Origin of the sequence: Streptomyces sp. NPDC029044 (assembly GCF_040637495.1) — a bacterium.
Taxonomy (GTDB): Bacteria; Actinomycetota; Actinomycetes; order Streptomycetales; family Streptomycetaceae; genus Streptomyces.
The window spans coordinates 1-87,938 of the sequence record NZ_JBEZWN010000032.1 but is presented as its reverse complement, the minus strand read 5'-3'; the positions used below and the strand labels follow the sequence as shown (position 1 = coordinate 87,938).

Genomic DNA, 87,938 nt, shown 5'->3' with positions numbered 1-87,938 from the left:
GGGCGAGCGGTTCGAGAAGGAGCACCCCGGCACGAAGGTCACCTTCAGCTTCGGCGGCAGCGACTCGCTCGCCGCGAGCATCAGCGGCCGGTGCCCCCGTAGACGACGGCCTCGTCGCTGTCGGAGTCGAGCCCGAACGCGGAGTGCACCGCGCGGACGGCCTCGGGCACGTCGTCGGCGCGGGTGACGACCGAGATGCGGATCTCGGAGGTCGAGATCAGCTCGATGTTCACGCCCGCGTCGGACAGGGCCGTGAAGAAGTCGGCCGTGACACCCGGGTTGGTCTTCATGCCGGCACCGACCAGGGAGATCTTGCCGATCTGGTCGTCGTAGCGCAGCGAGTCGAAGCCGATGCCGGCCTTGTTCTTCTCCAGCGCGTCGATGGCCTTGCGGCCCTCGGTCTTCGGCAGCGTGAAGGAGATGTCCGTCAGGCCCGTGGAGGCGGCGGACACGTTCTGCACGACCATGTCGATGTTGATCTCGGCGTCGGCGATCGTGCGGAAGATCGAGGCCGCCTCGCCCGGCTTGTCCGGCACGCCGACGACCGTGACCTTGGCCTCGGAGGTGTCGTGCGCGACACCGGAGATGAGAGCCTGCTCCACCTGCTTTTCCCCTTGCTTGATCGGCTCGCTGCTGACCCACGTGCCCTGGAGGCCGCTGAAGCTGGACCGGACGTGGATCGGGATGTTGTAGCGGCGGGCGTACTCCACGCAGCGGTGGAGCAGCACCTTCGACCCGGACGCCGCCAGTTCGAGCATGTCCTCGAAGGAGATCCAGTCGATCTTCCGGGCCTTCTTCACCACGCGCGGGTCGGCGGTGAACACGCCGTCGACGTCGGTGTAGATCTCGCACACGTCGGCGTCGAGGGCGGCCGCGAGGGCCACCGCGGTGGTGTCCGAGCCGCCGCGACCGAGGGTGGTGATGTCCTTCGTGTCCTGGGAGACGCCCTGGAAACCGGCCACGATCGCGATGTTGCCCTCGTCCACCGAGGTCTTGATCCGGCCCGGCGTGACGTCGATGATCCGGGCCTTGTTGTGGACCGAGTCGGTGATGACACCCGCCTGGCTGCCGGTGAACGACTGGGCCTCGTGCCCCAGCTTTTTGATCGCCATGGCCAGCAGGGCCATGGAGATCCGCTCTCCGGCGGTCAGCAGCATGTCGAGCTCGCGCCCGGCAGGCATCGGGGAAACCTGCTCGGCGAGATCGATCAGCTCGTCCGTCGTGTCGCCCATCGCGGAAACCACGGCAACCACCTGGTTGCCGTTCTGCTTCGCTTCCACGATCCGCTTGGCGACGCGCTTGATGCCCTCGGCATCGGCTACGGAGGAGCCTCCGTACTTCTGCACGACAAGGCCCACGTGCGCTCCTCGCTCAATCCGTCTCTGTCCGCTCATACGCATTCGTACCGCGGTCGGCTCAGTCTAACGAGCGTCCGAATATCCCTTCCGCGATATCGCATGGTGAGATCTCGGTCCGCCCGTCCAGAGTCGCTCATGCCCATCTGGGCACCGGCCACTCGGGAAAGTGCCCGGCGTCACAATCGCACGAGCCGCCGTACCGGTCACACAACTTTCAAGCACTAGGGTTCGGCTGTGCGCGTACTCCTGGTGGAAGACGATGAACCGGTCGCCGAGTCCCTGCGCCGTGGCCTCAAGCGCTACGGCTTCGAGGTCGAGTGGGTCACCACGGGCGGGGCGGCCCTGCGGCACGAGGGTCCCTACGACGTCGTCCTGCTCGACCTCGGCCTGCCCGACACCGACGGACTCGACGTCTGCAAGACCCTGCGCGAGCGCGGCGACGTCCCGATCATCGTGATCAGCGCCCGCAGCGACGAGACGGACCGGGTGGTCGGCCTGGAGCTCGGCGCGGACGACTACGTCTCCAAGCCGTTCGGCGTCCGGGAGGTCATCGCCCGGATAAGGGCCGTCATGCGCCGCACCCGGCCCCGCACCCCGACGGACTCGCCCGACGCCGGCCCCGACCGCTACGGCACCCGCCTGACGATCGACCGCAAGGCGGCCCGGGTGCGCCTGGACGGCGAGGAGGTCGCCCTCGCACCCAAGGAGTACGACCTGCTGGCCTTCCTCACCGAGGAGCCCGGGGCACTGATGTCGCGCGAGCAGATCATGGAAGCGGTCTGGGACGCGAACTGGTTCGGGCCGACGAAGACGCTGGACGTGCACGTGGCGGCGCTGCGGCGCAAGCTCGCGGGGGCGGTCACCATCGAGGCGGTGCGCGGCGTCGGCTTCCGGCTGGAGATCGCGAAGGGCGCCGGCGGGGACGGCACCGTCTCATGATCCGCCAGCTCGTCCGCAGCTACGTCCTGCTCGTCGCGGTCGCCATCGCGCTGTTCACCGTGCCGGTGGCGTTCACGCTCACGGACCAGCTGCGGGGCGACACCAGGTCGGCCGTCCTGCGCGAGGCCGACGCCATGGCCCTGCTGCTGGGCGACGGCCGGGCCGCCTCCTGCCGGGCGCTGGAGGAGATGGCCAAGGCCTACGACGACGAGATCCAGGTGACCCGGACCGCGAGCTGCCCGGCGGACCTGCCCCGGCCGACGGCGGACGCGGCCCTGACCAGGGCCCTGAAGGAGGGCAGGTCCACGACCGACTGGGGCTCCTCCTTCATCTGGGGCCCCGAACTGGAGATCACGGTGCCGGCCCGCGCGGCCGGCACGGACCGGGTCGTCGGCGCCGTGCGCATCCTGTACTCGACCGACGAGATGACCGGCCGGCTGTGGCAGATCTGGGGCTTCCGGGCGGTCCTCGCCGTGCTCGTCCTCGGGGTGGCCGCCCTGCTCGGCGTCGCGGTGGCCCGGCGCCTGACCCGGCCGCTGCGCCAGCTCAACGACATGGCCAGCAAGTTCAGCGACGGCGATCTGACCGCCCGCTCCCCCGTGACGGGCCCGCCCGAGACCCAGACCCTGGCGCGCACCCTCAACCAGGGCGCCGAACGCCTGGACACCCTGATCGCGGCCCAGCGCATCTTCGTAGCGGACGCCTCCCACCAACTGCGCACCCCGCTCACGGCGTTGCGGCTGTCCCTGGACAACATCGCGGACGGCGTCGACGACGAGTTCGTCCGGGAGGACGTGGAGCAGGCGACCGCGGAGGTCGTCCGGATGACCCGGCTGGTCAGCGGGCTGCTGGTGCTGGCCCGGGCCGAGGCGAAGGTGACGGCGGCCGAGCCGCTCCCGCTGACGGACATCGTGCGGGAGCGGCTCGCCGTGTGGAGGCCGGCCGCCGACGAGCGCGGAGTCACCATCGCGCTCAGGGGGAGTACCGACGGCCGGCCGTCTGTGCTGGCCGGCCCTGGTCATCTGGACCAGATGCTGGACAACGTGCTCTCCAACGCCCTGGAGGTCTCGCCCGACGGCGGGACGATCACCGTGCGGGTGGAGCCCCGGGGCGATGTGGTGGGGGTGTCGGTCCTGGACGAGGGGCCCGGCATGTCGGACGCCGAGAAGTCCCGTGCCTTCGACCGCTTCTGGCGAGGCCAGGGCCTGACCGGGAAGTCCGGCTCCGGCCTCGGTCTCGCCGTCGTCAGGCAACTGGCGACGGACGACGGCGGGACCGTTGCGCTGACGGACGCTCCGGGCGGCGGCCTGTGCGTGACGATCACGCTCCGGGCGTCCCACCGCGGCGGCGGCTGACCTCTCTCAGCCCTGCGGCATCTTCGAGGAGTGGTGGTTCACGATCAGCCACTTCCCGTTCGGCTGCTTCTCGTAGGCGTAGGTGTAGCGGGCCTTGACGGTGCTCTGCGCGCCCGTGTCGTGGTCGGTGAGCGCGAACTCGTACACACCGGTGTCGATGACGGTGTCGCGGTCGAGGACGTTGACGACGGACTCGATCTTCGTGCCCTGCGGCTTGTTCTGGAGGAAGTGCTCGAAGTAGTCGACGATGCCGGCTCTGTCCGTACGGACCTGGTTGGAGACCGTCGGCAGCAGGACCGCGTCCTTCGCGTACAGGTCGGCGACCTTCTCCGGGTCACCGGTCCGCAGGGCGGCGTTCCACTGGTCGAACAGCGCCAGCACCTGCGTCTTGGTCACGGGCTTGGTGTGCCTGCCGCCCTGGTGCCCGGCGTCGGCTCCGGCGACCCCGGCACCGAGGGCGAAGGTGCCGGCGGCCAGGACCGCGGTGGCGGTGGCGGTGGCGGCTATGCGTCGGCGGGCGGGACGGCGGTTCATGACATCTCCGGTGTGATCGAGGGGAGTCGGCTTGCCTCCGCGTTGTCTGCGGTGGAAGTGACTCCAGCCTCGCGTTTCACCGGTTAGGGGCCGTACAGCGCGCGTCCAGGGCCCGTACAAGGAGCCCCCAAATCACGCTGCGTGACCGGGGGCCGGCCGCTACGGTCTGGGCATGGAGATATTGCGCTACGTGGCGTTCAGCTCGGATCCCGAGGGCGGCAACCCGGCCGGGGTGGTGCTCGACGCGAGCGGTGCCGACGACGCGGCGATGCTCGCGACGGCGGCCGAAGTGGGCTATTCGGAAACGGCGTTCGCGGTGGACGCCTGCGACGGCTCCCTGAACGTCCGCTACTTCAGCCCGCTCGCCGAGGTGCCGTTCTGCGGCCACGCGACGATCGCCACGGCCGTCGCCCACGCCGAGCGCCACGGCACCGGGCGGCTGCTGCTGCGCACCGCGGCGGGCCTGGTCACGGTCACCACGGACCGGGCGGCGGACGGCTCCCTCGTGGCGACCCTGGTGAGCGTCGCCCCGCGCACGGTCCCCCTCGCTGAGGCCGACGTCGCCGAACTGCTGGCGATCCTCGGCTGGTCCGCCGGCGACCTGGACCCGGCCCTGCCGCCCCGCGTCGCCTTCGCCGGGGCCTGGCACCCGGTCGTCGCCGCCGCGACCCGGGACCGACTGGCGGACCTGGACTACGACATGGCCGCGCTCACCGCCCTCATGGCCCGCAGGGACTGGACCACGGTCGACCTCGTCTGGCGCGAGTCCCCCACCGTCTTCCACGCCCGCAACCCGTTCCCGCCCGGCGGCGTGACCGAGGACCCGGCGACGGGAGCGGCGGCGGCGGCGTTCGGCGGCTACCTCAGGGAACTCGAACTCGCGCCCACGCCCACGACCCTGACGATCCACCAGGGCGCGGACATGGGCCGCCCGAGCACGATCACGGTGACGGTGCCGGCGGACCCGCACAGCGGAATCGGCGTCACCGGTACGGCCGTTCGGATCTGACCGGCTACTTCGCCGGGCGCAGCCCCAGGGGCCCGGCGATCTCCTCGGCCATCACGCGGCCCGCCTCGATCTCCAGTGTGTCGTCGCCCATGCCCTGGTCCGTGTCCAGGCCGTCGAGTTCGGCCAGGGGCTGGTTGAGGCGGACGTGCGCGAGGACCGACTGGAGGGCCCGCAGGCTCGCCGAGGCGGTGGAGCCCCAGTTGGAGAAGTAGGAGAACTGCCACCACCACAGGGCCTCCGTGGTGCGGCCCGCCCGGTAGTGGGACATGCCGTGGCGCAGGTCCGTGATGACGTCCGTGAGGTCGTCGGAGATGCGGGCCGGAACCGGGGCCTTGCGGGGCTCGTAGGGGTCGAAGACCTCGGAGTAGACGTCGATGGGGTCCAGCAAGCGGGCCAGGTTCTCGCGGAGCTCGTCGACGTCCGGCTCGGGACCCGAGTCGGGTTCGTAGCGCTCGTCGGGCACGATGTCCTCGTGCGCGCCGAGCCGGCCGCCGGCCAGGAGGAGTTGGGAGACCTCCAGGAGGAGGAAGGGCACGGCCGATTCCGGCTCGTCGCCCTTCGCGACCTCCGTGACGGCGACCAGGAAGCTCTCGATCTGGTCCGCGATCTGGACCGCGAAATCGTCCGGGTTCTGGTCGGTCGCGTGCAGCGTGGCGTCAGACATCTAGGAGTCGTCTCCCCTCGAAGGCGCGTCCGAGGGTGACCTCGTCCGCGTATTCCAGGTCCCCACCCACCGGGAGGCCGCTGGCCAGGCGGGTGACCTTCAGGCCCATGGGCTTGATCATGCGGGCGAGGTACGTCGCCGTCGCCTCGCCCTCCAGGTTCGGGTCCGTGGCCAGGATCAGCTCGGTGACCGTCCCGTCCGCCAGGCGGGCCAGGAGCTCCCTGATCCGCAGGTCGTCGGGGCCGACCCCGTCGATCGGGCTGATCGCGCCGCCCAGGACGTGGTAGCGGCCCCGGAACTCACGCGTGCGCTCGATCGCCACGACGTCCTTCGGCTCCTCGACCACGCAGATGACGGCCGGGTCGCGGCGGGTGTCGCGGCAGATGTTGCACAGCTCCTCCTGCGCGACGTTGCCGCAGGTCGCGCAGAAGCGGACCTTCGCCTTGACCTCCATCAGGGCCTGCGCGAGGCGCCGTACGTCCGTCGGCTCCGCCTGGAGGATGTGGAAGGCGATCCGCTGGGCGCTCTTCGGACCGACGCCGGGCAGCCGCCCCAGCTCGTCGATCAGGTCCTGGACCACGCCTTCGTACAACGGACTGCCCTTCCTGGGTCTTCGGGGTCGGTACGCACCGTCCCGTACGTACCGTAGTTGTCTGCCGCCTGTCCGAGGAAGGCGGTGCGCCGGGTCAGAAGGGCAGGCCGGGGATACCGCCGCCGCCCAGACCCTGCGCGAGCGGGCCCAGCTTCTGCTGCTGGAGCGTCTGCGCGTTCTCGTTGGCCGCCTGGACGGCCGCCACGACGAGGTCGGCGAGGGTGTCGGTGTCCTCCGGGTCCACCGCCTTCGGGTCGATCTTCAGGGCGCGCAGTTCTCCGGCGCCGGTGACGGTGGCCGTCACCAGACCGCCGCCCGCCTGCCCGTCGACCTCCGTCTGCGCCAGTTCCTCCTGCGCCTGTGCCAGGTCCTGTTGCATCTTCTGGGCCTGCTGGAGCAGCTGCTGCATATTGGGCTGGCCACCACCGGGGATCACGATCAGCTCCTTGCTCGGTACGGGTTTTCCCGTTCGGCACGAGCCTACGTGGTCGGGGCTGCCGTCGCCCCAGCACTCTTTCGAGTGAGTCCCTCTCGCGCCCTATACCCGATCAAGGAATACTTCCGGGCGGAAAAGAGGCGAAAGCTACGTGTTCGCCACCCATTGGGAGGTAGGAAGGGTCGGGCGCGTTCCGGATGCGGGTTTTCGTCCATCGCGCAGCGTGATCGGTGAGTGAACCGTACGTGGTCATTCGTGGTCAGTGAGGAGTGCCGGGTGGGTCAGCCGGAGATGCAGCCCGAGGGGCCGCCTCAGGACGGGCGGGGCGAGCAGGCGGCGGCCGGGCTGCGGCCGGGCGATCTGACGGGGCGGGTCTTCCCGCTCGGGGACTGGGGCGAGCCGGCGGTCCGGCTGGACGAGCTGTACCGGTGGGTGGAGCGCGGGGCGCTGCGGACGGCGGCCTGGTACCTCGCGGACCGGGTGTGGAAGCGGCGGTGCGCGCGGGTGCTGCGCTGCGGGACCGCGGCCGGGGCGGTCACCGGGGTGGCGCTGCCCCTGCTGGATCTGACCGGCGTCGCGGCCGGAACCGCGCCCTGGGGGTGTCTGGCGCTGCTGCTGGGGGCGGCCTGCGTGGCCGTCGACCGGTACTTCGGGGTGACGTCCGGGTGGATGCGGGACGTGGCCACCGCGCAGGCCGTGCAGCGGCGACTTCAGGCGCTTCAGTTCGACTGGGCGGCGGAGAGCGTGCGGGAGGTCCTCGGCCCGGCGGAGGGCACGGCGGGCGAGGCCGCCGAGCGGTGCCTCGGGGTGCTGCGGCGGTTCTCCGAGGACATGACGGAGCTGGTGCGGGTGGAGACCGCCGACTGGATGGGCGAGTTCCGGTCGGGGTGTGCCGCGCCGGTGGGGTTGCAGGCGGTCGTGTTCCCGGGACCGGGCCGCGGGCCCGAGACCGGGGTGAACGGGCGGTTCCCGGTGCCGCCGCACGGCGGGACCCGGCCGAACATGCCGCGCCAGCGCCCGCCGGAGCCACGGTGAGAAGCCTCGGCTCCCGGCGTCCTGCGCGTGTTGCTCACTGCCTCGTGTACGTCAGCCGCTCGCCGCTGCTCGTGTTCACGCGTTCCAGCGTGCCGTCCGACAGGAGGGTCACCTCGGTGGCCGCGCCGGGGGTGCAGGCGGTGCGGGGCTGTCCGACCTTCACGGTGGACGGGCCGATGCTCAGCGCGCCGTCGGTGCCCGGTTCCGCGGTCAACCGGCCCTCGAACACGCAGTGGTAGGTGCCGCCGCCCCGGGTCGGTCCGTCGGCCACGAGGGACAGGACGGTGTCGCCCGGCTCGCCCTGCTGGAGGGTGAGTGAGCGGCTGTGCTCGCCGTCGGCGTTGTCGATGGTCGTGGTCCAGGTGCCGAGGTACCCGGTCGGGATCGTGCCGTCCGCCGGGGAGGGGGAGGTGCCCTGCTGCGAGGTCGTCGGGGACGGACCCGGAGTGGTCGGGGACGTGCCCGTGCTCTGCGTGGGGCCGGGGCGGTCGTCGGCCCGGTCGTCGCCGCCGCCCTGCATCAGCGCGTACACCGACCCGCCCGCGGCGAGCGCGACGACCAGGGCGATGACGACGAGCAGCGCGGTGGAGCGGCCGTCTCTTTCCCGCTGCGGCTGCGGGGGGCCGTACGGCGGGGTCGTGCCGTAGGGCGGCGGGCCGTAGGGCGGGGTGGAGCCGAGGCCGCCGTAGGCGGGGTGGGGCTGGGGGTGCTGCTGGGGGTAGCCGTACGCGGGGTACGGGGGCGCAGGTGTCTGCACCTGCGGCTGGGGCGGGACGCCCGCGGCCGGGAGTTGCCGTGGTGCCGGGGGTGCGCCCTGGCCCGCCACCAGGGTGGGCAGATGGTCGACCGGCCCGCCCTCGCCGGGCGGACCCGGCGGGGGCGGGCCGGGGGTCGCGGCGGGCGCCGCCACGGGGGCCGGCGGCAGCACGGGGCGCGGTGACGACTCGTCGGCGGCGGGCGCGTGTTCCGGGGGTCGGGCCGGGGCCGGGGTTGTCGCCGGGGCCGGAGCCCTGCCGGCCGGCGGGCGGCCCGGAAGGGTCCGCTCCCTCGGCGGGGCCGGCTCCCTCCGGATCCTCCGTCTCCAGCAGCCGCACCGCGTGCCGCCCCAGTTGCGCCACCAGCGCGCTCGGCAGCCACGGATCGAGGGCACGGCCGTCGGCGACGGTGTCGTGCGCGCCCGTGCGTTGAAGGACGCGGTCGAGGGAGGGCCGGGCGGCGGGGTCCTTGCGCAGGCAGTCCCGGACCAGGTCGGCGATGCCCTCGGGGACGCCGTCCAGGTCCGGTTCCTCCTGGGCGATGCGGAACATCATGGCGTGCACGCCGCTGTTGGCGGTGCCGAAGGGCAGTTTGCCGGTGGCGGCGTAGGCGACGACCGAGCCGAGGCAGAAGACGTCGCACGCCGGGGTGATGCGGTCGCCCCGCACCTGCTCGGGCGCCATGAAGCCGGGCGATCCGACGAGCGCGCCGGTGCGCGTGAGCCCGCCGTCCGTCACCGTCTCCAGGGCGCGGGCGATGCCGAAGTCGATGACGCGCGGGCCGTCGATGGTGACCAGCACGTTGGACGGCTTGAGGTCGCGGTGCACGATGCCGGCGGCGTGGATGTCCTTGAGGGCGTGCGCGAGTCCGGCCGCGAGGATGCGGACCGTGCGCTCGGGCAGGGCGCCGTGGTCGTGCCCGACGACCTGCTGGAGGCTCGGCCCGGCGACGTATCCGGTGGCGACCCACGGCACGGTGGCCTCGGTGTCCGCGTCGAGCACCGGCGCCGTCCAGTACCCGCCGACCCGCCGCGCGGCCTGCACCTCCTGCCGGAACCGCTCCCGGAACTCCTCCTGCGCGGCGAGTTCCTCACGGACCAGTTTCACGGCGACCGTGCGGCCCCGCCCGGAGCGGGCCAGATACACGTGCCCCATGCCCCCCGCACCGAGCCGCGCCAGCAGCCGGTACGCACCGATCTGCTGCGGATCCCCGGGCCCCAGCTTCTCCATCGCTCAGCCGCCTTCCCCCCACACGCGAGCAACGGATCGAGAATAGTGCGGGGCCGGGGCCGCGTGGCCTGGACGACCTCTACGGTTCCGTAACAGGCGGACCTGCCTGGTCGAGCACCGTGGACAGCCGTTCCAGCATCCGCACCGCCTCCGCCAGCTCCGCCTCCCCGAACGCCTGCGCAAGCCGGTCCGCGAAGGCCGCGTGGCCGGGGTCGATCCGGGCGATCGCCGCACGGCCCTCCTCGGTCGGCGCGAGGAGCTTGGCGCGGCGGTGCGCCGGGTTCGGCCGGTACTCCGCGAGCCCCCGCTCCACCAGCAGGTCGGCGATGCGCTGCACGCTCTGCCGGGTGATGCCCATGGCGCGGGCGATGCCGGAGACGGGCAGCGGCTCCCCGAGGACCGCGCCGAGCACCTGCCACCAGGCGGCGGTGAGTCCGGCGGGCCGGGCCAGTTCCTCCGCGACGGCGAGGAACTGGCCGTTGAGCCGGAACACCCCGAGGGCACTGCGGCTGAGGAGGTCCTGACGCTCGCGGCTCACAGCGCGCCGGCCTTCTCCAGCACCGCGTACGCCGAGACGTCGGAGTGGTGGAACAGCCGGAACCAGGCGTCCAGCACCTCACCCTCGTAGACCCCGAGCAGCCGGAGGATCTCGCGGGCGAAGGCGACGGGCTCGGTCGGGCCGGCGGTGACCAGGGCGCCGTCGGTGACGGCGTCGGCCTCGACGTAGCGTCCGCCGCCCGCGTAGCCGGTCGCGGCCAGGTAGAAGGAGACGGCGCTGGTGTGGTCGCGGTCGTCGAGCAGGCCCTGGCGGGCGAGTCCGGCGGTGGCTCCGCAGATCGCGGCGACCGGGACGCCCGCGTCCAGGAAGGACCGGGCCGTGCGGGCGAAGGGGGCGAGGTCGTCGGTCGTGTCCCAGAGGTCGGCGCCCGGGAGGATCAGCAGCGCGCTGTCCTCGGGGCGCAGATCGTCCAGGGCCAGGTCGGGCTGGATGCGCAGGCCCCCGACGCTCCGCACCGGGGCGGCGGACGGGCCGACGGTCCGGATCTCGTGGCCGGTGCGGGCGAGCTGGGCCGTGGCGTGGCCGGTCTCCCAGTCGGCGAGGGTGTCGTAGACGGCGAGATGGACGGGCTTGCCGGAGCGGCCGGTGGTGGCGTTCATGACTCCTCCTCGGTCCTGCACTGCTTATGACAACATCCTGTCACTATGACAGAAAGCTGTCAATGCACTGCCCGTGTCCCTGTCCCCTGGACAACCTGTCTGAGGAAGGCGTCCGAGGCCCGACAGGCCGCCGCTTTCACCACCGTCTCCCCCGCACCTACGCTCGCCCGCATGACCCCTCAGCCGAACCCCGAAGCCGGTGCCGCCGTCAAGGCCGCCGACCGTGACCACGTGTTCCACTCCTGGTCCGCTCAGGAGCTCATCGACCCGCTCGCCGTCGCCGGCGCCGAGGGGTCGTACTTCTGGGACTACGACGGCCGGCGCTACCTCGACTTCTCCAGCGGGCTCGTCTACACGAACATCGGCTACCAGCACCCGAAGGTCGTCGCCGCGATCCAGGAGCAGGCCGCGAGGATGACGACCTTCGCGCCCGCCTTCGCGGTCGAGGCCCGGTCGGAGGCGGCCCGGCTGATCGCCGAGCGGACCCCGGGCGACCTGGACAAGATCTTCTTCACCAACGGCGGCGCCGACGCCGTCGAGCACGCCATCCGGATGGCCCGTCTGCACACGGGCCGCCCGAAGGTGCTCTCGGCGTACCGCTCGTACCACGGCGGCACCCAGCAGGCCGTGAACCTCACCGGCGACCCGCGCCGCTGGGCCTCCGACAGCGGCACCGCCGGGGTCGTGCACTTCTGGGCGCCCTACCTCTACCGCTCCCGCTTCTACGCCGAGACCGAGGAGCAGGAGTGCGCCCGGGCGCTGGAGCACCTGGAGACGACGATCGCCTTCGAGGGGCCCTCGACCGTCGCGGCGATCATCCTGGAGACCGTCCCGGGCACGGCCGGGATCATGGTCCCGCCGCCCGGCTACCTCGCCGGGGTGCGGGAGATCTGCGACAAGCACGGGATCGTCTTCGTCCTGGACGAGGTCATGGCCGGGTTCGGCCGGACCGGTGAGTGGTTCGCCGCGGACCTGTTCGACGTCACGCCCGACCTGCTGACGTTCGCGAAGGGCGTGAACAGCGGGTACGTGCCGCTGGGCGGGGTCGCGATCTCCGGTGCCATCGCCGAGACGTTCGGGAAGCGCCCCTACCCCGGCGGACTGACGTACTCCGGGCACCCGCTGGCGTGCGCCGCCGCGGTGGCGACGATCAACGTCATGGCCGAGGAGGGCGTCGTCGAGAACGCGGCCCGGCTGGGCGCCGACGTGGTCGGGCCGGAGCTGCGCGCGCTCGCCGAGCGGCACAGAAGCGTCGGCGAGGTGCGCGGCACCGGCATGTTCTGGGCGCTGGAGCTGGTCCGCGACCGCGAGACGCGGGAGCCGCTGGTGCCGTACAACGCGGCCGGTGCGGCGAACGCCCCCATGGCCGCCTTCGCCGCCGCCGCGAAGAAGGGCGGGCTGTGGCCCTTCGTGAACATGAACCGGACGCATGTCGTGCCGCCCTGCAACATCAGCGAGGCGGAGCTCAAGGAAGGGCTCGCCGTCCTGGACGCGGCGCTGTCGGTGGCGGACGAGTACACCGGGTAAACACCTGTAAACCCGTCAGTAACCGACATCCTCGCGTCCCGTTCGAACGCGTAAGGTGGCGTGCTCGTAGACATACATATACGCGCACGCCACCCGAACGCGACGAGGGAGACGCCCTGACCATGCCCGCCAGCACCGGCAACGGCGCCGTGACGCGCAGCACCCTGCGGCAGCAGATCGCCGACGCGCTCCGTGACGAGGTGCTGGCCGGGCGGCTCCAGCCGGGGCAGGAGTTCACGGTCAAGGAGATCGCCGAGCAGTACGGGGTGTCCGCGACGCCGGTGCGCGAGGCGCTCGTCGACCTGTCCGCGCAGGGACTCCTCGAAGCCGACCAGCACCGCGGCTTCCGGGTGCGCGAATACTCGGTCGACGACTTCCGCGGCATGATCGAGGCCCGCGGGCTGGTCATCGAGGGCATGTTCCTCGCGCTGAACGAGGGGCGGCCCAATGCGGTGCGGCCCGATGACCCCCGGGCCGCCGCCGTCGTCGCCGGGGTCCGCAGGCGCGGCGAGGAGGCGCAGCGGGCCGCCGCGGCCGGTGACCTCACCGTGCTCATCGGCTACGACCTGCGCTTCTGGCGCGAACTCGGCGCCTGCTTCGGCAACCCCTACCTCGCCGACTTCCTGCACCGGCTGCGCGTCCAGACCTGGGTCTGCGCGGTGCAGCACCTGCGCCGGCTCACCGATCTGCGCGGCGAGCTGTGGGCCGGTCACACGCAGCTGGTGGACGCCCTGATCGACCGCGACAACGAGGCCGCACGGGCGATCATCGCCGCGTACAACACGCACTCCCTCACCCTGATCGAGCGGCTCGCCTCCCGATGACCCGCGTCGCCGCTGCCCGTGTGGGTATGGGACATGCACGGCGGGAGCCGTGACCACGGCGCACCGCTACCCTTCTTGACCACCGTGCTACCCGACCGCGCTGAGCGAGGAGCCTTCTTTGGCCTGTGACCTGTGGCTGGTACCGCTCGTGGACGTGTTGTGCCACACGCCGGACAACCCCTTCGCCGAGGAACTCGCGCAATACAACAAGGTGCTCGCCGAGGCCGGTCTGCCGCCGGTTCCGGTCTACCAGTACATGCCGGGCCTGTCCGGCGAGGTCGCCCCGGTCGCGGGCTTCGACTACGACGCGCTGCACTTCCTGCGCCGCGCCTATCTGCTCCAGGTCTGCGGCCTGCCGGTGACGCCCGTGGACGAACTCGGCGGCGACTACGAGCAGTTGCTGGAGATGTTCGAGTCGACGGCCCAGCAGTCGCACCTGGTCTGGCACTACGACCACGCGGGCGCCTACGTCCCCGTCGACTTCCCCAGCCCGCTCGCCGACGACGACCTCCTCGCGGGCGGCGGCCCGCTGGGCTCCTCGCACGCCCTGCTGCGGGAACTGGAGACGGTCGCGCCGGGCATCGGCATCGACCCGGCCAACCCGCCGGCCGCTCCCCAGCCGCCGCTCGCCCCGACGGAGCTGGAGGAACCCGCCGTCCCCGCCCCGTACGACCCGAGTCCGTTCGCCCGTGAGCGGCACGTCTGGCTGGGGCTGCACGCGGCCGTGACCCGCAGTCTCGCCCAGGGGTCGATGATCGTGTTCAGCTGAGCGCCGGGCTCAGCGGCCCATCTGCGAGAGGCCCTTCTGCACGTCCTCCATGTTCATCACCGGCGTGTAGGTGATCTCCGCGTCCAGCTGGAGGAAGAAGGGCTCGCTGATGACCGGCATCTGCCAGCTGTCCTGCATGTCGAAGACCACGTAGGCGGTGCGCTTGCCGTGGTCGGTGGTGAAGTAGGCCGCTTCGGGCTTGATCTGTTCCATCGACTCCTGGATCAGCTTCCCCAGGGTGCCGTTGCGGATGGCCTCGTTGGCCTTCTCCGTGTCCATGGACGCCTTGAGCAGTACGCGCATCGCGGTCACCTTCTCTGGTCGACGCACGTGGGGGTATGGCTTCAGCGTATGCCTGTTCCGCCCGTCTCTCCCTGCGGGAGAACGCAGGCCGCCCCCCGTGGGCACGAGGGGCGGCCTGCTTACGCGGGGCGGCTCAGATGAACGAGTTGATCTCGATCGTCTCGTCGCGGCCCGGGCCCACGCCGATCGCGGAGATCGGGGCGCCGGACATCTCCTCCAGCGCCTTCACATACGCCTGGGCGTTCTTCGGGAGGTCGGCGAAGGTCTTCGCCTTGGAGATGTCCTCGTTCCAGCCCGGGAGCATCTCGTAGACCGGCTTGGCGTGGTGGAAGTCGGTCTGGGAGTAGGGGAGCTCCTCGACCCGCTTGCCGTCGATCTCGTACGCCACGCAGACCGGGATCTGCTCCCAGCCGGTGAGGACGTCGAGCTTGGTGAGGAAGAAGTCGGTCAGGCCGTTCACGCGGGTCGCGTAGCGGGCGATGACCGCGTCGAACCAGCCGCAGCGGCGGTCACGGCCGGTGGTGACACCCCGCTCGCCACCGATGCGGCGCAGCGCCTCACCGTCCTCGTCGAACAGCTCCGTCGGGAACGGGCCGGCGCCGACACGGGTCGTGTACGCCTTGAGGATGCCGATGACCCGGCTGATCTTCGTCGGGCCCACGCCGGCGCCGGTGCAGGCGCCGCCCGCGGTCGGGTTCGACGAGGTGACGAAGGGGTACGTGCCGTGGTCGATGTCGAGCAGCGTGCCCTGGCCGCCCTCGAACAGGACGACCTTGTCGTCCTCCAGCGCCTGGTTGAGCACCAGGACGGTGTCGGAGACGTACGGGGCGAGCTTGTCGGCGTAGGCCAGCAGCTCCTCGACCACCTGGTCCACGGCGATCGCGCGCCGGTTGAAGAGCTTGGTGAGGACCTGGTTCTTGACGTCGAGGGCCGCCTCGACCTTCTGCGTGAGGATCGACTCGTCGTACAGGTCCTGCACGCGGATGCCGACGCGGTTGATCTTGTCGGCGTAGGTCGGGCCGATGCCGCGCCCGGTGGTGCCGATCTTCCGCTTGCCGAGGAAGCGCTCGGTCACCTTGTCCATCGTCACGTTGTAAGGCGTGATGATGTGCGCGTTTCCGCTGAGGAGGAGCTTGGACGTGTCGACGCCACGCTCGTTCAGACCGCTCAGCTCGGAGAGCAGGACCGACGGGTCGACGACGACGCCGTTTCCGATGACCGGCGTGCAGCCGGGAGACAGGATTCCGGAAGGGAGGAGGTGCAGTGCGTACTTCTGGTCACCGACGACCACCGTGTGGCCGGCATTGTTGCCGCCCTGGTAGCGCACCACATAGTCCACGGAGCCACCGAGAAGGTCGGTGGCCTTTCCCTTGCCTTCGTCACCCCACTGAGCACCGAGCAGCACAAGTGCGGGCACGCGCGTACACCCCTTCCGGGCGGGGCATGTCCATGGTCGAGGGCGAACGCGGAGAATATGCAGCCGCGTGCACCGCGACCGCCGTTGGCCGCCAACCGTCGGACCGGATGCCCCGGAATAGACGAAGCCCCTGGCGCAATAGCGCAAGGGGCTCTTGCACAAAGATGCTACCCGAGGAAGCGAGGCATGGCCGAGGTGGCGACTTCCGCGACGTCCGAGCAGCTGTTGGTGGTGGTCGACCCGGTCGCCCGTAGGTCGGACGGCGAGTCCGTCAGGATCGCGAAAGACGTGCTCGGAGCGGGTGCCGGCTTGAAGCTGTGCCTGCCGGACGGGCCGGAGGAGTTCGCCAGGGCGCTGGCCCGGCGGGGCTCGCGACGGCCGGTGGTGGTGGGCGACGACCGTGCGCTGATCCGCGCGGTGGCGCTGCTGCACCGCCACCGGGAGCTGGCCGGATGCGCCCTGTCGGTGGTGCCGGTCGGGGGCGCGCTGTCCCTGGCCCGGTCGCTGGGGGTGCCGACGGGGCCGGTGGCCGCGGCGCGGGCGGTGCTCGACGGGGTCGAGCGGCGGATGGACCTGATGGTCGACGACAGCGACGGGGTGGTGCTCGGCGCGCTGCGGATACCGCCGCTGCGGCTCTCGCCGGCGGCCGGGGCGGGCCCGGAGGCCGCGCCGGATCCGGACGAGGTGCCGGGCCGTCCGTGGCTGCGGACCTGCCAGTCCCTCGTCCGGACGCTGGTTCCGCCGGGCCGCCCGTCCCGGCCGGCCGCGGCGCCCGAGCCGGGGCCGTCCCGGCTGCGGGTCGAGGTGGACGGGGAGACCCTCGTCGACCTGAACCAGCCGGTGGAGGCGGTGTCGGTGTCACCGGCCGCGCCGGGCGTCGCGTCGGTGGAGGTCAGACCCGTGTCGGTGGGGGCGGAGGCCTCGCCTCTGCTGGCGGAGGGCCGGACGGTGACGGTGTCCGGGGCGCACTTCCGCTACCGCGCGGACACGGTGGTGTCGGGGCCGGTGCGGACGCGGACCTGGGTGGTGCGGGAGGGGGCGTGGGGGCTGACGGTACCGGCGGGCAGTGAGCCGACCGGTTCGTGATCCTTTCCAGGGACGGGGCTCACCCCGGCCCGAACGTCTTGTCCCGGTGCACCCGCCAGCGCTCCATCATCGCGGCGAGTTCGCCCTCCACGAACTCGAAGAAGGCGAGGGTCTCCGACATCCGGCGGCCGGCCGGGGTCTCGGCGCCGAGGCTGGTGACGCCCTCGCGCAGGGCGATCTCCCACCGTTTGAGGACGGCGTCGCGGTTGGTGAGGGCCTCGTACCACTGGTCGCCGTGCACCCGGTAGCGCTCCCGGCGCGAGCCCGGCTCCCGTTCGCGCGAGACCATGTGTGTCTGGGCCAGATAGCGCACCGCCCCGGACACCGCCGCGGGGCTGATCCGCAACTGCTCCCCCAGCTCGGCGGAGGTCATCGAGCCCTCGTCGGAGGAGAGCAGCGCCGCGAAGACACGGGCGGGCATCCGCGCCATCCCCGCCTCGACGAGCTGCGCGGCGAAGGACTCCACGAACCTCGACACGGCCTCCGCGTCCCGGCCGGTCCCGGCTGATTCCGTCATGAGGCCCATCCTATCCAGGGTTCACATGGTTCTTTAACTTCACAAATTTCTGAAGGAAGCGTACGTTCTGAAGCATGACGAAGGCCATCACCGTCTCCGGACTGCACAAGTCCTTCGGGCGGACGCACGCTCTCGACGGGCTCGACCTGGAGGTCGCCGCCGGTGAGGTCCATGGCTTCCTCGGCCCCAACGGCGCCGGGAAGTCCACCGCCATCCGGATCCTGCTGGGTCTGCTGCGTGCCGACTCGGGGGCCGCGCAGGTGCTGGGCCGCGACCCCTGGGGGGACGCGGTCGAGGTGCACCGCCGGATCGCATACGTCCCAGGCGACGTGACGCTGTGGCGCAACCTCTCCGGCGGCGAGGTCATCGACCTCTGCGGCCGGCTGCGCGGAGGGCTCGACGCGGGGCGCCGCGCGGAGCTGGTCGAGCGCTTCGAACTCGACCCGACCAAGAAGGGCCGCACGTACTCCAAGGGCAACCGGCAGAAGGTCGCCCTGGTCGCCGCGTTCGCCTCGGACGTCGACCTGCTGATCTTGGACGAGCCGACCTCGGGCCTGGACCCGCTGATGGAGGAGGTCTTCCGGCGCTGCGTCGAGGAGGAACGCGACCGGGGCCGCACGGTCCTGCTCTCCTCCCACATCCTCAGCGAGGTCGAGGAGCTGTGCGACCGGGTGAGCATCATCCGGGCCGGCCGTACGGTCGAGAGCGGTTCGCTCGCCGACCTGCGCCATCTGACCCGCACCAGCGTCGTCGCCGAACTCGCCGGGCCGCCCGACGGGTTGTGGGCGCTGCCCGGCGTGCACGACCTCGACGTACGGGGGCGCCGCGTCCGGCTCCAGGTCGACACCGACCGGCTGGATGGCGTCCTGCGGTCGCTGAGCGAGTCGGGCGTGCGGTCGCTGACGTCGACACCGCCCACGCTGGAGGAACTGTTCCTGCGGCACTACCAGGACGAGGCGGCGGCCCGATGACGGCGTTCGCGGTACGGCACGGCGGCTCGCGCCAACTCGCCGGAACCGGCACCCTGCTGCGCTTCGCCCTGCGCCGCGACCGGCTGATGATCCCCGTGTGGATCGCGGTCGACGCGCTGATGGTCCTCTCCATGCCGGGCACGCTGGAAGGCCTGTACGGCACCCCGGCCGAACGCGCCGACCTGGTCCGGCAGATGGCGGCCAACTCCTCACTGCGTGCGATGGTCGGCCCGGTCTTCGGCGACTCACTGGGCGCCCTCACGGCCTGGCGGGTCGGCATCTACGCCGGTGCCCTGGCGGCCGTGATGAGCCTGCTGGTCGTCGTCCGGCACACCCGGGACGAGGAGGAGAGCGGCCGTCAGGAACTGGTCGCGTCCGGGGCGGTGGGCCGCCGGGCCTCGCTGACGGCGGCCCTGCTGGCGGCGGCCGTGGCGAACGCGGTTCTGGCGCTGCTGGTGACGGTGGGGCTGGCCGGGCAGGGCGCGGCCGGGGCCCTGGCCCTCGGGCTCGGGATCGCCGGGGTCGGGATGGTCTTCGCCACGATGGCGGCGATCGTCGCGCAGCTGACGGAGAGCGCACGGCTGGCCCGCGGCCTGACGGCGGCGGTGCTCGGGACCGCGTTCGTCCTGCGCGCGGCGGGCGACTCGGGGACGCACGACGGCTCGTCGGTTCTGACCTGGCTCTCGCCGCTGGGCTGGCTGGAGAACCTGCGGCCCTACGCCGGCGAACGCTGGTGGGTGCTCGCGCTCCTGTCCGGAGCGGTCGTCCTCCAGGGGGCAGTTGCCTACGCCCTGGCCGGCCGCCGGGACCTCGGCATGAGCTTCCTGCCGACCCGGCCGGGCCCCGCGTCCGGCAGGCTGGGCACCACGAGCGCCCTGGCCTGGCGGTTGCAGCGGGGCGGCGTGCTCGGCTGGAGCATCGGCTTCTTCCTCGCCGGGGTCGTCTACGGCGGCATGACCGAGGGCGCGGCCGACCTGGTCGGCGACAACGCCAACGCCCGGCGGATCATCGAGCGGATGGGCGGGCAGTCCGGCCTGACGGACGCGTTCCTGGCGTCCATGATCGGCATGCTGGGCCTGGTCGCGGCGCTCTGGATCGTGGCGTCGGTGCTGCGCCTGCACGGCGAGGAGACCTCGGGCCGGGCGGAACCGGTGCTGGCGAACGCCGTGGGGCGCCTGCGGTGGGCCGCCGGGCACCTGGTGATCGCCTTCGGCGGTGCCGCCTGGATCATGCTGCTGGCCGGACTGGGCTTCGCCGTCGGTTACGGCAGGCAGGTGGGGCCGGTCCTGGCCGCCTGCCTGGTGCAGCTCCCGGCGGTGTGGGTGGTCGGCGGCGTGGCGGTGCTGCTGCACGGCGTCCTGCCCCGGGCGGCCGTCGCGGCCTGGGGTCTCGCCGGGGCGGTACTGCTGATCGGCTGGATCGGGCCCGCGCTGGACGTGCCGCGGGCGGTGCTGGACGTCTCGCCGTTCGGGCATCTGCCGAAGCTGCCGGGCGGCTCCATGGAGTGGGGGCCGGTGGCGGTGCTGACGGGGGTGGCGGGGCTGCTGGTGGCCGGGGGGCTCGCAGGGTTGCGGAGGCGGGACATGTCCACGTGATCAGTCGACGTACTGCTTGAGTTCCTCGGTGTCGAGTTCCACCCCCATGGGCTCAGGCAGCGAGAGCTTCGCGCCGAAGGACTTCCTGACCGTGCTGCGGTATCCCTCGCCGGGTGCCGGATCGCTGTACAACGTGACCGAGCAGTCGTCGCGATCAATCAGCAGGTAGTGAGGGATTCCGGCCTCCGCGTATCCCAGGGGCTTCTCCTCGCGGTCCCGCCGGTGGGTGTCCGCGTCGTAGGAGGTGACCTCGACCGTCATCACAACGCCCTTGGTGCCGGCCCAGTCCCCTTCGCCCGCGAAGGTCCCCCGAGGGGCGAGCACGGCGTCCGGAAGTGCTCGGCCCTTGCGGTACTTCTCGATCCGCAGGCCCAGTTCGCCACCCCCGTAGAGCCACAGCCCGGTCCCTGCCATCAGGAAGCACTCCTGCAGCCACCTGATGACCTCACTGTGGTTGCCGTCCGTCATGCCCTTGACTCCGACCCGTCCGTTGATGAACTCCAACCTGACGGCGTCGAACCTGTTGGCCACGAGTGCGGCGAGCTCTTCGAACTCCTCCACTGACATCTGAGCCATGTGCTGCGCCATAACCGTCATGGTGCCCTCCTTCGCAGGCGCAGACCAGCTTGCCGAGCGGTCTGTGAGCACTGGACGGATCGCGCACATGATCATCCGAATGGGTGATCAACCCACCGCCACGGCCAGTCCCTCCAGCCCCCTGATCACAAAGTTCGGCTTCCGAACAGGCTCGGCGGCGAGTCGTAGCGTCGGGGCCCGCTCCAGCAGCGCCCCCATGGACGCCGCCAGCTCGATACGGGCCAGGGGTGCGCCGATGCAGTAGTGGATGCCGGCGCTGAAGGAGATGTGGGGGTTGTCCGCGCGGGTGAGGTCGAGGTCGGACGGGTTCCGGAACACCGCGGGGTCGTGGTTGGCGGAGCCGAAGAGCATGGCGATCTCCGCACCGCGCGGGATCGTCGTGCCGTCGATCTCGATCTCGTCCAGGACCCAGCGCTCGAACAGCTGCAACGGGGTGTCGTACCGCATCAGCTCCTCGATCGCGGAGGGGACGAGCGTGTGGTCCGCGCGCAGTCTCTCCAGCTGGTCCGGGGTGCGGAACAGGGCGTACCAGCCGTTGACCGTGGCGTTCACCGTCGCCTCGTGGCCGGCGTTGAGCAGCAGGACGCAGGTGGAGATCATCTCCTGCTCGGTGAGCCGGTCGCCCTCGTCGTGGGCCGCGATGAGACCCGAGATGAGGTCCTCGCCGGGCTCCTTGCGGCGGGCCGCGATCAGTTCGCGCAGGTAGTCGGAGAACTCGACCGACGCCCGGACCGCCTTCGCCGCCGTGTCCTCGGACGGCTTCAGCTCGTACATCCCGCAGATGTCCGCCGACCAGGGGCGCAGCGGGGCCCGGTCGGCCTCCGGGATGCCGAGCATCTCGGCGATCACCGCGACGGGGAGGGGCTCGGCGACGTCCGTCAGCAGGTCGCCGCCGCCTTTCGCGACCAGCGCGGACACCAGTTCGCCGGCCAGGCCCCGCACGTACGGCTTCAGCCGCTCCACCGTGCGCGGTGTGAACGCCTTCGACACCAGACGGCGGATCCGGGTGTGGTCCGGCGGCTCCAGGTCGAGCATTCCGTGGTCGTTGAGCGTGTGGAACGGCTCGTGCTCCGGCGGGGGCGCCGTGCGGCCGAACTCCTCGTGCGAGAAGCGGTGCTGGTACGTCCGGCCGAGGCGCCGGTCGCGCAGCAGTGCCGAGACGTCCGCGTGGTGCGGGACGAGCCACTGGTTCGTGGGCTCGAACCAGTGCACGCGGCCCCGGGCACGCAGCTCGGCGTAGACGGGGTACGGGTCGGCGAGGAACGCCGGGTCCCACGGGGCGAACCCGAGGTCGGAAACAGCTGCCATGAACGGACGCTAGCCCGGCAGCCCCCACTCTGACCAGGGGCGGCGCCCACCTGTCACCCCGGCGTCACCAGCCGCGCCTCGTACGCGAACACCGCTGCCTGGGTCCGGTCCCTGAGGCCCAGCTTCACCAGGATCCGGCTGACATGCGTCTTGATCGTCGACTCGGCGACGACCAGCCGCTCCGCGATCTCCGAGTTCGACAGGCCCTGCGCGATGAGGACCAGCACCTCCGTCTCCCGCTCGGTGAGGTCACCGTAGGCCGCGTGGGCGGAGGGCATGAGGTGCGGCTTCTCGGAGAGCTTGGAGAACTCGGTGATCAGGCGCCTGGTCACCGAAGGGGCCAGGAGCGCCTCCCCGGAGGCCACGACCTTCACCCCGTCGGCCAGCTGGCGGGCGGAGGCGTCCTTGAGGAGGAAGCCGGAGGCACCCGCGCGCAGCGCCTGATACACGTACTCGTCGAGGTCGAAGGTGGTGAGCACCAGCACCTTGGCCGCGCCGTCGGCGGCGACGATCTCGCGGGTCGCCTCGATGCCGTTCAGCTCGGGCATGCGGATGTCCATCAGCACCACGTCCGGGGCGAGCTCGCGGACCTTGGTGACGGCCTCCCGGCCGTTCACCGCCTCGCCGACGACCTCGATGTCCGGCATCGCGTTCAGCAGGACGGAGAATCCCTCGCGCACCATCATCTGGTCGTCCGCGATCAGGACGCGAATGGTCATGCGTCACCCTCGTCCGGCAGGGCGACCGGCAGGAACACCGCCACCTCGTAACCTCCGTCGTCCGTGCCGCCCGCCGTCATCTCGCCGTTCAGCATCGACACCCGCTCGCGCATGCCCGTGATGCCGTGCCCGGCGCCGGGCGAGGGCTTGATCAGGCTCGGGTTGGGCGGCGGGCCGTTGACGACGCGCAGGCCCAGGCCGCCGAGGACGTACCCGATCTCGACGCGGGCCGTCGCGCCCGGCGCGTGCCGCAGGGTGTTGCTGAGGGCCTCCTGCACGATCCGGTACGCCGACAGCTCCACGCCCTGCGGCAGCTCACGCACCGCGCCGGTCACCACCTTGTCGACACCCAGCCCGGCCTCCCGGACGTTGGCCAGCAGCCCCTCCAGGTCGGCGAGGGTGGGCTGCGGGGCGTCCGGGGCCTCGTAGTCCTCGGCGCGGACCACGCCCAGCACGCGGCGCAGTTCGGTCAGGGCCGCCACCGCGTTCTCCCGGATCGTGGCGAACGCCTTTTCCAGCTCCGGTGGCGGGTTCTCCACCCGGTAGGGAGCGGCCTCCGCCTGGATGGCGACCACCGACATGTGGTGGGCCACCACGTCGTGCAGCTCGCGGGCGATGGTGGTGCGCTCCTCCAGCAGGGTGCGGCGGGAACGCTCGTGCGCGGTGACCGTCTGTTGCGCGGTGACCTCCTGTACGGCGTCCCGGCGGATGTGCCAGACGGTGACGCAGAGCAGGACCAGGGCCGATACGACCAGCAGGGGGCCGGAGTTGCTGCCGTACTCGTAGTAGGTCGGGCCGATGCCGCTGTCCGCGACGAGGGCGTACAGCGCGGTCAGCACCCACATCCACGCGGCCGTGCGCGGCCGGGTGCGTATCGCCACGACCGTCAGCACGGTCAGGTGGCAGGCGAAACTGCCGGGTGTCCAGGGCCATTCGCCCCAGCGGCTGCCGAGCACGGAGGTGATCGGGGTGGAGACCATGGACGCCCAGAAGGCGCCGACCGGCCGCACCATGGTCAGCAGCACGGGAATCGCGCAGAGCAGCCCGACCAGCAGGGCCGGGCCTCCGGTGTCGACCGTGGAGAAGGCCAGGGTGATCAGGGCCGTCGCGGTGATCACGGCGTGCGGAAGCCACTGCGCGTACTCCCGCAGCCGGCCCGGCAGCCGCCGGACGATCCGCCCGTCCGTGTGCCGGCCCGGCAGCGGCCGGTAGGCGAACGCGTCGTGGATCAGGTCCTGCCGCAGCCCGCGCAGGGCGTCCACCGCCAGCCGGTACTCCGGGCTGCGCGATGCCGCCCCGTCCCCCGGCGGCCTGGTCTGCATGTGAGTCGTCTCGGTCACGTACAGAACGGTATGCGGCCCCCCGGCCCCGGTCGTCCCCTTGGAGAGGGGTTCCTCGGCGTCCCTCTCAGGTACTACGGGGCCCCGTCGGCCACCCCTCAGTACCCCGAGGGCCGCACCAGCCCCGACTCGTAGGCGAACACCGCCGCCTGCGTGCGGTCCCTGAGGCCCAGCTTCACCAGGATCCGGCCCACGTGGGTCTTCACCGTCTGCTCGGCCACGAACAGGTGCCGGGCGATCTCCGCGTTGGACAGGCCCTGGGCGATCAGCGCGAGCACCTCCGTCTCCCGCTCGGTCAGGTCGCCGACGCGTTCTCTGAGCGGGGCGCGGGGCTTGCCGTCGAGCCGGGAGAACTCGGCGATCAGTTTGCGGGTGATGACCGGGGCGAGCAGTGCCTCCCCGGCCGCGACCACCCGGACCGCCTCGGCGAGCTGCTCCGACGACGCGTCCTTCAGCAGGAACCCGGAGGCTCCGGCGCGCAGCGCGTCGTACACGTACTCGTCGAGGTCGAAGGTGGTGAGCACCAGCACCCGCATGTCCGGGTGCGCGGCGGTGATGTGCCGGGTGGCCTCGATGCCGCCGATCCCGGGCATGCGGATGTCCATCAGGACGACGTCCGGGGTGAGCTCCGCCGCCAGGGCGATGCCGCCCTCACCGTTCTTCGCGTCGCCGACGACCTCCATGTCGGGCTGTATGCCGAGCAGCACGGTGAAGCCCTGCCGGACCATCGCCTGGTCGTCGACGATGAGAACCCGGATGGGTTTGCCGGTGCCGCTCGTCATGAGGTCCCTTTCCTGCGGGCCGTCGGATGGTCGGTGCCCGGGGTGTCCGCGGGCGGGGTCTCCGGGAGGAAGGCGGTGACCTTGAAACCGTCCCAGTGCCACCGGTGCGCCGTCATGGTGCCCCCGAGCATCGCGACCCGCTCCCGCATGCCGAGCAGCCCGTGGCCCGCCCCCGTCGACGGCGGTGGCGGCCCGGTCGGGCGGCCGTTGACGATCTCCACCTCCAGGCCGTTCGGCTCGTAGGTGAGACGGACCGTGATCCGCGCGCCGGGCGCGTGCCGCAGGGCGTTGCTCAGCGCCTCCTGCACGATCCGGTACGCCGACAGCTCCACGCCGGGCGGCAGCGGACGCCGCTCGCCCCGGATGTCGGTGACGACCTCGCGCCCGGCCGCCCGGGTGTTCTCCACCAGCGCGTCGAGCCGGTCGAGCGTGGGCTGCGGGGCGTGCGGTGTGCTCTGGTCACCCGCGTCGCCGAACGGCTCCCCCGGCCCGGGGTGCTCCGAGCGCAGCACGCCCAGTACGCGGCGCAGTTCGGTCAGCGCCTCCAGCGCGTTCTGCCGTATGCCCGCGAGGTTCTCCCTGAGCTCGTCGGGCGGGTTCTCCACGAGGTGCGGGGCGACCTGCGCCTGGATGGAGATGACCGACATGTGGTGGGCCACCACGTCGTGCAGTTCCCGCGCGATGCGGCTGCGCTCCTCCAGCAGGGTGCGCCGGGTGCGCTCCTCGGCGGTGAGCGTGGTCTGCTCGACCAGTTCCCTGCGGGCCTCGCGGCGGCCGCGCAGGGCGGTGCCGAGTATGACGACGACGGTGAACAGGGAGAGCGCGAGCACCCCCGTGGGCTGGTACTGCGTGCCGGAGTCCGCCCCTTCCTCAAGGAGCAGGGTGACCAGCACGGTCACTGCGAGGGCCTCCGCTGAGACCCGGGTGGGCACCCGCAGGGCCAGCAACAGCATGACGAGCAGCTGGGCGATGATCCCGGCCGCGGTCCACGGCCAGGTGAACGAGTACTCCGGCTCCATCCGGGCGTACACCGAGACGGCGGTCACCGCGGTGACTGCCGTGGACAGCCACCAGGCAGGAACCGGCCGCCACATCGCGAGGAGCACCGCGACGCCGTGCCCAAGCGCGAGCAGAAACGCGTACCCGGCGTCCAGATGCCCGTTGTCGTTGAGCTGGGCGGCGTCGCCGAGCGTGATGCCGAAGGCGGCCAGGCACACCAGCCCGTGCGGCAGCCAGCGCAGCCACGTGGAAGGCGGCAAGGGATCCACCCGGACGGTCCACAGGTCCTGGCGCAGCAGCCGCAGCCAGTTCCCGACGCGCGCCCGCAGCGCGCGGCCCACCCCCGTGTCCGTCACACGGCCCAGCCTAGACATGACGCGCCTTCGCCGCTGCGCCCCGGTCGGACGGACGGTGCGCCCGCACCACCCGGGATCTGCGGCCCCGGCCGCTGCCGCCTCGCTCGAAGGAGCGGAACGCGGCCCAGCAGACCGCGAGGGCCAGCGCGAACACAGGCAGCCACAGCAGCCGCGCCCCGACCCAGCCCAGGTCGTCGGGCCGGGTGTGCAGCCCGGGGAGCCGGCCGGCGAGGAGGCCGGTGGCCGTGGTGGCCATCAGGGCCGTCTGGTGCCAGAGGAAGACGGTCATCACGGAGAGGTTGACGAGCGCCACCGCCGCCCACGCCACCGGCCGGCGCATCGCCCGGCGCAGCCGCTCGCGCAGCAGCAGGGCGAGACCGCACTGGGCCAGGCCGAACGTGACGACGGCCAGCGTCGGCGGGTCCAGGTTGGACATGCCGTCTCCCGGGACGCCGACCATGGACGCCGGATAGCCCGCCCACACCACGAGGGCCGCGGTCGCCGCCGCCCCGGCACCCAGCAGGACCCAGCCCGCACGCCGGCGCTCCAGTTCGCCGCGGGTCCAGGCCGCGCCCAGCGTGTAGGGCACCATCCAGGCGGCCGCCACGTTCACCCAGCCCAGCCAGGCGGGTCCGCCGAGGCCGAAGCGCAGCAGGTCCACGTGCAGGACGACGGCCAGCGGCCAGAGCGGGTTGAGCCGGGTGAGCAGCGGGGTCGCCGCCGTCAGGCCCGCGAACACCACGAGGAACCACAGGGGGGACAGGGCGAGCTTCACCAGCGTGCGGACGGTGCCGTACTCGGTGCCCGACAGCAGCAGCGCTACGGCGGCGACCGTCCACAGGGTGAGGACGGCGGCGACCGGCTTGAACAGCCGGGCCAGCCGGGCCGTCAGCCACTGGTGGTACGGGACGCCGCGGGCCCGGGCCGAGGCATGACTGCGGGTGGCGACATGGCCCCCGACCAGGAAGAACACGGCGAGGGTCTGGAACATCCAGGAGACGGGCGTCAGCCAGGGCATGTCATGCAGGGGGCTTGCCGTGCGCAGGGTGCGGCCGTCGGAGACCAGGGCCGTGACCAGCCAGTGCCCCAGGACGACGCCGAGGACGGCGGCGGCCCGCAGGGCGTCCACGGCCCGGTCCCGCCCGGGCGGGGTGGCCGCGCCGATGCGGTCGGCGCCACGACGCACTCCCTGCCGCAGGGCGCGTACGCCGATGTCAGTCATGGGTCACCGCCTTGGTCTCGCCCAGGACGATCCGGGCCAGGTTGGTCAGGGAGGCCGAGCCGGGTCTGAAGTAGTCGCTGTGGCCGCCGTCGCCCGCCGTGAAGACCCGGGCGCCGAAGGCCGGGGTGACGGGGTCGGTGCCGAAGCCGACCGTGGTGCCGAACAGGTCCAGGTCGATGTGCGGGACGTTCTCCACCCAGTCGTCGCCGCCCCGCGCCGCCCAGACGCGGGCCCGGGTGTGCAGACCGGCGGCGGTGTCGGCACCCGTGCCCGGGCTGCCGACGAGCGCGATGTCGTCGACGGCGAGCCCGGCTGCGGCACGGCCGCAGACCACCGAGCCGTACGAGTGGCACAGCAGCGATATGCGCGGCCCCGCGCCCGCTATGGCCCGCAGGTCGGCGACGAGCGCGCGCAGGCGCGGGGCCGCCTGCTCCGCCCTGCCGGTCGTCGTGACGGTCGTGCTGACCGTGCCCGGCGTCTCGTAGCCCAGCCAGGCCACGACCGCGGTGCGCGTGCCCGCGGGGGCCTGCCGGTCGAGCTGCCGGTGCAGGGCGGCCGCCGCCGCGTGGAACCGGCCATAGGTGTCGAGGCTCGTGTCGGATCCGGGGACCAGGACGGCGATGCGGTCGGCCCGGGCGAGGTCGCCGAACACCTCCGTCACCCGGCCGGAGCCGCGGCCGTCGAACCGCAGGAGGTGCCGCCCCTGGGCGGCCAGACGACGGTCCGTCGCGGCGCGGTCCCGGTCGTGGTGGGCGGCGGCCGTACGGGCCGCCTCGGCGGCGTTGGCCCGGTTGGCCGCGTACGCCTCGTCGAGCGTCGACGCGGTGAGGGGTGCGAGGGAGGCGGGAGCCGGTGCCGGGGTCTGCGGTCGTACGGCTCCGGAAAGGGGGACGACCACCGCACCGGTGACGAGGGCGGCGAGCACGGCTCGGCGCCATCGGCCGGCGCGGCGTCCACCGCCGTCGCCGGCACGGCGGTACTGCGGTGCGGACCCCATGGTCGTCCCCCTCCAGCGCACCCGGCCATCGGGTCTGCGTGGAAGGGAAGTTACGGAGCGCGGCACCTCGTCCGCGTCACACCGGGGAACTCACCTGCGGAGTAGCTCTCAGGTACTACGGGTATGACCGGGAGCCCCTCCTAAGGGGCAGACTTTGAGTGTCAGACCTCAAGGGGCAGACCTCAAGGGGCAGACCTCAAGGGGCAGACCTCAAGGGGCAGACCTCAAGGGGCAGACCCCTGAGGCAGGCAGCTGCCGCTCACCAGGCCAGCTGCGCGATCTCCTCCACCGCCACCGCGCACGCGTCGGCCGCCGGGTCGATGAGCGGGAAGTGCCCCACGCCCTCCAGCAGCGTCACCCCCACCATCTCCCCGGCCTTCGCCGCCGCCTCCGCGTACGACTCGGCGACCGGCTGCGGCACGTCGAGGTCCGCGCGGCCCTGCACGAGGGTGGTGGCGATGCCCGTGGGCAGCAGCAGCGCCGGGTCCGCGTACGGCTGGCGCTCGGCGAAGTGCTCGTCCCCGCCGAGGAGTTGACGCGCGGCGCCCCCGCACACGTCCAGCTTGTCGGCGATCGCCAGGTCCGCGATCGGGGCGAGGGCGACGACGCCGCGCAGGGTCACCGGACTGCCGCTGCGCCAGGGCGAGTGGGCCGGCAGGACGTGCCGGGCGGCACCCCACAGCGCGAGGTGCCCGCCCGCCGAGTGGCCGGTGAGCACCGTACGGCGCGGGTCGGCCTGCGGCAGCAACTCCCGTACCAGCGCGGGCAGGGCGTCCAGCGCCGCCGCGACGTCGTCGAAGGTGTCGGGCCACCGGCCCGCGAGCAGGTCGCCGTCCCCGCCGCGCCGGTACTCGACGCTGGCCACGGCGAACCCGCGGCGGGCGAGGAAGTCCGCGAACGGGCTGATGTGACGCCGGTCGTAGGGCGCCCGCCAGGCGCCGCCGTGCAGCACGACGACGACCGGGGCCGGTCCGGGGCCACCGGCCCGGCGCGGTGCGAAGAAGTCGATCACCTGGTCCGGGTGGTCGCCGTAGGCCGCGGTGGCGTCGGGGTCGACGGGCGCGTGGGAGAAGGCCGACTTCTCCTCGGCAGCGGCCCGTGCTGCTGCGACGTCGTCCGTCATGCTCCAACCTTCCAGCGATGAACCGTACGCGGCAAGCCCGTTGAGGCCGCGCCGTTGGCCGGGACGGTACCAGGCGCATGACATGCGCGAACATGCGGATGTCACGCTGGGTGAAGAACGGACGGACAGGGCGGGGGCCGGAACACCACAGGGGCGTCCCGGCCCCGCCGCCACCGCTCAGGCCAGCGTCTCGGCCAGCACCCGCGCCGCCCGCTCCACGTCGGCGAACCCGACGTACAGCGGTGTGAAGCCGAAGCGCAGCACGTCCGGGGCCCGGAAGTCACCGACCACACCCCGCTCGATCAGCCGCTTCATCACGTCACCGGCGATGGGGGCACCTCCCTGCTCGAACGAAGTTGAGAGCTTGGGGGAGCAGCGCAGGGCGATCTGGCTGCCCCGCTCCCCGTGCGCCACCGGCGTCACGCACTCCACCCGGCCCTCGGGCACGTACGCCGCGACGCACTCCAGGAAGAAGTCCGTCAGCGCGAGGGACTTGGCCCGCACCGCCTCGACCGACACCCCGTCCCAGACCTCCAGGGCCGCCTCCAGGGCGAGCATGGAGAGGATGTCGGGCGTGCCGACCCGGCCGCGCAGCGCGCCGGGGGCCGCCTCGAAGTCGCTCCGCATCCCGAACGGCTCGGCGTGCGAGTTCCAGCCCGGCAGCGGCGAGTCGAAGCGGTCCTGCACCTCCCGCCGCACATACAGGTACGCCGGTGAACCGGGCCCCCCGTTGAGGTACTTGTAGGTGCAGCCGACCGCGAGGTCCACACCGTGTTCGTCCAGCCCGACCGGCAGGGCGCCCGCGCTGTGGCACAGGTCCCAGACGGCGACCGCTCCCGCCGCGCGCACGGCGGCCGTCAGACCGGGCAGGTCGTGCAGCCGGCCGGTGCGGTAGTCGACGTGGTTGAGGAGGACCACGGCGGTGCGGTCACCCAGGGCGCCCGGGACGTCCGCCGGTGCCACGGGGCGCAGGGTGCAGCCGGTCATGCGGGCGGCGGACTCGGCGATGTACCCGTCGGTGGGGAAGGTCGTCGCGTCGACGAGGAGCTCGTCACGGCCCTCCCCGGCCATCCGCACCGCGCCGACGAGTGCCTTGAGGACGTTCACACTTGTGGAGTCGCCCACGACGATCTGCCCGGGCGCCGCCCCGACCAGCGGGGCGATCCGGTCGCCGATCCGCTCGGGCGCCGTCCACCAGCCGCTCTCCTCCCAGGACCGGATGCGCAGTTCGCCCCACTGCCGGCGTACGACGTCCTCCACCCGGCCCGGGACGACGGCCGGCAGCGCGCCGAGCGAGTTGCCGTCGAGGTAGACCACGTCGTCGAGGACGAACTCGGCGCGTTTGGCGGCCAGTTCGTCGACGGCGTCCAGCTTCTGCGCGCGTTCCGCCGGCTCAGACATAGGACCGCGCCGTCCACAGCTCGGGGAACACGTTCTTCCGCGCGCGCTTCTCCAGCCAGGCCACCCCGGCGGAGCCGCCCGTGCCGGTCTTGGCGCCCATCGCGCGGCGGGTGGCGACCAGGTGGTCGTTGCGCCAGCGCCACACCAGCTCGGCGACATCGCTCAGCGCCTCGCCCAGCCGGGCGACCTCGTCGCTCTCGTCACCCGAGTAGACGGCCGTCCAGGCCGCCTCCACCTCCGGCGACGGCTCGTAGCGCTGGGAGACGTCGCGCCGCAGCACGGCCTCCGGGATGTCGTGCCCGCGCCGCGCCAGCAGCCGTACGACCTCGTCGTACAGGCTCGGCTCGTGCAGCGCCTTCTCCAGCTCGGCGTGCACACGCGGTGCGCCCCGGTGCGGGACGAGCATCGACGCGGACTTGTCGCCGAGCAGGAACTCCATGCGGCGGTACATCGCCGACTGGAAGCCGGATCCCTCGCCGAGGGCGCTGCGGTACGAGTTGAACTGGGCCGGCGTGAGCTGGGCGAGCGGCTTCCAGGAGTGGTTGAGCGCCTCCAGCTCGCGGACGGACCTCTTGAGCGCGGCGGTGGCGGTGGGGATGTCGTCACCCCTGAGCGCGCCCGCCGCGGTCTCCCACTCGTGGACGATGACGGTGAACCACAGCTCCATCACCTGGGTCGTCACCAGGAAGACCATCTCTCCGGGGTCGTCGGAGAGGGTGTGCTGGAGGTGGGTGAGTACGTCCGCCTTGACGTAGTCCTCGTACGGCGTCGTGCCGTGGAAGTCGAGATGCGGGGTCTCGGGCTCGTGAGCCTCGTGGGACATCGCTGTCTCCTGCGTATAACTCCGGGTAGCGGTCCGCCCCTGCCGAATCCGACACGGGGGCCCCGGTCCCCAGGGGCATCTTCCGCAATCGTCCCCCGAAACCGCAAGGCCCGCCTTTCGCGGACGGGCCTCGCGTGCACGGAGCGTGTCTAGCCGAGGACCTGCGCCGCCGTCGGGGAGGAGTCCTTCAGGAACTGGGAGCAGCGCTCGTACTCCTCCTGCTCGCCGATCGTCTGGGCGGCGCGGGCGAGGGCGTGCAGGGCGCGCAGGAAGCCGCGGTTCGGCTCGTGCTCCCACGGCACGGGGCCGTGGCCCTTCCAGCCGTTGCGGCGCAGCGCGTCCAGGCCGCGGTGGTAGCCCGTGCGGGCGTAGGCGTAGGACTCCACGGCCGCGCCCCGCTCGAACGCCTCGTCGGCGAGCTGCGCCCAGGCGAGCGAGGAGGTGGGGTGAGCACCGGCGACCTCGGCGGGCGCGGCACCCGACGCGAGCATCTCCCGCGGGCCGGGGTCGTCGGGGAGGTGGGTCGGGGGCGGGCCCCCGAGAAGGTTCTCGTGAATGGACATGCCCCAAGTCTGCGCCATCCCGCCCGGCCGCGGGCACCGGTCCCGCTCAGCCGGAGCCCCACCGCCGGCACCCCGGGCTACCCCAACCGCTTCCTCACCGGCTCCCCCTCCAGCGGTGGCGCCGTCACCCCGCCGTGCCGCAGGCACTCCGGCCGCTTGCAGTCCGGGGGCGGCCTGCGGACCACGGCCGCCGCGAGCACCGCCCCCGCCACCATCGCCCCCGCACACCACCCCATCGCCTTGTCGAACGCCGTGTCGAAGGCGGCCGGCTCCCGGTACGCCTCCTCGCCCATGCCGGCCAGCAGCGGCAGCGCCGCCACCGCCATCAGGCCGGCCGCCCGGGCCGCCGCGTTGTTGATGCCGCTGGCCAGGCCGGCCCGCGCCACGCTGACCGAGCCCAGCACCGTCGCCGTGAGCGGCGCCACCAGCGTGACCAGGCCCAGCCCGAGCACGACCAGCGCCGGCAGCACATCGGCCACGTACGACGCGCCCGGCCCCACCCGCAGCATCAGCAGCATCCCGGCCGCGCACAGCAGCGGTCCCACAGTCAGCGGGATCCGCGGCCCGATCCGGTCGGCCAGCTCCCCGGACCGGGCGGACAGCAGCAGCATCAGCACGGTCGTCGGCAGCAGTGCCGTACCGGCGGCGAGGGCCGAGTAGCCCACGACGACCTGGAGCTGGAGCGCGGCGAGGAAGAAGAACCCGCCGAGGGCCGCGTACACGCACAGCGTGACCACGTTGACGGCCGTGAACTGCCGGGACGCGAAGATGTCCGGCGGCATCATCGGATCGGGCCGGCGCCGCTCGACGAGCACGAACGCGACGGCCGCGGCCAGCCCGGCCACCGCCGAGACGGCCACCACCGCACCGCCCCCGCCGGCCTCGATCAGGGCGTACGTCACCAGCGCGAGCGCCAGCGCCCCCAGCACGGCCCCGAGCACGTCGAACCGCCCGTGGGCCCGCTGGTCGCCCGACTCGGGAACGTGCCGCAAGGCGACCGGCACGCACACCAGGGCCACCGGCACGTTCAGCAGGAACACCCACCGCCAGCCGGGCCCGTCCACCAGCCAGCCGCCGACGAACGGCCCGACCGCCGCCCCGATCCCGCCGAAGCCGGACCACAGGCCCACCGCCCGCCCCCGGTCGTCGGGGTGGAAGGACGCCTGGATCAGCGCCAGCGACCCGGGCGTCAGCAGCGCACCGCCCACCCCTTGCAGGGCCCGCGCGGCGATCAGGACGCCCGCGTTCGGCGCGATCCCGCACAGCAGCGACGCCACCGCGAACCACACCACGCCGACGACGAACACCTTCCGCCGCCCGAACCGGTCCCCGAGCGCCCCGCCCAGCAGGATCAGCCCGGCCAGCGTGACCATGTAGGCGTTGACGGTCCACTGCAACGCGGACAGGTTCGCGTCGAGGTCGCGGCCGATACGCGGCAGGGCGACATTGACGACGGTCGAGTCCAGCATCGCCATGCTGGAGCCGAGGACGGTGGTGAGCAGGATCCACTTGCCCTGCGGTGAGGCCAACCGGACATCGGGCATGCAGGGAGCATAGGAGCATACGGAAGAGCCCGGCACCTCCTGAGGTGCCGGGCTCTTCCGCAGGCGAACGGACCGGACTACTTGATCTTCGTGCCGGTGGAGCGCAGGTTGCCGCAGGCCTCGACGACACGGGCGGACATGGACGCCTCGGCCAGCTTGCCCCAGGTGCGCGGGTCGTAGGTCTTCTTGTTGCCGACCTCGCCGTCGACCTTCAGGACGCCGTCGTAGTTGCGGAACATGTGGTCCGCGACCGGGCGCGTGAACGCGTACTGGGTGTCGGTGTCGATGTTCATCTTCACGACGCCGTTCTCCAGCGCGGTGCGGATCTCTTCCTCCGTGGAGCCGGAGCCGCCGTGGAAGACGAAGTCGAACGGGGAGCCCTTGCCGAACTTGGCGGCGACGCCCTCGTTCAGCTCCTTCAGCAGCTCGGGACGCAGGACGACGTTGCCCGGCTTGTACACGCCGTGCACGTTGCCGAAGGACGCGGCGAGCAGGTAGCGGCCCTTCTCACCGAGGCCGAGGGCCTCGGCGGTGCGGATCGCGTCGTCGACCGTGGTGTAGAGGGAGTCGTTGATCTCGTGGGAGACGCCGTCCTCCTCGCCACCGGTCGGGGTGATCTCCACCTCGAGGATGATCTTCGCGGCGCGGGCCTGCTCCAGCAGCTCCTGCGCGATGGAGAGGTTGTCGGCGAGGGTCTCGGCGGAGCCGTCCCACATGTGCGACTGGAACAGCGGGTTCAGACCGGCCTCGACGCGCTTCTGGGAGAGCGCCAGCAGCGGACGTACGTACCCGTCGAGCTTGTCCTTGGGGCAGTGGTCGGTGTGCAGCGCGATGTTCACCGGGTACTTCTCGGCGACGATGTGCGCGAACTCGGCCAGGGCGACGGCGCCGGTGACCATGTCCTTGCTGTACTGACCGCCCAGGAACTCGGCGCCACCCGTGGAGATCTGGACGATGCCGTCGCTCTCCGCCTCAGCGAAACCGCGCAGGGCCGCGTGCAGGGTCTGGGTGGAGGTCACGTTGATGGCCGGGTAGGCGAACTTTCCTGCCTTCGCCCGGTCCAGCATCTCGTTGTAGACCTCGGGAGTTGCGATGGGCATGCGTCCGCTCCTTGTATCTGCGGGTTGACGTACTGCTGTGTCTAACGGCCCTGACCTAGACCTTGGGGTGCGACGTCATCGTCGGCCCCATCTTTCCAGACTTGGCCGGAAGGTCCAGGCCACCGTCCACGCCCTGGTCAGTACCCGGTCAGTCGAGGCCCAGCTCGTCCTTCGAGAACGCGAACAGGTACGGCACCCCGGCGCCCTCCTGGATCTTCTCGGCGGCGCCGGTCGCCCGGTCGACGATGGTCGCGACGGCGACGACCTCGGCCCCGGCCTCCCGCACGGCCTCGACGGCGGTGAGCGGGGAGCCGCCGGTGGTGGAGGTGTCCTCGACGACCAGCACCCGGCGGCCTGCGATGTCCGGGCCCTCGACGCGCCGCTGGAGGCCGTGCGCCTTGGCGGCCTTGCGCACGACGAAGGCGTCCAGGCGCTTCCCGCGCGCGGCTGCCGCGTGCAGCATGGCGGCGGCGACCGGGTCGGCGCCCATGGTGAGCCCGCCGACCGCGTCGAAGTCCAGCTCGCCGGTCAGGTCGAGCAGCACCTGCCCGACCAGCGGCGCGGCCTCGCCGTCGAGGGTGACGCGCCTCAGGTCGACGTAGTAGTCGGCTTCCAGACCCGACGACAGGGTCACCTTGCCGTGCACCACGGCCTTGTCCTTGATCTGCTGCAGCAGCGCGCCGCGAGTGTCCGTCATGCCGCCCAGCTTAGAGGCGGCGCCACGTCCAGGTGGTGGTGGCCTCCAGCGGCTCCAGGGGCGTGACCAGGTGCGGCAGGGTGTTGAGGCCGTCGGGCGGCCCGGTCTGCGGCTCCACGCACACGGCTTCCCGCTGCTCGTCGTAGACGACGACCCACTCCTCGCGGCTGGTCACCTTCAGCTCCAGCCGGCCGGGCCAGGTGAGCGTGGCCTCGACGCCGCCGGGCATGCCGAAGCAGTCGTCCCAGGGGCCCGGCTCGGGGTCGATCCGGTTGCCGGTGGGCAGGTGGTCCTCGCCGCGCTCCTCCTGCCAGGCGGGGTCGAAGTCGAGCTGGACGTCCTCGCCGCCGAGGTTCCGGTTGAACCAGGGGTGCCAGCCGATCTGTGCCGGGAAGGACGACTCGTACGTCTCGACCGACATGCTCAGCGTCAGCGCGTCCTCGGTGAGCGCGACGATCTGGGTGACCCGGCCGGGGTGGGGCCAGGGGTCCACGAGCTCGTACGTGAGGACCGCCTCGTTCGTGCTCGTGCGGGCGGTGCGCCAGGCGTGGTCGCGGACGGTGCCGTGGATGGCGTGCGGCGGGGCGTTCAGCGGCATCTGCCGCACCTCGGCGCCGTCCAGGAACCGTCCGTCCCGGATCCGGCCGCACCACGGAACCATCGGGAAGCACCCGAAGCGCTCCCCCTGCCGGAGCAGCTCCACTCCGCCGATCCGCAGCCCTCCGACCCGGCCGCCGTTGCCCGGCTGCACGGTCACCTCCGCGTCGCCCGCGGTCAGCGTGATGTCTTCGTCACTCACGGGACGACCCTACTGCGGTGATCAAGAGGGCCTCACGTGCGGCGGGGCGATTCAGCGGCGTCGGCGCAGGGCCCGGACCGCCACGATGGCCGACGCCACCGCGAGTGCCGCCGCGGGCGCCGCCCAGCGCAGCGGGGCGGGAGGCGACACGGTCTGCGGCGCGGGCACCGGCGCGTACCGCCCGCGCGGAGGCGAGTGGTCGACCTCCTCGGCGCTGCGTCCGATCATGGTCCGCCGCGCGTGCGCCGCCTCGGCGATGTCCTCCTCGTCCCCCTCGTCCCCCTCTTCCCCCTGGTCCTCATCGTCCGCGGGTCCGTAGGAGGAGGCCGGGCGGTCGGAACCGAAGGCGGAGGGGCGCTCAGGGACGGGTGGTTCCTCGGTGAGGCCGAGGTCGCCGGGGGCCTGCTCCTCGGCCCCGGCCCCGGCTCCGGCCCGCTCGTCGTGCGTGCCGTCCGTGCCGTCCCTGCCGTCCGTGCCGTCCCTGCCGTCCGTTTCGTTCGCGGCATCCGTGGCCGCCGTGGCCGCCGTGGCCAGGTGCTCCGCGAAACGGTTCAGCAGCCGGGTGACGGCGCCCTCCACCGCCTCCGCGGGAAACTCCCTGATCCGTCCATCGGCGGACGCCGTGCCGTCGTACGTGAGGGTGCAGCCGTCCTCCGCCTCGCGCAGGGCGATCCGCAGGGTGAGTCCGACCGAGCCGCTGCCGCGCGACTCCTCCGCCTCGCCCTCGACCGTGTAGCTGCCGTCGTCCCGCCGGGAGACCCGTACGGCGCCCCGGTAGGTGACGGAGTGGCTGCCGACCCGGATCTTCAGCCGCCCGACGACGGGCTCGGCGCCGGCGTCCTGCTGGAGCCCGGGAACGGCCCGGGCGACCCGCGCGGGGTCGTCCAGCACCTCCCTCAGCCGCTCCGCCGGAACCGGAACGAACACCTCGTGCTCCATGTCGACGGACTCTACCCAGCGCAGCCCGAAACGCACCCCCGCCTGAGGGATTCACGCCCGATCCACCCCCACCAGGCGTATCCTCCCGGCCCGCCCGTCGGTTCGGGCCCCTCAGTACCGCGGGTGCACCAGCGTCGACGCCGGCAGCCCCGCGATCCGCGTGCCGCGCGCCGCCCGCTCGCCCGCGGCGAGGAAGGCCTCCGTCAGGACACGGGGCCGCGGCCCGTCCGGGTCGAGCCGCAGCCGCGGCTCCGTGCGGGCGGCCAGGACGAACCCCCAGTCCCGGGGCGCCCGGGAACGGTCGGCCGGGGTGCGGTCGGGCCCTGCGGCGGAAGCGGTGTGACGGCCGCCCGTGCCATAGGGGGCGGTGCGGAAGCCGGCCGCGCGCAGGGTCGCCTCGACGGTCCAGTGGACCCGGGGGCCGGTCGCGACCGGGCCGGTGTGCACCACGAGCCGGCCGCCGGGGGCGAGTACGCGCCGGGCCAGGCCGTAGAACTCCTGTGAATACAGCTTCGTGCTCGCCGTGATGCGCGGATCCGGCAGGTCCGAGACGACCACGTCGTAGGCCGCCGGGGTCGCGCCGCGCAGCCGGCCGAAGGCGTCGTCGGTCGTCACGTGGACCCGCGGGTCGCCGAACGCGTGCTGGTTGAGCGCGGACAGGGCCGGGTCGGTGCGGGCCAGCCGGACCACCTCGGCGTCGAGTTCGACGACGTCGACCCGTTCGACTCCCGGGTGGCGCAGCACCTCGCGGGCGGCCAGGCCGTCCCCGCCGCCCAGGATCAGCACGCGCGCGTGCGGCCCGTTCATCGCGGGGTAGACGAGGGCCTCGTGGTAGCGCAGCTCGTCACGTTCGCTGACGCGCAGCCGCCCGTCGAGGAACAGGGCGAGGGGCCGCCCGTGCGTGCCGCCGGTGAGGACGACCTCCTGCACCCCGGTCCGGAGCGCCACGCGGACGTCCCCGCCGTAGACCGCCTGCCGCGCGGCCCGTTCGAAGTCGTCGACGAGGACGGCGGCGGTGGCGAGGATCGTGAGGACGAGGGCGTTGCCGAGCAGCAGCAGCCACCGGGCACGCCGGGTCAGGTCCCGGCGGAACAGGCCGAGCACCAGCGCAGCGCCGACGACCGCGTTGACCGCGCCGGTGAGCAGGGCGCCGGTCAACTGCCCGAGGAACGGCAGCAGGAGGAAGGGAAAGGCGAGGCCGCCGACGAGCGCACCGACGTAGTCGGCGGCGGACAGGTCGGCCACCGCTCCACCGGCGTCCTGGCGGCGGATGCGCTGGATCAGCTCCATGAGCAGCGGGACTTCGGCGCCGATGAGCAGGCCGGTGGCGAGGGAGAAGGCGACCAGCAGGCAGCGTGGCCCGTCGGCCCACACCCCGCCCCAGTCGCCGGTCCAGGCGAACACCGCGTACAGGGCCATCGCGCTGCACCCGCCGACGAGCGCGAGGGTGGCCTCGACGGCGCCGAAGCCGGCCGCGGCGAGCGGGCGCAGCCGCTTCGCGCCGAGGGAGCCGAGACCCATCGCGAAGACCATGACGGACAGCACGACGGACGCCTGGGTGACGGAGTCGCCCATCAAGTACGAGGCGAGCGCGACGAGTTCGAGTTCGTACACGAGTCCGCAGGCCGCGCAGACGAACACGCCCGCGAGGACCAGGAACCGTCCGGTGCCCGGCCGGACGGGCAGTCGCACCGGGCCGTCGGGGCCGCCCGGGGCGCTCCAGGTCTCCTGCGAACGGGGCGGGGCGGGCGCGTGCGGCTCGATCACGCTGCGACGTTACGTCACGCCTCGACTGCGGTTCGTCACCCACACGTGTGGTGCTGGTTTACAGACGCCGGATATCGGTACGAGATGGGGTTTGCCCCGTGCGGTTTTCGACGGGCCGGCCCGACGGATGCCGTTCAACGGGCCCGGCCCGACGGATGCCGCTCGACGGGCCCGGCCCGACGGGCAGCCGGGCAGCGGCCGGCCGGCTGCGGTCAGTTGGCGAGAACCCCAGCCGGTACGCGCACCCCCACCTTCGTGCGGGTCGCCACCAACTGCCCGTCCTGCGGGTAGGCGTGCCAGGTGCGCCAGTGCACCTGCCCTTCGTGGTGCTGGGCGAGCAGGGCCGTGAAGGCGTACGGGCTGCCGGGGAAGACGCCGGCGAGGCCGTGCGGATGGTCGGAGACGAGGGCCAGCAACTCCTGGGCACGGCCTGCGAAGGAGCCGGGCGAGAGGACCTCGACCCGGGCCGCGAACTCGTACTCCCAGTCGTCCACGCGCTTGGCGACGCCGAGCGGAAGCGGAGTGCTGCTGCCCGCGATGCACGCCACCGTCTCCGAGCAGATGCCCCGCTCCTCCTCCAGCAGGACCTGGTGGGACGCGCCGAGGAGTCGCAACTGGAGTTTGGTGTCCGCCAGTTCGAGGTCGAGCGCGGCCAGTGCGGGAAGCGGCTCGCGCCCCAGGGACCACGCGAGATCGGCCGCGCGCGTGTCGGTGTAGGCGGTGTTCAGGGTCGTGAGCATGGATCGGCTCCGCAAGCACACAAGGAGAGGGAGAGGGTTCCGCTGCGCCCCGGTCGCACCGGGGGATGTCGGCCCGGGGCAGCCCGGTCGGCGGGTTTCGGGAAGGTGTCCGCAGGACGTCCGAGGGGCTGCGTCGGTGACTTAGAGGGAATCATGAACAGGGGCGCCGCCACAGCGTTTTTACCCAAGTTCGTAGGGTTTCCATCCCTCAGAGGGCTCCACAGCTCAACTGTTCAACTACGGCGTGCGCCGGTGCCGGGGAGGCGTGCGCCGGTGCGCCGTGCCACCCGCCCGGAAGCCGGGACGGACGGGAGCCCGAGGTTCCGGCCGCCGCCCGAAAGGGCCGTTTGCGCGGCGCAGTTGCGCTGGACGCGCCCGAACCCCGCCCCACGAGGCGCACCTTGTCCTACAGGCATGGAATGTTGCCCGGATGCACTCGCAGCGGCCCGACAGTCGTTCGGGCGATCGTCCGTCCGGGAACTGCGGACAGGGCGACGCGGGGCCCGCCCAGGTGCGGACCCCGCGTCTCGGTGGCTGCGGCTCCCCCGTCGTCAGGACGGCCGACGTCGGTCAGCTGCCTCCGCCGCCGCAGCCACCGCCACCACCCCCGCAGGACGACCCGCCTCCGCAGGACGAGCCGCCGCCGCAGGAGTGCCCCCCGCGGTGTCCGTCGCCGCCGGAGGAGCCGGAGTCTCCCCCGCCGGCCCACCAGCTGCCACTGCCGCTGTCACTGCTGCGGCTGCCGCTGCCCGAACCGCTGGACGCCCACGCCCCGCGACGCGTCGTCCGCCGGGTACCGCCCCTGCGGGCCTGGGAGACCAGCGCCCCGACGAGTACCACTCCGACCACCGCCAGGATGATGCCGACGATCATGGCGTCACCCTCCTTTCGTTCCCCCGAAGCGGCCCCCCGTGGGCGCCTCGCTCTTGCGTGAGGCGGTGATGCCCGGCCCCGATCCGGGCCAACACAAAGTTGAGGAACTCCAGAGCTTCGGCGCAGGATGACCGGCATGACCTCCAGTGCGCGCCCCCTCCTGAACCGCCGGCTCGCCGAGTTCGGGACGACGATCTTCGCCGAGATGTCCGCCCTCGCCCTGAGCACCGGCGCCATCAACCTCGGGCAGGGCTTCCCCGACACCGACGGCCCCGAGGAGATCAGGGAGGCCGCCGTACGGGCCCTGCGGGACGGCCGCGGCAACCAGTACCCACCGGGTCCCGGCGTCCCCGAGCTGCGCACCGCCGTCACCGCCCACCAGCAGCGCCGCTACGGGCTGTCCTACGACCCCGACACGGAGGTCCTGGTCACCGCGGGCGCCACGGAGGCCATCGCCGCCGCCCTGCTGGCCCTGGTGGAGCCCGGGGACGAGGTGATCGCCTTCGAGCCGTACTACGACTCCTACGCGGCGTGCATCGCGATGGCCGGCGGCCGCCGGGTGCCGGTCACCCTGCGGGCGCACGAGGACGAGGGCCGGTTCCGGCTCGACCTGGACGAGCTGCGCGACGCCGTCACGGACCGCACCCGGCTGCTGCTGATCAACACCCCGCACAACCCGACCGGCACGGTCCTCACCCGCGAGGAGCTGGCCGCGATCGCCGAGCTGGCCGTGGAACGCGATCTGCTGGTGGTGACGGACGAGGTGTACGAGCACCTGGTCTTCGACGACGCCGAGCACGTGCCCCTGGCGACGTTCCCGGGGATGCGCGAGCGCACGGTCACCATTTCGAGCAGCGGCAAGACGTTCTCGTTCACCGGTTGGAAGGTCGGCTGGGTCACGGGAGCTCCGGAACTGGTCACGGCCGTGCGCTCGGCGAAGCAGTACCTGACGTACGTCTCGGCGGGCCCGTTCCAGTACGCCGTGGCCGAGGCGCTGTCACTCCCCCACTCGTACTTCACGGACTTCCGCGCCGACATGCTGGCCAAGCGGGACCTGCTGGCAGCGGGCCTGGAGGAGGCGGGCCTGCGCGTCTACCGCCCGTCGGGCACGTACTTCATCACCACGGACATCCGCCTCCTGGGGGAAACGGACGGCTTCGCCTTCTGCCGCGCCCTGCCGGAACGCGCCGGGGTCGTCGCCATCCCCAACGCCGTCTTCTACGACCACCGCGAGGAGGGCGCCCCGTTTGTCCGCTTCGCGTTCTGCAAGCGGACAGGCGTGCTGGAGGCGGCGGCAGAACGGCTCCGGAAGGCGCTCGCCGGCTGACCGCGCCCCAGCGGTTCGCTTTGCCTTCCGCGCAAGCGGAGCGTCGGAAAATCGTCAGCGAGGACTCGCGGCCGACGCGGCGGGAGAACGGCAGCCGGTACAACCGCCCCGCACATGGGCGCTCGCCGCTCGGCGTACGGTCAGGGCCCCGAGGACGGCTCGGTGTTGACCACGTCTGCCTGAGTGGTCGGCTGCATGGAGCTGTAGGCACGGCGCCTGGTTTCGGAGGACAACTCGTTGCGGCGGTAGACCCGGACCAGTTCCTGCTGCAGCGCCGGCCTGACCGCGGGTTCCCGGGCCAGCCGAACACCCAGGTTGACCAGGATCTCCAGATCCGACCGCAGCAGTGACTGGATGAAGTCCACGCCATCGCGCCGATTCCGGACCCGGTCCACGATCACGGTCAACCAGTAGCGGTACATGTCGGCGACCTTGTCGAGCAACAGGTCTTGCTCTTTGCCCCGACTGCTGTCGAAGTCCGCCACCTCGCGCAGAGCCGAGGCCGTGTCAAGGAACGACTGACATGTCAGGAGCTCGATGACACCGTCCTGGAGGTCAGTCGTCACGGACTTCGTGGGCAACTCAGGTGTGGTGGAAACCGTCGTGTCCCGCCGCGCCTGCTCGGTGCTCACCTCATGGCTCTGCTGAATACTCGACAGTCTGTCCCGCACGTCCATGATGTCGCCGGACATCTCGTACGTCAGTTTGAAGCGCCTGTCCTGCAGGCTCGCCAGCAGCTGGACGGTCGGACTGCTGCTGTGGGCCCGGTCGGGGGGCGTGAGATTGACGGAAAGCCAGCTGTCCTTGGCTTTGAGACGCAGGTCGGGGTCCGACGGGCTCCTCTTGTGGCGATCCCGTTCGTAGGCCTGACGAGGTTGCATCGCTGTCTCCTACTGCCGGAGCTTCGCAGGGCCGAGATCGAAGTCGAGTGGGTCGTCGTCCTCGCAGGGATTGGCGCCATGAGGGGGGTTGTCCTCGATTCGAAGATGCACAGGTCCGAGGTCGAAGTCCAGCGGTACTTCCGCATTGGCCATGAGGCTGACGGCTTCTTCCCAGAGCCGACGGAGATCGTCGTAGGCCAGCACGGCCTCATGACCGGAGCCCGCACCAGCGGAGGCTCGGTCGGTGATCGCCGACTGGAGCAGCCGTCGCCACAGGTCCAGGGCGTCGTGCAGCCAGTCCAGCGGTGGGGCGTCGCTGGCCCGGCACCGGTCGATCATCCCTTTCGCGAGCCTGGAGACATCCACGGCGGTGATGTCCGCGATGGGCGGCCCGGCTGTCGACTCCACGTAATTGAAGACGGTGTCCTGGTCCAAGTGACTGTCGTCGAATACGGACATGACACAGGTATCGCCGTTCTTGGGCAGCGAGCTCTCCAGCCTGGCCGTGGCCATGTCCGGAAGAAGCAGCACGATGCGTGATCCGGCACCGGTCCGTCCGTCCTCCGGCGCGTCGGAGCGGCCGTGCCAGTGCTGAGAGTAGGACAACAGCGTGCTGCGCCACTCCTGGTCGATCGTCGCGCTGCCGTTGAGCCGACCAACGAACCAGATGTCCTGGTCGAGCCCGGACATCAAGGTGGCTTTCTTGCCCAGGGCCGAGATGTCGCTGTCGGCGCGCTCGACGACGTTGTGGCCGCGCCCCCTCAGTTCGGCGGCGAGCCAGTCGAAGCAGTATCCGCGGGTCACTTCGCCGTCGACGCCGACATAACTGACGTGGTGCTGCTCGACATTGGTGACCAATTGGGCCCGCCATTCCTCGGAGAGCAGCGTCCATGGGATCGAGTTCGGCAGGACAGGCCGGGTCGGCTCCGGCGCGGGCTGCTGCCGGGCGGTTGAGTTCGGGGGCTCCTCGTCGTCGAACAGCTCGTCGGCCAGCCGGTGGAATATCTCGGTGTCCGCAGTCTTGGACAGACCGGAACCGTCGCATTCCACCAGCGAGAACTCGTTGGATCTCAGCATAATCCCGTTCAGCGTGGACTCGTACCAGCCGAGGATCTTCAGGCGCTCACTCGAGACGGGCAAGATGTCCTTGATCGAGTAGTTGACGTTGCACCATCCCCAGCAATAGACGGCGTTGAAGCCGGCCAGATAGCTCTGGAGAGCTTGGTGTACTTTCTCGGTGTGCTCTGATCCGTTACCCAAGCTGTCCGGCTCGCACTCGCGGAGCAGAAGTTCTCCGCCATCGATGAAGAGAGAACCGGAGCCGGCGGCCTTGACCGGCAGGGCGTTGGGCAGAAACTCACTGCACCGGTACTTCGTCATCGTCACGCCGAGTTCGGTCAAGGCGTTGTAGAACACGCCCGCGTTGTCCGTGGCGATGATCGTCCGGATGTACCCGTCCCGGACCATCCGCGCGATGCACCACATGGCCTTCATGTCCGGCTTTTTGTTCGGGGACGACGACGAGGTGTGCTTCTTCATCCAGTCGGTGCGGTATTTCTGATCGTGCAGCATGTTGCGCCAGGCCACTTCGACCCTGCGGTACTGCGGGACCAGTAGGTCGTCCTGGAAGACCTCGGGTCCGTCATGCCCGAGGAGAGCGGCACCTCCGTCGAATCCGACAACGAGCGCAGCTCTCCATGTTCCGTCGCGCGGATGCACCTTCAGATGCGCCCCGAACAGCTTGACGTCCACTTCGCTCATGGCCTCAGCCCGTCCTCCAACGCGGCCACGAACCCGCCGAAGGAGCCGAGGTCGCCGTCGACGAACCACGCCGAGTTGGGGTTCCTGGCCGACATCAAGGACAGCACCATGGGCGCGTCGGGGAACCGCAGATTGGCGTAAACCATGTAGGAGCCGGTACGGCTGAACGCCTCCAGTACGTTGAGATGGAAGAAGGAGTAACCGCACACCACGGCGGGCTGCCCCGACCAGACCTCCACCGCCTTGCGGATGACCTCCGGGTACTGCGTGATCTCGGTACTGGTCATGCAGTTGATGCCCCACCGGTAGTCGCCGTGGAGCTTCACGATTCGTAGGCGCGGCCCTTGGTGCGGGGAGAGCCGCTGGACGACGACGTTCGGCACCAGTTCCGGCACAAGGATCACCTGATAGTCCCTGTGCTCGCGCAACCCGGCCTCCTGAAAGGCCTGTTCCAACAGGTCGTCGATGTTGAAGGTGAAGACTACATCGGCGTACCCGTCTCGCATCAACCGGGTGAGACCGTGATAGGGCGAGTCGGGCTTCAGGGGCCGTTCGACGTATGGAGTGAGGAAGTCGGCCCGGGACCGGTCGGCTCCGAGGTTGTCGCAGAAGACGTCGAACCGGTACTGAGGACTGCCCCAGGTACCCCGGTCATCGGGCAGGGCCAGCCGCAGTAACTCGGCGTTGAGCGGCACACCGTCGTGGGTCGAGCAGCCGGCGCCCAGCCAGAAGACCGGCTTGCCGTCACGTGGTTTCGGGGAACACACCGTCTTCAGGTGATCGACCAGAAAGCCGACCGTGTCTTTTGCGCTCACTGTCATCTCCGGATTTTCCGCATGAGACTGAGGTCGAAGTGGGGCTGTTCGGTCCAGGCGTTCTCCGGTACGGCCCGCCAGGCGGGCATCCCCGGGCCCACGTCCTGCGTCAACGCGTCGAAGTCGGCGACGAACGGTCCATACGTTCGCTCGACCTGCTCCGCCATGGCGTCGAGATGGTTATTGCGCAGCGCGCTGACCGACTGACGCACCCACTCCCTGACGTGCATGGGCTGGCTGCGGGCCCGCAGAACCCGCAACAGGGCTTCCTGGGTGAGTCGTTCGGAGCCGTCACGACGGCCCAGCAGGTCCTGGGAAGCACGGCTCACCACCTGTTGGATATCGCCGGGTGTCAGTCCGTGCGACCGCTCCGCCAGAAGCTTCAGATCGACCGCCTCCGGGCGCACCCGGGTGCTGAGCCGATTGATGTAGAGCTCGAAGACCTGGGAGCGTACCTCCGGGCCAGGGAGCTCCACCGGCAGCATTTGATCGAAGCGGCGCAGCATCGCCGGATCGATGGCCCAGATGCGGTTGGTGCAACCGAAGAACAGAACGGAGGCGCCCGACTCACGCAGCCGGTCGACCTCCTGGATCCAGTGCGCCGCCAGATGGATTCGCCAGTCCTGGCTGTCCTCACGGGACATGCCGATAGCGTCCACCTCGTCGGCGAAGAGGATGGCCGGCTGGACGTCGATGACCTGGTCGATGAGGTTGGTCAGGGCTTTCTGATCGTCGCCGACGTACCGGTTGAGGACCTCGTTGAGGCGGATCCGGACGATCGGCAGTTCCAGGTGGTGCCGAGCCCTGTACTCCCCGGCGAGGGCTCGGATGATGTGTGTCTTGCCGCAGCCGGACGGGCCGAACATCAGCAGTGACTGGGTCGGCGTCTGCCCGTACTCCGTCAGTTTCCGCCGCAGCGCTTCGACGTCTGGCGTGGCGAAGTAGGTCTCGAACAACTGCTTGACGGTGTCCATGAAGCTGCCCGGGTGATCCAGCCCGCCCACTGACGCGAACGTCGGTTCGGAGGAGACGGACGTCGGCGGCGCAGTGCCGTTCGACCCCGCCTTGGCCTTGCCGTCGGCGGCCATGGGGTGCTCCGGGTCCAGCCGCGCGACCGTGTCGACGTCTTCCTGGTAGGCCCCCTGGTGACCCGCCGCACGGTGGCAGTGGGCTCGGCTGGCGATCACCTCGGCCAGCAGTTCATCGGCGCGCTTTGGCGGCAACGGCGCTGCCTGCACCAGCCGTATTAGCCGCTCGCAGCGCTCCAGCGCGGACTCGGTGTCGGGTTGCCCCTCCACTTCCTCCAGCAGGTCGGACAGTGTGTCGCAGACCTGTTCCTCCACGACGTGGGGCCTGCTGCTGCGACCGAGAGCGTGCAGATAGTGCCGAAGGGCCTGTTCGTCGTCCCCGCGCCGCCGGGCGATCTCCCCCCGCAGCGCGGTGGCGTCGGCTCCGGCCCCGAACTCCTCGACTGCGCGGGCGAGATCGCTCTCCGCGGTGCTCAGCCGGGAGTCGACGCTGCCGTCCAGGTACATCAGCGTGACCCAGGCACGGGCGTAGTAGGCCTCCCAGCGGTCGGCACCGGCCTCGACGGCCTTGTCGAAGTGCGCTTGGGCGTCCTCGAACCGTTCCTCCCGCATCGTCTTGATTCCCTGTTCGTAATGGCTGCGCCAGTCTTCGGGGTACGGCATGGTCATTCCCCCCCTCCAGTCGAGATCCGGGGCCACAGCACCAGCGGGTCGCAACGCGTGCCGTCGGGTCCGGCGCACCGCACCAGGCACGCGTCCGCGTCCCGGGTGTCCGCCGGAGACGGCAGCCGCACCCCGGCCCCCACCTCGAAGGCCGTACGCAGTTCATCGTGTCGCTCGACCGACCGGCCGACCAGGAACGTGCTGTAGCGGGTCGCGGTACGCAGTTCGGCAGGCGAGACGAAGGGGCTCGCGACGATCAGCCCGTGCTCGTGGGCGGCCCCGTCGCCGCCGAAGCGTTCGAGGAGCCGGACCGGCACGGTCGCCAGATTCGCGGACACCAATACACACAGCGGCTGCCAGCAGTGCGGATGGACCATCCCGTGCTCCGTCCAGGCCGAGGCGAGCTCGGCCCGCACGGTAGGGCCGGTGCCGAACGTACCGAAGTAGTAGTCCTGGTCATCGAGCCCGGAGACGGGGGCCGGGGTCACGGACGGGCCGGCGGAGTCCGCTCCGGTCTCGTCGGTCCGCTCTTCGGCGCCTCGCGGCCGTACCTTGAGATCGAACCCCTCCGGCCAGACATCGGTCGCGGCTCCCGGAACGGCGTCGACGTCGCGCACAGCATCGGCGGTCCGCAGCAGCGAACCGATGACAAGGGTGAGCGCCACAGCCGCGGCCGTCGGGTCGTCGACGGGCAGCTCCAGGACCACCGCACTCGGCGCGTTCGGCATCGGAACGGGCGGATCCGACCAGCTCATCGAGATGGCCTCGCGCAGGGACTCCGCTGCCCTGGTGGTGCGCTCCAGCAACAGGGCGATGCGGCGCAGGGCGGCTGGGCCCGAGTAGTCGATGTGGGCCCGGGCCTCGACCACCCGGGCGGCCAGCCGGCGCAGGGACTGGCGGCCGCCGTCAGCCAGGTCTTCCGCTCCCTGGTCGCCGCAGACGGCGTCGAGCAGTCCGCTCAGACAATCGTCGCCCGCCGGATCCGGGCACGGAGCTGCCCCGGAGATCAGGCAGTCGAGGACCGCGGCCCGGGTGTCGGCATGCTTGAACTCGGACACCCAGGAACCCGCGCGCCGTCCCCAGTGCCCCCCGTCGCGCAGTCGGTGCCAGCCGTCCGTGACGCGGTGCGCGGAGCCCTCCGGTCCGGGAGGGCAGGCCCACAGCACCGGGATGCCAGAGGCCACGAGCTCCGCCGCGATGTGCCCGGTCATGTCCACCTCGCCGGCGGTGCCAAGCAGCACGGCCGGGCTGCCCGGCGCGATCTCCAGGATCCGGTCGCCACCGTCCGGACCTATGCCGACCACCGTCCGCAACAGCGCGGGAGCCGAGGGGGCCGCGAAGAGTTCGGTCAGCAGTCTGCGCATGTCCGGTGACAATGTCTCCGGCAGGTTCGCCGGCGTGATCGTGGGCAGGTCCCCGGCCAGACTCTCCGGCGCGGAGCAGCCGAACCGCGCAGCCGCACCCACGCCGGCCCGCACCGCCCCGCGGACGCGGCGCGCACCGCCCGGAAGTGCGGCCGACGGTGGAGGAGCAGCAGCGGTGACCGGTGTCATCGCGTCTGTGGCGTAGGGGCCGGGGGGCAGCAGTTCCTCCTCGATCAGGGGCAGAAACCAGCCGTTGCGCTGGGCGATGCCCTCGACCTGCCGGCGCAACGTCCGGAGCCGACCCCGCATCGGCCCGGCACTCAACTCGTGCACATACGGGCCCGTCAGCAGTTCCGCCTGCAGGCCCTCCCGCTCGAGCCATTCGAGGAGCGCAGCCCCCCGTATGCGATGGCCTGGCGGCGACGGATCCCCAAGTCGGTCCGCCAGACCGGGCGAACGGCTCAGATAGGCATACGCGTAGCGCAGATGAGGGTCGTCGGGGTGCTCGTCGGGATCCGACATGGGTTCACCGTGCACGGACACCACCAGGCTGAAGCAGGCATAGGCCGAGATCCGGTCACCCAGCGTGTGCAACGCCCTTCCGCAGCGAACCAGTTCCTCGGTGCCGGAGTAGAACAGCCAGAAATCGAGACGGTTGGTGGCCGCGTGGGCGAGCAGGCTCTCCACGATCAGCCGATGCTGGCCCTCGCGCTGCCACCTTCGCTTCAGTTCCGCGTCGATCTGGAACCTGCCGCGCTCCCGGTGTTCGAGCATTCTCACGTACTTGGTGTAGGCGGCCTCGGGTCCGGGAGACACGGGCGTCGCATCGGCGGAGGGGGCGGTGGCCACGAGGGCGGCCCTTGCTGATCTGTCCGTCCCGCTGAGTCGGCGGACCAGGTCCGGGACGGCCGGTGCCCCCTGATTGATCAGTTGCCGGGCGCGCAGGGTGCAGGAGATCGCCATACCGGCCATGCCCAGAGCGAGCCAGAGCTCCGCGACCAGCGTCCACCATTCCGCGTCCGCGGGCCGCCCCTCACGCAGCGCGTCGACCAGCGCGCGGACGGCCTCGGCATCGACGACCGCCGCCCCCGGCGCCTGGCGCTCTTGAGGCAGACCATGGGTCGTGGCGAACCCACGCGCCGCACGTGCCGGATCACCGCCCAGCAAACCGTTCAGCACTTCCGGCATGTTCACCGCCCCCTCCCCGTCGGTCACGATCCGCCGTCTCCTTCAGATCCTGACCCGGTACAACTCGTCCTCGGTCCGGACGTACACCCGCCCGATGCTGTCCGCGCACAGGCCCGTGGGGTTGACCGGTTCGCTGGTGTCGATGTCGAGGAAGTGGCAGAGCAACTTCAGTGAGTCTCTTGCGAAAAGGGCGAGTTGATGTCCCATCTCGTTCTCGAACAGAAGGTAGATGCCCGGCCCACCGACACAGGCCTGGACGACGGACGCGTCACGGAACGGCACCGGCAGTTTCGACATGCTCTGCTCCGCCCAGGTCCCGGCCTCCCACCGCCAGGTGCCGAGCGAGCCGCTGTCCGCGGTGAGCAGGAACACGGCGGATCCATACGATGGGGAGGAGGGGGACGAGGGGGACTCGGGTGCCGGCTCCTCCAGCACGAAGTGACTGTCGGCGGGCGGCAGGCCGCCCGATCCCAGTGGGCTGATGGCCTCGATGCGCCTGGGATAGGGGTAGCGGAGCCAGCGGTCGTCGTCGGTGAGCATCCATAGCCCGTCCTGGGCGGCGAGGAGCTGCCGGCAGGTGCCGCCGAGCCCCGACAGCAGCATGGTGTGGAACTCGTACTGGTAGCCTGCTCCCTCCTGCTTGACGGTCGGGGGCAGCTTGAGGAGTCGCTGGTCGTCCGTGGTGAGGAAAAGATCCCCTTCGGGGCCGAAGGAGAGGGTGTCCAGACGGACGCCGAGGGCTACGTGCATCGCCCCGCCGCGCGCCATGTCGTAGCGACGGACCATTTCCTCGTCCGGGTCCAGCGCGCAGCAGACACCGCGGTGTACAGCCAGCAGATCGGTGAAGTCGCCGTTGAACAGTGTTCGGTGCAGGACGTCCCGCAGAGGACGGGTCATCAAGAGCCGTTCCCTGAGCACTGCCAGTTCGGCCGCGGCGCTCGGCTCTCCGGCCGCTGCGCTCGCGAGCCCGACGATCAGCTGGAGATCGGAGCCGTTCCCCGGCAGCCATCGGCGGCCGTCCGAGGGCTCCTTCGACGGCAGCAGGGCCTGCCCGAGCGGGCCGCGCGGATCGATGCCGAGGGCCGGGAACACGCTCATCGCACGTAGGGCGGAGGTCTCTGCGGAGTCCTCCGGCATGCCGCAGGCCCGCAGGTAACGCCGGTGGTTCTCCAGCACCGCGTACGGCGGGACGGCCCGCGTCGTGACGCAGTATTCGTCGACGGCGCGAAGCCGATCACCGGCCCACCGCCAGAAGCCCACCGGTACGCCCCACTCGCCGGCCCCGACCACACAGGACACGTACCAGGGCTCGGTGAAGTGGCGGCGGTGGGTGCGCCGGTCGGTGCCGGACATGAACGGGACACCCGCCACGTGCGAGTGGTACCAGCCGACCACGTACTCCTCGGTACCGTCCCCCAGGCGGGTGAAGATGGCGTCCATCGAGGTGGCGTCGAAGTCGAAGTGCACCTGGCTGCGACTCTCGGTGGGCACCGCGAGAGAGTCGGTGATCCGTACTGCGTACCTGTCGTCGGAACGGTAGTGCCGTCCCAGCAGGACGCCCCCGCACTCCTGCTCGGTGTCAAGCGCGGCGTGGCTGCGCAAGCCAGACAACACGTGATCGGCGACCTCAAGGCGGAAACCGTGGGCTCCCAGCGGCAGTTCGGCGATGCTCGCGGGTGTGTCCTTCAGCGAGATCCTCGGAACCGGGCTGATCGAGAAGTCCTCGTCGGCATCGGTCATGGCCGGGCCCCGGCCGATGCCCGTGACTCCCGGTCGAGGGCACCCGCACGTGCCTCGGCCGACATGGTCAGGGTGTGACGGGCGGCGACCTGCGCGGTGCGGAGGGTCTCGCCCTCCAGCAGGTAGCGGTTGCCCTCCTGCCAGTAGAGCCGGTAGGGGATGCGGGCGCCGGTGCTGTCCTGCTCTTCGAACCCCAGGCCCGACCGGATGAGTTTTCGGATGATGGCCGAAATATTGATGTCCAAGGGCAGGGAAAGGTCCCAGGAGTTGGTACCGAAACTCGCGCGGAGAATGATGGGAATCGCCTCCGGAGCGGGGGTTGTCATGCTTACCTCGCAGCGGTTGGAGTTGCAGGGACGACTGCGGACGACGACATGGGATTCACCACGAGATCGAAGTCGAAGTCCACTTCTTCGGCCGTGACTCCCCGGCCGGCGGTGGGCGAGTAGTCGTTCTGGCGGGCGTCTTCGACCGCCTCGTAGAGTTCGCTGGCGGCGGGGTTCGTGGCGAGTACGGAAACCTCCACCCCGACGAGTTCGCTGTACCGGCACACAGCGGACAGCGCGTCGCGGAAGGTGCCGAAGTGGCATTGCACGGAGGCTATTTCGGATTGGACGACGACACAGTCGTCGACCAGGAGCAGCCGGGCCTGGTGGCAGCGCTGGTTCCAGCGGGAGAGGAAGCGCAGCACGGTGACGCGCCGGGCGGGCAGGACGTCGCGCTGCAGGAGGACACGAAGGTAGACCCAGGGTTCGCCGGCGCGTATCTCCAGCGCGGCCCGGTAGTCGTAGCAGGGAATCAGGCAGCGTACGCCGGAGAGCACGGTGCTTGCGTCGACGATGCGGTAGTTCCAGCCGAGTTGGTCGAAATATTCGGCGATAGTGTGTGCGTCGAGCTTGTGCATGCTGTCTATTCCTCCACCGACTCGTGGCGTGGAGAAGCCGTTATCTCGAACTGCGGATTGACGACCGGACGACCGTCGATCGGCACAATCGACTCGTCCCGGCTCAGCTCCTCCCAGAGCCACAGGGCGGCCTGCGCATCGAGTGGGTCGTAGATGTTGAATGATTTGTACTGGACGAGCTCGCAGAGCGCGACGCACAGTTCGGCGAGTGAGAGTCCCGGGTACCAGATGTCCCCCATGCAGATGTCCGGGGGTTTAAAGTTCGGATGGAAGATAGCCGTCTTCCACACGACCGTGGGGGGCAGCTTCGGAAAGTTCTCGCTCAACAGCAGATCGAATTCGTGCTCGCTCGACCGGAGCAGGATGTCTTTCACCTGCACCAGGCCCAGACAGGTCATTTTCACGATGTACTTCGAAGGCGGGCTTCCCAAACTGTGAAAGCTGATGAGTTCACTGCTCCCGGCGAGGTCGAGCATTCCCGCGTAGTCGTTGGCGAGCCGTCTGAGGTGAGGTGAGGTCATTCCCGCCCCCTCGGTTCGAGTCCTGCCAGTTCCGGCTCCGGGGGAGCCCCGGGGAGTTCTAGGTGTACGACCGTGTCGACGCCCGGGAGACCGGCCTGGACCCAGCTCCACGGGGGGAAGCCGGTCTCCCCGGGGGAGAGTCTGGCCCAGGTTTCGTCCCCGGTCACCACGTTGGACAGGTCAGGGACGGTCCGTGCGCCGCACTCGGCGCAGCGGTTGTCCTCCTCCCCGCGGCCGGCCGTGCTTGCCTGGATGTGGTCGACCGCCCGCACGGTGCCGCATTGCAGGCACGTCACACGCGCGTTGATCTCCATGGGCAGCCTCAGCACCGCGTCGGGCTGCTCCGAGGCGTCCCGCCAAGAGGAAAGCAGCCCCGCCCAGTCGGTGTCCGTGTGAACCCAGTCAGCCGGGGCCGAGGCCGGGGAAGCCGTCCGCGGGTGCAGCCAGCAGTCCTCGCGGCGGGGGAGCGAGATGCGAAAGTAGCGGTCGTGGGCGAGGTCGACGCGTATCTCCTCCCCGACGGGGACGGGCAGCGTCTCCGGATCGTCGTGGATCCACTTCACCGCCTGCTGCACCATGAGCGCTGCCGCCACCGATGCCCCGAGGGCGGTGGTGGGCACTCCCTGTCCGTACTGTGCGCGGCGGGCGTAGGCGAGGCAGGAGTGGCGCAGGGTCAGGTCGACGAGGTCCTCCTCGGTCAGCGTGCACACGTAGCAGGGGGTGGTGTCGCCCGGGGCGTACAGCCGGACCACCCCCTCCCAGGGGGTGAGGCCACCATCGACGAACAGGCAGCCCGTGAGGCCCGCGAGCTGGCCGAGGGCGATGCGGGCCGCCGCGTTGTCGACGCAGCCGAAGGCGACGTCCATGCGGGCGAACAGTCCGGCGCCCGCCACGGTGCGCAACTCGCCGTCCAGGGGTACGACGGTGCAGTCGGGGTTGATCCGGGTGGCGGCGGCCCGGGCGGCCACCACCTTGGGCCGGCCGATGTCCTTCTCCGTGAAGAGCACGGACTTGCCGAGATTGCCGCCCTCCACACGGTCGAAGTCGATCAGGACCACCGTCCCCCAGCCGAGCAAGGCCAGGTTCTTGACCACCTCGTTGCCCAGGGCGCCGGCTCCGACCACGATCGCCCGGGCCGTCTTGAGCAGATCCTGGCGCCACCACCGGACCGATGACAGCTGGGCGTAGCGCTCAGCCGTCATGCGTTCCCTGACTGTCCGGGGAGAAGTGGCAGTTGCGCGAGCAGCACCGGCTGCCCGCCAGGTGCTCCCAGCAGTCCGGGCAGTAGCCCTCACCGCACAGTGGGCAGCGGATCACCTCGCTTCCCACCGAAAGGGCGCTGAAGCAGTGCGGACAACGTCGGTCCACCAGAGCGTCACCGAGGGCCAGGGTGAGGCGCTGGACCTCTTCGTAGACCGCGAGACGGCCGCCGAGTTCGAGGTTGTCCCCCTGGTGCAGAACGGCCATTCCGGTGACGGCCGTTCCGTTGCGTATGACATCCACGCCGTCCGGAACCACCACGCCGAGTCCCGAATCGGTTCGTAGAATCCACAACCCGGACTTGCGTTCGGTCACCTGGGCGTCCAACGGCTCGTGGAGATTTTCGGAGGGCAGCAGGAACTGGTGGCCGCGCTCTGGCAGCACGATGTGCCAGCCCTTGAAGTCAAGTCTGGGGACGAGTGGAACGGTCGAACTCATGGGTGATCCGCCTGTTTTCCAGGGACGTACAGGGCCGCCCATTATCAGCGGCTGAACAGCGAGTGAGCAAGGCTTTGACAATACACACAAGTGGAATCTTCGATGCCCATAGCTCAGCTACCGGGCCGCCTACCCAATTCCCAAAGATGTTCGAACTGTTCGACCCAGTAGCCATTCCAGCGGTTACTGCTGGACCGGTTCAGGCTAATGTGCATACGGGTGCCTGTGTGACGCCCGTGAACAGCGTGAAACTCGACGATCAGTGATCCATTATTGGTTCCGGGATCGACGGTGAACATGCTAAATCCGGGACTGAAGTCAATGAACCGGTATTCGAAACTCCCCGGGACATTCCAGTTGCGCATCATTTCCATGCGGGAGACCACTGTGCGCAATGATGGCTCCAACGACTCCACCGAGAATTCCAGCCCGTCGTCCAACTGCCGGGCGGCCACCCGCACCGCCTCCGCCGCGGAGGGGTCGAGCAGCAGCACCCGCACCTTTCCGTCGGCGCGCGCCAGCACCTGACTGCGCAGCGCCTCGCACGTGCCAGAACTCAGCAGGTTGATGCCGGAGGGAGCGAACACGGCGACCTCGCGGGCCCCTGCGAGCCGCGCGGAGACCGGCACCGAGTCGAGATCGGTACGGTCCTGAAGGACCGCGTCCACGTCCGCGGCCCGCCGGTCCGGCAGCGTAATCCGGAACACCAGCAGGCCCACGCCGGCCAACACGACCGTCAGTTGCAGCCGCTGGGACAGAACATCGCCGACCAGGGACAGCACGACGAAGACCGAGGCGCACGCGGAGACAACGTACGCGTCCAGGTTCGTGCGAGTCCTGAGATCCCCGAGTACACGCCGCCAAGTCCGTTGCATGAACTCCCCCGTCCTGCCCGCCGGTCCGGGCACCCCGAGTCGACTTCCCAGCGTAGGGACGACGGATCGGCTCCGACAGTGGACGTGCCGGACGGCGGGGGAAAGGGACGAACAGGCCGTGCTGACAGAAACCGCCACCTCGGGGGACGAGCATGAGCTCCAGCCGCTGACCCTCTAGTTCCCCTCCTCCCCACAGGGTGCGCAACTCGCCCGGCTTCACGCCGTCCGATTAATGGAGCAGGGGGTCGCCCCCAGCGTCGGACGCCACCTGCGCGGTCGCCCTCGTCGGCGAACTCGCGGCGAACGCCGTACGTCGCGACGCCGCCTCCGCGAAGCGGCTGCCCACGGTGGCGCCGTCGTCGCATCCCGAGGGCGAGTCGGGCCGGGGGCTGCTCCTGGTGGACACCCTGGCCGCGCGCTGGGGGTCGGCGCCTCGCCGCCCGGTGGGCAAGACGGTGTGGGCGGAGCTGCGTCTTCCGTCCGGAAGCACGCGAGAGCATCCGCCTGTCGGTGCAGGAGTCCATCAGTCGGAGGCGCCGCCCTCGGCGAGCTGGGCGACCACCGCCACGAGCGCCACGGCGAGCGCGGCTCCGACGCCGTAGCGGGCGCCGTCGGCGGCGTCGCCGACGGGCAGCACCACTGTTCGGCCCGGTGAGGACGTGGACATGCCTTCCTCCATCGAACGCGAGACCTCGCCCTGCGTAGGGAAACAGCAGGGACGCGACGGCAGCGCGCCGCCTCGGGGTGTTCGTGCGCACCTGCCCGCAAGCACCTGGCCGTGATCATGCGGCGCCATGGCGCCGCTGACGGAAAAAGCAGACGGCGCGTGCAGCGCGTACCTGTTCGTACGCGCCCACGCGCCGTGGCCCCGGCGTGGGAGCCTACTCGTCGTCCTCGGGCTTCTCCGCCTCGTTGATCTCCTCTTCGAGACCGAGCTGCTCGATGAGCCACTTGTCGAACTCGATCGCGGCGCGCACCCAGCTGACCGTCGAGGAGACGAAGTGCTCCAGGCTCACGCCCATGCCGATCAGCATCTGGGCCTCGCCGATCAGGCGGACCGTGCCGTCGTCGTGGGTGTGGCTGTAGACCTTGGGCCACAGGGTGCGGCGGTTCCAGTCGTCGATCGACTCCAGGATCTGCGGCTTGGCCTCGATCGCGTGGGGCCGGTCGTAGAACGTCCGCACGGAGAAGACCTGCTGGTCTCCCTCTCCCCGGAACATGAAGTAGGTGCGGAACTGCTCCCACGGCGCCGCGAGGTCTCCCTCGTCGTCGACGACGTACTTGAGCTCCATCTGGTCGAGGAGCTGCTTCACGAGGTCCTGATCCGGGACGACGGGGCCGGCCGGGCCGCCGGGCTGCGGCTCGGGCTGGCCCCCGAAGTTCGGAATCGAGGACGGGTCGATGGTCACCGTGAATTTCCCTTCGTACGGATTCCGCCATCCTCCCCCATGCGGGGAGGGGGGTGGCAAGCCCCGACAGACCCTGTCAGCCCTCGGCTGACAGGATCCGGTCAGCCGCAACCTCCGGGTACCCCGAACCGTCCTCCTGAGCAGCCGACGGAGGGAGCCGTGCTCATGCAGGCAGCGAACAGGGGCCACACCCGGTGGGGGATCCTCCTGCCCATTCTGGCCCTGCCGGTCGTGGTCCTCGGCGTCCTGATCGCCGGCCTGTTCCTGTGGGCCTGGTCGGACGAGGACGGCACCCGCGCGGGCGCGGCGGCGACGGTTCCCTGCGCCGAGGCCCTGGCCTTCGGGGCCGCCGAGCGCCCCGCGACCGCCCGCGTCGACAACTGCACCGTGCAGCGGGGCATCGACACCGCGTACGCGGCGGTGCTGCGGATGCCGCGCGAGGACGTCCGCGACTGGCTGCGCACGACCTACCCGGACGCCCCCGGGCCCCGCACGGGCGGCGGTGTCTGCGGGGCGCTGTGCCTCGACGTGACGCACGAGGACGGCCTTCCCGGCACGGCGGAGGCACACGTGGTGCAGGTGCGGGTCGAGTACGAGAACGCCGAGACGGCGCTGGTGCGCTTCTCGGCGTTCACGATGTGACCCGGGGCGGTCCTACAGCGTCTTGCCCGTGGCCGGGCCCACCAGCAGCCCGTCCTCGAAGCGGTCCACCCGGACCGTGTCGCCGTCCTTGATCTCCCCGGACAGGATCTCCTTGGCGAGCCGGTCGCCGATGGCGGACTGGACGAGCCGCCGCAGCGGCCGGGCGCCGTACGCCGGGTCCATGCCCTCCTCCGCGAGCCACGCCAGGGCCTCGGGCGTGATGTCCAGGGTGAGGCGCCGCTCGGCGAGCCGCTTGGCCAGCCGCTCCAGCTGGAGCTTCGCGATGCGCTCCAGCTCGGGCTTGGTCAGCGCCGAGAAGACGACCAGGTCGTCCAGGCGGTTGAGGAACTCCGGCTTGAAGGAGGTCCGCACCACCTCCAGGACCTGTTCCTTCTTCTCCTGCTCGCTGGTCACCGGGTCGACCAGGTACTGGCTGCCCAGGTTCGACGTCAGGACGAGGATCGTGTTGCGGAAGTCGACCGTGCGGCCCTGGCCGTCCGTCAGACGGCCGTCGTCCAGCACCTGGAGCAGGATGTCGAAGACCTCGGGGTGGGCCTTCTCCACCTCGTCCAGCAGCACGACGGAGTAGGGCCGCCTGCGCACGGCCTCGGTGAGCTGGCCGCCCTCCTCGTAGCCGACGTATCCGGGCGGGGCGCCGACCAGCCGGGCCACGCTGTGCTTCTCGCTGTACTCCGACATGTCGATGCGGACCATCGCCCGCTCGTCGTCGAAGAGGAAGTCGGCGAGGGCCTTGGCCAGTTCGGTCTTGCCGACGCCGGTCGGGCCGAGGAAGAGGAAGGACCCGGTGGGGCGGTCCGGGTCGGAGATGCCGGCGCGGGAGCGGCGTACGGCGTCCGACACCGCCCGCACGGCCTCGGTCTGGCCGATGAGCCGCTTACCGATCTCGTCCTCCATGCGCAGCAGTTTCTGCGTCTCGCCCTCCATCAGACGCCCGGCGGGGATGCCGGTCCAGGAGGCGACGACGTCGGCGATGTCGTCGGCGCCGACCTCCTCCTTGACCATCGTGTCCTTGGCGACCTCCTCCTCGGCCTCGCTGGCGGCCTCCAGCTCCTTCTCCAGGGCGGGGATCTCGCCGTAGAGCAGCTTGGAGGCGGTGTCGAAGTCGCCGTCGCGCTGGGCGCGTTCGGCCTGGCCGCGGATCTCGTCGAGGCGTTCCTTCAGCTCACCGACGCGGTTGAGGGACTGCTTCTCCTTCTCCCAGCGGGCGGTGAGGCCGCGCAGCTCCTCCTCCTTGTCGGCGAGGTCGCGGCGCAGCTTCTCCAGGCGCTCGCGGGAGGCCGCGTCGGTCTCCTTGCCGATCGCCAGCTCCTCCATCTTCAACCGGTCGACGGCGCGCTGGAGTTCGTCGATCTCGACGGGCGAGGAGTCGATCTCCATGCGGAGCCGGGAGGCCGCCTCGTCGACGAGGTCGATGGCCTTGTCGGGCAGGAAGCGGGAGGTGATGTACCGGTCGGAGAGCGAGGCGGCGGCGACGAGCGCGCTGTCGGCGATCTGCACCTTGTGGTGGGCCTCGTAGCGGCCCTTGAGTCCGCGCAGGATCGCGATGGAGTCCTCGACGGTGGGCTCGGCGACCAGTACCTGCTGGAAGCGCCGCTCCAGGGCGGGGTCCTTCTCGATCCGCTCGCGGTACTCGTCGAGGGTCGTTGCACCGACCATGCGCAGCTCACCGCGGGCCAGCATGGGCTTCAGCATGTTGCCGGCGTCCATGGCGGAGTCGCCGCCCGCGCCGGCCCCGACGACCGTGTGCAGCTCGTCGATGAAGGTGATGATCTGCCCGTCGGAGTCCTTGATCTCGGCGAGGACGGTCTTCAGCCGCTCCTCGAACTCGCCCCGGTACTTCGCGCCCGCGACCATGGCGCCGAGGTCGAGCGCGACGAGCCGCTTGTCCTTCAGCGACTCGGGCACGTCGCCCTTCACGATCCGCTGGGCGAGCCCCTCGACGACGGCGGTCTTGCCGACGCCGGGCTCGCCGATGAGGACGGGGTTGTTCTTCGTACGGCGGGAGAGGACCTGCACGACGCGGCGGATCTCCTGGTCCCGGCCGATGACCGGGTCGAGCCTGCCCTCCCGCGCGGCGGCCGTGAAGTCCGTCCCGAACTTCTCCAGGGCCTTGTACTGCCCCTCGGGGTCGGCCGTGGTCACCCGGCGCTGGCCCCGCGTCTTCTGGAAGGCGGCCTGGAGCTTCTTGGCGTCGGCCCCCTGCTGGGACAGCACCTCGCCGGCCGCGCCGCCCTTCGCGGCGAGGGCGATCAGGAGGTGCTCGGTGGAGAGGTACTCGTCCCCCAGGTCCTTGGCGCGGGACTGCGCGTCGGCGACGACGGCGAGCATCTCGCGGTTGGGCTGGGGCGGCGCGACGGTCGATCCGGTCACGCTGGGCAGGCCGGCGAGCACGCGCTCGGCCCCGGCGCGCACGGCGGCCTGGTCGGCGTCGACCGCGGCCAGCAGGTCGGTGATGTTCTCGTTGTCCTGTCCCTGGAGCAGCGCGAGCAGCAGGTGGGCCGGGGTGAGGTCGGGGTGCCCCTCGGTCACGGCCCGGTTGCTGGCAGCGTTGATCGCATCCCGGCTCCGGTTGGTCAGCTCGGCGTCCACGTTCGCGTTCTCCTCCTTGCACTGACCCGAACGGCTTGCACAAAGTTGAGTCTAGTGCACTCAAGGGCGGATCCGGGAGGCTCGGGGGTCTAAGTTCCGGGGCATGGCGACCAAGTACTCCGTCGACCCCGGCGCTCCGGACCCGTCGTATCTCAGCTTCTGGCGGGAGCGGCACCTGTGCACCCTGACGACTCCCCGGCCGGACGGCACTCCGCATCTGGTACCCGTCGGCGTCACATACGATCCCGAGGCCCGTCTGGCTCGGGTGATCACCAACCGGGCCAGCGCGAAGGTCCGGTACGTGCGGGCGGCCGGGGACCAGGGGGCGGCCGTCGCCGTCTGCCAGCTGGAGGGCCGCCGCTGGGCGACGCTGGAGGGCCGGGCCTTCGTCCGCGACGAGCCGGACCGGGTGGCCGAGGCGGAGCGGCGCTACGCGGAGCGCTACGGCAGGACGCCGTCGCCGAACCCGGCGCGCGTGGTGATCGAGATCCACCTGACGCGGGCGCTGGGGCGAGGTTGAGCGAAGTGAAAATCCACACCGGTGATCGACTGGTTCCAGCCACCCACGCCAGGTGTCGATACCCGGAAATGTCCCCGAAAACTGCAGCGGCGTCACCGTGTTCAGGTCACGGTGACGCCGCTGCGGGGGGAAGCACCTGAGCGATCTGTTACGACGGGGGAATCGCGTCAGGCACTGCGGGGGGTGGCAGAGATGGTCCTCGGGGCAGGGGAGTCGGCCTCCACCTGCTGGTGGTCCCGCTGGTCCAGGTTCACAAAGATCATTCCGTACCGTACGGCGCACCGCACCGGCTGCGGCGCCCCCCGAGGCCGCCGCAGACACCGGTAAGCCCGTACGTCCTCGTCCTCGTCCCGCGTGACGACCACCGGCTCGCCGAACACGGTCACCATCAACGAGTCGCCGCTGTGGGGGATGGCGGTGACCAGGTCGATGAAGTGCCAGCCGGAGCGGTAGGCCGTGGCCATCTCGCGGCGGAAGGAGCGGTCGTCGGGTGGAGTGGTCACATCAACGCTCCGAGTCCACGACGATGGCCGGCCAGTGACTGTCCGCCAGGACGTCACTCTTGACATCGCTCGTGACGCTCGCCGGCCAGTGACTGTCCGCCCGGGTGTCACCCTTCGCGCCGGAGTAACCCATCACTCCGATGACAGCGACGGCGGAGAGAGCGGCAGCAAGCACCGAGCGAAGCAGTCTCTTGCGCATAGTCGGCTTCGTCCTCACTTGTGAGTCTCCTCTTCCCCCGTCAGGTAAGACGATGGCTCATTCGAACACGTCATGGCCACACAATCGGTGCATCATGTTCCTGCATGTTCAGGACCCTGGGGGGTGGAGATTTCGTGGCAAATCAGACTAAGGCGGCGCATCCCCATGCGGTCACCGAGCTGTGCGAGGAAGGGAACCGACTCTATGCGAACGCCCTGCGTGCGGGGCGGATCGCACGCACGGACGCGAAGTCGGCGCCTTGCCTGGTCGAGTTCGCCCTTCTTCACCCGGACCCGGACGACGAGGACTGGCTGCGGCCGGTACCGCCGACAGTAGCGCTGGCCGAGCGTCTGCACCCGATCGAGCGCGACATCGCGGAGCGCCGACAGCTGTCGATCAAGATCGCGGACGCGTTCGAGCCGTTCATGGCCCTGGGCGCCCAGCTGACGACGACCGACCACTCGATCACGGTGCTGGAGGGCGGCGACCGGATCAACGCCGCCCTCAACCTGGCCACGGCCCAGTGCCAGGCGGAGATGCTCACCATCCAGCCCAGTGACGACCGCTTCTCCGAGCGAAGCCTCACCCAAGGACTCGAAAGGGACCGGCCCCTGATCGAACGGGGAGTCAGGATCCGGACGCTCTACCAGCACACGGCTCGCTACAGCCCTCAAAAACTGGCCTATGTGGCGCAACTCGCGAACAGCAAGGCGGAGTACCGCACGATCGACGAGGTGGTCGAGCGGCTCATCGTCTGCGACGGGACCGTCGCGTTCATTCCGGCCCGTGACGACCAGCAGGTTGCCCTCGAACTCCGCCACCCCGGACTGGTCCGGTACCTGGTGAAAGTCTTCGAGTTCATGTGGAGCCGCTCTGTTCCGCTGAGCGCCGGTGCCCCCTACGGTCCGGCCGCGGACGGCATCACGGACATCCAGTACTCCATCGCCAAGCTCCTCGTGGAGGGCCATGTCGACGAGGCCATCGCCCGCCGCCTCGGCATGAACGTCCGCACGTGCCGGGCCCACATCGCCAAGCTCGCGGCCACCCTCGGCAGCGGCAGTCGTGCCCAGCTCGGATTCCTCATCGCGCAGTCCGGAATCCTGGAGAGCACAGGTGCCGCGCAGTGAGCGGGCCGCACCGCGAGCACGGCGAGGACGACCTGTGCTCCCTGGGCACGGACCTGTACGAACGGGCGCTGCGTCAGGGCCGGCTGTCGACCGAGGAGAGCGGGGCCGCCCCCTGCATCGTCGACCTGGGTCTGGTGCACCCCGCCCTCGACGACCCCACCCGAATGGAACCTGTCGCTCCGGTTGTGGCGCTGCACCGGCTCCTGCGGAGCTCCGAGGAGCGGATCGCCGGCGAGCGGCGGCGCGAAGTACGGCTGGCCGAGACATTCGGCTCCCTCATGCGGATCGCCGACCCGTCCTCCGGAGCCGGTGAGACTCCACCGATCCAGCTCCTCACCGGCACGGAGCGGATCAATCGGGCCATCACCGACGCGGTGGCCGATGCCTCCGAGGAACTGATCACCGTCCAGCCCCGCGCCGGCCTCACCGGCGAACGCGGCCAGGCCGCCGACGCCGCGTCACTCGGCCGTGACCAGGCAGCGCTGGACCGTGGCTGCCGGATCCGCACCCTGTACCCGCACACGATGCGCCACTTTCCCCTGATCACGGCTCGTTGCGAGCGCCTGAAGGGCGACGTTCAGATCCGCACGCTGGACGAAGTCCCCGACCGCCTGGTCCTCATCGACCGCACGGTGGCCTTCGTCCCGGCCGGCGAGGACGGCAAACTGGCCCTGGAGATCAGGCATCCGGCCATCGCGGACCACCTGGCCGTCACTTTCGACCGCCTCTGGCGCCTGGCCACACCCATGTACCCCGAAGCCGCCCCCCAGCCCTCCCACAACGGCATCACCCCCCGCCAGCACGCCATCGCCGCGCTGCTCGTCGAAGGCCACACCGACGCCGTCATCGCCGACCGGCTCGGCATGAACATCCGCACCGCGCGCGTCCACATCGCCAAACTCGCCGCGACGCTGGGCAGTCAGAGCAGGGCGCAGCTCGGCTACCTCATCGGGCGGTCCGGGATCCTTGATCGGGGACGCTGAGGGACGGGGACGGGGCCGAGGTGGGCGGGCCGTCGAGGCCCGCCTGGGCGATGCGTACACCGAGTTGGGTCCGGCTCGCCGCCCCCAGCGTCTCCGAGAGGCGCGCGATGTGCGCCCGGCAGGTCCGGACGCTTATGCCCAGCCGTTCCGCGATGACGGCGTCCTGATGCCCTTCCGCCAGCAGCGCGGCGATCGACTGCTCCCGGTGGGAGATGCCCTCGATGCCGGTGTCGGGGAGCGGGGCCTTGAGGGGGATGGCCAGGCGCCACAGCCGGTCGAAGACCGTGACGAGGTACTCCACGATCGCCGGATGCCGTAGCTCGAGGGCCATCGTGCGGTCGGTGTTGGCGGGGATGAACGCCACCGTCCGGTCGAAGAGGATCAGCCGGTCGATCACCTCGTCCAGCGTGCGCGCCTCCACCGCGTCGCCCATCAGCTCCAGATAGGTCAGCAACCCCTGCCCGTGCCGGGCGACATGCGTGTACAGGTCCCGCATCCGCACGCCCCGGCCGCGCAGCGCCAGCGCCCGGTGCAGCCCCTCGGACAGCTCCGCCTCGCGGCGGATGCCGCCGGGCTGGACCGTGAGCACCTCGGCCGTGCACGCCTGGGTCGCCTCGTCCATCGCGGCCTGGATCCGGGCGAGTCCGTCCAGGACCCGGATCGCGGGGCCCTCAGCCGCCGGCGCGGCAGGCCGCACCTGGCGGCCCAGCCCGGCGTACCACTCGACGGCCGCGACGGCCGAGCCCACCCGCCGCTGGCTGGCGCTGACCTCGTCGTGCATCCCGCGCAGCAGCCGGGTCATGACCTCCTGCGGGGAGGTCGGCACCAGCCAGTCCATGTCGTCGGGATCCGGGTGCAGCAGGGCGAGTTCCAGCAGGCAGGGCACCGGATCCGCGTCCTGGCGCGGCACCCGGCCGCGCCGTACGGCCCGGGAATACACGCGATCCCCGGCCTCGCACAGTCGGTCGGCACCGTGTGGATGCTGCTCCGCCCCGTGCCCGGCCATCGCCCATCCCACCCCCGGTTCCGCCGTGTTTCCGCAGCGCAACTATGCGCGGACGGGGCGTGCTCCGCAACACGGCTCCCCGCGCGGCGACCACCGGAAACCACCGGTACGCACCGGAACCTCCAGGCCTCACACGGTCCTGTCGCGGCAGCCCGTCAGGGGTGGGTGAGCCCGGCGCGATGTGCGCCGGGCGCGCGGCTACTTCAGACCGATGGCCCGGCACGCCGCCTTGTACTCGGCCGTGCAGATGTCCGACAGCTTGTAGATGTCGTCCGCGACCACCGTGTCCTTGATGTTCTCCTTGGTGAGCGCGACCACGGGCACGAGCTGGGCCGGGATGCCCTTGTGGGTGGGGCTGTCGACCTTGTCGCGGGTGAGTGCGGCGAACTGGATGTCGCGGCCCTGGACCTTGGCGACCGCCATCTCCGCGGCGTTCTCCGCCTCCTGCGGGTAGGACTTGTACACGCTCATGTACTGCTCGCCGCTGATGATCCGCTGCACCGCCGGCAGCTCCGCGTCCTGCCCGGTGATGGGCGGCAGGTCGGTCACGCCCGCGGCCTTGAGCGCCTTGAGGATGCCGCCCGCCATGCCGTCGTTGGCGGAGTACACCGCCGCGATGTTGCCCTTGCCGATCTTCTGGATCGCGCCGGCCATGTTGGCCTCGGCGTTCTCCGGCTTCCAGTCCTTGGTGTCGAAGGACTCGGCGATCGTCACCTTGCCGTTCAGCTCGGACATCGCCCCGGCCTTGAACTGCTTGGCGTTCGGGTCCGTCGACGAGCCGTTCATCATGACGATCTTGTCGGAGAGGCTCGCCTTCTCGCCGATGGCCTCCAGCAGGGTCCGGCCCTGGACCTCGCCGACCAGCTCGTTGTCGAAGGAGATGTACGCGTCGATCGGGCCCTCGGCCAGCCGGTCGTAGGCGATGACCGGGATGCCGGCCTCCTTCGCCTTCTTCACCTCGCTCGCGATGGCCTTGGAGTCGACGGCGTCCAGCAGGATCACGTCGACCCGGTCGTCGATCATCTGCTGCATCTGGGTCGCCTGCTTGTCCGAGCTCGCCTCGGCGTTGGCGTACTCGACGCGGCCCTTGTCGTTGGTGAGCGACTCGACCTTCGTCTTGATGATCGGGTAGTCGAAGTTCTCGTAGCGCGTGTTGGCCTTCTCCGGCAGCAGCAGGCCGACGGTGATGTCGTTGCCCTTCGCCGGACTCGCGTCGTCACTGCTCCCCGTCGCGTTGAGCGCGCCGCAGCCGGCGAGCGTGACGGAGATCGTGGCGGCTGCCACGGATATGGCGATACGACGCATGCGGGGGCTCACTTCGCGTGTGATTCGGACGTGGGCGCAGCTTTGGTGCCCATGTGACTGAAAAGCCAACGCGGACGCGCCCCCCAGCGTCAAGCGGAACCACTTAACGAGATGACAACACCACGCTCCGCAGTGGTTGTGAAGACTCTGCGGAATCACCTTCAAGTGGTGCACACCACCCGGTCATCCACGGGAGGCCCAGCGAAACCGGGGCAAGGCGCTCCAAGTACGCGAAAGGGGCCGGGAGTCGACTCCCGGCCCCTTTCGCGTGCGTACGCGCGTCAGTCGGACTGCTGCTGCCGCTTCGGCCGCCACACCACCAGCGCGCTGGTCTGCTGCACCTCCTGGTACGGCACCAGGTCGCGGCGGTACGACGCGTGCACCGCCGCCTCGCGCTGGCGCATCGCCGCCGCCGCGCCGTCGAGCGCGTCCTGCATCTCGGCCACCCGGGCCTGGAGCGCGGCGACCTGGTTCTCCAGTTCGATGATGCGCTTGATTCCGGCCAGGTTGATGCCCTCGTCCTGCGACAACTGCTGCACGGTGCGCAGCAGTTCGATGTCACGGGCCGAGTAGCGCCGGCCCCGGCCCGCGGTGCGGTCCGGGGAGACCAGGCCCAGCCGGTCGTACTGGCGCAGGGTCTGCGGGTGCAGGCCGGACAGCTGGGCCGCCACCGAGATGACGTAGACCGGGGTCTCCTCGGTCAGTTCATACGGATTGCGTCGACGACCGTCCATCTGACTCATGCTCCCTTCGCGGCCTGGAACAGATCCGCCCGCGGGTCCTCACCCGCGGTCGCCTCGCGATACGCCTCGAGTGCGTCACGAGCCTTCCCCGTCAGGTCCTTCGGAACACTCACCTCCACGGTGACCAGGAGGTCGCCGCGGGTGCCGTCCTTGCGGACCGCGCCCTTGCCCCGGGCGCGCATGGTGCGGCCGTTGGGCGTGCCGGGGGGCAGCTTCAGCGTGACGGGCGGGCCGCCGAGCGTCGGCACCCGCACCTCGCCACCGAGGGCCGCCTCGGTGAAGGTGACCGGGACGGTGACGGTGAGGTTGTCGTCCTTGCGGCCGAACACCGGGTGGGTGTCGACGTGCACGACGACGTACAGATCGCCCGCCGGGCCGCCGCGCTCGCCCGGCGCGCCCTTGCCGCGCAGCCGGATCCGCTGGCCGTCGCTGACGCCCGCGGGGATGCGCACCTGCATGGTCCGGGAGGACTTGGCCCGGCCGCTGCCCTTGCAGACGTCGCAGGCGTTCTCCGCGATCAGGCCGCGGCCCTTGCAGTCCGGGCAGGGGTCGGTCAGGGAGAAGCCGCCGCCGCTGCCCCGGGCGACCTGCCCGGTGCCGACGCAGGTCGGGCACACGCGGGGTGTGCCGTTCTTGTCGCCGGTGCCCGAACAGGCCTTGCAGGGAGACTGCGACGACATCCGCAGCGGGACCGTCGCGCCCTCGATCGCCTCGGTGAAGCTGAGCGTGACCTCGGACTCGATGTCCTGGCCGCGCCGGGGGTGCGTACGCGTCCCCGGCCCGCCCGCGCCACCGCGGTTGAACAGGCCCCCGAAAACGTCACCGAGACCGCCGCCGAAGCCGCCGGCCCCCTGGCCGCCGCCCTGGGCGCCGCCTCCGAAGAGGTCGCCCAGGTCGAAGTTGAAGGAGCCGCCCGCGCCGCCCGGCCCCGGGCGGAAGCCGCCGTTGCCGAAGAGGGCGCGCGCGTCGTCGTACTCCTTGCGCTTCTTGGGGTCGCCGAGGATGTCGTTGGCCTCGGAGATCTCCTTGAAGCGCTCCTCCGCCTTGACGTTTCCCTTGTTGGCGTCCGGGTGGTTCTCGCGGGCGAGCTTCCGGTACGCCTTCTTGATCTCGGCCTCGGTGGCGTCCTTGGGGACGCCGAGGACCTTGTAGTAGTCCTTCTCGATGAAGTCCTTGGTGCTCATCCTCGACGCCCCTCCTTCCCTTCGTCTATGACGTCAGCCCTCGTCCGGGCCACCGCTCTCCTTGTCGTCGGCGTCGGCGGACTCGTCCGCCTTGACCGTCTGCGCCCCCGGCTGGGGTTCGGCCACGGCCACCCGCGCGGGGCGGATGGTGCGCTCGCCGATCCGGTACCCGGGCTGCAGGATCGCGACGCACGTCGTCTCGGTGACGTCCGGTGCGTAGCTGTGCATCAGGGCTTCGTGGATCGTCGGGTCGAAGGGCTCGCCCTCCTTGCCGAACTGCTGAAGGCCCATCTTCGCCGCGGTGCTCTCCAGCGACTCGGCGACGGACTTGAAGCCGCCCACCAGTTCGCCGTGTTCCCGCGCGCGGCCGATGTCGTCGAGCACGGGCAGGAGCTCGGTCAGGAGGTTCGCGATGGCGATCTCCTTGACCGCGATCCGGTCGCGCTCGACCCGGCGGCGGTAGTTCTGGAACTCGGCCTGGAGGCGCTGGAGGTCCGCCGTGCGCTCGCTGAGCGCCGTGCGGGCCTGGTCCAGCTGGGCCACCAGGGCCGCGTCCTGGCCCGTGTCCCCGGCCGGGGCCGCCCCCTCCTCCGCGGAGGGGGAGGCGGCCTTCGGCTCGGCGTCTTCGGAGGTGGCGCCGGAAGGGACGTCGGGCTGCTGCTCGTCGAAGCCCGGGGTCTCCTCCGTCACGCGGCACCGTCCTTCCGGTCCTCGTCGACGATCTCGGCGTCGACGACGTCGTCGTCGGCCTTGGCACCACCGGCGGCACCGGCGTCACCGGCGGGGCCACCGGCGGCCTGGGCCGCACCCGCGTCCGCGTACATGGCCTGGCCGAGCTTCTGCGAGACGGCCGCGACCTTCTCGGTGGCGGTGCGGATCTCGGCGGAGTCCTCGCCCTTGAGCTTCTCCTTCAGCTCGGCGACGGCCTCCTCGACCTCGGTCTTGATGTCGCCCGGGACCTTGTCCTCGTTGTCCTTGAGGAACTTCTCGGTCTGGTAGACGAGCTGCTCGCCCTGGTTGCGGGACTCGGCGGCCTCGCGGCGCTTGTGGTCCTCCTCCGCGTACTGCTCGGCCTCCTGGCGCATGCGGTCGACCTCGTCCTTCGGCAGCGAGGAGCCGCCGGTGACGGTCATCTTCTGCTCCTTGCCCGTGCCCAGGTCCTTCGCGGTCACGTGCATGATGCCGTTGGCGTCGATGTCGAAGGACACCTCGATCTGCGGGACGCCGCGGGGCGCCGGCGGCAGACCGGTCAGCTCGAACATCCCGAGCTTCTTGTTGTACGCCGCGATCTCGCGCTCGCCCTGGTAGACCTGGATCTGCACGGAGGGCTGGTTGTCCTCGGCGGTGGTGAAGATCTCGGACCGCTTGGTCGGGATCGTCGTGTTCCGCTCGATGAGCTTGGTCATGATGCCGCCCTTGGTCTCGATGCCGAGGGACAGCGGGGTGACGTCGAGGAGCAGGACGTCCTTGACCTCGCCCTTGAGGACACCGGCCTGGAGGGCGGCGCCGATGGCGACGACCTCGTCCGGGTTGACGCCCTTGTTGGCGTCCTTGCCGCCGGTCAGCTCCTTGACGAGCTCGGCGACGGCGGGCATACGGGTCGAGCCGCCGACCAGGACGACGTGGTCGATCTCGCTGATGGAGATGCCGGCGTCCTTGATGACGTTGTGGAACGGCGTCTTGCAGCGCTCCAGGAGGTCCGCGGTCAGCTGCTGGAACTGGGCGCGGGTGAGCTTCTCGTCGAGGTGCAGGGGGCCCTCGGCGGAGGCGGTGATGTAGGGCAGGTTGATCGACGTCTCGGTGGACGAGGACAGCTCGATCTTCGCCTTCTCGGCGGCCTCGCGCAGACGCTGGAGGGCCATCTTGTCCTTGCCCAGGTCCACGCCGTGGCCGGACTGGAACTGCTGGACGAGGTAGTCGACGACGCGCTGGTCCCAGTCGTCACCACCGAGGTGGTTGTCACCGTTGGTGGCCTTCACCTCGACGACGCCGTCGCCGATCTCCAGCAGCGAGACGTCGAAGGTGCCGCCACCGAGGTCGAAGACCAGGATGGTCTGGTCGTCCTTGTCGAGGCCGTACGCCAGGGCGGCGGCGGTCGGCTCGTTGACGATGCGCAGCACGTTCAGGCCGGCGATCTCGCCGGCCTCCTTCGTGGCCTGGCGCTCGGAGTCGTTGAAGTACGCCGGGACGGTGATGACCGCGTCGGTCACCTTCTCGCCCAGGTAGGACTCGGCGTCACGCTTCAGCTTCTGGAGCACGAAGGCGCTGATCTGCTGCGGGTTGAAGGGCTTCCCGTCGAGCTCGATCTTCCAGTCGGTGCCCATGTGACGCTTCACGGAGCGGATGGTCCGGTCCACGTTCGTGACCGCCTGGCGCTTGGCCACCTCTCCGACGAGCACCTCACCGTTCTTGGCGAAGGCGACGACGGACGGCGTGGTCCTGGCGCCCTCGGCGTTGGTGATGACGGTGGGCTCGCCGCCCTCCAGAACGCTGACGACGGAGTTAGTCGTGCCCAGGTCGATGCCGACCGCACGTGCCATGGTTGATTCCTCCAGCTGACTTGAGTGGAACGGACTCAAGTGTGCACGACGGCCCCCAACCGGTCAACAGAGCTGAGTCGGGCAGGCTCAACTCTTATCCGTTCCTTACACGCAATGCCCCGCCGACCTGCGGCGATACGCTCCGTCGAGGTCCGTACACAGGCACTCGCAAGAGGGCGAGCACCACCACGAGGGCCCCTCCCGCCACCCACCACAGGGCGCCCGCCCCGATCCGGCCGGCATGCGCGAGTACCCCCACGAGCATCCCGGACAACGCCCCGGTTCCCAGCAGCAGACTCGCCCCCGGCGCGGTCAGCCCGAGCCGCCGCAGCCGGTGCGCGAGATGATCGGGGCCACTGCGGAGCACGCCCCGCCCGCCCAGCCGCCGCGCCCCCAGCACGAGCACGGCGTCGGCACCCGCCAGGGCGGTCAGCGCGAACAGCACTCCCGCGCTCTCCCCCACCCCGGACCCGGCCCGGGCGTACACGGCCCCGACGGCGATCACGAATCCGGCGGACATGGCCCCGCAACTGCCCAGCGCCACGCGCGCGGGATGCCAGTTGTGCAGCAGGAACCCCGTCAGGGCGGCGGCCAGGACGCTCATGAGCCCCGCGACCCCGTCCATCACCTCGACGGCCGCACAGGCCGCCACCCCGAAGGCGGCGACGAGCCCGGCCGTACCGGCCAGCCCGTCGGCGTGATCGAGCCCCCGCAGCCCGAACACCACCGCCACGACCCACCCGACGGCCAGCAGCCCGGTCCCCACCCCCGTCTCCCCGTACGGCACGACACACGCGGCGGCCACGCCGGTGCCGGCGGCCAGCACCCGTCGCCGCAGCCGCCACACGTCGTCGACGAGCCCGAGCAGCGCGACGGCGCCCGCGGCCACGAGCACCCCCGTCGTCCCGTCGGCGGGCGGCGCGACCTCCAGCCATTCCCCGCCCCACACGACCAGCCCCGTGACGAGCACGACGGCGACGCCCCCGGACAGCGGCACGTCCCGCTGCCGCCGCCGCTCGACCAGCCGCAGCCGCAGGGCGGGGGCCCGCAGGGCGGCCGAGAGCACGGCGGTGAGGAGGAGGGCGGTGGCGGCGGCGGTGATCCCGTAGAGCACGGATATAAGGTAGGCGGGATTATGACAATTCGGTATGAATAACACGAGGAGATGGCGCCGGGATCGCGACGGGACGGGGACCGGATCCGGCCCGTTTCTGAGGCAACCCTCAGCGATTCAGATCACTGCCCACCCGGCTACAGTGCGGCGGAGGATGAGGGTAGTCTCAGACGGACTGCATAAGTTACCGCTTAGTAATTTCGGGGAACCCTGGAAAACGACAGGTCACCCGACGAAACCCCTCGCAGGCCCGAGGAGCCCCCATGCAACTCGCCGCGATCATCGTGTCGCTGGTTCTGACCGTGGTCGGCGTCGCGCTGCTCGCACGCGCGATCGGCCAGTTCGTCCGGTACTTCAAGCTGGGCCAGCCGGTCCCGGCCGGTACCCGGACCGACAACCCCTACCAGCGCAGCGTGACCCTGGTGAAGGAGTTCCTCGGCCACACGCGCATGAACCGGTGGGGCATCGTCGGTGTCGCCCACTGGTTCGTCGCCGTCGGCTTCCTGACGCTCCCGCCGACCCTCGCCCAGGCCTTCGGCCAGCTGTTCCAGGCCGACTGGGTGCTGCCGGTCATCGGTACGTTCCTGCCGTTCGAGCTGTACATCGAGTTCATCGGCGTGATGACGATCCTGGGCATCGCGGTGCTCATCGTGATCCGCCTGCTGAACCTGCCGAGCCGCCCGGGCCGCAAGTCCCGCTTCGCCGGTTCCAAGGCCGGCCAGGCGTACTTCGTCGAGTACGTCATCCTCACCATCGGCCTGGCGATCTACGTCCTGCGGGGCCTGGAGGGCGCGCTCCACCACGTCGACCACTACGAGGCGTCCTACTTCGCGTCGTACCCGCTGGTGCTCGCGTTCAAGGGACTGAGCGTCACGGCGCTGCAGAACCTCGTCTACTTCGTCGCGATGATCAAGATCGGCACCTCGTTCGTCTGGATGATCGTGGTGTCGCTCAACACCAACATGGGTGTGGCCTGGCACCGCTTCCTGGCGTTCCCCAACATCTGGTTCAAGCGCGAGGCGAGCGGCGGCACGGCCCTCGGCGCGCTCCAGCCGATGACCTCGGGCGGCAAGCCGATCGACTTCACCGACCCGGGCGACGACGACGTCTTCGGTGTCTCCCAGGTCGAGCAGTACTCGTGGAAGGGCCTGCTGGACTTCTCCACCTGCACCGAGTGCGGCCGCTGCCAGTCGCAGTGCCCCGCCTGGAACACGGGCAAGCCCCTCTCCCCCAAGCTGCTGATCATGTCGCTGCGCGACCACGCGCACGCCAAGGCGCCGTACCTGCTGGCCGGCGGCGGCAAGACCATGGAGGGTGAGGAGAAGGCGTCCGAGGAGCAGCTCAAGGACGTTCCCGCGGCGGCTCTCGCCGAGGCCGAGCGCCCGCTGGTCGGCACCGCCGAGGAGAACGGCGTCATCGACCCGGACGTCCTGTGGTCCTGCACCACCTGCGGCGCCTGCGTCGAGCAGTGCCCGGTGGACATCGAGCACGTCGACCACATCGTCGACATGCGCCGCTACCAGGTGATGATCGAGTCGTCGTTCCCGTCCGAGGCGGGCACGATGCTCAAGAACCTGGAGAAGAAGGGCAACCCCTGGGGCCTGGCGAAGAAGCAGCGCCTGGAGTGGCTCAAGGAGGTCGACTTCGAGGTCCCGGTCGTCGGCAAGGACATCGAGGACCTGTCCGAGGTCGAGTACCTGTACTGGGTCGGCTGCGCCGGCGCCCTGGAGGACCGCGCCAAGAAGACCACCAAGGCCTTCGCCGAGCTGCTCCACATCGCGGGCGTCAAGTTCGCGATCATGGGCGGCGACGAGAAGTGCACGGGCGACTCGGCCCGCCGCCTGGGTAACGAGCCCCTGTTCCAGGAGCTCGGCATGGAGAACGTCATGGCGCTGAACATGGCGTTCGGCGAGGAGATGGACGACGAGGGCAAGGTGGTCGCCGAGTCGGCGAAGCCCAAGTCCGCCAAGAAGATCGTCGCCACCTGCCCGCACTGCCTCAACACGCTCGGCAACGAGTACCCGCAGCTCGGCGGCGACTACGAGGTCATCCACCACACGCAGCTGCTCCAGCACCTCGTCGACGAGGGCAAGCTGATCCCGGTCACGCCGGTCGAGGGCATCATCACGTACCACGACCCGTGCTACCTGGGCCGTCACAACAAGATCTACACGCCGCCGCGCGAGATCATCGCGAGCGTCCCCGGCATCCGCAACGAGGAGATGCACCGCCACAAGGAGCGCGGCTTCTGCTGCGGCGCCGGTGGTGCGCGGATGTGGATGGAGGAGCGGATCGGCAAGCGCATCAACAACGAGCGCGTCGACGAGGCCCTCTCGGTCAACCCCGACATCGTCTCGACGGCCTGCCCCTTCTGCCTGGTCATGCTCACGGACTCGGTCAACGGCAAGAAGAACGAGGGCAAGGCGAAGGAGTCCATCACGGTCGTGGACGTCGCCCAGCTCCTGCTGGACTCGGTGAAGACGCCGGTCCCGGCGGAGACCGAGACCGACGACGACGGCGACGATGACGGCGAGCCGCCGGCCGGCACGTCGGACTCCACGAGCGCGCCGGAGCCGGAGCCGGTGAAGTAGCCGACCCCAGCTGTCCTTTCCTGCGCCCCCTGCCCGAGTCATCGGGCAGGGGGCGTCGGCGTTCACCCCCGGGTCCTGAGCTCCCGGCTCTCGGCAACGCGGAGAACGTCCCGCAGGGCCTCGGTGAGGCACTCGGCCAGGAAGCGGAGCTGCGCCTCGGTGGCGTCGGGGAGCAGGTCCTCGGCGTGGGCGAGAAGCCGGGCGCCCATGTCGAGCTGGGTCGCTTCGGTGATGTCGGCGAGACGGGACAGGCGTCCGCCTTCGTCGTCCGTGATCAGGAAGCAGGGCTTGGCTTCGGGACCGGTCCAGGGCAGGAGCCGCAGCGTACGACGCGGGCCGGCGCCCATCAGGCGACCCCGATACCGGCGGCCGGATACAGACCTGCCCCCGGCCATGCCGATGTGGTGTCGCCCCGTTGGCGCCACTGCTGCCGTTCATGGGCGACGAGGTAGGGGCGCACGGCGACGGTGGAGGTGCCGTCGATGACGATGTCCGCGCAGTAAGGGCTGCGATGGACGGGGAGAGGGGGGATCCGCGGGGAGGTGACACCGGTGGCGAGGCGGGGATCGTGTAAAGCGTGATGGTGCGCCCGGCGGAGACGGCATGACAGGCCCGCCCAGGCGACGAGACAGCGCAGAAGCTCGGCCATGAGCCCCGACCTTACTGGAGTTCACGAAAGGCGGCAAGGTTGCACCTGACGTGCCATGAACCTCTGGCCACCGAGTCGCTTACCGTGTAAAGCGGCAAGGTTGCACGAGCATCAGTTGTGGAGGGGATCGTGAGCACAAGCCGGTGGGTCAGTACGTCGATGCCGTATCTGACGCCCCGTGGGCAGGGGCAGGGCGACGCCTGGAGCGCGGACGCGGCCGCCCGGGGCAGGCGTGGATCCCAGCGCATCGTGCATGCCGGAGAGGTGCCCGCACCTGGCGAGGTTGCGCGGCTGCTCGGGGTCCAGGACGGAGAGCCGGTCGTCGTGCGACGCCGCCTGATCCTCTTGGACGACGAGCCGAACGAACTGACCGACACGTACTACCCCACCGCCATCGCACGAGGTACCCCTCTTGCCGGAACGGCCAAGATCCGGGGCGGAGCCGTCACCCTGCTCGCCGAGTTGGGACATGTCGGCGCCCTGGTCAGGGAGGACGTCACCGCCGGACTGCCGGATGAGGAAGAGCAGGAGACCCTGCGGCTTACCGGGGCAGACCCCGTCCTGCGCATGACCAGGCTCACCCTGAGTCACGAGGACCGGCCGATCCAGGTCGACCGTATGGTGATGCCCGCCCAGCGCCAGCAGTTGCGCTACGAGATCAGAATCGGATGACCGTGCCCAAGGCAGAACCGGAAGCTCACGACCGCCGCTCACTGCACGAGCGGATCGCGGCCGACCTGCGCGACGACATCATGACCGGCGAGTTGCCGCCGGGTGCGAACCTTCCCTCCACCGCACAGCTCAAGAGCCGCTTCGACGCGTCGAACGCCACGGTCCAGAAGGCACTTCAACTTCTGAAGGACGAGCGCCTGGTGGTGGGACGGGCAGGTGCAGCGGTGACGGTGCGCGAGCACCGGCAGCGGACGATAAGTCCTGCCACGTCCCTCACACCCGCAGCAGCCGGCGAGCCCTACCCCTGGCTGGCCGAGGCTGCCAAGCACGGCAGGGACGCCCGCATCACCCTCCTCGACGTAACGGAGACGAGCGCACCCGCGGACATCCGCGCGGCTCTCGGGCTTCGGGAAGACGAGACCGCCGTACGGCGCAGCCAGCTGCTGCTGATCGACGACGAACCGGCGGAACTCGTGCGGTCCTACTACCCCCTGGACATCGCACGGGGTACGCCACTGATGGACCGGCGCCGCGTCAAGGGCGGCACCGCGACCCTGCTCAGGGAACTGGGCCACACGCCCCACCACTGCGTGGACCGGGTCTCGGCGCGGGTCCCCACACAGGAACAGTTCGTAGCCCTGCGCCTTCCCGGCAACCTGCCGGTCCTGTGCACGCTCCGGGTCGTGCACGCGGCCAACGGACGCCCGATCGAAGCGACGTCCATGGTGAAGGCCGGGCATCTCTACGAGTTGCAGTACGAGTTCGCACCGGAGTGAGGCCCGAGGGGCGTCCTGACCGGCTCCGACGAAGTCACCGCCTCTCCCACCGCTCGCATCTATGCGGTGGGCGTAGCCGAAGGGCGCTGTACCTCCAGGACGACCGCCGTACCGGCCACGGATCGGTCCTCGTGCATGGTGATCTCCTGGCCGGGTTGAAGGTGTTGCCACGGAGACGGGTCAAGAGGAGCCAGCCGCACCGAGGCTCGCCCACCGGGCTCCAGTAGGGGTGTGAACTCCACCCAGAGTGCGGCGATGTTGAGGCGCGGTTCACCGGCCGGTGTCCGGTTTCCGATGTTCCACATCGGCTTCAGGACGCCGGTTCCGGCGAGAGGTGCCTGTCGTCGTGCCGCGCCGGCGGGACGGAGGACGAGGTCGGCTCGGATGACGCCGTGGCACGTCTCGTAGCAGCGCCAATGGCACCAGGCCGCGCTTCTCTCCAGCCGCAGCCCTTCGGCGGCGGTGGCCAGCGCTTCCCAGAAGCCGAGCGGGAGCGGCCGGACATCACCGAGTTCCTCCAGCAGCCCGAAGGCCACCTCCCACTCGTCCTGGGTGAGGTACTCCCAGACGTCGTTCACCGTGAGGTCGTTCTCGGTGGCGACCTCCTGGGGGACCAGGAGGGAAGCGGCTTCCAGCAGCTCGGGGACATCATCCATGCCCCGATTGTGGATGCTCGGCACCTCCTCACTGTGGGGCGTCGACCGCCGCCGGGACCTGGTCGAACCCTGGGTAACCGGTGGCAGTGCGCAGTGGTGGTACAGGGGGCGCAGACAGGGGCGCACGACATTCGCGAATGCACTGGGTCCGACCCTTCAACGGCCGCCACCCCCTTCGCAATTTGTGAAGATCATGAACACCTACAGGCTTCCTTGCCTGACAGTTGAGGTGGCGTCAGCCCCCAACCAGCACCGCTCTCCCCCCACTTCACGTATCGAAACAGTAAAGAGGGTTCCGTTCAGCGAATCTTTGTTGAACCATGAAGGTCCACAAATGAGGGGGGTTTGTGAAGATCACCGGTTGCGCTTTGCGCACGGTCGGGCAAGGGGGCCCGGCAGGCCGGTGACGCGGCGGTGGTGCCGTTCCCACGCCGCTTCTCACGCAGTACCACGCCACGGCCGCCTGCTTCAGGAACAGGCGGCCGTACTTCAGGGGTGAGGAATCCACATGCACATATGTGTGCTGGGGCAGGGCTATGTCGGCCTGCCCCTGGCCGTGAGGGCCGCCGAGGTCGGGCACACCGTCACCGGCTACGAGCCCGACCGGGCCCGTTGCGAGGCGCTGGCCGCCGGTTCGTCGTACGTCGAGGACATCGGCGACGACCGGCTCCAGGCGGTGCTCGGCTCGGACACGTACTACGCGACCTCCGATCCGCAGGACCTCAAGGGGTTCGACGTCGCGGTCATCACCGTGCCCACGCCGCTCACCGACCGTGCGCCGGACCTGAGTTGCGTACGGGACGCCGGCCGCGTGCTCGCCGAGTGGATCGAGCCGGGCGCGACGGTCGTGCTCGAATCGACGACCCACCCCGGCACGACGCGTGACGTGCTCGTCCCGCTGCTGGAGGAAGGCTCCGGCCTCGTCGCCGGGCGGGACTTCCACGTCGGGTTCAGCCCCGAGCGCATCGATCCGGGCAACGCCGACTGGCGCCTGGAGAACACGCCGAAGATCGTCGCCGGGCTGACCGGGGGCTGCCTGGAGCGCGTGAAGGCGTTCTACGACACCGTCACCGACGTCACCGTGCCCGCCTCGGGGCTGGAGGAGGCCGAGCTGGCCAAGGTGTTCGAGAACACCTACAGGCACGTCAACATCGCGCTGGTCAACGAGCTTTCGCGGATGGCCCACACGCTCGGCGTGGACGTCTGGCACACGCTGGAGCTGGCCGCGACCAAGCCCTTCGGGTTCACGAGGTTCCTGCCCGGGCCCGGGGTCGGCGGGCACTGCCTGCCCATCGACCCGGTCTACCTCAGCCATCACGTCAAGGCGCGGCACGGGCAGACCTTCCGGCTCATCGAACTGGCCCAGGACATCAACGAGAGCCAGCCGGACTACGTGGTTCGGCGGTTGCAGGACGCCCTCAGCCGGCGGTTCCGGCGGAGCGTGCACGGGGCGCGGATCCTCGCCCTCGGCGCCACGTACAAGCCGGGCACGTCGGACGCCCGTCAGTCACCGGCCGTCGAAGTCATCGACCGGTTGCGGCAGATGGGCGCGGACGTCACCGTCGCGGATCCGTATCTGCCGGTGGCGGAGGGCAGTTGCCGGGAGATTCCCTTCGCCTCACCGGCGGACGGAACGAGTACGAGCGTCGCGGGCTTCGACGCCGTCGTGCTGCTCACGCCGCACGACGAGTTCGACCTCACCCGGCTCGCCGCCGAGGCGGCCTACGTGCTGGACACCCGTGGCGTCATGGCAGCGGCTCCGCACGTCGAACGTCTCTGAGTCATCCGGCGCAGCACTCCCGGCATGACACGAATCCGTGCCGGGCGCTCGTACGACCGCCTTTTCACAGCACCAGTCGGGTTGCATCGCGCTGCCCGAAAACACCGGAAGGAAGATCGACATGGGTTACGACGACGGAGCACTCGCCCGAACCGGCGTGGGAGCCATCACCCTGCTCGGCGTCAGCGTCTCGCTGAACTGGATCCTCGCCATAGCGGTGACACTCGTCCTGGTGGGTGCCTTCACCTACCGGGGCGTCACCCGGCACCGGCGAGGACGTGCCTGACATGACCAATCGCCCGTCCAAGCGGGGCCGCCGTGCCCCGTGGCAGACGTGGGTCTGTGTGGCCGCCGCCCTGGCGGCCACCGCCTGGACCTTCGTCTACCACTTCTACTGGAGCACCCAGCCCTGGGGAACGGCGCTGGTCTTCTACTGCGCCATCACAGCCGTCCTCATCTACTCCCTGGCCGCGGTGGTCAAGGGCCGCAGCTTCACCCACCTCCCGGCCCACGAGGGCCGGGTGCTGGCCATTGTGCCGGCGTACAACGAACCTCCCGAGGCCCTGCACAAGACGGTCTGGGCCCTCATCAACCAGGTGCGCCCGCCCGACGCGATCCACGTCGTAGACGACGGCTCCAGGGTCCCGGTGGTCCCGTTCGACCACCCGCTGGTCACATGGCACCGCCAGGACAATGCCGGCAAGCGTGAAGCGCAGGCGAACGTTCTGCGCACGGTCGATCCCTCGACGTACGACCTCATCATGACCGTGGACTCGGACTCGGTGGTCCACCGCATGGGGCTGTGGCACTGCCTGAAAGCCATGTCGGACGTGCGTGTCCAGGCCTGCACCGGCCTGACCCTGGTCTCCAACTACGCCCACAATCTGCTCACCCGGGTGATCGACGTGGAGATCGTCACCTGGTGCCTGGTCACCAGGATGGCCCGCTCCCAGGTCGGCGCGGTCGCCCCCACGTCGGGCATCCTCGCCGTCTACCGCAAGGAACTCGTACTGGAGAACCTGGACGACTACGTCACCTCCGGGACGGCGGGTGACGACCGGCGACTGACGCACTACGCACTCCAGCGTGGCCAGGTCGTCGCCGTGAATGAGGCCTGGGTCTACAGCAGCATGCCCACCGACCTCAACGAGCTGTTCACCCAGCGCGTGCGGTGGTTCAAGTCGTACTGGCGCTACGTCGGCTGGGAACTCACCAACTTCTCCGCCGCACCCTTGTTCTTCCGCCTTTACGGTCTGGTCGTGACCGCCACCATGCCGATTCTGTACGCGTGGGTCCTGTTCGTGTTGCCGTACCACACCGAGCACAAGCTTCTGTTCCTTCAGGGCCTCGGCTACTGGCTGATCATGACCTACGCCCAGACCGGCATGTACGCGGCCCTGCGCCCCGAGCTCTCGGCACGCCAGAAGATCGTGGCCTGGCTGTTCCTCACTCCACTCGTCACCCTGCTCAACCTGCTCATCGTCCGTCCGGCCATGTACTGGGCCCTCACTCAGGCACGCACCACCCACTGGGGCACGCGAAAGGTGAACCTCCCGGCGCCGGTCGCATAGCACTCCTGATCTCGCGCTCCGCCTGAGGACTCCTCCAGGCACCGAACTGTCGCGGCGGCGGCCGATGCGTCCCGGGCTCGTGAGGGGCCCGCGCAGGGGGAAGGGCCGCCCGGGCCCTCGACCGCATCGGAAATCAACCGAACTCACGTACAACCCTTACGTCCCTCCGCGGGTCTCTTGATCGCCGACCAGCCGTGAACGCCCGGACAACTCCCGGCGAACACGGACAGTCCGGCCCTCCATCGACTGTGGATGTCCGCCAGGCATCCCCCGCATGCAGCAGGAGACCCCGCATGCAGCAGCACGAGCGCCCCTCCGGGCGCCGGCACGCACCCGCTCACCCGTCCCGGCGCCCCCGCGTGCGGCTCGCCCTGGCGACCGCCGCCGCGGCCGCGCTGACGGGCACGCTGCTCTCGGCCACGGCCGGCACGGCGACGGCCGCGGACGGCACGCACACCCCGCGGGCCGACTTCAACGGCGACGGCATCGGCGACGTGGCGTTCTCCGCCTCGGGCGCGTACGTCAGCGGCAAGAAGGACGCCGGGCAGCTCGTCGTCCTGTACGGCACGAAGACCGGCGTGTCCTCCGCGCAGCGCTCCGCGATCAGCCAGAACACCGCGGGCAACCCGGGCACGGCCGAGACCGGCGACGCGTTCGGTGCCGACAGCGCCTACGCCGACTTCAACGGCGACGGCTACGACGACCTCGCCGTCTCCTCCCCCCTGGAGGACGTCGGCAGCGACAAGGACGGCGGCGGCGTCGCGGTCCTGTGGGGCTCGGCGCAGGGCATCACCGGCAAGGGCGTCACCATCGCCGACGCGGCTCCGACCCGGCACGACCGCTGGGGCAGGAACCTCGCCGCCGGCGACTTCGACGGCGATGGCAAGGCGGACCTGGCCGTCGGCACCACCTCCAATGTCATCCACGTGCTCAAGGGCGGCATCAGCGCCTCCGGTACGGCGGTCAAGGGGCGCTACAGCGTCAAGGCGCCGATCCAGGCGTCGGGCGAGGGCTCCGGGCCGCTCAACCTCACCGCGGGTGACGTCAACGGCGACCGCCGCACCGACCTGGTCGTCGACGGCTTCGAGACCGCCACCGGCCGGTACTGGAACGCCAACCACCTCCTCCCCGGCACGGCCTCCGGCCTGTCCGCCACCGACGCCCGGCAGCTGAAGGCCGGTGTCATCACCGGCGTCGGCGACGTCAACGGCGACGGTTACGGCGACATCGTCACCGGCATGTACTGGAACAAGGCCGACAACGGGGTGACCTTCCCGGAGGCCACCGACGGCGGCAAGGTGTGGATCACCTACGGCGCCCCGGACGGCACCGGCTCCACCACCGGCATCACCCAGAACACCGGCAATGTGCCCGGCAGTTCGGAGAAGAATGACTACTTCGGCTACGAGCTGGACCTGGGCGACGTCAACGGCGACGGCTACCAGGACCTCGTGGTCGGCGTCGCCGGCGAGGACATCGGCTCCGTCTCCGACACCGGACAGCTCGTCGTGCTGTACGGCTCGCCCTCCGGCATCGACACCTCCTCCGGCACCCAGTCGTTCGCGCAGAGCACCGCGGGCGTCCCCGGCTCCGACGAGCAGGACGACATGCTCGGCGCCGACGTGAAGCTCGACGACGTCACCGGCGACGGCCGCGCCGACCTGCTGGCCGGCTCGTACGAGAACACCGGCAACGGCGCTGTCCTCTACCTCCCGTCCGACGGCACGAAGATCACCGCCACCGGTTCGCGCACCGTCTCCCCCAGCGCCTCGGGCGTCTCGACGACGGGCTACCCGAACTTCGGCGCCAACTTCGCCGACTGAGCCACCCCGCACGCCCCGGGGCCGGGCCCTCCCGGTCCGGCCCCCTCCCCATCCGGAGCCCCGCCTTGCGCAAGCGCACCCTCCTGCTGGCCGCCGCCCTCACCACCGGCCTGCTCTCCGCCACCCCGGCCACCGCCGCCCCCTCCGGCCTCGCCGGGGACTTCAACGGCGACGGATACCGCGACCTCGCGGCCGGCGCCGCCTGTGCCGACGTCGGCTCGGCCGCCTGCGCCGGTGCGGTCGTCGTGCTGTACGGCTCGGCGTCCGGCGTCTCGGCCGCCCGCAAGGCCGTCATCACCCAGAACTCCGCAGGCGTACCCGGCACCGCCGAGGCGGGCGACCTGTTCGGCTCCGCCCTGGCCGCCGGCGACCTCGACCGGGACGGCTACTCCGACCTCGTCGTCGGCGCCTCCAACGAGAGCGTCGGCGACCGGGACGGCATCGGCTCCGGCACCGTCCTGTGGGGCGGCAAGTCGGGCCTGTCCGGCGGCAAGGGCCTGCCGCAGCCGTCGACGCTCTCCGAGTACGGCAACTTCTCGCGGGGCATCGCCACCGGCGACTTCGACGGCGACGGCGACACCGACGTCACGCTCACCGGCCAGAGCCACACCCGCATCTACAACGGCCCCTTCACCCGCACGAGCGGCCCGTTGAGCCACGTCCGTGTCGGCGAGGTCGGCACCACCTTCGAGGTGTTCGCCGGTGACATGACCGGCGACGGCGCGGCCGAGCGCGTCTACCCGTTCAACGTGGACGGCGACACCGGCGGCCAGATCGACTACTTCCGCTGGACCGGCATGACGTACAAGATGGCCGATCTGCCGAAGGCCGACGGCTACCCCGGCTCCATCGGCGACATCAACCGCGACGGCTACGGCGACCTCGTCCTCGGCGACTCCGCGGACCCGTACGACCTCAAGCCCGGCGGCCACAAGGGCGGCCAGATCACCGTCTGGTACGGCGGCCCGAACGGCCCCGACCCGGCGCAGCAGCCGACCGTCGTCCACCAGGACACCGCGGGCGTGCCCGGCGCGGGCGAAACCGAGGACGGCTTCGGCAGCGCGGTGAGCACCGGCGACATCAACGGCGACGGGTACGCCGACGTCGTGGTCTCCGCCCCGGGCGAGGACATCGGCTCGGCGACCGACGCGGGCTCGGTGACCGTGCTGTTCGGCTCCGCCTCCGGCCTGAAGACCGGCAGCGGCGTGAAGTCGTACACCCAGAACACCGCCGGGGTGCCCGGCTCCGCCGAGAAGGGCGACCGTTTCGGTTCCGCCGTCGGCCTGACCGACGTGACCAAGGACGGAAAGGCGGACCTGGTCGTCGGCGTCCACGGCGAGAACTCCACCGGCGGCCTGTGGACCCTGCGCGGCTCCGCCACCGGCCTGACCACCAGCGGCGCCCAGGGCATCACGACCACCGCCCTCTCCCTCAAGGGCAGCGTCAACCTCGGTTCGGCCGTGGCCCAGTGACACCCCGCCGACTCCCCCGCCGACTCCCCCGTGAGGCACCCGCACCCATGCGCACCCGCATCACCGCCGCCGCCCTCGCCGCGGCCCTGACCCCGCTCGCCCTCACCCTCTCCGCCCCCGCCGCGCACGCCGCGCCGGCCGCCGCCCCCTACGACTTCAACGGCGACGGCCGCGCCGACCTCGCGATCGGGGCGCCGGGCGCCACCGTCGCCGGGCAGGCGAAGGCCGGTGCCGTGTCGGTGGTCTACGGCAGCACCAGCGGGCCGAAGACCTCCACGCGGACCCTGCTCACCCAGAACACCGCCGGGATGCCCGGCGCCGCCGAGGCCGACGACGCGTTCGGCTCCGCCCTCGCCTCCGCCGACCTGAACACCGACGGCTACGCCGACCTGCTGATCGGCACACCCGGCGAGGACGGCAGCGACACCAACGACGGCACCGTCACCATCGTCTGGGGATCGGCGTCCGGCCTGTCCGGTGCCCGTTCGATGGCCGGCTTCTTCAGCACCGACTACGACCGCTACGGCCAGGCGCTGACCGCGGGCGACTTCGACCGCGACGGGGACGCGGACGTCGCGGTCGGCTCCACCGGCCCGGTCACCCTCTCCCTCATGAACGGCCCGATCACCAAGACCAGCGCGCTCAACGGCGGCTCGGGCAGCGGCTGGGGGGCGGCCTCCCACGGCATCACCCACCTCTCCTCCGGCGACGGCACCGGCGACGGCCACCCCCGCGTGGTCCTGCACGGCCGCGCCGCGCACAACGGCGCCGCCACCACCTCCCTCGCCGACATGAGGATCAGCAACTACACCCACTGGCTGCAGAAGCTGCCCGCCGGGTTCGTCTCCGCCGTCGGCGACATCGACGGCGACGGCCACGACGACATCGCCGTGGGGAACGACCGGGAGGCCTCCGCCGACCCGGGGGGCGCCCTCGGCGGCAAGGTCACCGTCGTCTACGGCGGACCCGACGGTCTCGACGGCGGCCGCGCCCCGCTCGTCCTCACCCAGGACACCGCCGGGGTCCCCGGCGCCGCCGAGAAGGGCGACCGCTTCGGCAGCGGCGTCTCGCTGGGCGACGTCAACGGCGACGGGTACGCCGACCTGGCGATCGGTACCGCGGGCGAGAACGGCTCCGCCGGTGCCGTCACCGTGCTGTACGGCTCGGCGGCCGGCCTCACCACCAAGGGCGCCACCTCGTACACCCAGAACACCGCCGGGGTGCCCGGCGCCTCGGAGCAGGGCGACCGCTTCGGCGAGCGCGTCACGCTCACCGACCACACCGGCGACCGACGCGCCGACCTGACCGTCTCCGCGCCGGGCGAGAACGCCGGCGACGGCGCGATCTGGTCCCTGCGCGCCACGGCCACCGGCCCGACGGTCACCGGCTCGACGAGCTTCGGCCCGGGCACCACCGGCATCTCGACGGCCGGCGCCCCGGGCTACGGCACCGCGCTCAACCCCTGATCAGCACTGACCACCACCCTTTCCGAACCGACGGGGATCCCGATGCGAAAGCGCACCATCCTCCTGGCCACGGCCCTCACCACCGGCCTGCTCACGGCCCTGCCCGCCACGGCGGCCACCGCCGCACCCGCCACCGGCCCCACCGCCGACTTCAACGGCGACGGCTACGGCGACGTGGCCTTCGCCGCCCCCTACGCCAAGGTCGACGGCAAGGGCATGGCCGGCTACGTCGCCGTGGTCCACGGCGGCCCGGCCGGCCTCGACCCGGCCCAGCGCACCGTCGTCAGCCAGAACACCGCCGGCGTGCCCGGTGACGCCGGCGCCGAGGACACCTTCGGCGGCGCGCTCGCCACGGCCGACCTCAACGGCGACGGCTACACCGACCTCGCGGTCGGCGCTCCCGGCGACCGCGACGGCACCGACGGCGACGGCGGCACCGTCACCGTCCTGTGGGGCTCGGCGAACGGCCTGCGGAACGGCACGACGGTCAAGGACCCGGCCGTCTCCGCCCACAACAACTGGGGCAACCTGCTGACCGCGGGCGACTTCGACGGCGACGGCGCGCAGGACCTGGCCGTCGGCACCGACACCGACGACGTCCACGTCGTCCGCGGCCCGTTCACCACCACCGGTACCACGGGCGTCACGCAGAAGATCTCCACCCCCGAGCCGGCGTGGATCGTCGACGCCATGAAGGCGGGCGACACCAACGCCGACGGCAGGTCGGACCTGGTCCTCACCTACCGGGTCGAGATGAACGACGGCGAGACGACCAGCTGGTCCAAGGGCGTCGCCTACCTCGGCTCCCCCACCGGCCCGGACACCACGACCCCCCGCGCCCTGAACGGCGGCACCTCCCTGGCCCTGGGCGACATCGACGGCGACGGCCACGACGAGATCGCACTCGGCAACGTCTTCAGCAAGGGCAGCGACCACACCGGCAGCCTCGGCGGCAAGGTGGTCGTCATCCGTGGCTCCGAGGGCGGCCCCGTCAACGGCGACGCGCCGATGGCCGAGCTCACCCAGGACTCCCCGGGCGTCCCCGGCGCCGACGAGGAGCGCGACAACTTCGGCGGCTCCGTCTCCATCGGCGACGCCAACGGCGACGGCTACGGCGACCTCGCCATCGGTGTCGGCTTCGAGGACGTCGGCACCACCGAGGACGCCGGCGCCGCGATCCTCATGAACGGCTCGGCCTCGGGTGTCTCGCGCACCGGTGCCCGTACCGTCACCCAGAACACCGCCGGCGTCCCCGGCACCGCCGAGGCCACGGACTACTTCGGCTCCGAGACCCTGCTGGCCGACGTCTCCAAGGACGGCCACGCCGAGTTCACGATCACCGCGGGCTTCGAGGACGAGGGCATCGGCGCCGTCACGGCCCTGCGCGGCTCCGCCACCGGCCCCGTCACCGACGGCGCCCGCACCTTCGGCCCGGGCAGCCTCGGCCAGATCCGCTCGTACGGCGCGTTCGGCGCCAACCTCATCGGCTGACCGGCCAAGGAGACGCCATGCGCAGATCCACCACGACCGCCCTGGTCGCCGCCCTGCTGGCGACCGGCGTCACCCCCGTGCTCCTCACCGGCACCGCCGCCGCGGCGCCGGCCAAGCACTACGACGACTTCAACGGCGACGGCCGCCGCGACCTCGCTTACGGCGGCTACAACGACGTCGACCGCGAGGGCGGCACGATCACCGTCGTGTACGGCACCGCCACCGGCCTCGACACCGCCCACCCGAAGCGCTTCCACCAGGACAGCGCCGGCGTCCCCGGCACCGGCGAGGAGGACGACCAGTTCGGCGCGTCCCTGGCGAGCGCCGACCTCAACAAGGACGGCTACGCGGACCTCGTCGTCGGCAACCCCACCGAGCACGTGGGCAGCGACGACTACCGCGGCACGGTCACCGTCCTGTGGGGCTCGAAGACCGGCCTGTCCGGCGGCACCAACATCACCCCGCTCGGCGGCGCGGCCGGCCACTTCGGCCGCGACCTGGCCACCGGCGACTTCACCGGCGACGGCTCCCCCGATCTGGCCCTGATCGGCGGCGAGGAGGCGTGGCTGTACCGCGGCCCCTTCACCAAGTCCGGCACCACCGGCAAGGTCAGCAAGATCGACAAGGGGTCGGGCGGCTGGTACTCCTCTGCCCTCGGGGCCGGAAAGGTCGACGGGGACGGCAGGACCGACCTGGTGGTCATCGGCACGGAGATCACCGGCAGCGACATCCGCGAGCGCGCCTGGTACCTGAAGGGCACCTCCTCAGGCCTCGCCTCGGGCGCGTCCAGGACGCTCAGCGACCGGCAGCAGGGCCTCTACCCGAGCCCCGTCGTCGGCGACTTCGACAAGAACGGCTACGGCGACATCGTCCTCGGCGTGCCGGACAAGGACAACGGCAAGGGCGCGGTCACGATCTGGCGCGGCACGTCGTCGGGCCCGGGCACGTCCGTCACCCTCACCCAGGCCACCTCCGGCGTCTCCGGCAGCCCGGAGGCCGACGACAACTTCGGCTACGCGATCTCGGCCGCCGACACCAACGGCGACGGCTACGCGGACCTCGCGGTCGGCGTGCCGCACGAGGACGTCGACGGCGAGGAGGACCAGGGCGGCGTCCACGTGTTCCGCGGCGGCTCCGGCGGCCTCGGCGGCGCGCGCTCCTCGTGGATCGCCCAGACGGTGCTCGGCCCGGCCGACTCTCACACCGGATTCGGCTACACCCTGCGCCTGCGCGACCTGACCGCCGACGGCAGGGCGGACCTGGCCGTCGGCGCGGCGAGCACCGCGCTGCTCATGCCCGGCACGGGCACGGTCCCGACGAAGACCGGCGCGATCGTCCTGCCGGAGCTCGGCGGCGGTCTGCCCGACTGAGCCGGGGGGTGCGGCCCGTACGGCCGTAGGGGCCCGGGGCTCGGTGGCTCCGGGGCCCGGTGGCTCCGGCTCCGGCTCCGGGGCCCGGTGGCTCCGGCTCCGGCTCCGGCTCCGGCTCCGGCTCCGGCTCCGGCTCCGGCTCCGGCTCCGGCTCCGGGGCCCATACGGCTGAACCGGCCCCCGGGGGCACGGCCCGTAAGGCCGAACC

81 protein-coding genes and 3 pseudogenes are annotated in these 87,938 nt (G+C 70.9%); 28 read left to right on the top strand and 56 right to left on the bottom strand.

Features of this window, described 5'->3' with window-relative positions; all coding sequences use genetic code 11:
- Positions 1–88, top strand: a pseudogene (locus AB0E85_RS24215) (molybdate-binding protein); the annotation flags it as partial.
- On the opposite strand, the gene AB0E85_RS24210 reads toward AB0E85_RS24215, so the two are convergent.
- A complete protein-coding gene (locus tag AB0E85_RS24210; RefSeq protein ID WP_107456236.1) occupies positions 81–1,358 on the bottom strand; it encodes an aspartate kinase in 1,278 nt (425 codons plus the stop codon). The pseudogene AB0E85_RS24215 and the gene AB0E85_RS24210 overlap by 8 nt on opposite strands.
- A 234-nt stretch (positions 1,359–1,592) precedes the next feature.
- On the opposite strand from AB0E85_RS24210, the gene AB0E85_RS24205 reads away from it, so the two are divergent.
- Both AB0E85_RS24205 and AB0E85_RS24200 read left to right on the top strand, forming a co-directional pair.
- Positions 1,593–2,297: a response regulator transcription factor gene (locus tag AB0E85_RS24205; RefSeq protein WP_361930741.1), complete on the top strand. Its 705-nt coding sequence runs from the start codon at positions 1,593–1,595 to the stop codon at positions 2,295–2,297.
- Positions 2,294–3,652: a HAMP domain-containing sensor histidine kinase gene (locus AB0E85_RS24200; protein WP_361930739.1), complete on the top strand. Its 1,359-nt coding sequence runs from the start codon at positions 2,294–2,296 to the stop codon at positions 3,650–3,652. Before AB0E85_RS24205 ends, AB0E85_RS24200 begins: the two co-directional genes overlap by 4 nt.
- Positions 3,653–3,658: 6 nt before the next feature.
- On the opposite strand, the gene AB0E85_RS24195 is transcribed toward AB0E85_RS24200, so the two are convergent.
- Positions 3,659–4,186: an SgcJ/EcaC family oxidoreductase gene (locus AB0E85_RS24195; protein ID WP_361930736.1), complete on the bottom strand. Its 528-nt coding sequence runs from the start codon at positions 4,184–4,186 to the stop codon at positions 3,659–3,661.
- A gap of 172 nt (positions 4,187–4,358) precedes the next feature.
- Here AB0E85_RS24195 and AB0E85_RS24190 point away from each other — a divergent pair, with 172 nt between their 5' ends.
- Positions 4,359–5,195, top strand: coding sequence for a PhzF family phenazine biosynthesis isomerase (locus AB0E85_RS24190; RefSeq protein WP_361930733.1), 837 nt, complete (start codon positions 4,359–4,361; stop codon positions 5,193–5,195).
- Positions 5,196–5,199: 4 nt separating this feature from the next.
- Here AB0E85_RS24190 and AB0E85_RS24185 read toward each other — a convergent pair whose 3' ends face one another.
- From AB0E85_RS24185 to AB0E85_RS24175, 3 genes are all read right to left on the bottom strand, one after another.
- Complete coding sequence (locus AB0E85_RS24185) at positions 5,200–5,859, bottom strand: DUF5063 domain-containing protein (protein WP_361930731.1); 660 nt, start codon at positions 5,857–5,859, stop codon at positions 5,200–5,202.
- Entirely contained in the window at positions 5,852–6,451 is a 600-nt protein-coding gene (gene recR / locus AB0E85_RS24180) for a recombination mediator RecR (RefSeq protein ID WP_003991835.1), read from the bottom strand. The genes AB0E85_RS24185 and recR overlap by 8 nt, the downstream gene beginning before the upstream one ends.
- 94 nt (positions 6,452–6,545) lie before the next feature.
- A complete protein-coding gene (locus tag AB0E85_RS24175) occupies positions 6,546–6,887 on the bottom strand; it encodes a YbaB/EbfC family nucleoid-associated protein (RefSeq protein WP_361930727.1) in 342 nt (113 codons plus the stop codon).
- A gap of 276 nt (positions 6,888–7,163) precedes the next feature.
- Here AB0E85_RS24175 and AB0E85_RS24170 point away from each other — a divergent pair, with 276 nt between their 5' ends.
- Positions 7,164–7,922, top strand: a complete 759-nt coding sequence (locus AB0E85_RS24170) for an SLATT domain-containing protein (protein WP_361930725.1) — start codon at positions 7,164–7,166, stop codon at positions 7,920–7,922.
- A 34-nt stretch (positions 7,923–7,956) separates the two neighbouring features.
- Here AB0E85_RS24170 and AB0E85_RS24165 read toward each other — a convergent pair.
- The 3 genes and pseudogenes from AB0E85_RS24165 to AB0E85_RS24155 form a co-directional block, all read right to left on the bottom strand.
- Positions 7,957–9,907: pseudogene (locus AB0E85_RS24165) on the bottom strand (serine/threonine-protein kinase).
- 79 nt (positions 9,908–9,986) lie between these two features.
- Positions 9,987–10,445, bottom strand: coding sequence for a MarR family transcriptional regulator (locus AB0E85_RS24160; protein ID WP_361930723.1), 459 nt, complete (start codon positions 10,443–10,445; stop codon positions 9,987–9,989).
- Positions 10,442–11,065, bottom strand: a complete 624-nt coding sequence (locus AB0E85_RS24155) for a DJ-1/PfpI family protein (RefSeq protein WP_361930720.1) — start codon at positions 11,063–11,065, stop codon at positions 10,442–10,444. The genes AB0E85_RS24160 and AB0E85_RS24155 overlap by 4 nt, the downstream gene beginning before the upstream one ends.
- A 171-nt stretch (positions 11,066–11,236) precedes the next feature.
- Here AB0E85_RS24155 and AB0E85_RS24150 point away from each other — a divergent pair, with 171 nt between their 5' ends.
- The 3 genes from AB0E85_RS24150 to AB0E85_RS24140 all read left to right on the top strand — a co-directional run bounded on the left by AB0E85_RS24150 (position 11,237) and on the right by AB0E85_RS24140 (position 14,185).
- Positions 11,237–12,592, top strand: a complete 1,356-nt coding sequence (locus AB0E85_RS24150; protein WP_361930717.1) for an aspartate aminotransferase family protein — start codon at positions 11,237–11,239, stop codon at positions 12,590–12,592.
- 122 nt (positions 12,593–12,714) lie between these two features.
- Positions 12,715–13,416 carry a GntR family transcriptional regulator gene (locus tag AB0E85_RS24145; protein ID WP_361930714.1) on the top strand — a complete coding sequence of 234 codons (702 nt, stop codon included), beginning with the start codon at positions 12,715–12,717 and terminating at the stop codon, positions 13,414–13,416.
- Positions 13,417–13,534: 118 nt separating this feature from the next.
- Positions 13,535–14,185 carry a hypothetical protein gene (locus AB0E85_RS24140; RefSeq protein WP_033310151.1) on the top strand — a complete coding sequence of 217 codons (651 nt, stop codon included), beginning with the start codon at positions 13,535–13,537 and terminating at the stop codon, positions 14,183–14,185.
- A gap of 9 nt (positions 14,186–14,194) precedes the next feature.
- On the opposite strand, the gene AB0E85_RS24135 is transcribed toward AB0E85_RS24140, so the two are convergent.
- Complete coding sequence (locus tag AB0E85_RS24135) at positions 14,195–14,488, bottom strand: hypothetical protein (protein ID WP_361930710.1); 294 nt, start codon at positions 14,486–14,488, stop codon at positions 14,195–14,197.
- Positions 14,489–14,621: 133 nt separating this feature from the next.
- A complete protein-coding gene (locus AB0E85_RS24130; protein WP_361930708.1) occupies positions 14,622–15,905 on the bottom strand; it encodes an adenylosuccinate synthase in 1,284 nt (427 codons plus the stop codon).
- Positions 15,906–16,091: 186 nt separating this feature from the next.
- Here AB0E85_RS24130 and AB0E85_RS24125 point away from each other — a divergent pair, with 186 nt between their 5' ends.
- Complete coding sequence (locus AB0E85_RS24125) at positions 16,092–16,991, top strand: diacylglycerol kinase family protein (RefSeq protein ID WP_361930705.1); 900 nt, start codon at positions 16,092–16,094, stop codon at positions 16,989–16,991.
- Positions 16,992–17,010: 19 nt separating this feature from the next.
- Here AB0E85_RS24125 and AB0E85_RS24120 read toward each other — a convergent pair whose 3' ends face one another.
- Positions 17,011–17,508 (bottom strand): MarR family transcriptional regulator, encoded by a 498-nt coding sequence (locus tag AB0E85_RS24120; protein WP_361930702.1) that lies wholly within the window; start codon positions 17,506–17,508, stop codon positions 17,011–17,013.
- Between the two features lie 74 nt (positions 17,509–17,582).
- Between AB0E85_RS24120 and AB0E85_RS24115 the strand changes: the two genes are divergently transcribed.
- Positions 17,583–18,479 carry an ABC transporter ATP-binding protein gene (locus AB0E85_RS24115; protein WP_361930699.1) on the top strand — a complete coding sequence of 299 codons (897 nt, stop codon included), beginning with the start codon at positions 17,583–17,585 and terminating at the stop codon, positions 18,477–18,479.
- Positions 18,476–20,074 (top strand): ABC transporter permease, encoded by a 1,599-nt coding sequence (locus AB0E85_RS24110; protein WP_361930696.1) that lies wholly within the window; start codon positions 18,476–18,478, stop codon positions 20,072–20,074. Before AB0E85_RS24115 ends, AB0E85_RS24110 begins: the two co-directional genes overlap by 4 nt.
- Here the strand turns inward: AB0E85_RS24110 and AB0E85_RS24105 are convergent, their stop codons facing one another.
- The 20 genes from AB0E85_RS24105 to AB0E85_RS24010 form a co-directional block, all read right to left on the bottom strand.
- Entirely contained in the window at positions 20,075–20,671 is a 597-nt protein-coding gene (locus AB0E85_RS24105) for a Uma2 family endonuclease (protein WP_361930694.1), read from the bottom strand.
- Positions 20,672–20,758: 87 nt separating this feature from the next.
- Positions 20,759–21,979 (bottom strand): cytochrome P450, encoded by a 1,221-nt coding sequence (locus AB0E85_RS24100; protein ID WP_361930691.1) that lies wholly within the window; start codon positions 21,977–21,979, stop codon positions 20,759–20,761.
- A gap of 53 nt (positions 21,980–22,032) precedes the next feature.
- Complete coding sequence (locus AB0E85_RS24095; RefSeq protein ID WP_361930688.1) at positions 22,033–22,698, bottom strand: response regulator transcription factor; 666 nt, start codon at positions 22,696–22,698, stop codon at positions 22,033–22,035.
- Positions 22,695–24,038 (bottom strand): histidine kinase, encoded by a 1,344-nt coding sequence (locus AB0E85_RS24090; protein ID WP_361930685.1) that lies wholly within the window; start codon positions 24,036–24,038, stop codon positions 22,695–22,697. The genes AB0E85_RS24095 and AB0E85_RS24090 overlap by 4 nt, the downstream gene beginning before the upstream one ends.
- Before the next feature lie 98 nt (positions 24,039–24,136).
- Positions 24,137–24,820 carry a response regulator transcription factor gene (locus AB0E85_RS24085; protein ID WP_361930683.1) on the bottom strand — a complete coding sequence of 228 codons (684 nt, stop codon included), beginning with the start codon at positions 24,818–24,820 and terminating at the stop codon, positions 24,137–24,139.
- A complete protein-coding gene (locus AB0E85_RS24080) occupies positions 24,817–26,193 on the bottom strand; it encodes a sensor histidine kinase (protein WP_361930680.1) in 1,377 nt (458 codons plus the stop codon). The genes AB0E85_RS24085 and AB0E85_RS24080 overlap by 4 nt, the downstream gene beginning before the upstream one ends.
- Positions 26,186–27,397, bottom strand: a complete 1,212-nt coding sequence (locus tag AB0E85_RS24075) for an acyltransferase (protein WP_361930678.1) — start codon at positions 27,395–27,397, stop codon at positions 26,186–26,188. Before AB0E85_RS24075 ends, AB0E85_RS24080 begins: the two co-directional genes overlap by 8 nt.
- Entirely contained in the window at positions 27,390–28,394 is a 1,005-nt protein-coding gene (locus AB0E85_RS24070) for an alpha/beta hydrolase (RefSeq protein ID WP_361930675.1), read from the bottom strand. Before AB0E85_RS24070 ends, AB0E85_RS24075 begins: the two co-directional genes overlap by 8 nt.
- A gap of 259 nt (positions 28,395–28,653) precedes the next feature.
- A complete protein-coding gene (locus AB0E85_RS24065) occupies positions 28,654–29,517 on the bottom strand; it encodes an alpha/beta hydrolase (RefSeq protein WP_361930672.1) in 864 nt (287 codons plus the stop codon).
- A gap of 177 nt (positions 29,518–29,694) precedes the next feature.
- Positions 29,695–30,918 carry a kynureninase gene (gene kynU, locus AB0E85_RS24060; protein ID WP_361930669.1) on the bottom strand — a complete coding sequence of 408 codons (1,224 nt, stop codon included), beginning with the start codon at positions 30,916–30,918 and terminating at the stop codon, positions 29,695–29,697.
- Positions 30,911–31,741, bottom strand: coding sequence for a tryptophan 2,3-dioxygenase family protein (locus tag AB0E85_RS24055; protein ID WP_361930666.1), 831 nt, complete (start codon positions 31,739–31,741; stop codon positions 30,911–30,913). Before AB0E85_RS24055 ends, kynU begins: the two co-directional genes overlap by 8 nt.
- Positions 31,742–31,890: 149 nt before the next feature.
- Positions 31,891–32,304 (bottom strand): DUF3151 domain-containing protein, encoded by a 414-nt coding sequence (locus AB0E85_RS24050; protein WP_361930663.1) that lies wholly within the window; start codon positions 32,302–32,304, stop codon positions 31,891–31,893.
- A gap of 77 nt (positions 32,305–32,381) precedes the next feature.
- Positions 32,382–33,848 carry an MFS transporter gene (locus AB0E85_RS24045; RefSeq protein ID WP_361930660.1) on the bottom strand — a complete coding sequence of 489 codons (1,467 nt, stop codon included), beginning with the start codon at positions 33,846–33,848 and terminating at the stop codon, positions 32,382–32,384.
- Positions 33,849–33,925: 77 nt separating this feature from the next.
- Positions 33,926–34,948 carry a class II fructose-bisphosphate aldolase gene (fbaA, locus tag AB0E85_RS24040; protein WP_033310132.1) on the bottom strand — a complete coding sequence of 341 codons (1,023 nt, stop codon included), beginning with the start codon at positions 34,946–34,948 and terminating at the stop codon, positions 33,926–33,928.
- A 148-nt stretch (positions 34,949–35,096) separates the two neighbouring features.
- Positions 35,097–35,645: an orotate phosphoribosyltransferase gene (pyrE, locus tag AB0E85_RS24035; protein ID WP_361930657.1), complete on the bottom strand. Its 549-nt coding sequence runs from the start codon at positions 35,643–35,645 to the stop codon at positions 35,097–35,099.
- A 10-nt stretch (positions 35,646–35,655) separates the two neighbouring features.
- On the bottom strand, positions 35,656–36,444 hold the full coding sequence (locus tag AB0E85_RS24030; protein WP_361930654.1) for an aldose 1-epimerase: 789 nt from the start codon (positions 36,442–36,444) through the stop codon (positions 35,656–35,658).
- A gap of 51 nt (positions 36,445–36,495) precedes the next feature.
- A complete protein-coding gene (locus AB0E85_RS24025; RefSeq protein WP_361930652.1) occupies positions 36,496–37,383 on the bottom strand; it encodes an SRPBCC domain-containing protein in 888 nt (295 codons plus the stop codon).
- A 111-nt stretch (positions 37,384–37,494) separates the two neighbouring features.
- Positions 37,495–39,150 carry a polyamine aminopropyltransferase gene (locus tag AB0E85_RS24020; protein ID WP_361930649.1) on the bottom strand — a complete coding sequence of 552 codons (1,656 nt, stop codon included), beginning with the start codon at positions 39,148–39,150 and terminating at the stop codon, positions 37,495–37,497.
- 212 nt (positions 39,151–39,362) lie between these two features.
- Positions 39,363–39,890, bottom strand: coding sequence for a DUF2617 family protein (locus tag AB0E85_RS24015; RefSeq protein WP_361930646.1), 528 nt, complete (start codon positions 39,888–39,890; stop codon positions 39,363–39,365).
- A 570-nt stretch (positions 39,891–40,460) separates the two neighbouring features.
- Positions 40,461–40,763, bottom strand: coding sequence for a hypothetical protein (locus tag AB0E85_RS24010; RefSeq protein ID WP_361930643.1), 303 nt, complete (start codon positions 40,761–40,763; stop codon positions 40,461–40,463).
- Positions 40,764–40,890: 127 nt separating this feature from the next.
- Between AB0E85_RS24010 and AB0E85_RS24005 the strand changes: the two genes are divergently transcribed.
- Complete coding sequence (locus AB0E85_RS24005) at positions 40,891–42,090, top strand: pyridoxal phosphate-dependent aminotransferase (protein WP_361930640.1); 1,200 nt, start codon at positions 40,891–40,893, stop codon at positions 42,088–42,090.
- 140 nt (positions 42,091–42,230) lie between these two features.
- On the opposite strand, the gene AB0E85_RS24000 is transcribed toward AB0E85_RS24005, so the two are convergent.
- The 12 genes from AB0E85_RS24000 to AB0E85_RS23945 all read right to left on the bottom strand — a co-directional run bounded on the left by AB0E85_RS24000 (position 42,231) and on the right by AB0E85_RS23945 (position 55,435).
- A complete protein-coding gene (locus AB0E85_RS24000) occupies positions 42,231–42,971 on the bottom strand; it encodes a hypothetical protein (protein WP_361930637.1) in 741 nt (246 codons plus the stop codon).
- Positions 42,972–42,980: 9 nt separating this feature from the next.
- On the bottom strand, positions 42,981–44,732 hold the full coding sequence (locus tag AB0E85_RS23995) for a hypothetical protein (protein WP_361930635.1): 1,752 nt from the start codon (positions 44,730–44,732) through the stop codon (positions 42,981–42,983).
- Positions 44,729–45,553: an SIR2 family protein gene (locus tag AB0E85_RS23990; protein ID WP_361930632.1), complete on the bottom strand. Its 825-nt coding sequence runs from the start codon at positions 45,551–45,553 to the stop codon at positions 44,729–44,731. Before AB0E85_RS23990 ends, AB0E85_RS23995 begins: the two co-directional genes overlap by 4 nt.
- On the bottom strand, positions 45,550–47,238 hold the full coding sequence (locus tag AB0E85_RS23985; protein WP_361930629.1) for an AAA family ATPase: 1,689 nt from the start codon (positions 47,236–47,238) through the stop codon (positions 45,550–45,552). The genes AB0E85_RS23990 and AB0E85_RS23985 overlap by 4 nt, the downstream gene beginning before the upstream one ends.
- Positions 47,239–47,240: 2 nt before the next feature.
- Positions 47,241–49,817: a hypothetical protein gene (locus tag AB0E85_RS23980; protein ID WP_361930626.1), complete on the bottom strand. Its 2,577-nt coding sequence runs from the start codon at positions 49,815–49,817 to the stop codon at positions 47,241–47,243.
- 15 nt (positions 49,818–49,832) lie between these two features.
- Positions 49,833–51,530, bottom strand: a complete 1,698-nt coding sequence (locus AB0E85_RS23975; RefSeq protein WP_361930623.1) for a Mov34/MPN/PAD-1 family protein — start codon at positions 51,528–51,530, stop codon at positions 49,833–49,835.
- Entirely contained in the window at positions 51,527–51,856 is a 330-nt protein-coding gene (locus AB0E85_RS23970) for a hypothetical protein (RefSeq protein WP_361930620.1), read from the bottom strand. The genes AB0E85_RS23975 and AB0E85_RS23970 overlap by 4 nt, the downstream gene beginning before the upstream one ends.
- Positions 51,857–51,858: 2 nt before the next feature.
- Positions 51,859–52,434, bottom strand: a complete 576-nt coding sequence (locus AB0E85_RS23965; protein ID WP_361930619.1) for a hypothetical protein — start codon at positions 52,432–52,434, stop codon at positions 51,859–51,861.
- A 5-nt stretch (positions 52,435–52,439) separates the two neighbouring features.
- The gene (locus AB0E85_RS23960) at positions 52,440–52,955 is read right to left on the bottom strand and encodes a ubiquitin-conjugating enzyme E2 (RefSeq protein ID WP_361930616.1); all 516 of its coding nucleotides are present in this window, start codon (positions 52,953–52,955) and stop codon (positions 52,440–52,442) included.
- Positions 52,952–54,157, bottom strand: a complete 1,206-nt coding sequence (locus tag AB0E85_RS23955) for a ThiF family adenylyltransferase (protein WP_361930613.1) — start codon at positions 54,155–54,157, stop codon at positions 52,952–52,954. Before AB0E85_RS23955 ends, AB0E85_RS23960 begins: the two co-directional genes overlap by 4 nt.
- Positions 54,147–54,653, bottom strand: a complete 507-nt coding sequence (locus AB0E85_RS23950) for a hypothetical protein (protein ID WP_361930610.1) — start codon at positions 54,651–54,653, stop codon at positions 54,147–54,149. The genes AB0E85_RS23955 and AB0E85_RS23950 overlap by 11 nt, the downstream gene beginning before the upstream one ends.
- A 113-nt stretch (positions 54,654–54,766) precedes the next feature.
- A complete protein-coding gene (locus AB0E85_RS23945) occupies positions 54,767–55,435 on the bottom strand; it encodes a hypothetical protein (RefSeq protein ID WP_361930607.1) in 669 nt (222 codons plus the stop codon).
- Positions 55,436–55,706: 271 nt separating this feature from the next.
- On the opposite strand from AB0E85_RS23945, the pseudogene AB0E85_RS23940 reads away from it, so the two are divergent.
- Positions 55,707–56,130 (top strand): annotated as a pseudogene (locus tag AB0E85_RS23940) (ATP-binding protein); the annotation flags it as partial.
- Positions 56,131–56,409: 279 nt separating this feature from the next.
- Here AB0E85_RS23940 and AB0E85_RS23935 read toward each other — a convergent pair.
- Positions 56,410–56,937, bottom strand: coding sequence for a YbjN domain-containing protein (locus tag AB0E85_RS23935; protein WP_361930605.1), 528 nt, complete (start codon positions 56,935–56,937; stop codon positions 56,410–56,412).
- A 165-nt stretch (positions 56,938–57,102) separates the two neighbouring features.
- Here AB0E85_RS23935 and AB0E85_RS23930 point away from each other — a divergent pair, with 165 nt between their 5' ends.
- Complete coding sequence (locus AB0E85_RS23930) at positions 57,103–57,579, top strand: hypothetical protein (RefSeq protein WP_361930602.1); 477 nt, start codon at positions 57,103–57,105, stop codon at positions 57,577–57,579.
- A 12-nt stretch (positions 57,580–57,591) separates the two neighbouring features.
- Here AB0E85_RS23930 and clpB read toward each other — a convergent pair whose 3' ends face one another.
- A complete protein-coding gene (clpB, locus tag AB0E85_RS23925) occupies positions 57,592–60,189 on the bottom strand; it encodes an ATP-dependent chaperone ClpB (protein ID WP_361930599.1) in 2,598 nt (865 codons plus the stop codon).
- A 103-nt stretch (positions 60,190–60,292) separates the two neighbouring features.
- Here clpB and AB0E85_RS23920 point away from each other — a divergent pair, with 103 nt between their 5' ends.
- Positions 60,293–60,709, top strand: coding sequence for a TIGR03618 family F420-dependent PPOX class oxidoreductase (locus AB0E85_RS23920; protein WP_361930596.1), 417 nt, complete (start codon positions 60,293–60,295; stop codon positions 60,707–60,709).
- 167 nt (positions 60,710–60,876) lie between these two features.
- On the opposite strand, the gene AB0E85_RS23915 is transcribed toward AB0E85_RS23920, so the two are convergent.
- A complete protein-coding gene (locus tag AB0E85_RS23915; RefSeq protein ID WP_031142435.1) occupies positions 60,877–61,212 on the bottom strand; it encodes a hypothetical protein in 336 nt (111 codons plus the stop codon).
- 303 nt (positions 61,213–61,515) lie between these two features.
- On the opposite strand from AB0E85_RS23915, the gene AB0E85_RS23910 reads away from it, so the two are divergent.
- Complete coding sequence (locus AB0E85_RS23910) at positions 61,516–62,538, top strand: helix-turn-helix transcriptional regulator (RefSeq protein ID WP_361930593.1); 1,023 nt, start codon at positions 61,516–61,518, stop codon at positions 62,536–62,538.
- Positions 62,535–63,521: a helix-turn-helix transcriptional regulator gene (locus AB0E85_RS23905; RefSeq protein ID WP_361930590.1), complete on the top strand. Its 987-nt coding sequence runs from the start codon at positions 62,535–62,537 to the stop codon at positions 63,519–63,521. Before AB0E85_RS23910 ends, AB0E85_RS23905 begins: the two co-directional genes overlap by 4 nt.
- Here AB0E85_RS23905 and AB0E85_RS23900 read toward each other — a convergent pair.
- The 7 genes from AB0E85_RS23900 to AB0E85_RS23870 all read right to left on the bottom strand — a co-directional run bounded on the left by AB0E85_RS23900 (position 63,484) and on the right by AB0E85_RS23870 (position 71,413).
- A complete protein-coding gene (locus tag AB0E85_RS23900) occupies positions 63,484–64,527 on the bottom strand; it encodes a LuxR C-terminal-related transcriptional regulator (protein WP_361930588.1) in 1,044 nt (347 codons plus the stop codon). The two genes, AB0E85_RS23905 and AB0E85_RS23900, sit on opposite strands and share 38 nt — an antisense overlap.
- 198 nt (positions 64,528–64,725) lie before the next feature.
- On the bottom strand, positions 64,726–65,832 hold the full coding sequence (locus AB0E85_RS23895) for a substrate-binding domain-containing protein (RefSeq protein WP_361930585.1): 1,107 nt from the start codon (positions 65,830–65,832) through the stop codon (positions 64,726–64,728).
- Positions 65,833–66,113: 281 nt separating this feature from the next.
- Positions 66,114–66,566, bottom strand: coding sequence for a helix-turn-helix domain-containing protein (locus AB0E85_RS23890; protein ID WP_033310108.1), 453 nt, complete (start codon positions 66,564–66,566; stop codon positions 66,114–66,116).
- A 5-nt stretch (positions 66,567–66,571) separates the two neighbouring features.
- Positions 66,572–67,759, bottom strand: coding sequence for a molecular chaperone DnaJ (gene dnaJ / locus AB0E85_RS23885; RefSeq protein ID WP_361930583.1), 1,188 nt, complete (start codon positions 67,757–67,759; stop codon positions 66,572–66,574).
- Positions 67,760–67,792: 33 nt separating this feature from the next.
- Positions 67,793–68,449: a nucleotide exchange factor GrpE gene (gene grpE / locus AB0E85_RS23880; protein ID WP_033310106.1), complete on the bottom strand. Its 657-nt coding sequence runs from the start codon at positions 68,447–68,449 to the stop codon at positions 67,793–67,795.
- Complete coding sequence (dnaK, locus tag AB0E85_RS23875; RefSeq protein WP_361930579.1) at positions 68,446–70,299, bottom strand: molecular chaperone DnaK; 1,854 nt, start codon at positions 70,297–70,299, stop codon at positions 68,446–68,448. Before dnaK ends, grpE begins: the two co-directional genes overlap by 4 nt.
- A gap of 94 nt (positions 70,300–70,393) precedes the next feature.
- A complete protein-coding gene (locus AB0E85_RS23870) occupies positions 70,394–71,413 on the bottom strand; it encodes an MraY family glycosyltransferase (RefSeq protein WP_361930577.1) in 1,020 nt (339 codons plus the stop codon).
- A gap of 263 nt (positions 71,414–71,676) precedes the next feature.
- On the opposite strand from AB0E85_RS23870, the gene AB0E85_RS23865 reads away from it, so the two are divergent.
- A complete protein-coding gene (locus tag AB0E85_RS23865; protein ID WP_361930574.1) occupies positions 71,677–74,004 on the top strand; it encodes a heterodisulfide reductase-related iron-sulfur binding cluster in 2,328 nt (775 codons plus the stop codon).
- A gap of 62 nt (positions 74,005–74,066) precedes the next feature.
- On the opposite strand, the gene AB0E85_RS23860 is transcribed toward AB0E85_RS23865, so the two are convergent.
- Both AB0E85_RS23860 and AB0E85_RS23855 read right to left on the bottom strand, forming a co-directional pair.
- Positions 74,067–74,351, bottom strand: coding sequence for a hypothetical protein (locus AB0E85_RS23860; RefSeq protein WP_361930572.1), 285 nt, complete (start codon positions 74,349–74,351; stop codon positions 74,067–74,069).
- Entirely contained in the window at positions 74,351–74,653 is a 303-nt protein-coding gene (locus AB0E85_RS23855) for a hypothetical protein (RefSeq protein WP_361930570.1), read from the bottom strand. The genes AB0E85_RS23860 and AB0E85_RS23855 overlap by 1 nt, the downstream gene beginning before the upstream one ends.
- Positions 74,654–74,782: 129 nt before the next feature.
- Here AB0E85_RS23855 and AB0E85_RS23850 point away from each other — a divergent pair, with 129 nt between their 5' ends.
- Entirely contained in the window at positions 74,783–75,325 is a 543-nt protein-coding gene (locus tag AB0E85_RS23850) for a UTRA domain-containing protein (RefSeq protein WP_361930567.1), read from the top strand.
- Positions 75,322–76,101 (top strand): GntR family transcriptional regulator, encoded by a 780-nt coding sequence (locus AB0E85_RS23845; protein ID WP_361930564.1) that lies wholly within the window; start codon positions 75,322–75,324, stop codon positions 76,099–76,101. Before AB0E85_RS23850 ends, AB0E85_RS23845 begins: the two co-directional genes overlap by 4 nt.
- 59 nt (positions 76,102–76,160) lie before the next feature.
- On the opposite strand, the gene AB0E85_RS23840 is transcribed toward AB0E85_RS23845, so the two are convergent.
- Positions 76,161–76,757, bottom strand: a complete 597-nt coding sequence (locus tag AB0E85_RS23840; RefSeq protein ID WP_361930562.1) for a hypothetical protein — start codon at positions 76,755–76,757, stop codon at positions 76,161–76,163.
- Positions 76,758–77,265: 508 nt separating this feature from the next.
- Here AB0E85_RS23840 and AB0E85_RS23835 point away from each other — a divergent pair.
- The 8 genes from AB0E85_RS23835 (at position 77,266) to AB0E85_RS23800 (ending at position 87,730) form a co-directional block, all read left to right on the top strand.
- Positions 77,266–78,537, top strand: coding sequence for a nucleotide sugar dehydrogenase (locus AB0E85_RS23835; RefSeq protein WP_361930560.1), 1,272 nt, complete (start codon positions 77,266–77,268; stop codon positions 78,535–78,537).
- Between the two features lie 121 nt (positions 78,538–78,658).
- Entirely contained in the window at positions 78,659–78,823 is a 165-nt protein-coding gene (locus AB0E85_RS23830; protein WP_359632641.1) for a hypothetical protein, read from the top strand.
- 1 nt (position 78,824) lies between these two features.
- A complete protein-coding gene (locus AB0E85_RS23825; RefSeq protein WP_361930557.1) occupies positions 78,825–80,108 on the top strand; it encodes a glycosyltransferase in 1,284 nt (427 codons plus the stop codon).
- A 293-nt stretch (positions 80,109–80,401) separates the two neighbouring features.
- Positions 80,402–81,931, top strand: coding sequence for a VCBS repeat-containing protein (locus AB0E85_RS23820; RefSeq protein WP_361930555.1), 1,530 nt, complete (start codon positions 80,402–80,404; stop codon positions 81,929–81,931).
- 65 nt (positions 81,932–81,996) lie between these two features.
- Entirely contained in the window at positions 81,997–83,403 is a 1,407-nt protein-coding gene (locus AB0E85_RS23815) for an FG-GAP repeat protein (RefSeq protein ID WP_361930553.1), read from the top strand.
- 47 nt (positions 83,404–83,450) lie between these two features.
- On the top strand, positions 83,451–84,869 hold the full coding sequence (locus AB0E85_RS23810) for a hypothetical protein (protein ID WP_361930551.1): 1,419 nt from the start codon (positions 83,451–83,453) through the stop codon (positions 84,867–84,869).
- A 42-nt stretch (positions 84,870–84,911) separates the two neighbouring features.
- A complete protein-coding gene (locus AB0E85_RS23805; protein ID WP_361930549.1) occupies positions 84,912–86,360 on the top strand; it encodes an FG-GAP repeat protein in 1,449 nt (482 codons plus the stop codon).
- A gap of 17 nt (positions 86,361–86,377) precedes the next feature.
- Positions 86,378–87,730 carry an FG-GAP-like repeat-containing protein gene (locus AB0E85_RS23800; protein ID WP_361930546.1) on the top strand — a complete coding sequence of 451 codons (1,353 nt, stop codon included), beginning with the start codon at positions 86,378–86,380 and terminating at the stop codon, positions 87,728–87,730.
- Positions 87,731–87,938 lie beyond the last annotated feature (208 nt).

What these genes read in the sequence shown, in the direction of transcription:
- AB0E85_RS23970 (WP_361930620.1), bottom strand. Translation starts at nt 51,856, where the DNA reads ATGACAACCCCCGCTCCGGAGGCGATTCCCATCATTCTCCGCGCGAGT.
- AB0E85_RS23865 (WP_361930574.1), top strand. Translation starts at nt 71,677, where the DNA reads ATGCAACTCGCCGCGATCATCGTGTCGCTGGTTCTGACCGTGGTCGGC.
- AB0E85_RS23930 (WP_361930602.1), top strand. Translation starts at nt 57,103, where the DNA reads ATGCAGGCAGCGAACAGGGGCCACACCCGGTGGGGGATCCTCCTGCCC.
- AB0E85_RS24150 (WP_361930717.1), top strand. Translation starts at nt 11,237, where the DNA reads ATGACCCCTCAGCCGAACCCCGAAGCCGGTGCCGCCGTCAAGGCCGCC.
- AB0E85_RS23840 (WP_361930562.1), bottom strand. Translation starts at nt 76,757, where the DNA reads ATGGATGATGTCCCCGAGCTGCTGGAAGCCGCTTCCCTCCTGGTCCCC.
- AB0E85_RS23830 (WP_359632641.1), top strand. Translation starts at nt 78,659, where the DNA reads ATGGGTTACGACGACGGAGCACTCGCCCGAACCGGCGTGGGAGCCATC.
- AB0E85_RS24080 (WP_361930680.1), bottom strand. Translation starts at nt 26,193, where the DNA reads ATGTCTAGGCTGGGCCGTGTGACGGACACGGGGGTGGGCCGCGCGCTG.
- AB0E85_RS24100 (WP_361930691.1), bottom strand. Translation starts at nt 21,979, where the DNA reads ATGGCAGCTGTTTCCGACCTCGGGTTCGCCCCGTGGGACCCGGCGTTC.
- AB0E85_RS23855 (WP_361930570.1), bottom strand. Translation starts at nt 74,653, where the DNA reads ATGGCCGAGCTTCTGCGCTGTCTCGTCGCCTGGGCGGGCCTGTCATGC.
- pyrE (WP_361930657.1), bottom strand. Translation starts at nt 35,645, where the DNA reads ATGACGGACACTCGCGGCGCGCTGCTGCAGCAGATCAAGGACAAGGCC.
- AB0E85_RS23900 (WP_361930588.1), bottom strand. Translation starts at nt 64,527, where the DNA reads ATGGCCGGGCACGGGGCGGAGCAGCATCCACACGGTGCCGACCGACTG.
- AB0E85_RS24125 (WP_361930705.1), top strand. Translation starts at nt 16,092, where the DNA reads ATGGCCGAGGTGGCGACTTCCGCGACGTCCGAGCAGCTGTTGGTGGTG.
- AB0E85_RS23805 (WP_361930549.1), top strand. Translation starts at nt 84,912, where the DNA reads ATGCGAAAGCGCACCATCCTCCTGGCCACGGCCCTCACCACCGGCCTG.
- AB0E85_RS23965 (WP_361930619.1), bottom strand. Translation starts at nt 52,434, where the DNA reads ATGCACAAGCTCGACGCACACACTATCGCCGAATATTTCGACCAACTC.
- AB0E85_RS23810 (WP_361930551.1), top strand. Translation starts at nt 83,451, where the DNA reads ATGCGCACCCGCATCACCGCCGCCGCCCTCGCCGCGGCCCTGACCCCG.
- AB0E85_RS24070 (WP_361930675.1), bottom strand. Translation starts at nt 28,394, where the DNA reads ATGGGGTCCGCACCGCAGTACCGCCGTGCCGGCGACGGCGGTGGACGC.
- AB0E85_RS24065 (WP_361930672.1), bottom strand. Translation starts at nt 29,517, where the DNA reads ATGACGGACGACGTCGCAGCAGCACGGGCCGCTGCCGAGGAGAAGTCG.
- AB0E85_RS24085 (WP_361930683.1), bottom strand. Translation starts at nt 24,820, where the DNA reads ATGACGAGCGGCACCGGCAAACCCATCCGGGTTCTCATCGTCGACGAC.
- AB0E85_RS23890 (WP_033310108.1), bottom strand. Translation starts at nt 66,566, where the DNA reads ATGGACGGTCGTCGACGCAATCCGTATGAACTGACCGAGGAGACCCCG.
- AB0E85_RS24075 (WP_361930678.1), bottom strand. Translation starts at nt 27,397, where the DNA reads ATGACTGACATCGGCGTACGCGCCCTGCGGCAGGGAGTGCGTCGTGGC.
- AB0E85_RS24025 (WP_361930652.1), bottom strand. Translation starts at nt 37,383, where the DNA reads ATGGAGCACGAGGTGTTCGTTCCGGTTCCGGCGGAGCGGCTGAGGGAG.
- AB0E85_RS24190 (WP_361930733.1), top strand. Translation starts at nt 4,359, where the DNA reads ATGGAGATATTGCGCTACGTGGCGTTCAGCTCGGATCCCGAGGGCGGC.
- kynU (WP_361930669.1), bottom strand. Translation starts at nt 30,918, where the DNA reads ATGTCTGAGCCGGCGGAACGCGCGCAGAAGCTGGACGCCGTCGACGAA.
- AB0E85_RS23860 (WP_361930572.1), bottom strand. Translation starts at nt 74,351, where the DNA reads ATGGGCGCCGGCCCGCGTCGTACGCTGCGGCTCCTGCCCTGGACCGGT.
- AB0E85_RS23800 (WP_361930546.1), top strand. Translation starts at nt 86,378, where the DNA reads ATGCGCAGATCCACCACGACCGCCCTGGTCGCCGCCCTGCTGGCGACC.
- AB0E85_RS24055 (WP_361930666.1), bottom strand. Translation starts at nt 31,741, where the DNA reads ATGTCCCACGAGGCTCACGAGCCCGAGACCCCGCATCTCGACTTCCAC.
- AB0E85_RS24050 (WP_361930663.1), bottom strand. Translation starts at nt 32,304, where the DNA reads ATGTCCATTCACGAGAACCTTCTCGGGGGCCCGCCCCCGACCCACCTC.
- dnaJ (WP_361930583.1), bottom strand. Translation starts at nt 67,759, where the DNA reads ATGAGCACCAAGGACTTCATCGAGAAGGACTACTACAAGGTCCTCGGC.
- AB0E85_RS24185 (WP_361930731.1), bottom strand. Translation starts at nt 5,859, where the DNA reads ATGTCTGACGCCACGCTGCACGCGACCGACCAGAACCCGGACGATTTC.
- AB0E85_RS23920 (WP_361930596.1), top strand. Translation starts at nt 60,293, where the DNA reads ATGGCGACCAAGTACTCCGTCGACCCCGGCGCTCCGGACCCGTCGTAT.
- AB0E85_RS23990 (WP_361930632.1), bottom strand. Translation starts at nt 45,553, where the DNA reads ATGACAGTGAGCGCAAAAGACACGGTCGGCTTTCTGGTCGATCACCTG.
- AB0E85_RS23975 (WP_361930623.1), bottom strand. Translation starts at nt 51,530, where the DNA reads ATGACCGATGCCGACGAGGACTTCTCGATCAGCCCGGTTCCGAGGATC.
- AB0E85_RS23995 (WP_361930635.1), bottom strand. Translation starts at nt 44,732, where the DNA reads ATGAGCGAAGTGGACGTCAAGCTGTTCGGGGCGCATCTGAAGGTGCAT.
- AB0E85_RS24120 (WP_361930702.1), bottom strand. Translation starts at nt 17,508, where the DNA reads ATGACGGAATCAGCCGGGACCGGCCGGGACGCGGAGGCCGTGTCGAGG.
- AB0E85_RS24000 (WP_361930637.1), bottom strand. Translation starts at nt 42,971, where the DNA reads ATGCAACCTCGTCAGGCCTACGAACGGGATCGCCACAAGAGGAGCCCG.
- fbaA (WP_033310132.1), bottom strand. Translation starts at nt 34,948, where the DNA reads ATGCCCATCGCAACTCCCGAGGTCTACAACGAGATGCTGGACCGGGCG.
- AB0E85_RS23955 (WP_361930613.1), bottom strand. Translation starts at nt 54,157, where the DNA reads ATGACGGCTGAGCGCTACGCCCAGCTGTCATCGGTCCGGTGGTGGCGC.
- AB0E85_RS24155 (WP_361930720.1), bottom strand. Translation starts at nt 11,065, where the DNA reads ATGAACGCCACCACCGGCCGCTCCGGCAAGCCCGTCCATCTCGCCGTC.
- AB0E85_RS23835 (WP_361930560.1), top strand. Translation starts at nt 77,266, where the DNA reads ATGCACATATGTGTGCTGGGGCAGGGCTATGTCGGCCTGCCCCTGGCC.
- AB0E85_RS23985 (WP_361930629.1), bottom strand. Translation starts at nt 47,238, where the DNA reads ATGCCGTACCCCGAAGACTGGCGCAGCCATTACGAACAGGGAATCAAG.
- AB0E85_RS24110 (WP_361930696.1), top strand. Translation starts at nt 18,476, where the DNA reads ATGACGGCGTTCGCGGTACGGCACGGCGGCTCGCGCCAACTCGCCGGA.
- AB0E85_RS23895 (WP_361930585.1), bottom strand. Translation starts at nt 65,832, where the DNA reads ATGCGTCGTATCGCCATATCCGTGGCAGCCGCCACGATCTCCGTCACG.
- AB0E85_RS23960 (WP_361930616.1), bottom strand. Translation starts at nt 52,955, where the DNA reads ATGACCTCACCTCACCTCAGACGGCTCGCCAACGACTACGCGGGAATG.
- AB0E85_RS24200 (WP_361930739.1), top strand. Translation starts at nt 2,294, where the DNA reads ATGATCCGCCAGCTCGTCCGCAGCTACGTCCTGCTCGTCGCGGTCGCC.
- dnaK (WP_361930579.1), bottom strand. Translation starts at nt 70,299, where the DNA reads ATGGCACGTGCGGTCGGCATCGACCTGGGCACGACTAACTCCGTCGTC.
- AB0E85_RS24135 (WP_361930710.1), bottom strand. Translation starts at nt 14,488, where the DNA reads ATGCGCGTACTGCTCAAGGCGTCCATGGACACGGAGAAGGCCAACGAG.
- AB0E85_RS24105 (WP_361930694.1), bottom strand. Translation starts at nt 20,671, where the DNA reads ATGACGGTTATGGCGCAGCACATGGCTCAGATGTCAGTGGAGGAGTTC.
- AB0E85_RS24195 (WP_361930736.1), bottom strand. Translation starts at nt 4,186, where the DNA reads ATGAACCGCCGTCCCGCCCGCCGACGCATAGCCGCCACCGCCACCGCC.
- AB0E85_RS24005 (WP_361930640.1), top strand. Translation starts at nt 40,891, where the DNA reads ATGACCGGCATGACCTCCAGTGCGCGCCCCCTCCTGAACCGCCGGCTC.
- AB0E85_RS24010 (WP_361930643.1), bottom strand. Translation starts at nt 40,763, where the DNA reads ATGATCGTCGGCATCATCCTGGCGGTGGTCGGAGTGGTACTCGTCGGG.
- AB0E85_RS24115 (WP_361930699.1), top strand. Translation starts at nt 17,583, where the DNA reads ATGACGAAGGCCATCACCGTCTCCGGACTGCACAAGTCCTTCGGGCGG.
- AB0E85_RS23845 (WP_361930564.1), top strand. Translation starts at nt 75,322, where the DNA reads ATGACCGTGCCCAAGGCAGAACCGGAAGCTCACGACCGCCGCTCACTG.
- AB0E85_RS24095 (WP_361930688.1), bottom strand. Translation starts at nt 22,698, where the DNA reads ATGACCATTCGCGTCCTGATCGCGGACGACCAGATGATGGTGCGCGAG.
- AB0E85_RS24015 (WP_361930646.1), bottom strand. Translation starts at nt 39,890, where the DNA reads ATGCTCACGACCCTGAACACCGCCTACACCGACACGCGCGCGGCCGAT.
- AB0E85_RS23910 (WP_361930593.1), top strand. Translation starts at nt 61,516, where the DNA reads ATGTTCAGGACCCTGGGGGGTGGAGATTTCGTGGCAAATCAGACTAAG.
- AB0E85_RS24045 (WP_361930660.1), bottom strand. Translation starts at nt 33,848, where the DNA reads ATGCCCGATGTCCGGTTGGCCTCACCGCAGGGCAAGTGGATCCTGCTC.
- AB0E85_RS23950 (WP_361930610.1), bottom strand. Translation starts at nt 54,653, where the DNA reads ATGAGTTCGACCGTTCCACTCGTCCCCAGACTTGACTTCAAGGGCTGG.
- AB0E85_RS23825 (WP_361930557.1), top strand. Translation starts at nt 78,825, where the DNA reads ATGACCAATCGCCCGTCCAAGCGGGGCCGCCGTGCCCCGTGGCAGACG.
- AB0E85_RS24145 (WP_361930714.1), top strand. Translation starts at nt 12,715, where the DNA reads ATGCCCGCCAGCACCGGCAACGGCGCCGTGACGCGCAGCACCCTGCGG.
- AB0E85_RS23820 (WP_361930555.1), top strand. Translation starts at nt 80,402, where the DNA reads ATGCAGCAGCACGAGCGCCCCTCCGGGCGCCGGCACGCACCCGCTCAC.